The organism is Thalassotalea euphylliae (assembly GCF_003390375.1).
Taxonomy (GTDB): Bacteria; Pseudomonadota; Gammaproteobacteria; order Enterobacterales; family Alteromonadaceae; genus Thalassotalea_F; species Thalassotalea_F euphylliae_A.
On the sequence record NZ_QUOT01000001.1, the window covers coordinates 346,029 to 461,371 of the forward strand.

102 protein-coding genes, 5 tRNA genes and 2 pseudogenes (1 of these 109 only partly in view) are annotated in these 115,343 nt (G+C 41.5%); 65 read left to right on the top strand and 44 right to left on the bottom strand.

Annotation, left to right across the window (positions count from 1 at the left end; genetic code table 11):
- Nucleotides 1-55 precede the first annotated feature (55 nt).
- Nucleotides 56-721 carry a DUF2982 domain-containing protein gene (locus tag DXX94_RS01560; protein ID WP_116013427.1) on the bottom strand — a complete coding sequence of 222 codons (666 nt, stop codon included), beginning with the start codon at nt 719-721 and terminating at the stop codon, nt 56-58.
- A gap of 133 nt (nt 722-854) precedes the next feature.
- Between DXX94_RS01560 and DXX94_RS01565 the strand changes: the two genes are divergently transcribed.
- The 6 genes from DXX94_RS01565 to DXX94_RS01590 all read left to right on the top strand — a co-directional run bounded on the left by DXX94_RS01565 (nt 855) and on the right by DXX94_RS01590 (nt 11,899).
- Entirely contained in the window at nt 855-1,196 is a 342-nt protein-coding gene (locus tag DXX94_RS01565; RefSeq protein WP_116013428.1) for a DUF4870 domain-containing protein, read from the top strand.
- Nucleotides 1,197-1,414: 218 nt separating this feature from the next.
- Nucleotides 1,415-4,951 (top strand): exodeoxyribonuclease V subunit gamma, encoded by a 3,537-nt coding sequence (gene recC, locus DXX94_RS01570; RefSeq protein WP_116013430.1) that lies wholly within the window; start codon nt 1,415-1,417, stop codon nt 4,949-4,951.
- Between the two features lie 50 nt (nt 4,952-5,001).
- Nucleotides 5,002-8,619, top strand: coding sequence for an exodeoxyribonuclease V subunit beta (recB, locus tag DXX94_RS01575; RefSeq protein WP_116013431.1), 3,618 nt, complete (start codon nt 5,002-5,004; stop codon nt 8,617-8,619).
- Complete coding sequence (gene recD, locus DXX94_RS01580) at nt 8,616-10,658, top strand: exodeoxyribonuclease V subunit alpha (RefSeq protein ID WP_116013433.1); 2,043 nt, start codon at nt 8,616-8,618, stop codon at nt 10,656-10,658. Before recB ends, recD begins: the two co-directional genes overlap by 4 nt.
- Nucleotides 10,659-10,740: 82 nt before the next feature.
- Entirely contained in the window at nt 10,741-11,262 is a 522-nt protein-coding gene (locus DXX94_RS01585) for a DUF3087 family protein (RefSeq protein WP_116013434.1), read from the top strand.
- A gap of 55 nt (nt 11,263-11,317) precedes the next feature.
- A complete protein-coding gene (locus DXX94_RS01590) occupies nt 11,318-11,899 on the top strand; it encodes a GNAT family N-acetyltransferase (protein ID WP_116013436.1) in 582 nt (193 codons plus the stop codon).
- A 99-nt stretch (nt 11,900-11,998) separates the two neighbouring features.
- Here DXX94_RS01590 and DXX94_RS01595 read toward each other — a convergent pair whose 3' ends face one another.
- Nucleotides 11,999-12,805 carry a crotonase/enoyl-CoA hydratase family protein gene (locus DXX94_RS01595; protein ID WP_116013438.1) on the bottom strand — a complete coding sequence of 269 codons (807 nt, stop codon included), beginning with the start codon at nt 12,803-12,805 and terminating at the stop codon, nt 11,999-12,001.
- Nucleotides 12,806-13,142: 337 nt separating this feature from the next.
- Here DXX94_RS01595 and DXX94_RS01600 point away from each other — a divergent pair, with 337 nt between their 5' ends.
- The 18 genes from DXX94_RS01600 to DXX94_RS01685 all read left to right on the top strand — a co-directional run bounded on the left by DXX94_RS01600 (nt 13,143) and on the right by DXX94_RS01685 (nt 33,554).
- A complete protein-coding gene (locus tag DXX94_RS01600; protein ID WP_116018223.1) occupies nt 13,143-14,168 on the top strand; it encodes an isoaspartyl peptidase/L-asparaginase family protein in 1,026 nt (341 codons plus the stop codon).
- An 88-nt stretch (nt 14,169-14,256) separates the two neighbouring features.
- Complete coding sequence (locus tag DXX94_RS01605) at nt 14,257-14,673, top strand: CBS domain-containing protein (RefSeq protein ID WP_116000220.1); 417 nt, start codon at nt 14,257-14,259, stop codon at nt 14,671-14,673.
- Nucleotides 14,674-14,984: 311 nt separating this feature from the next.
- Complete coding sequence (hrpA, locus tag DXX94_RS01610; protein ID WP_116013439.1) at nt 14,985-18,965, top strand: ATP-dependent RNA helicase HrpA; 3,981 nt, start codon at nt 14,985-14,987, stop codon at nt 18,963-18,965.
- Between the two features lie 85 nt (nt 18,966-19,050).
- On the top strand, nt 19,051-19,350 hold the full coding sequence (locus DXX94_RS01615; protein WP_116000221.1) for a PilZ domain-containing protein: 300 nt from the start codon (nt 19,051-19,053) through the stop codon (nt 19,348-19,350).
- Nucleotides 19,351-19,911: 561 nt separating this feature from the next.
- A complete protein-coding gene (locus DXX94_RS01620) occupies nt 19,912-20,400 on the top strand; it encodes a DUF2878 domain-containing protein (protein ID WP_116013441.1) in 489 nt (162 codons plus the stop codon).
- Nucleotides 20,401-20,446: 46 nt separating this feature from the next.
- The gene (locus DXX94_RS01625) at nt 20,447-20,947 is read left to right on the top strand and encodes a chalcone isomerase family protein (protein ID WP_181901458.1); all 501 of its coding nucleotides are present in this window, start codon (nt 20,447-20,449) and stop codon (nt 20,945-20,947) included.
- Between the two features lie 67 nt (nt 20,948-21,014).
- Nucleotides 21,015-21,566 carry a DUF3833 domain-containing protein gene (locus DXX94_RS01630; RefSeq protein ID WP_258872067.1) on the top strand — a complete coding sequence of 184 codons (552 nt, stop codon included), beginning with the start codon at nt 21,015-21,017 and terminating at the stop codon, nt 21,564-21,566.
- Nucleotides 21,567-21,760: 194 nt separating this feature from the next.
- Complete coding sequence (locus DXX94_RS01635) at nt 21,761-23,947, top strand: fasciclin domain-containing protein (RefSeq protein WP_116013444.1); 2,187 nt, start codon at nt 21,761-21,763, stop codon at nt 23,945-23,947.
- Nucleotides 23,948-24,319: 372 nt separating this feature from the next.
- Nucleotides 24,320-24,913, top strand: a complete 594-nt coding sequence (locus tag DXX94_RS01640) for an LON peptidase substrate-binding domain-containing protein (protein ID WP_116013445.1) — start codon at nt 24,320-24,322, stop codon at nt 24,911-24,913.
- A 67-nt stretch (nt 24,914-24,980) separates the two neighbouring features.
- Nucleotides 24,981-25,616 carry a sigma-70 family RNA polymerase sigma factor gene (locus DXX94_RS01645; RefSeq protein WP_116000226.1) on the top strand — a complete coding sequence of 212 codons (636 nt, stop codon included), beginning with the start codon at nt 24,981-24,983 and terminating at the stop codon, nt 25,614-25,616.
- Nucleotides 25,609-26,331, top strand: coding sequence for a ChrR family anti-sigma-E factor (locus DXX94_RS01650; RefSeq protein ID WP_116013447.1), 723 nt, complete (start codon nt 25,609-25,611; stop codon nt 26,329-26,331). The genes DXX94_RS01645 and DXX94_RS01650 overlap by 8 nt, the downstream gene beginning before the upstream one ends.
- A gap of 15 nt (nt 26,332-26,346) precedes the next feature.
- Nucleotides 26,347-27,312 (top strand): YbgA family protein, encoded by a 966-nt coding sequence (locus DXX94_RS01655; protein ID WP_258872068.1) that lies wholly within the window; start codon nt 26,347-26,349, stop codon nt 27,310-27,312.
- A 74-nt stretch (nt 27,313-27,386) separates the two neighbouring features.
- Complete coding sequence (gene phrB / locus DXX94_RS01660; RefSeq protein WP_116018229.1) at nt 27,387-28,766, top strand: deoxyribodipyrimidine photo-lyase; 1,380 nt, start codon at nt 27,387-27,389, stop codon at nt 28,764-28,766.
- A gap of 57 nt (nt 28,767-28,823) precedes the next feature.
- Entirely contained in the window at nt 28,824-29,282 is a 459-nt protein-coding gene (locus DXX94_RS01665) for a nuclear transport factor 2 family protein (RefSeq protein WP_116000229.1), read from the top strand.
- The gene (locus DXX94_RS01670; RefSeq protein ID WP_116013449.1) at nt 29,279-30,067 is read left to right on the top strand and encodes an SDR family NAD(P)-dependent oxidoreductase; all 789 of its coding nucleotides are present in this window, start codon (nt 29,279-29,281) and stop codon (nt 30,065-30,067) included. Before DXX94_RS01665 ends, DXX94_RS01670 begins: the two co-directional genes overlap by 4 nt.
- Complete coding sequence (locus DXX94_RS01675) at nt 30,064-31,350, top strand: NAD(P)/FAD-dependent oxidoreductase (protein ID WP_116013450.1); 1,287 nt, start codon at nt 30,064-30,066, stop codon at nt 31,348-31,350. The genes DXX94_RS01670 and DXX94_RS01675 overlap by 4 nt, the downstream gene beginning before the upstream one ends.
- On the top strand, nt 31,343-32,233 hold the full coding sequence (locus DXX94_RS01680; protein WP_116013452.1) for a DUF1365 domain-containing protein: 891 nt from the start codon (nt 31,343-31,345) through the stop codon (nt 32,231-32,233). The genes DXX94_RS01675 and DXX94_RS01680 overlap by 8 nt, the downstream gene beginning before the upstream one ends.
- A gap of 73 nt (nt 32,234-32,306) precedes the next feature.
- Nucleotides 32,307-33,554 carry a class I SAM-dependent methyltransferase gene (locus tag DXX94_RS01685; protein WP_374188824.1) on the top strand — a complete coding sequence of 416 codons (1,248 nt, stop codon included), beginning with the start codon at nt 32,307-32,309 and terminating at the stop codon, nt 33,552-33,554.
- 545 nt (nt 33,555-34,099) lie between these two features.
- Here DXX94_RS01685 and DXX94_RS01690 read toward each other — a convergent pair.
- Nucleotides 34,100-34,176: transfer RNA gene (locus DXX94_RS01690), tRNA-Met, on the bottom strand.
- Nucleotides 34,177-34,521: 345 nt separating this feature from the next.
- Between DXX94_RS01690 and rlmKL the strand changes: the two genes are divergently transcribed.
- The 5 genes from rlmKL to DXX94_RS01715 all read left to right on the top strand — a co-directional run bounded on the left by rlmKL (nt 34,522) and on the right by DXX94_RS01715 (nt 42,239).
- Nucleotides 34,522-36,651: a bifunctional 23S rRNA (guanine(2069)-N(7))-methyltransferase RlmK/23S rRNA (guanine(2445)-N(2))-methyltransferase RlmL gene (rlmKL, locus tag DXX94_RS01695; RefSeq protein WP_116013455.1), complete on the top strand. Its 2,130-nt coding sequence runs from the start codon at nt 34,522-34,524 to the stop codon at nt 36,649-36,651.
- A gap of 55 nt (nt 36,652-36,706) precedes the next feature.
- Nucleotides 36,707-36,967: a glutaredoxin family protein gene (locus tag DXX94_RS01700; protein ID WP_116013457.1), complete on the top strand. Its 261-nt coding sequence runs from the start codon at nt 36,707-36,709 to the stop codon at nt 36,965-36,967.
- A 75-nt stretch (nt 36,968-37,042) separates the two neighbouring features.
- Entirely contained in the window at nt 37,043-38,950 is a 1,908-nt protein-coding gene (gene uup / locus DXX94_RS01705; RefSeq protein ID WP_116013458.1) for an ATP-binding cassette ATPase Uup, read from the top strand.
- 20 nt (nt 38,951-38,970) lie between these two features.
- A complete protein-coding gene (locus DXX94_RS01710) occupies nt 38,971-40,716 on the top strand; it encodes a DUF3466 family protein (protein ID WP_116013460.1) in 1,746 nt (581 codons plus the stop codon).
- Between the two features lie 248 nt (nt 40,717-40,964).
- Nucleotides 40,965-42,239 carry a tyrosine-type recombinase/integrase gene (locus DXX94_RS01715; RefSeq protein ID WP_181901459.1) on the top strand — a complete coding sequence of 425 codons (1,275 nt, stop codon included), beginning with the start codon at nt 40,965-40,967 and terminating at the stop codon, nt 42,237-42,239.
- A gap of 163 nt (nt 42,240-42,402) precedes the next feature.
- On the opposite strand, the gene DXX94_RS01720 is transcribed toward DXX94_RS01715, so the two are convergent.
- From DXX94_RS01720 to yejK, 4 genes are all read right to left on the bottom strand, one after another.
- Nucleotides 42,403-43,248 (bottom strand): M23 family metallopeptidase, encoded by an 846-nt coding sequence (locus DXX94_RS01720; RefSeq protein WP_258872069.1) that lies wholly within the window; start codon nt 43,246-43,248, stop codon nt 42,403-42,405.
- Complete coding sequence (locus tag DXX94_RS01725; RefSeq protein ID WP_116013463.1) at nt 43,241-44,122, bottom strand: 6-carboxytetrahydropterin synthase; 882 nt, start codon at nt 44,120-44,122, stop codon at nt 43,241-43,243. The genes DXX94_RS01720 and DXX94_RS01725 overlap by 8 nt, the downstream gene beginning before the upstream one ends.
- A 32-nt stretch (nt 44,123-44,154) precedes the next feature.
- The gene (gene pyrC / locus DXX94_RS01730) at nt 44,155-45,186 is read right to left on the bottom strand and encodes a dihydroorotase (RefSeq protein WP_116013465.1); all 1,032 of its coding nucleotides are present in this window, start codon (nt 45,184-45,186) and stop codon (nt 44,155-44,157) included.
- 63 nt (nt 45,187-45,249) lie between these two features.
- On the bottom strand, nt 45,250-46,290 hold the full coding sequence (gene yejK, locus DXX94_RS01735) for a nucleoid-associated protein YejK (RefSeq protein WP_116013467.1): 1,041 nt from the start codon (nt 46,288-46,290) through the stop codon (nt 45,250-45,252).
- A gap of 183 nt (nt 46,291-46,473) precedes the next feature.
- Here yejK and DXX94_RS01740 point away from each other — a divergent pair, with 183 nt between their 5' ends.
- From DXX94_RS01740 to DXX94_RS01755, 4 genes are all read left to right on the top strand, one after another.
- Nucleotides 46,474-46,698: a DUF1414 domain-containing protein gene (locus tag DXX94_RS01740; protein WP_116013468.1), complete on the top strand. Its 225-nt coding sequence runs from the start codon at nt 46,474-46,476 to the stop codon at nt 46,696-46,698.
- A 24-nt stretch (nt 46,699-46,722) separates the two neighbouring features.
- Nucleotides 46,723-48,399, top strand: a complete 1,677-nt coding sequence (locus tag DXX94_RS01745) for a DUF3413 domain-containing protein (RefSeq protein ID WP_116013470.1) — start codon at nt 46,723-46,725, stop codon at nt 48,397-48,399.
- Nucleotides 48,400-48,518: 119 nt separating this feature from the next.
- Nucleotides 48,519-48,595 (top strand) — tRNA-Pro (locus tag DXX94_RS01750).
- 360 nt (nt 48,596-48,955) lie between these two features.
- On the top strand, nt 48,956-49,906 hold the full coding sequence (locus tag DXX94_RS01755) for a trypsin-like serine protease (protein WP_147302228.1): 951 nt from the start codon (nt 48,956-48,958) through the stop codon (nt 49,904-49,906).
- Nucleotides 49,907-49,951: 45 nt separating this feature from the next.
- Here the strand turns inward: DXX94_RS01755 and DXX94_RS01760 are convergent, their stop codons facing one another.
- Together DXX94_RS01760 and DXX94_RS01765 are read right to left on the bottom strand one after the other, a co-directional pair.
- The gene (locus DXX94_RS01760; RefSeq protein ID WP_116013473.1) at nt 49,952-50,308 is read right to left on the bottom strand and encodes a hypothetical protein; all 357 of its coding nucleotides are present in this window, start codon (nt 50,306-50,308) and stop codon (nt 49,952-49,954) included.
- 52 nt (nt 50,309-50,360) lie between these two features.
- Nucleotides 50,361-51,260 carry a LysR family transcriptional regulator gene (locus DXX94_RS01765; RefSeq protein WP_116013474.1) on the bottom strand — a complete coding sequence of 300 codons (900 nt, stop codon included), beginning with the start codon at nt 51,258-51,260 and terminating at the stop codon, nt 50,361-50,363.
- Nucleotides 51,261-51,437: 177 nt separating this feature from the next.
- Between DXX94_RS01765 and DXX94_RS01770 the strand changes: the two genes are divergently transcribed.
- The 13 genes from DXX94_RS01770 (at nt 51,438) to DXX94_RS01830 (ending at nt 65,718) form a co-directional block, all read left to right on the top strand.
- Complete coding sequence (locus DXX94_RS01770) at nt 51,438-52,142, top strand: histidine phosphatase family protein (protein ID WP_116013476.1); 705 nt, start codon at nt 51,438-51,440, stop codon at nt 52,140-52,142.
- Nucleotides 52,143-52,222: 80 nt separating this feature from the next.
- Nucleotides 52,223-52,990: an SDR family oxidoreductase gene (locus DXX94_RS01775; RefSeq protein ID WP_116013478.1), complete on the top strand. Its 768-nt coding sequence runs from the start codon at nt 52,223-52,225 to the stop codon at nt 52,988-52,990.
- Between the two features lie 100 nt (nt 52,991-53,090).
- The gene (locus DXX94_RS01780) at nt 53,091-54,302 is read left to right on the top strand and encodes an acyl-CoA dehydrogenase family protein (RefSeq protein WP_116013480.1); all 1,212 of its coding nucleotides are present in this window, start codon (nt 53,091-53,093) and stop codon (nt 54,300-54,302) included.
- A gap of 41 nt (nt 54,303-54,343) precedes the next feature.
- Entirely contained in the window at nt 54,344-55,372 is a 1,029-nt protein-coding gene (locus tag DXX94_RS01785) for a phosphotransferase family protein (RefSeq protein ID WP_116013481.1), read from the top strand.
- A gap of 99 nt (nt 55,373-55,471) precedes the next feature.
- Entirely contained in the window at nt 55,472-56,233 is a 762-nt protein-coding gene (locus DXX94_RS01790; protein ID WP_116013483.1) for an SDR family NAD(P)-dependent oxidoreductase, read from the top strand.
- A gap of 125 nt (nt 56,234-56,358) precedes the next feature.
- Complete coding sequence (locus DXX94_RS01795) at nt 56,359-58,182, top strand: acyl-CoA dehydrogenase (protein ID WP_116013485.1); 1,824 nt, start codon at nt 56,359-56,361, stop codon at nt 58,180-58,182.
- Nucleotides 58,183-58,242: 60 nt separating this feature from the next.
- Nucleotides 58,243-58,776: a MaoC family dehydratase gene (locus tag DXX94_RS01800; RefSeq protein WP_116013486.1), complete on the top strand. Its 534-nt coding sequence runs from the start codon at nt 58,243-58,245 to the stop codon at nt 58,774-58,776.
- Between the two features lie 60 nt (nt 58,777-58,836).
- On the top strand, nt 58,837-59,751 hold the full coding sequence (locus DXX94_RS01805) for an SDR family oxidoreductase (RefSeq protein ID WP_116013488.1): 915 nt from the start codon (nt 58,837-58,839) through the stop codon (nt 59,749-59,751).
- A gap of 55 nt (nt 59,752-59,806) precedes the next feature.
- On the top strand, nt 59,807-61,000 hold the full coding sequence (locus DXX94_RS01810) for an acetyl-CoA C-acyltransferase (RefSeq protein ID WP_116013489.1): 1,194 nt from the start codon (nt 59,807-59,809) through the stop codon (nt 60,998-61,000).
- A 156-nt stretch (nt 61,001-61,156) separates the two neighbouring features.
- Nucleotides 61,157-62,839, top strand: a complete 1,683-nt coding sequence (locus DXX94_RS01815) for an AMP-binding protein (RefSeq protein WP_116013491.1) — start codon at nt 61,157-61,159, stop codon at nt 62,837-62,839.
- 26 nt (nt 62,840-62,865) lie between these two features.
- Entirely contained in the window at nt 62,866-63,930 is a 1,065-nt protein-coding gene (locus tag DXX94_RS01820; protein WP_116013492.1) for a patatin-like phospholipase family protein, read from the top strand.
- A 78-nt stretch (nt 63,931-64,008) separates the two neighbouring features.
- Nucleotides 64,009-65,013, top strand: coding sequence for an NADP-dependent oxidoreductase (locus DXX94_RS01825; protein ID WP_116013494.1), 1,005 nt, complete (start codon nt 64,009-64,011; stop codon nt 65,011-65,013).
- A gap of 78 nt (nt 65,014-65,091) precedes the next feature.
- Nucleotides 65,092-65,718 (top strand): hypothetical protein, encoded by a 627-nt coding sequence (locus tag DXX94_RS01830; protein WP_116013496.1) that lies wholly within the window; start codon nt 65,092-65,094, stop codon nt 65,716-65,718.
- Nucleotides 65,719-65,882: 164 nt separating this feature from the next.
- Here the strand turns inward: DXX94_RS01830 and DXX94_RS01835 are convergent, their stop codons facing one another.
- The 4 genes and pseudogenes from DXX94_RS01835 to DXX94_RS01850 form a co-directional block, all read right to left on the bottom strand.
- On the bottom strand, nt 65,883-66,998 hold the full coding sequence (locus DXX94_RS01835; protein ID WP_116013497.1) for a DUF2855 family protein: 1,116 nt from the start codon (nt 66,996-66,998) through the stop codon (nt 65,883-65,885).
- A gap of 52 nt (nt 66,999-67,050) precedes the next feature.
- Nucleotides 67,051-68,033 (bottom strand): annotated as a pseudogene (locus DXX94_RS19710) (alpha/beta fold hydrolase).
- Between the two features lie 59 nt (nt 68,034-68,092).
- On the bottom strand, nt 68,093-68,767 hold the full coding sequence (locus DXX94_RS01845; RefSeq protein WP_116013499.1) for a nitroreductase: 675 nt from the start codon (nt 68,765-68,767) through the stop codon (nt 68,093-68,095).
- Nucleotides 68,768-69,075: 308 nt separating this feature from the next.
- The gene (locus DXX94_RS01850) at nt 69,076-71,715 is read right to left on the bottom strand and encodes a TonB-dependent receptor (protein ID WP_116013500.1); all 2,640 of its coding nucleotides are present in this window, start codon (nt 71,713-71,715) and stop codon (nt 69,076-69,078) included.
- Nucleotides 71,716-72,122: 407 nt separating this feature from the next.
- Between DXX94_RS01850 and DXX94_RS01855 the strand changes: the two genes are divergently transcribed.
- Complete coding sequence (locus tag DXX94_RS01855; RefSeq protein ID WP_116013502.1) at nt 72,123-72,353, top strand: DUF1653 domain-containing protein; 231 nt, start codon at nt 72,123-72,125, stop codon at nt 72,351-72,353.
- Between the two features lie 39 nt (nt 72,354-72,392).
- Here DXX94_RS01855 and DXX94_RS01860 read toward each other — a convergent pair whose 3' ends face one another.
- Both DXX94_RS01860 and DXX94_RS01865 read right to left on the bottom strand, forming a co-directional pair.
- On the bottom strand, nt 72,393-73,388 hold the full coding sequence (locus DXX94_RS01860) for an NAD(P)H-quinone oxidoreductase (protein ID WP_258872072.1): 996 nt from the start codon (nt 73,386-73,388) through the stop codon (nt 72,393-72,395).
- Between the two features lie 130 nt (nt 73,389-73,518).
- Nucleotides 73,519-73,788: an acylphosphatase gene (locus DXX94_RS01865; RefSeq protein ID WP_116013505.1), complete on the bottom strand. Its 270-nt coding sequence runs from the start codon at nt 73,786-73,788 to the stop codon at nt 73,519-73,521.
- Between the two features lie 78 nt (nt 73,789-73,866).
- On the opposite strand from DXX94_RS01865, the gene DXX94_RS01870 reads away from it, so the two are divergent.
- Nucleotides 73,867-75,057: a class I SAM-dependent methyltransferase gene (locus tag DXX94_RS01870; protein ID WP_116013506.1), complete on the top strand. Its 1,191-nt coding sequence runs from the start codon at nt 73,867-73,869 to the stop codon at nt 75,055-75,057.
- A 99-nt stretch (nt 75,058-75,156) separates the two neighbouring features.
- Here the strand turns inward: DXX94_RS01870 and DXX94_RS01875 are convergent, their stop codons facing one another.
- Nucleotides 75,157-75,537 (bottom strand): hypothetical protein, encoded by a 381-nt coding sequence (locus tag DXX94_RS01875; RefSeq protein ID WP_116013508.1) that lies wholly within the window; start codon nt 75,535-75,537, stop codon nt 75,157-75,159.
- Between the two features lie 172 nt (nt 75,538-75,709).
- Nucleotides 75,710-75,846, bottom strand: a pseudogene (locus DXX94_RS01880) (excalibur calcium-binding domain-containing protein); the annotation flags it as partial.
- 349 nt (nt 75,847-76,195) lie between these two features.
- Here DXX94_RS01880 and DXX94_RS01885 point away from each other — a divergent pair.
- Both DXX94_RS01885 and DXX94_RS01890 read left to right on the top strand, forming a co-directional pair.
- On the top strand, nt 76,196-77,239 hold the full coding sequence (locus DXX94_RS01885) for a DcaP family trimeric outer membrane transporter (protein WP_116013509.1): 1,044 nt from the start codon (nt 76,196-76,198) through the stop codon (nt 77,237-77,239).
- 81 nt (nt 77,240-77,320) lie between these two features.
- Nucleotides 77,321-79,390, top strand: a complete 2,070-nt coding sequence (locus DXX94_RS01890) for a methyl-accepting chemotaxis protein (protein ID WP_116013511.1) — start codon at nt 77,321-77,323, stop codon at nt 79,388-79,390.
- Nucleotides 79,391-79,588: 198 nt separating this feature from the next.
- Here the strand turns inward: DXX94_RS01890 and DXX94_RS01895 are convergent, their stop codons facing one another.
- Together DXX94_RS01895 and DXX94_RS01900 are read right to left on the bottom strand one after the other, a co-directional pair.
- Nucleotides 79,589-80,209: a response regulator gene (locus DXX94_RS01895; RefSeq protein ID WP_116013513.1), complete on the bottom strand. Its 621-nt coding sequence runs from the start codon at nt 80,207-80,209 to the stop codon at nt 79,589-79,591.
- Between the two features lie 17 nt (nt 80,210-80,226).
- Nucleotides 80,227-81,618 (bottom strand): cache domain-containing protein, encoded by a 1,392-nt coding sequence (locus DXX94_RS01900; protein ID WP_116013514.1) that lies wholly within the window; start codon nt 81,616-81,618, stop codon nt 80,227-80,229.
- Between the two features lie 487 nt (nt 81,619-82,105).
- On the opposite strand from DXX94_RS01900, the gene DXX94_RS01905 reads away from it, so the two are divergent.
- On the top strand, nt 82,106-82,528 hold the full coding sequence (locus DXX94_RS01905; protein WP_116013516.1) for a type II toxin-antitoxin system HicB family antitoxin: 423 nt from the start codon (nt 82,106-82,108) through the stop codon (nt 82,526-82,528).
- Nucleotides 82,529-82,563: 35 nt separating this feature from the next.
- Here the strand turns inward: DXX94_RS01905 and bioD are convergent, their stop codons facing one another.
- From bioD to bioB, 4 genes are all read right to left on the bottom strand, one after another.
- Nucleotides 82,564-83,268: a dethiobiotin synthase gene (gene bioD / locus DXX94_RS01910; RefSeq protein WP_116013517.1), complete on the bottom strand. Its 705-nt coding sequence runs from the start codon at nt 83,266-83,268 to the stop codon at nt 82,564-82,566.
- A gap of 70 nt (nt 83,269-83,338) precedes the next feature.
- A complete protein-coding gene (bioC, locus tag DXX94_RS01915; RefSeq protein WP_116013519.1) occupies nt 83,339-84,121 on the bottom strand; it encodes a malonyl-ACP O-methyltransferase BioC in 783 nt (260 codons plus the stop codon).
- Nucleotides 84,121-85,269: an aminotransferase class I/II-fold pyridoxal phosphate-dependent enzyme gene (locus DXX94_RS01920; protein WP_116013521.1), complete on the bottom strand. Its 1,149-nt coding sequence runs from the start codon at nt 85,267-85,269 to the stop codon at nt 84,121-84,123. The genes bioC and DXX94_RS01920 overlap by 1 nt, the downstream gene beginning before the upstream one ends.
- A 21-nt stretch (nt 85,270-85,290) precedes the next feature.
- Nucleotides 85,291-86,343 carry a biotin synthase BioB gene (bioB, locus tag DXX94_RS01925; RefSeq protein WP_116013522.1) on the bottom strand — a complete coding sequence of 351 codons (1,053 nt, stop codon included), beginning with the start codon at nt 86,341-86,343 and terminating at the stop codon, nt 85,291-85,293.
- Nucleotides 86,344-86,442: 99 nt separating this feature from the next.
- Here bioB and bioA point away from each other — a divergent pair, with 99 nt between their 5' ends.
- Nucleotides 86,443-87,741, top strand: coding sequence for an adenosylmethionine--8-amino-7-oxononanoate transaminase (gene bioA, locus DXX94_RS01930; RefSeq protein ID WP_116013524.1), 1,299 nt, complete (start codon nt 86,443-86,445; stop codon nt 87,739-87,741).
- A gap of 104 nt (nt 87,742-87,845) precedes the next feature.
- Here bioA and DXX94_RS01935 read toward each other — a convergent pair whose 3' ends face one another.
- Nucleotides 87,846-88,229 (bottom strand): hypothetical protein, encoded by a 384-nt coding sequence (locus DXX94_RS01935; RefSeq protein WP_116013525.1) that lies wholly within the window; start codon nt 88,227-88,229, stop codon nt 87,846-87,848.
- 159 nt (nt 88,230-88,388) lie between these two features.
- Between DXX94_RS01935 and asnS the strand changes: the two genes are divergently transcribed.
- Nucleotides 88,389-89,789 carry an asparagine--tRNA ligase gene (asnS, locus tag DXX94_RS01940; protein ID WP_116013527.1) on the top strand — a complete coding sequence of 467 codons (1,401 nt, stop codon included), beginning with the start codon at nt 88,389-88,391 and terminating at the stop codon, nt 89,787-89,789.
- 196 nt (nt 89,790-89,985) lie between these two features.
- On the opposite strand, the gene DXX94_RS01945 is transcribed toward asnS, so the two are convergent.
- From DXX94_RS01945 to DXX94_RS01975, 8 genes are all read right to left on the bottom strand, one after another.
- The gene (locus tag DXX94_RS01945; RefSeq protein WP_116013529.1) at nt 89,986-90,465 is read right to left on the bottom strand and encodes a hypothetical protein; all 480 of its coding nucleotides are present in this window, start codon (nt 90,463-90,465) and stop codon (nt 89,986-89,988) included.
- 59 nt (nt 90,466-90,524) lie between these two features.
- Nucleotides 90,525-91,721, bottom strand: coding sequence for an alkaline phosphatase family protein (locus DXX94_RS01950; RefSeq protein ID WP_147302229.1), 1,197 nt, complete (start codon nt 91,719-91,721; stop codon nt 90,525-90,527).
- 160 nt (nt 91,722-91,881) lie between these two features.
- On the bottom strand, nt 91,882-92,439 hold the full coding sequence (locus DXX94_RS01955) for a phosphoribosyltransferase (protein ID WP_116000286.1): 558 nt from the start codon (nt 92,437-92,439) through the stop codon (nt 91,882-91,884).
- Between the two features lie 72 nt (nt 92,440-92,511).
- Complete coding sequence (locus tag DXX94_RS01960; protein ID WP_181901460.1) at nt 92,512-93,171, bottom strand: M20/M25/M40 family metallo-hydrolase; 660 nt, start codon at nt 93,169-93,171, stop codon at nt 92,512-92,514.
- Nucleotides 93,149-93,472: a hypothetical protein gene (locus DXX94_RS19235; RefSeq protein ID WP_181901461.1), complete on the bottom strand. Its 324-nt coding sequence runs from the start codon at nt 93,470-93,472 to the stop codon at nt 93,149-93,151. The genes DXX94_RS01960 and DXX94_RS19235 overlap by 23 nt, the downstream gene beginning before the upstream one ends.
- A 14-nt stretch (nt 93,473-93,486) precedes the next feature.
- A complete protein-coding gene (locus DXX94_RS01965; protein WP_116013534.1) occupies nt 93,487-94,665 on the bottom strand; it encodes a tetratricopeptide repeat protein in 1,179 nt (392 codons plus the stop codon).
- Nucleotides 94,666-94,903: 238 nt separating this feature from the next.
- Nucleotides 94,904-94,994, bottom strand: a tRNA-Ser gene (locus DXX94_RS01970).
- A 260-nt stretch (nt 94,995-95,254) separates the two neighbouring features.
- Entirely contained in the window at nt 95,255-95,653 is a 399-nt protein-coding gene (locus tag DXX94_RS01975; RefSeq protein WP_116013535.1) for a hypothetical protein, read from the bottom strand.
- A gap of 52 nt (nt 95,654-95,705) precedes the next feature.
- Between DXX94_RS01975 and DXX94_RS19175 the strand changes: the two genes are divergently transcribed.
- Nucleotides 95,706-95,933: a hypothetical protein gene (locus tag DXX94_RS19175; protein WP_147302230.1), complete on the top strand. Its 228-nt coding sequence runs from the start codon at nt 95,706-95,708 to the stop codon at nt 95,931-95,933.
- 229 nt (nt 95,934-96,162) lie between these two features.
- Here DXX94_RS19175 and DXX94_RS01980 read toward each other — a convergent pair.
- The 3 genes from DXX94_RS01980 to DXX94_RS01990 all read right to left on the bottom strand — a co-directional run bounded on the left by DXX94_RS01980 (nt 96,163) and on the right by DXX94_RS01990 (nt 97,748).
- Nucleotides 96,163-96,253: transfer RNA gene (locus DXX94_RS01980), tRNA-Ser, on the bottom strand.
- 107 nt (nt 96,254-96,360) lie between these two features.
- Nucleotides 96,361-97,446, bottom strand: a complete 1,086-nt coding sequence (locus DXX94_RS01985) for an HDOD domain-containing protein (RefSeq protein WP_116013537.1) — start codon at nt 97,444-97,446, stop codon at nt 96,361-96,363.
- Between the two features lie 211 nt (nt 97,447-97,657).
- Nucleotides 97,658-97,748: transfer RNA gene (locus DXX94_RS01990), tRNA-Ser, on the bottom strand.
- A gap of 139 nt (nt 97,749-97,887) precedes the next feature.
- On the opposite strand from DXX94_RS01990, the gene DXX94_RS01995 reads away from it, so the two are divergent.
- From DXX94_RS01995 to DXX94_RS02020, 6 genes are all read left to right on the top strand, one after another.
- Entirely contained in the window at nt 97,888-98,481 is a 594-nt protein-coding gene (locus tag DXX94_RS01995) for a DNA-3-methyladenine glycosylase I (protein ID WP_116013538.1), read from the top strand.
- A gap of 112 nt (nt 98,482-98,593) precedes the next feature.
- On the top strand, nt 98,594-99,262 hold the full coding sequence (locus tag DXX94_RS02000) for a Bax inhibitor-1/YccA family protein (RefSeq protein ID WP_116000292.1): 669 nt from the start codon (nt 98,594-98,596) through the stop codon (nt 99,260-99,262).
- A gap of 98 nt (nt 99,263-99,360) precedes the next feature.
- Nucleotides 99,361-99,726 (top strand): sulfurtransferase complex subunit TusD, encoded by a 366-nt coding sequence (gene tusD / locus DXX94_RS02005; RefSeq protein WP_181901462.1) that lies wholly within the window; start codon nt 99,361-99,363, stop codon nt 99,724-99,726.
- Nucleotides 99,723-100,085: a sulfurtransferase complex subunit TusC gene (tusC, locus tag DXX94_RS02010; RefSeq protein ID WP_116013541.1), complete on the top strand. Its 363-nt coding sequence runs from the start codon at nt 99,723-99,725 to the stop codon at nt 100,083-100,085. Before tusD ends, tusC begins: the two co-directional genes overlap by 4 nt.
- Before the next feature lie 10 nt (nt 100,086-100,095).
- Complete coding sequence (tusB, locus tag DXX94_RS02015; protein ID WP_116013543.1) at nt 100,096-100,389, top strand: sulfurtransferase complex subunit TusB; 294 nt, start codon at nt 100,096-100,098, stop codon at nt 100,387-100,389.
- A 1-nt stretch (nt 100,390) separates the two neighbouring features.
- Nucleotides 100,391-100,717 (top strand): TusE/DsrC/DsvC family sulfur relay protein, encoded by a 327-nt coding sequence (locus DXX94_RS02020; RefSeq protein WP_116013545.1) that lies wholly within the window; start codon nt 100,391-100,393, stop codon nt 100,715-100,717.
- Between the two features lie 33 nt (nt 100,718-100,750).
- Here the strand turns inward: DXX94_RS02020 and DXX94_RS02025 are convergent, their stop codons facing one another.
- Both DXX94_RS02025 and DXX94_RS02030 read right to left on the bottom strand, forming a co-directional pair.
- On the bottom strand, nt 100,751-100,951 hold the full coding sequence (locus DXX94_RS02025; protein ID WP_116013546.1) for a hypothetical protein: 201 nt from the start codon (nt 100,949-100,951) through the stop codon (nt 100,751-100,753).
- Nucleotides 100,952-101,162: 211 nt separating this feature from the next.
- Complete coding sequence (locus DXX94_RS02030) at nt 101,163-102,614, bottom strand: glyceraldehyde-3-phosphate dehydrogenase (protein WP_116000298.1); 1,452 nt, start codon at nt 102,612-102,614, stop codon at nt 101,163-101,165.
- A gap of 168 nt (nt 102,615-102,782) precedes the next feature.
- On the opposite strand from DXX94_RS02030, the gene DXX94_RS02035 reads away from it, so the two are divergent.
- A complete protein-coding gene (locus tag DXX94_RS02035) occupies nt 102,783-103,583 on the top strand; it encodes a DUF2989 domain-containing protein (protein WP_116013548.1) in 801 nt (266 codons plus the stop codon).
- Nucleotides 103,584-103,648: 65 nt separating this feature from the next.
- Here the strand turns inward: DXX94_RS02035 and msrB are convergent, their stop codons facing one another.
- Both msrB and gndA read right to left on the bottom strand, forming a co-directional pair.
- Nucleotides 103,649-104,026, bottom strand: coding sequence for a peptide-methionine (R)-S-oxide reductase MsrB (gene msrB / locus DXX94_RS02040; RefSeq protein ID WP_116013549.1), 378 nt, complete (start codon nt 104,024-104,026; stop codon nt 103,649-103,651).
- 10 nt (nt 104,027-104,036) lie between these two features.
- Nucleotides 104,037-105,560 (bottom strand): NADP-dependent phosphogluconate dehydrogenase, encoded by a 1,524-nt coding sequence (gene gndA / locus DXX94_RS02045; RefSeq protein WP_116013551.1) that lies wholly within the window; start codon nt 105,558-105,560, stop codon nt 104,037-104,039.
- 240 nt (nt 105,561-105,800) lie between these two features.
- Between gndA and gap the strand changes: the two genes are divergently transcribed.
- From gap to DXX94_RS02055, 3 genes are all read left to right on the top strand, one after another.
- The gene (gene gap, locus DXX94_RS02050; RefSeq protein WP_116013552.1) at nt 105,801-106,796 is read left to right on the top strand and encodes a type I glyceraldehyde-3-phosphate dehydrogenase; all 996 of its coding nucleotides are present in this window, start codon (nt 105,801-105,803) and stop codon (nt 106,794-106,796) included.
- 205 nt (nt 106,797-107,001) lie between these two features.
- On the top strand, nt 107,002-107,532 hold the full coding sequence (locus DXX94_RS19435; RefSeq protein WP_258872073.1) for a hypothetical protein: 531 nt from the start codon (nt 107,002-107,004) through the stop codon (nt 107,530-107,532).
- Nucleotides 107,533-107,535: 3 nt separating this feature from the next.
- Nucleotides 107,536-109,275: a hypothetical protein gene (locus DXX94_RS02055; protein ID WP_258872074.1), complete on the top strand. Its 1,740-nt coding sequence runs from the start codon at nt 107,536-107,538 to the stop codon at nt 109,273-109,275.
- Nucleotides 109,276-109,354: 79 nt separating this feature from the next.
- Here DXX94_RS02055 and DXX94_RS02060 read toward each other — a convergent pair whose 3' ends face one another.
- The 5 genes from DXX94_RS02060 to zwf are packed head-to-tail and all read right to left on the bottom strand — an operon-like array spanning nt 109,355 to nt 115,036.
- Complete coding sequence (locus tag DXX94_RS02060) at nt 109,355-110,020, bottom strand: bifunctional 4-hydroxy-2-oxoglutarate aldolase/2-dehydro-3-deoxy-phosphogluconate aldolase (RefSeq protein ID WP_116013554.1); 666 nt, start codon at nt 110,018-110,020, stop codon at nt 109,355-109,357.
- On the bottom strand, nt 110,017-111,042 hold the full coding sequence (locus DXX94_RS02065) for a glucokinase (protein WP_116013556.1): 1,026 nt from the start codon (nt 111,040-111,042) through the stop codon (nt 110,017-110,019). Before DXX94_RS02065 ends, DXX94_RS02060 begins: the two co-directional genes overlap by 4 nt.
- Nucleotides 111,042-112,871: a phosphogluconate dehydratase gene (gene edd / locus DXX94_RS02070; protein ID WP_116013557.1), complete on the bottom strand. Its 1,830-nt coding sequence runs from the start codon at nt 112,869-112,871 to the stop codon at nt 111,042-111,044. Before edd ends, DXX94_RS02065 begins: the two co-directional genes overlap by 1 nt.
- A 2-nt stretch (nt 112,872-112,873) precedes the next feature.
- Complete coding sequence (gene pgl / locus DXX94_RS02075) at nt 112,874-113,566, bottom strand: 6-phosphogluconolactonase (RefSeq protein WP_116013559.1); 693 nt, start codon at nt 113,564-113,566, stop codon at nt 112,874-112,876.
- A gap of 3 nt (nt 113,567-113,569) precedes the next feature.
- Nucleotides 113,570-115,036 carry a glucose-6-phosphate dehydrogenase gene (gene zwf / locus DXX94_RS02080; RefSeq protein ID WP_116013560.1) on the bottom strand — a complete coding sequence of 489 codons (1,467 nt, stop codon included), beginning with the start codon at nt 115,034-115,036 and terminating at the stop codon, nt 113,570-113,572.
- 294 nt (nt 115,037-115,330) lie between these two features.
- Here zwf and DXX94_RS02085 point away from each other — a divergent pair, with 294 nt between their 5' ends.
- Nucleotides 115,331-115,343: the 5' end (the start) of a MurR/RpiR family transcriptional regulator gene (locus DXX94_RS02085; RefSeq protein WP_116013562.1), read on the top strand. 836 nt of this gene lie beyond the right edge of the window; only the first 13 of its 849 coding nucleotides appear in the window; it begins with the start codon at nt 115,331-115,333; its stop codon lies beyond the right edge, outside the window.

Below are 115,343 nucleotides of genomic sequence, written 5' to 3' on the forward strand. Positions count from 1 at the left end.
TTTAGTTGAAGGGCTAGCTAAGCGCAGAGCCAAGCCTTTAAGGGTAAAGCGTTTGTTATGGCGAATATTGATGACGGTGCGTTTGGCATTGCTTTAATAATTGTATAAATTCTTCGCCGCTTCGGTCTAATGCAGACAGTGGTAAATACACATGATAGCCATACGCTTTTGCAAGTGCTTGCGTGTGGTGCATGTATAACGCAATTGGCCCTTTAAGTAAGTCGTGATGATGCTTATAAGGGGAAAAATTAATTTGTGCTTGTTCAATAGTTAACAGTGATTGCGTTATTGCCATGGTTAACAATGGTCGCTGCTCATGAGGAAGTCGGCTTGCCAGCCTTGGGGTAATTGATTCAACTAAACTGTCGCAATTGCTTAGCCTGATGCCTATGTAGGGTAAAATTCGGCGGTCTAAACCAACTTGCACATTGAGTTGGTCAAAACGCAATACATCAGTCCACGGCAGTTTCCAACCACCATATTTGTGCGAAAACTTGATGCCTTGCGGCGATATTAACAAGCTGTACTCAGGTTCAAATCGCTTTGTTAAGCCAATAAATAAAGTCACTAAACTTGCTAGTAATAACAAGGTGAACACTAGCCTTAACTCACTCCAAAAGTGATGGCTAATGGCTATTGTTACGAGTAAACCTATGACCCCGACTAGGGTTAAAAACTGCCCATGATTGTTGGCTATCGGTTTAATTTTTATTTCTGGCATAAATTGCGAATAAATTCAAAAAACTAAGGTTAAATTAACAAAGCAATTAGCGATTAGCACTTATTTTTGGCTTGTCGCCGAGTTATTTTCTGACTAACTTTAAAGGTGTAGCAGTAGTAACAGGAGCTTAGTTATGCATTTGCACACCAGTACTCATACGGACCATGATTATGCGCGGATGATTGCTTTTTTAAGTTATATCACGATTGTTGGTTGGCTCATTGCCATTGTCCTTTATGGGCAAAACAAGCAAGGTATTAACAAACGCCAATTTACCAGTTTTCATTTACGTCAATCTCTAGGGCTCATTATTACAGCAGCTGTTTTGTCCTTTATTCCTTTGATTGGTTGGATGATGAATCTAGTTGTCGCCGTATTTTGGCTGATTAGTGCTTTTTATGCGTTTAAAGGGGAGTATTATCGGGTGCCTTGGCTCGGTAATGAATATCAAAATCATTTGCGCTTTATCACCTAGTATAAGCACTTAGTAAAATTACTTAGTACAAGCTCGAAGTGTAAGCGTACAGGCTCAGCATAGATTAACGCCATTTGCCCTAGGTACATTAGTTGCACCAGTTTAATAAAGGATTTAATCAAAAATTGGGCAAACAAACATTCCAACCAAAATTACACTAGTGTTAGCAGGGAGCGTGTGATTAAATTTGATCATCATCGGTTACCTGCGATAACACATTGATTTATATCTATCCTGCTAACAAAATGGAAAATTTGTTAGCGCTGTTTAACAAAATCCAACAAGTTTCTCCGCTCTCTCTTTTTGAACAAGAGCACATCATTGTCCAAAACGCTGGTATGCAACACTGGCTTAATATGTCGATTGCCCAGTCGCGTGGCATTTCCATGAATATCGAATTTGCATTGCCTGCCCAGTATCTATGGAAATTGTTGAGAAAAATAGCCAGTGAAGATGAAGTGCCAGAGCAGTCTTTGTATTCACGAGAAGTGCTGGTATGGCGAATTTACCAGTTACTAAGTGACGATATCATTGCGTTAGATCCCACGTTTGAACAGGCAACACAATACTGGCAAGCAAGCAGCAATGCTAGCGAACAACAGCAAAAACGCTATCAACTGGCGATGAAAGTTGCTGACTTATACGAGCAATACCTCATTTTTAGACCCAATTGGATAGACAATTGGAGCCAACAAGACTTTGTCTTTGCTGATGAAGATAATGTTTCAGACGATACCACAAAGCAAACCTATTATTGGCAAGGGAAGCTTTGGTATTTGTTGCAACAACGTCAAGAATATAACCCTGTTGCTTTGATGTCTGCAGCAGCGCAGCGAATTGAAGAAAAGGCAGGGCAGTTACCTAAGCGTGTTTCGTTTTTTGGCATTAATGCACTGCCACCAATGTGGATAAACTTTTTAGAGATGCTAGGTGAGCATATCGATATCCACTTTTTTCACCTCAACCCTTGTGCTGATTATTGGGGTGATATTCAAACAGAAAAGCAATTTGTTAAACAGTTGTTTGATGAGCGCCTAAACCAATGGACCAATGAAGTTGAAAACCTTGCTAGTGCTGTTGGTAACCCGTTACTCGCCAACTGGGGGCAGCAAGGTCGTGAGTTTTTAGCTCAGCTACAACAAGTTAGTACCGTCAATATTGATGTTTATGAGCAGCACACACCAGATGAACAGTTTGTCGATAACGTTAAAGGCTTGCCATTACTAACATATTTACAACAAGATGTGCTGAATTTAGCTGACGCAAGACAAGCGCCGAGTCAATTGGTAGATGACAGTTTAACTGTGACTAGCTGTCACAGTGCGTTTCGGGAAGTGCAGGCCCTGCATGATTGGTTATTGCATCAGTTAAACCAAGACCCTTCGCTAACACCAAAAGATATTTTGGTGATGTGTCCAGAAATAGAACAATATGCACCATTTGTTCATGCGGTATTTACCCGAGACTGGCAAGATCTTGCGGATGATGTTCCGCCACTTCCATGCTCGATAGCCGATCGCAACGTGCACAATGCTGATCCGCTAATTGCTACATTTGTAGATTTACTCACGCTGCCCGATAGCCGTTTTCACGTAACCTCTATTATCGCAATGTTGCGTCTTGAAGCCGTGCAGCAACAGTTTAACTTAACCAGTGAAGACGTTGTTAAACTAAGCGCTTGGCTAGAACATGCTGCCGTTCATTGGGGACTATCGAAGAATCACAAAGAACAGGTGCTTGGTGCTAGTGGCTTAACCGATGCATTTACTTGGCAACAAGGCTTGAGCAAATTATTGCAAGGTTTTGCTTATGGTGATGAATTAATGGTTGCTGGCGAACAATTACTCCTGCCAGATGTTGAAGGCCAAGACGCCTTTATTCTTGGGCAGCTAATGCTATTTCTTGAGCATTTAGCAGACAGTAGTCAACAATTAAGCCAACCTAAAACACCTGAAAAATGGCAACAATATCTCGCAGAGTTAGTTGCTGAACTTTATCACCCAACAGCCGCACAAAACATTGATATTATTTATCAGGCACTTGGTTTACTAACCGAATATACGCACACCGCCGAATTTAACCAAGCGTTTAGCACAGGTAAAGGTGTACCAGAAACACTGGATTTACTTGTTATACGTGAATTCTTAACCGCTCACTTTTCAACGCCAGATACTGGCCGACAATTTATGATCGGGCAAGTAACGTTTTGTTCTATGTTACCTATGCGCAGTATTCCTTTTAAAATCATTGCGGTACTTGGTCTTAACGATGGCGAGTATCCACGTCAGCGCCAACCACTGGCATTTGATTTAATGAATAGCACACCAGCCAAACTCGGTGATCGTTCAAGGCGTGGTGACGACAGATATTTATTTTTAGAAGCGCTAATTTCAGCCCGAGACAAGCTGTACCTCAGCTACCAAGGGCGAAGTGTACAAAATAACAAGGTGCGTGAACCTAGTATTATCTTACAAGAGCTTTTTGACTATCTAACGGCGGGCTATGGTTGGCAATGCGATCTGAAAACCGGCAGCCATATTCGTCAAATGCCGTTGCAAGCATTTAGTTTAGATAACTATCGCGGCCCATATCCAAGTTTCGATGCCCATTGGCTTAAATTGGGCTTAGGCAATACAACTAAAGTTGAAGATACTGTACCTTCAAGCCTTGTCGGTAAATGGGATGTTACTGGTGAAAGCGAGAACAGCAAAGACGACAGCGAGCAAATGCTGCAACTGTTAGAAGAGGGCATTGAAATCGAGTTAAACGATTTGATTCGCTTCTATCAACACCCGAGTCGTTGGTACGCGCAACGGGTATTAGGCATTTATTATGAACAAACAGAGCCAGCACCAAGTGATGTTGAGCAGTTTAGTTATGACCGTTTAGCAAGTTATCAGTTAAAACAAGCGCTATTAACGGCGAGCTTATCTGAATCTAGTGAATTAGCGAACGAGGAAAAAGCGGAAGCGTTAACTAAAAAGTTAAATGATGTAAGAACACAAGCAAGGCTCTCTGGTCGATTTGCTGACACGCCACTCACCGCCCAGTTGTTTGATAAGTGGCAAGAAGATAACGATGTGTTTAGCCAAGCGATTATTGACGCAGCGCTTGGCGATACAGAGTTAACGGCTTTTTCGTTACCGACGACAATTGAGGTAACACTAGGGAAATTAAAATCCCAAGAACAAACCAAAGAAGAATCCCTAGAACAACAAAAAGTACAAACTAAGCTAAATTGCATTATCCGAGGTAGCTTGCCTACAAATGAGCAAGTCATTGGTTTTTATCGACCATCAACGGCTAAAGCCAAAGACTTATTCAGCTTATACTTGGCTCGACTCATTTCAACCATTGCTGCTGAAAAAGGACATCTTGAATTTGAGAACAAACCCGTAATTGGGCTTTATTTTGATACTAAGCAGCAAAAGGTCAGTCAGTACCTATGCCAAAATAGCCAACATGTGAGTGATGCCAAAGCACAGCTAAATAACATTGTTAATTATTATTTGCTTGGTCAGCAAAAACCTTTGTTGATCAATGCAGATATTGCGCACAAGGCGTTCAATGCGCGCAAGTTTGAACAAGCTCAACTTGAAAACTATTGGTACGATGAAAATAACATGCTCGCGCCTGGCTATGACTCGTATATGCAATTTTTCTGGCCTCAGTGCCCAGCGATTGATGACATGATGCCAATGCTCAACACCATTTATGAGCCCATGTATCAAGTGCTATCTAAATCAAAACGATAGTGAAAATGCTCTAGTTAGCGCACAGAATTTAATGAAAAGAATTTGATGTTATGAAGCTACAACCATTATTTACAGAGCACCTTCCACTGTCTGGACGACATTTAATTGAGGCCAGTGCAGGAACAGGTAAAACCTTTAACATCACGCGAATATACTTGCGGTTGTTATTGGAAAAAGGTCTAACCGTCGAACAGATTCTGGTGATGACGTTTACCAAAGATGCAACAGAAGAAATTAAAAGTCGTATAGGTCAAACATTGCGAAATACCATTGCTAAGTGGGATGAGTTAACAGCAACAGAGCCGTTTTATCAGGAAATTGCTAAAGACTTAGACAAAACAGAAGCAATGGCAAAACTGCATCGCGCCTTGTTGTTTTTGGACGATGCGGCAATTTTTACCATCCACGGTTTTTGTAAGCGGGTATTGAGCGAGTTTGCCTTTGACAGTGGCTTGTTATTTAACTTAGTCATGGAATCAAGCTGCCAAGAACAGACGTTAGAAGCGGTGCAAGATTGGTATCGTTTGATTGCGAAACAAGATCCTGATAGCTACTTAACCATCGCTGAATTTTGGCCTGAGCCTGAACAATTTGTACAAGTATTCTCTGGGGCAATTGACAAGCACCATAGTATCACTACGCCATCTACGGCAGAGCTTTGCCAGCAGATAAATGCACTAGCAGTTGATGCAGCGAATTCGCTCTCAAGCCACCAATCATTTTTGTTTGAGCATTTAGTCAACAATCAAAAAGGGGCCAAAAAAGAGGAACGTATTAGCGAGTATGAACAGTTAGCTTCGTGGCTAAACAATGCAACTACTGCTGAATTATCACAATTACTGGCAATGCCTTCAATGCCTGCAAGTTTTATTGATGGCCGCCGCTTTGGTCGTTCAAAAGCAAAAGCCGAGATTGTAGAAATCGTTTCACCAGTTAATGAATTAAAACCAGTCATTGCAGATTTAGCAGGGCAAGTTAAACGAATTCAGGCGTATGAGATTATCGCGCGCAGCCTTAAATCGATTGCTGATGCGGTGGCCGAGAAAAAACAGCGTCTAGGCCTATTAAGTTTTGACGATCTGATTGCCATTTTAGCCCAGCAACTATCGTCAGGTGACGCTGGCCGTATTTTGGCTAACAAACTTGCAAAGCAATATCCTGCGGCCATGGTTGATGAATTCCAAGATACGGACCCCAATCAATTCGATATTCTCACGAATATTTACCAAAACACTGACAATGCAGCCTTGTATTTAATTGGCGATCCCAAGCAAGCGATTTACGCGTTTCGAGGTGGTGATATTTTTACCTATTTATCGGCACGAGATTTTTGTCAGTATTTTTGGGTAATGGACACCAACTGGCGATCTAGTGCTGAAATGATCCAAGGTTATAACCGCTTGTTTTATGGCACGGCATTAGATCAGAGCGCAAAGCACATTTTTGGTAAAAACATCCCTTATTTCCCCGTAGCGGCTTCAAATACGGTTAAGCCAGTGGCGCTGGCGGATAATGATTTACCACTGCAGTTTGTACACTTTCCATTTGATGATGAATCCGCAACCGCTAAACCTGCCCAACGCGCTGAAATGGCTCAGTGGTTAGCGCAAAAAATTGCATCATTGCTCAATGACAACCAACAGCAAGTATCAGCATCAGATATTGCCATTCTAGTACGAGATGGAACAGAAGCCGACATTGTTAAACAAGCATTAACCGAACATCAGCTTGCCAGTGTTTATTTAAGCAACCGCAGTAATTTATGGCATAGCGAGCAAGCTCAACAGTTATTATTGGTGCTTAAAGCAGTGTTGTTTTTAGAGCAAGATCGCTACTTTAACGCCGGCTTGGCTTCGGGCTTGTTAGGGCATACGCCGTCAAGTTTATTGGAGCTGTCGGCAAACGAGCTAGCATGGCAAGAAGTTAAATTTTCGTTTAAGGCTATTCGTGATGAGTGGCAGTACAAAGGCTTTATTTCTGCGGCGCTCAAACTGCTCCATGAACACGTTGCAGTAAATGGCGAGCACAAAGAAAGGGCACTGACGAACTTATTACATTTGTTTGAATTACTACAAGCGGCGAGCGCTCGTTACCATCAACCGCTGGAGTTGCTTTATTGGTTTGAGCAACAAATTAGCGTCGATAGCACGGAATCAGACGCTGAACTTAGATTAGAAAGTGATGAACAGCTAATTAAAATCGTTACCCAGCATGGTTCAAAAGGGCTTGAGTATCCTATCGTTTTTGTTCCTTTTGCTTCGCGTCATAAAAATCCGAGTAAAATTGGCAATCGCAACGTTACCGTAATTGAATATCACGATGAACAAGGACAGCTTCATACCTGTTTATCTGGGAATAAACAGCAAGTTACACAAATGGCAGAAGAAGCATACGCAGAATCTATTCGCTTGCTTTATGTGGCGGTAACCAGAGCTGTGCAACGTTGTTATTTACTCGTTGCCAATTTTGATAAAGTTGAAAACTCTCCGTTGGGTAAAACCTTAACTTGGTCTGCTGATGTAGTTATAAGCGGCGAACTACAAGCCCTGTCTGAGCAGTATCCTAACGCCATAGGTTACAGTGCCATTGGACACAGTGACTTTGAAAAAAGCGCGATTGCTGATGATAAGATTGGTGAACAAAACACTGAAACTTCAGTGAAAAATAATGTGGGCGCTAATACTAACATTAACGCCTCCCCCGAACTTGCTACTTTCACCAGTAAAATCGAGCGTGACTGGTGGCTAAGTTCGTTCACCGCCTTGAGTAAAAATTTACGCCATGGTGGTGTTTCCCTGCCTGATAGGGATTTAGATCAGCCAATGGCAGTTTCAGCTCCTGGGGTTAATCGCATAGGGTTTGATTTAGCCAAAGGCGCACAAACAGGTAACTTGTTACACGATTTGCTTGAACAAGGAGACTTTCATCAAGGTGATTGGCGTAGTTTGTCTGAGGCAATGAAAATAAAATATGCTGCTTTGCTTGAGGGCTGGTCTAGCGAGGAACTTGCCGCTTGGTGTGAACAACTTGTCACTTGTGAAATCGCTGAAGATCTAAGCTTGGCGAATATCGCCCCCGGCGCAGTATTAAAAGAGCAAGAATTTTATTTTCCGATGGAACAAGCCAGCAGTCAAAAACTCGCGGTATTGGTGTATCAGCACCGACAGAGGATACTCGTACGTTCAAACTCAAGCTCACAATCCAAAGCAGTTAAACTGCCCGCTTATCAAGCATTGAAAGGGATGATGCACGGCTTTATCGATTTAATTTTCGAACACGAAGGGAAATTTTACGTTTGTGACTATAAATCAACGCACTTAGGTGACTCATTTGAACACTACCACGGTGAGGCATTGCAGCAAAACATCGCAGACAACTATTATGATTTGCAGTATTTAATCTACTGTTTGGCGCTGCATCGTTTACTAAAAAGTCGTATTGATGATTACGATCCAACGCAACACTTTGGCGGCGTATTTTATTTATATTTACGAGGTATGAACAACAAGCAAACATTGGGTGAACGTACCGGTGTATTTTTTAGTGATATTAGTAGTGAGGAACTTGATGAACTCGACGCGCTATTTTCAAACCACGTATCTTTAAACCAAGCACCTTCAAACCCAGTGCCTTCAAAACAAGTCCCAGCAAAGAGTGTTGAGCGATGAGTGCAGAAATAGATAACAATCAAAAGCAAAGCTGCCAAAGGCCGAACCGTCAAACAAAAAGCTATCGAAAGTTCTCTGAGGCAGCAGCACGAATCTCAGACATCGCGCCAATTGATTACTTTTTTGCGAACGAACTTACCACGGCGACAGCAGCGAATGAACTGACTGCTGATGAAAAAGAGGTTTGGTATCATTTGCTAATCGCGCTTAGCGCTTCAGTGCGCGATGGTCACACTTGCTTGCCGCTAATGCATGTTGCAGGTCAACAATTTGGCTTGGCCAGTGACGACAATGTAATTACTCATCATGGTTTTTCTTTTCCGAATGAAAAACAACTACACACTTTGCTCGCAAGCATTCCTTTCTTAGCGGCTTCGGAGCTAGGTGTAACTCAACCAAACATCTCAAACGCTGAAAAAGCAGAAGTAAATGTTGGTGGCACGTTAGCCGTGGTATTTGAGCACAACTGTTTGTATATGCGTCGCAACTATCAATTTGAGAAAGAACTGAAACTAGCATTAGTAGCCAAAACACAGCTAACGCTCGGTTACACGCCAGCGGCAATAACTGATGTTGTTGATTCGTTATTTCCTGAAAACGGAGCTATAGAACCTAATCAAGCTACTTGTGCAAACCATGCTAACCAAGCACGAGAAGTTGACTGGCAAAAACTAGCGGTGGCTAACAGTGTTAATAAAGGGCTTAGTATTATTGCTGGTGGTCCCGGTACAGGTAAAACCTATACGGTCACAAAATTATTGGCAGCGCTGTCAATGCTTAGTCAATCGCGATTAGACATTGCACTAGTCGCACCAACAGGTAAAGCGGCGCAGCGTTTATCTGAGTCGATTCAAAATGCCGTAACCGGTTTTCGAGGCGTTATCGCAGACAATGTGCTTGATGTTATTCCAAGCAAAGCACAAACACTGCACCGTTTGCTAGGGGTGATCCCAAATCAAGTGAATTTTCGAAAAGGAAGCGATAACCCCTTAGATTACGACGTCATTATTATTGATGAAGTCTCAATGGTGGATTTGCCGCTTATGACTAGGCTATTTCGGGTAATCCCAGCTAAGTGCCAAGTGGTAATGCTAGGGGACGCCGATCAATTGCCTTCTGTTGCACTTGGCTCGGTATTAGCTGATATTGCGGTTAGGCCTCACCTTGGTTATAGCAAAGCAAACCTTAACTACCTAGCAAAAGCATGCCAACTATCGAGCGAACAAGCTAAGCAATTACCAAAAGCAAAAAAACAGGTTGCTGATCATTTATCAATGTTGCTTAAGAGCCGTCGATTTGACGGTGAAGGCGCCATCGGTAATATCGCGATGGCAACAATTGCGGGTGAAGCGCTGCAAAGTTGGCAGTATATTAGTGTTAACAGCACAAGTCGTGACGATATTACGTTATTGCCACCTGTGATGACTCAATGGCTTAATCAGTATGTTAAACGCTACTATCAGCCAGTATTGGAGGCTGAAAACATTACACAAGCATTTGAGCGAATGAGTCAGTTTCGTATTTTGTGTGCCACAAGAGTTGGAAACGAAGGTGTTGAGGTAATTAATCAGCAAATAATCTCGCTGTTAAAAGGCAGTTACCAGCAAGATAAATTGTTCCATGGCTTACCTATTATGATCAATGAAAACCATTACGGGCTTGGGCTGTACAATGGTGATATTGGTATTATTTGGAAAAATGCGCAGGGGCATTTAGTAGCGTATTTCGAGGATACTGCGGTAAGTGAAGGAGGCGTATCTTCGAAAAACCAGACGCCTGGTTTCAAAACTATTATTCCGTCTCGTTTACCGAGTTTTGAACCTGTCTTTGCCATGACCATTCATAAAACACAGGGCAGTGAATTTGAACACGTTGCAATGGTTCTGCCCAGTAAAGCTGATAATCAGCTACTGACGCGTGAACTAATTTATACTGGCGTTACCCGTGCAAAGAAAAAGTTAAGTTTAAGCTGTAACGAGCCAGTTTGGTATCGAGGTGTTGATGCTAAAGTTGAGCGCTACTCTAATCTTTCAATCTGACAATGCAAGTCAATGCACGTTTAGATTACTTTTTGAAAACTATTATTAAGAACTATTCATTGAGAATTATTTATTAAGCACTATGAAAATCCAATCTGTAAACAAAACTGATTACCGTAAAAAGCTAAATCAATTCACCATCGCTTTTGTTATTGCGTTTGCCTTGTTGGCACTTATTTTTGGTAGCCTATTTATCGCGTTATTCGCGGCGCCAATCGTTGACCCTGAAACGCAAAGCAATTTTCGTTACAACTTAGGTGGCGTTATTCTAGCGCTTGTCACCATGGCGATGTTAATCAACAGTATAAAAAAGCATGAGTTTTTAAAAGATATTTACTATGTTTGGCAACTCAAACAAGTGCACAACGCTATCTATCGTAAACTTGCTAAAATCAAAGCGGCACAAGCTGAAGGTGATGAAAATACACTTGTTATACTCGCGTTTTATTACCAAACACTTAAGCAAGTTTACGAGCTTGACGACAATACGTTAACGATTAACAACGTAAATTTAGAAATTGATAAATTGAAGCAGAAGTTAGGCGATGAAACGTATGAACAGCATGTTCATCAGTTCGAAAAAAGCATGCTAAATGCTTATTAAGTAAAACTGCATTCAAGTTGCCGAATTTTGAATAAGAATAACAAGGAGGTTTAATATGCTAGAAACAACGACTCTAACGTGTAAAAGCGTAGTACTTGCGCCGCTTGGTTTTGAACATAAAGATGCGCTACTGGACGCTGCATCAGATGGTAATCTATGGGAGCTTTGGTTTACTTCGGTACCAAACAAAGCAACTATTAGTGATTATATTACCCAAGCACTCGCTCAACAGGAAAAAGGACTTTCGCTGCCTTTTGTCGTCATTGAAAAACACACTCAAAAAATTATCGGCACGACACGGTTTTGTAATGCAGATAAAGTTAACAGACGACTTGAAATTGGCTTCACTTGGTATGCAAAAAGCTATCAACGCACCTCAGTAAACACTGAGTGTAAACTGTTGTTGCTAACTCATGCGTTTGAGCATTTAAATGTGATAGCTGTTGAGTTTAGAACTCATTGGCATAACCTAAAGTCACGCAACGCCATTGCGCGCTTGGGAGCAAAGCAAGATGGGGTGCTACGAAACCACCAAAAGATGGCCGATGGCTCTTATCGTGACACAGTTGTTTTCTCTATTACTAATACAGAGTGGCTAGCCGTTAAAAACAACCTAATGTTTAAGTTGAATAATTAACCTCAGCTCTGAATAACCAATGTGCTTCTAGCGGCTATTTTTGATCTAAACCTGTGGTTAAATAGGGAAAAAGCACAGTAAGAGTTAACTTTTTTAACATTACCATTTACCGCGTATTTTAAACGGTTTTTCACTGTTCGGGTTCATTTGGTTGTAGGTTTTTATTCGCTGGTTTTTGCCCGCGATAATCTTAATTTGGTACCAAGACTCTCTAGCAAGCGCAAACGCTTTGCTATGCCACCACGCGTTTTTGTATAGCTTCTTAACTGCAGCAACCGCATCGGGCGATTGCTGACTAATTTCTCTAGCCAGTGTCATCGCTGCTTCAAATGGCACATCACTGACTTTAGTGATCAAATTTAGTTTTTGTGCTTGCTTGGCGGTAATTTCTCGCCCCGTCATTGCTAGTAATTTAGCTTTATCGGTTGGTAGGTGCTCTTTTAGCGCAAGCGTACCGCCCATATCAGGAACCAAGCCCCAACGAGCTTCCATAACCGATAAAATAGCTTCTGGGTGTGCAATTCTAAAGTCACCACCGAGTGCTATTTGTAAACCACCACCCCATACTCTGCCGTGCAATACCATAATTACGGGTACAGTGATTTCTTGCCAACCAGTTGATACGTATTGTGCAAGGTTAGCGCTACCTGGGCGCCACTTAAACAACAAGGTCACGAAGTTTTTGGCTGTGCTCATCACCGACTTAACATCAAGCCCTGTACAGAAATCAACACCTTCACCTTGCACAATAACCGCTCGAATCGCTAAGTTTTTCTTGAGTGTTTTTATTGTTGTGCGAATAGCCTTGAACATTTCAACGTTCAAAGCATTGTGTTTATCTGGGCGGTTCAACGTCACAATCGCGATATTTTCTTCAATACGGGTGGTAACAAGTTGCTGATTCATAAGTCTGTTTTAATTGTTGTAAAGTTAAAGATGACTTGTTTTGTTTTATTTAAAGTTCGAAATCATCAGGTAAGACCACTCAACATTAACTAAATCATGTCGCTAAGTAAATCATGCGATAAGTTAAATATAACTAAACCGTAGGATACCGGAGCTTGTGAAGTTAGATTATTAGGTGTAAAACCTGATAACTAACGTACACACTGTGATGATGCATTATTTAGGAATAATTATGCAAACGAATAGGCAAGCCAATAAACCAGTTAATCAAAGAATAACGGCTAATACTTACGCTAGCACTGGCAATAAGAATAACGCCTCAAACGCATACGGCAGGTTGGCTAAATGCTTTCTTTTAGCCGCTAGCTTGAGCGCTGTGCCAACAGCTCACGCCTACGCAGAAAAACCGATAGCAATTGCCATTCACGGTGGTGCGGGCACTATCGACAAGTCAAAATTGACGCCTCAAAAGCGTGCTCAATATAATGCTGCTTTATCCGCTGCGGTTAACAAAGGTTACGAATTATTAGCGCAAGGTAAAACAAGCCAGCAAGCCGTTATTGTTGCCATTCAAATTCTTGAAGATTCGCCTTTGTTCAACGCTGGTAAGGGCGCGGTTTACACATTTGATGAAACGCACGAACTTGACGCATCTATTATGCATGGCAGAACTCTTAATGCTGGCGCGGTTGCTGGTGTGAAAACGGTGAAAAGTCCAATAGCGTTAGCACAAGCAGTAATGGAAAAGTCAGTTCACGTTATGTTATCAGGAGAAGGGGCAGAGCAATTTGCTAAATCACAAAACCTAATGATGGTTGAAAACAGCTATTTCGACACAGAGCACAGATACAAAGCTTTGATTAGGGCGAAACAAAAGTTAGCAGAAAAAGAGCAAGAGCTTAAAGACTTTCAAGCTGCTCACCACGTATTAGATGCTGAGTATAAATTTGGCACTGTCGGTGCTGTCGCTTTGGATAAGTATGGTGATTTGGTCGCTGGCACTAGTACTGGCGGTATGACCGCTAAACGTTACGGTAGAGTAGGTGATGCGCCAATTATTGGTGCTGGCACTTATGCCAATAATGCGAGCTGTGCCGTATCAGCAACAGGGCACGGTGAGTACTTTATTCGCTATCACGTTGCCGCTGATATATGCGCGCGAATGCAATATCAAGGGGTAAGCCTTAAACAAGCCTCAGATACCGTGGTCAATAAAGTGTTGGTAAAGGCGGGCGGTAATGGCGGTGTTATTGCGATTGATCGCAATGGTAATATTGCCATGCCATTTAATAGTAAAGGTATGTACCGAGCAAGTCGTAAGCATGGCGAGCAAGCAAAAGTTGCTATTTTTAAAGATGAATAAAAATCTTCTGATAATGGTATGAAATCTTGAGAATTTATGTCTAAAGTTAAAGTGAAACTAGGAAGTAATTACGCAAAGAAGGTCAGTTATGGAATCAGTACAAATAAAAGAATATATGAACCATTACCCCGTGACATTCACTCCAGATATGGTGATCGAAGAAGCATCGTTTAGGTTATTAAAAACCAAACAGCTTGGTGGGCCTGTAGTTGATGAGACTAAAAAGTTAATTGGTTATTTATCTGAAAGCGACTTGCTCAAGAATATGCTGGCATCAAGCTATCATCGAGAGCATATTGCCAACGTTGCCGATATCATGCAATGTGATGTGCTATCGGTAAAACCTTATGGCAGTGTGGTCGAACTTGCTCAGCAAATGCTTGATGAAAAACCTAAAATTTACCCTGTAGTTGACGACGATGGCATTTTGCTTGGTACGATAAGCCGTAATGATGTATTACAGGCGGTAGATCGCCATCTTAGGGTTATCTACGCTGCCAGCTAAAGGCACAAACAGTAAAGGTATAAAGATAAGTCAAAAAGCTATTTGAAAAACAAAACGTAAGCTAAATCATATAAGCGGGAACCAAGTTCCCGTTTTTTATGCCATGTACTAATTTTGTTTCTGTTTCAGGTTACTAAAGCAATTTAGCGCATACTTTGGTACTATCGCTTCCCAGTAAACAATTCGATATAAAACGCGCCGAACGCCATTGACTAATTTAACTTAGTGTTAGTCTAAAGTGGCCAACTAAACGCTAAGCAAATACTTAGCTTTGCACAACAAATACAATTCAAACTCAGCAATTCAGATTAATGACCAGCAATAATCACTCGACGCCCAGTCAGTCATCACCGAATCAAAAATCACCTAACCAATCAACGTCTCAACTGCACAGTCAGCTACTGACTCAACTTGACCTTGTAAAACTTGCCGACAAGGGCAGACTAAAAAAACGCATTTTTGGTACCAAGAAAATCAAAGATGTGAGTAAACGAGAAAAAGCGCTAGAAAAAATCTCGCATGCAATTGAAAAATCGATTGCCAGTAAGCAAAACAAAATAGCGAACAGGCCAAAGATTAGTTATGCCAAAGGTTTACCTGTTTCTGAGTCCGTTGATGAAATTGCAGAAGCAATTGTACACAATCAAGTGGTTATTATTGCCGGTGAAACAGGTTCAGGTAAAACTACTCAGATCCCCAAAATATGTATGGCCTTAGGTCGAGGTGTCGAAGGCATTATTGGTCACACCCAGCCACGTCGTATAGCGGCCAGAACTGTGGCAAGTCGAATTGCGGAAGAGGTTGGCTCTGAGCTTGGTAAAGCCATCGGTTATAAGGTGAGGTTTAACGATCAAGTCAGTGACGATAGCTACGTTAAGCTGATGACCGATGGTATTCTACTTGCGGAAATGCAGCAAGATCGCTTATTGCGCCAGTACGATACGATCATCATCGATGAAGCACACGAGCGAAGCCTAAATATTGATTTTATTCTGGGCTATCTAAAACAAATATTGCCTAAGCGCCCTGATCTTAAAGTGATCATTACCTCAGCTACCATAGATCCTGAGCGTTTTTCTAAACACTTTAATAATGCTCCAATTATTAGTGTATCTGGTCGTACTTACCCAGTAGAAATGCGCTACAGACCACTTGTAAGGGGTGATGAGTCAATTGATGTGATTTCAGGCATTACAGAAGCCGTTGATGAAGTCTCAACATTGAGTAACGGCGACATACTCATATTTCTCAATGGCGAACGAGAAATACGAGATACTGCCGCTGCACTAGAAAAACAAAATTATCGCAATACCAACGTACTGCCACTTTATGCGCGATTAACGGTCGCAGAGCAAAACAAAATATTTCAATCCCATGCCGGACGAAATATTGTGTTAGCGACTAACGTTGCTGAAACCAGCTTAACTGTGCCAGGCATAAAGTATGTGATTGACCCTGGTACTGCCCGTATTTCTCGATATAGCTATCGAACCAAAGTACAACGATTACCGATTGAGCCGATATCGCAGGCCAGTGCAAATCAGCGCGCTGGTCGTTGTGGTCGTGTATCGGCAGGTGTATGTATACGCCTTTATTCAGAAGATGATTTCCTTTCAAGGGATGAATTTACTGATCCAGAAATACTTCGTACAAACCTAGCAATGGTTATTTTACAAATGTTGTCGCTTGATTTAGGTGATATTCAAGACTTCCCATTTGTACAAGCACCTGACAATCGCAATATCAATGACGGTGTGCGTTTGTTAGAAGAGTTAGCGGCTATTTCACCTGCGCCCAAAGGGGCTAGTCAACGCAAGTTAACCAAAACGGGCCAACAATTAGGACGTTTCCCTATCGATCCGCGTTTGGCAAAAATGGTGCTTACCGGTATTGAACTTGGCTGTTTAGAGCAAGTGTTTGTTATTGTAAGTGCACTGAGTATTCAAGACCCGCGCGAACGTCCTCATGAAAAACAGCAAGCTGCTGACGAAAAGCACAGCCGTTTTAAAGACAAACAGTCTGATTATAAATCGTTATTAAATTTATGGCGTTATGTACAGGCGCAGCAGCAGGCACTATCAAATAACCAGTTTCGTAAACTGTGTCAGAAAGAATACCTTTCCTATATTCGTATTCGCGAGTGGCAAGACATCATAGCTCAGCTAAAACAAACAATTGCTGAAATGAATGTTTCGCTAAGCAGCATTGATGAAGAAGACGAGAGCCAAATGGCGATAGTCCATCAAGCGCTGCTTTCAGGGCTGTTAAGCCACATCGGCCAGTTAGACGAAAATCGCGAATTTAAAGGGGCGCGAGGCAGTAAGTTTTATATATTCCCAGGCTCACCACTTGCGAAAAAGCCACCTAAATGGCTAATGGCAGCCGAGCTAGTCGAAACCAGTCGTTTGTTTGGTCGCATGGTGGCGAAAATTGACCCGACTTGGCTTGAATCTATGGCTGACCACTTGATTAAGCGCAGTTATAGCGAACCGCACTGGGAGAAAAAACAAGGGGCTGTTATGGCCTATGAGCAAGTATCACTTTATGGTTTGGTCATCGTGCCAAAACGCAAAGTAGTGTTTAACCAAATAGAGCCCGACACTTGCCATGAAATTTTTATTCGGGAAGCGTTAGTTAATGGTGATAGCACCATCAAAGCGAAGTTCTTAGCGGCAAACCAAAAGCTCGTTGGAGAAATTGAAACGCTCGAGCAAAAAGCCCGTACCAAAGGCTTTTTGATTGACGAGCAACTCATGTTTGAATTCTACCAAGCGCGTATTCCACAAGAGGTTATTTGTCAGCGTAGTTTCTTGTCTTGGTGGAAAAAAGCGGAACGTGATAACGCCAAATTACTGAACTTTACCAAAGCGTTTTTATTACAGGAAGACGAAAGCAAAGTCTCTAAAACACAGTACCCTGATGTTTGGCAGCAAGACAACCTTATCATGCCGCTCACTTACCACTTTTCGCCGGGCGAAGAAGATGATGGTATTTCGGTGCACATTCCAATTGGTATTTTAAATCAGGTTCAAGCGGTCGGGTTTGATTGGTTAATTCCGGCGCTGCGTGAAGAACTGGCAATTGCCATGATCAAGGCGTTACCTAAAACGCTAAGACGAAACTTTGTACCTGCGCCCAATTACGCACAAGCAAGTTTGGCGAATATGGATGCCAATATGCCAAAAAATCAGATAAGTTTCGCAGATTCATTAGCAAAACAATTACTGCGCATGACTGGCGTGCGTCTACCTGAAGATGTTTGGGAGCAAGTTCAACTGCCTACGCATTTAACCATGAACTTTAAGGTGGTCAGTGATAAAGGCAAATTGATTAAGCAGGGGCGTGATCTGGTTGAATTACAGCAAGCATTGCAAGGAAAAGTGAAATCAACAATAAAACAAGTGGCAGAGAAGGGAATTGAGCAGTCTAACTTAACCGAATGGGATTTTGGCGACCTACCGACGGGTTACGAAAAGAAAATGGCGAATATTACCGTTAAAGCCTTTCCCGCGCTCATTGATAAGAAATCTTACGTTGCTATTGAGTTATTCGAACAACAAAGCAGTGCCGAGCAAGCCATGTTGTTAGGGGTGACTCGATTGGTATTAATTAACATACCGTCGCCGATAAAATATTTGCAAGAAAAGCTGCCAAATAAAGCCAAACTTGGCCTGTACTTCAATCCATTTGGTTCAATTGCCGATTTACTGCAAGATTGTATTCAAGCAACAGCAGGGTATTTGATTAAGCAGCACAAGATTCCTCGCTCACAACAACAATTTAATGAACTACGTGATATTGTTCGAGCGGAAATTGCTGATCATGTGTTAACTGCCGCTATTAAATTAGAGCGCGCGCTGAATCTGCATCACGACATACGAAAGAAGCTCAAGGGCTCAGTGCCACTTAACATGATTCAAAACCATGGCGATGTGAAAGATCAGTTAGATAAGCTTATTTTTAAAGGGTTTGTCACCACATCTGGCATTGATAAGCTGGACGATTTAATACGTTATTTGAATGGCATATTGCGCCGCATGGAAAAAATGCCTATCGATCCTAATCAAGATCGACTAAAAATGTTGGAAGTTGAAAAGGTTAGTAAGGCGTTGGAAGCGCTGATAGCTAAGCAACGTAAAGACCAGCCGCTTGCTCCAAGCTTTATCGAATGTCGTTGGATGATTGAAGAATTACGGGTAAGTTTGTTTGCCCAAAACTTAGGAACGGCTTACCCAATATCAGTGAAACGAATAGAAAATCACCTCAAATCAATAGAATCTGACAATAGCTAAATTGACAGCTATTATCATTAACAAGTATAACTAAACTGCAACTTCGAATATTTACAGAATTTATTTCGAATAAAAGGGAGAACCAATGGTTAATTTTGACGATAAGCGCAATTTTTATCGCATGCTACTTAATAGTGAAGTGAAGGTCACTATTATCGATGACGAAATTAACAGTGAATTTGTGGCGACGTGTCGCGATTTAAGTGCAACAGGCATGGCAATTGAAATGAGTCATCCGCTTGAAATGGGCACTCGTGTTAAAGCGAAAATCGAATCGGCAAATGCGTCAGTTCAAGCATTAGACGTGAAAGGCAAAGTCGTTCGCATCGAAGAAGAAGCAACGGATTTATACTTAGTTGGCATCGCCATTGACGATATGGACTAGCCAGCATCGTCGATATTTACTCAGGAGCCAGCGCGTTAGCTAAGGCTGTTAACTCATTGTGTTAACATGGTCAGTTAACACAATGAGTTAATGACAAGCGCTTCTGAGTGATTAGATTTTTAGTGTAAGCTTTTTTCAATGGTCTGATATTTGTCGCTGCATTCTAGTGCTAGATCGGCTTGTCACGTAAGTATTTGTTTCGTAAATCACTCAGTAGACACTCAGTATAAAAGTGCAAAGTCACTTCGATTATTACCTACTTTGAGTACTCTTCATTTAACACCTTTCTTTTATCAAATTATAACTATGTAGGCCCAAGTGCTAATTGCTCAGCCTAGCATGGTTTAGTCTAGTTAGCCCTATTGCTTTAACTCATCTAGAGAGCAGTAAAAATCATCTACTAGCAGCTCATTAGCCATACAAAACTGAGATTTTGTAAACCCGATACAAATTTTCCACGTAGATACACATACAACTAACGTCGTGCTCTAACGCGCCTGCTTTTTATGCGCTAAGGTTCAACACCTTTTTGTAATGCCTAAGTGAAAGGCATAATTGATTATGATACTTAACGCCTTGTTATTTAATGTGTGCTGGTTTGGTCTTATCTTTTGGGGTAACTATTTTATACCTGTCGTTTTTATTTGGCTGGTATGGCACTTGAAAAACTGTCCAAATACCAAACAAGAGTTTCAGTTGATTTTTCAAGTAGCCGCAATCGGGCTGATTATCGACTCATCGTTAATGCATGTAGGCATATTTAGTTTTGAGCAAGAGTCGTTAATTATTCCTGCTTGGCTATTGGTTCTTTGGGCAGCGTTTGCTGCGACATTAAATCACAGCATCAAACTTATTTGTCGAAATGTCACCGTCAGCCGTTGTATCGGGGCGTTTGTTGTTCCGATGAGTTATCTTGCTGGAGAGCGTTTAGAGGCGGTTTATTTCCAATTCTCTTACCTAGCGACTGTCGCCACCATATCCATCGTCTGGATGTTACTTCTCCCATATCTAATTTCTCTGACGGTTGAAAAAAAACAAGGCTATGCGTAACGCTATGCGAAAAAAAATATTCATATTATTAATTGGACTACTACCTATGTTGTCAATAGCTACTAATGCTTCGGCGATGTCTGCGCATGCAAACAGCTTCCCACAGCAATTAACCGAAATAAAGCAACCGCTTATACTCGTAGGTAAAGCAAAGTTCAGCGTTTTATTTTGGGACATCTATGATAGCGCGCTGTTTACTTACGATGGAAAATACCAAGCAGACGCAGCGTTTTTATTTGAGATAAACTACTTGCGTGATATCAGCCGTGACGATTTAATCGAGCGAACTGTTGAGCAGTGGCAACACCTTGGTGTTGATTCAATAAAGTACCAACCTTTTCTAGCCGACTTAGCCAATATCTGGCCTAACATAACTAAAGGCGATCAACTCGCTATGTGGACAGATGGGCAATCGACGGCATTCTATTTTAATCAAGCTTTTAAGGGGGAAATAGCGGATCCCGCATTTAGCCAATTGTTTGCAAGCATTTGGTTGTCGCCGCAAACAAGCCAACCCAAACTGCGTAAAAAATTGCTAGGCAACTAATAGCCATCAATTAATCATCATCAACGGTTAGTAAAACCACCTGTAATCAAATGCTAAGGAATTCCGCTTGAAAATCACGATAGCTAAAACCCTATTTGCCGTTGCTACTTTTTCATTCATTACAGGGTGTGGCCATCACATCAAAGACTATGATACTACGCAGCCAAAGTTTGAGCTCGATACCTATTTTGATGGCTCTGTAACAGCCTGGGGCTTAGTGCAAGACTATACCAATAAGGTAACTCGTCGATTTTGCGTTGAAATAGAGGGTAGTTGGCAGGGCAATAAAGGCACGCTGGTAGAAACTTTTTATTTTAATGACGGCGAGCGAAGCTACCGCACTTGGCAATTAGTGAAAGACGGCGATAATTATCAAGGAACTGCTGAAGATGTAACGGGCACTGCCACTGGAATGACCCAAGGTTTCGCATTTCAATGGCAGTATCACTTACAGCTCGCCATTGACGGTACAGATTATGAGTTTTTTCTTGACGATTGGATGTACCAAGTTGATCAATCGCGGGTTTTTAATCGTACCTCGATGAAGAAATTTGGGATAGAAGTTGCAGAGCTGACATTATTCTTTGACAAACAACAACCAGTTCGAGGCTGCCAGTAGGCACTAAACGTTAATTTTTAGCTGCTTTTTCTTGTAAAACATATAAAGACGCTTGGATGCAAAATCTAAGGGGATTTCTTTTTCTTTTATATCTTAATTATTTGAATAATAAAGCAAATATCTGATTAAAAAGTAATCTGTTGTGAGCTCGTTGGCGTAATCCTGTCGTCACTAATAAAAACGAGGACACAACATTGAAAGCGTCAACTTTATTAATTACGGCATTTGCCAGTCTATTATTTTTGCAGGGGTGCGACGATGATGACGATCGTCCTAATGTAGTAATCCCTGAACCTCCAGCTGCAGAGCCAAACACCGTAGTCGATGTTGCGGTGGCAGACGGTAACTTCGCAACCTTAGTTGCTGCATTACAAGCAACAGGCTTAGACCAAACGTTAGATGATGCAACTGCAAGCTTCACAGTTTTTGCACCCACAGATGCAGCGTTTGAGCTTCTTGGGCAAGATACCATTAACGCCTTACTGGCGGATACCGATACCTTATCAGACATTCTAACCTACCACGTCATTGCCAGTGAAGTTAATGCGGCCGCAGCGATTGCGAGTGCCGGAATGAAAGTAGAAATGGTAAACGGTGACCAGGTTGGTTTGTCACTTAGTGGTGATAATTTATTAGTCAACACTTCAACGGTAACAACAACCGACATTGTGACTGACAACGGGATTATTCATGTAATTGACGCTGTACTGATGCCCCCGTCAGACCCTGGTATGCCAACGGCAAATATTGTGGACACCGCAGTCGCCGCAGGTTCATTTACGACACTAGTAGCGGCGCTGCAAGCGACTGGATTAGATGCAACGTTAGCGGATGAAAGTGCGACATTTACTGTTTTTGCGCCGACCGACGATGCCTTTGCAATTCTTGGTAGTGATGTCATCGCCACCTTATTGGCAAATCCAGATGTTTTATCAAGTATTTTGCTGCAGCACGTGGTTACAGGCAGCGTCGACTCAGTAACTGCTTATACCTTAAACGGACAATCTGCTACGACAGCATCTGAAGCTATGATTGACATCCTTATTAATCCTGACACTGATATGCTGACGGTAGGCGGTGCAAATGTTGTGATGAAAGACATCTACACGACAAATGGCATTATCCATGTCATTGATGCCGTAATAGTGGGAGACGTTGAGGTGCCAACACCGCCAGGCTCAATTGTCGAGGTTGCCGTTGGTGCAGGTTCATTCACGATACTAGTTACTGCGCTGCAAGCAACGGGGCTGGATACTGTATTAGCGGATACTGACACAGATTTTACGGTATTTGCGCCAAGCGATGCAGCTTTTGCAAAATTGGGTGATGCTACCATTTCAGCATTATTGGCTGATCCAGACACCTTATCTGATATTTTGCTATATCACGTAATTTCAGGTAGTGAAATTAAACGTGATGCTGCATTAACTGTTGCACAGTCGGCGGATAAAAAAGTTATTATGGCTAATAGCGATATGGCTGCGCTTTCAATTTCAGGTTCAGACTTATTTATTAATGACAGCGTGGTCAGCACTGCCGATGTCATGGCAAGTAATGGCGTTATTCACGTGATCGATTCTGTTATTTTACCGCCTGCTATGCGTGGTGAACCAACACAGTCTATTGTTGATGTTGCAGTCGCTGATGCAAACTTCTCAACCTTAGTCACTGCGCTAACAGCAGCAAACTTAGTGTCAACACTTGCTGATGAAAACGCGACATATACGGTGTTTGCACCAACAAACGATGCATTCGCGAAAATTGAATCAGGAGCGTTATCCGCATTACTGACTGATACCAATGCGTTAAGCGCTGTGTTACTCAAACATGTATTGTCGTCTCAAATTGGCTCTGTTGATGCATTTGCTGCCAATGGCGCAATGGTTGAAACGGTGGGTGGTGATAATGTGGCAGTCAACTTAGTAAATTATGCAAGTTTTACTGGTGGTGAAAGTGAAGAAGTTGCATACGATGCCGCTAATCAGCGACTAGTCGGTGGCATGGGGTCATCAATGGCAGGAATGTCGTTGTATGTATTTAACAATGACCTTGGCAGCGCAGGTAGTAATTGTAATGGTGACTGTGCGACAACCTGGCCACCACTGCTGGTAACTGACGGTTTAGTATCCGATATTCCAGGTGTAGGCACGATAATGCGTGATGACGGAAGTATGCAGGCAAGCTTTTTAGGTCGTCCTCTATATTTCTACAGCGGTGATTCAGCTCCTGGCGATACAACTGGTCAAGGGCTTGGTGGCGTTTGGTTCCTTGCTGAGCAAAACCAAACGACATTACAAATTAACGGTAGCAACGTGATAGTAAAAGATATTTACACGACAAACGGCGTTATCCACGTTATTGATACCGTGATCACGAATTAACGGCGTCGTAAATGGTTATTACTAGTGATTATTTCTACTCTTTGTTACCAATAATAACCGTTGCAGGCTCACCCAGTTCGGATGAATTAAACAAGAGCTCGGGTGAGTCAAACAAGACTGGGGCATTGAAATCGAGGCGCTAATACCCCTTGTTTCAATGTCTCAGTTTTTTAATTAGACACATATCTCAACAGCCACATCGCGCTAAATATGCACTAGCATATATTCTCTATTCCTCGTTAAAAACAACGCGTCGACTTGAACTAAAATCCCTTTTCATACGCTATTACCGCAAGGCTGATCAATAACCGAGAGTGCTACGTAGTAATAAACAACAGAATAGTTTGTTACTAGAAATATTTGTGACTATAAATGATTTTACCGATTTTTCCTTTGCCTGTTTATTTGTTGCCTAATGGCATTACCCAACTGCGCATCTTTGAACAGCGCTACCTTAACATGGTAAAGAACAGTCAAAATACTCAAGGCTTTGTTATTGTTCACACACTACGTGATGGTCAAAAAAGTAAATACAAAACCAATGCTAAAACACGTTTGAGCGAGTGGGGCAGTTGGGTTGATATTGTTGACTTTGATAGCGGTGAAGATGGCATGTTGTTGATCACGGTACGTTGTAAATCCTTGGTCAATATCGCTGATGTTCACCAGCAAGAAGACAAACTAAATCTCGCGACAATTTTGCCCAAACCACATTGGCAGGCAGAAGTTGAAAATGAGCGTTGTTTATTACTTAAAACGCAACTTGAACGCCTGTTTGATAGCCACATCGCTTTGCAGAAACTTTACCCAAGTCCTGACTTTGACAGCGATAACTGGGTGTGTGCTCGTTGGCTTGAATTGCTACCTATTGAGTTTTCAGATAAACAGCATTTTTCGCAAGATAACAGTTTTGTTGAAGCTGTAGACTTTCTCACGACTATCTTCGTTAGTGAAACTTCGTCATAATTTAAGTGATCTCCTGTCACTTGCTGCACGTAGTGATTCTTAATAATTCTTGTCTTGGAACAATAATATGGGTCAAAGTACCAACTCTGTGTTGCAAAGTGCTAAACCAAGCGCTAAAGCTATACAGATGAACGAGTCAATTGAGCACCAAACCTTAGCCCAGTTTTTAGTCGACGTTGCCGAGCGCAGAGATCGACAATCGTTTACTGAGCTTTTCAAATTTTTTGCCCCGAAAATACAGCGTATTGCTGCCAGTAAGTACGGCAATGAAGTCTTAGCGTCGGAAGTTGTCCAAGAAACCATGACGAATGTCTGGCGCAAGGCACACCTCTTCGACGTTTCCAAAGGTTCGCCAACTACTTGGGTTTACACCGTAATGCGTAACGTCACGTTTGATTTGTTACGAAAAATTAAAGCTAAAAAAGAAGACAATCTTAGCGACGACTTCTGGCCTATGGTGGAAGGTATCGCTGCAGAAGACGAAAAAAGTGTTTTCTCAGATCACCTAGCGTCAAAAGAAGTGCTCGCGTGTATCGACAAGCTACCAGAGAACCAACAAAGTGTAATTAAAGGCTTTTACTTTATGGAGATGTCACAAGAACAGTTGGCTGTTCACTTAGACATTCCCCTTGGCACGGTAAAATCCAGATTGCGTTTAGCCCTTGCCAAATTAAAGCAGCATATTGGAGAACAACATGATTAAGCATCACCCAGACGATATTATGTTGGGTAAATTTGTTGAAGGTGATTTACCCGCTTCAATTGCCGCAGCTGTCGCAGTTCACGTTGATATGTGCCCTAAATGCAAGGCGAAATGTGAAGCATTAACTGAGCAACAAGCAGAGCGTGTGTTTTCATCAAACGGGCATGTTTCTATTACTCATTCAGAAGAATGTTCACAATCACACACGAGTGAACATAACGCTTTTGAGACTGCAGAGTTCTGTTCAAGCTTATCGATAGAACAAATGGTCAGTGAAATAACTGAAAATGATGAAATTGATCTTGCTGTTGAATCAAGAGAAGAAACAATTTCCGTTCAAGGTACGCAGTACAAGCTTCCACGAGCATTAACAAACCTTGCGATGGGTAAATGGACGAGTATAGGTAACTTAGCAAGAGCTAGGTTAGCACTTGACGAAGAGCCTATTCGCGCCAGCTTATTACAAATACAGCCAGGTGGTTCGGTGCCAGAGCACACTCACAAAGGGTTTGAATTAACGTTGTTGCTAGAAGGTCACTTTAAAGATGATATGGGCGAATATGGCCCTGGCGACTTTATTATGCTAGATGGCAGTAAAACGCACAGCCCAATAACAGACGACGGATGCCTTTGTTACACCGTCGCCAATGATGCTCAGCACTTTACGCAAGGCTTGAACAAGTTACTTAATCCAATTGGCAGTTTAATTTACTAGGCAGAGGTTATTCCTATGAATAAACAACAATTAACAGGCATGGATAAAATCACCATTGGCATCAGTGCTTGTGTACACGGTGAAAATGTGCGTTTTGACGCAAGCTCAAAACCCTCGCACTTTTGTATCGAAGAGTTAGGTGAGTATGTGACATACCAACCTATTTGCCCAGAAGTTGCTATTGGCTTGCCAGTGCCACGCCCAACGATTCGCCAAATTAATAAAAATGACGTGATTCACGTTTCAAGACCTGATGGCAGCGGTGATGTAACCGAAGCGCTGAGTGAGTATGGGAAAAAAATTGCCAAGATAGCAAAAAATTTCAGTGGTTTTATCTTCTGTGCGAAAAGCCCAAGTTGCGGCATGGAACGCGTCAAGGTTTATGATGAAGCAGGTAAGGGTTCAGTTTCAACGGGTGTTGGAGTATTTGCCGCAGAGATCATGAAAGCTAATCCACTATTACCGTGTGAAGAAAATGGCCGATTAAATGATGCTGTGATTCGCGAGAATTTTGTTGCTCGTGTGTACGCCTATCGCATGTGGCAAAGCTTATCTCAAGAGCCAATAACCAAGCATAAATTGATGGAATTTCACACACAGTTTAAGTATACGGTAATGAGTCATGACTTAGTTGCCTATAAAGAACTAGGCCAACTACTTGCAAGGGCAGATCTTGACGTTGAAACTATGGCAGAACAGTACATTACTGGCTTAATGACTGCTTTGAAAACAAAAGCGACGCGCAAAAAGCACTCAAATACGCTACAACATATTCAAGGCTACTTTTCTAACGAGCTATCTCCGATGGAAAAACAAGAATTATCTGGCCAAATTGATGAATACCGAAAAGGTTTAGTACCACTATTCGTGCCGTTAACCTTAATAAAACATCACTTGATGCGATTCCCTAAAGCCTATCTGCAAAAACAGTTTTATTTATCACCGCATCCTGCTGAATTAAAACTTAGGTACAGTTTGTAGCCTAATCCTTGAAAGCTAGAACGCCAGATAATGTGTTTCTAGCATTTATAGCCGTTGTTGATAGAGTATTTTATATGTTGTTATGGTTTCGCAATGACCTTCGACTGACCGATAATCCCGCACTTAACTTTGCAATTGAAAATGGCGTCACCGACGCCATTTTCTTTATCTCTCCTAAACAGTGGCAAGCGCATAATTTAGCGCCAATAAAAAAAGATTTTATTTATCGTCACGCCTTACTACTTAAACATCAACTTGTTGAACTTGGCATTCAACTTCAATTGATAGAGGCAGCGAGTTTTGACGATCAAATTGACTTTTTAAAGGCTAACGAACATAAGCAAATTATTGTTAATCAAGAGCTAGAGCTTAATGAGCAACGCCGTGATGCTGCGCTAAAAGATGCGGGTGTTGAACTTATCACATTTGAAAGTGATGTTGTGGTGCCTAAAGGGCTGATACTAAATCAATCTGGCCAAATGTTTCGCGTGTTTACGCCGTTTAAACGGGCATGGCTTAGTTGGCTGCGTCAACACGGTTTTAACATTGAAACTCACCCCACAATTCAGTCATTAGTTTTCGAGGAGAAAGACCTTTTAGCCAAAATTGAGTCTGACAACTTCAAAGCGGGCGCTGAAAAATGGCCGATGTCGTTTCAAGTTGAACAAACGCTTATTCCAATGTTTATGGAAACTAAATTAAGCAAATATCAAGAGCAACGAGATGTACCATCAATAAAAGGTACCTCTGGTTTATCCCCTTATTTGGCTATCGGCGCGATAAGCCCCAAATATTTATTAACCATATTACTATCAAGGCATCCTGACATACTTTCAGAACAGCCAGCATCTGCCTTTAGCTGGCTAAACGAATTAGTGTGGCGTGAGTTTTATCGCCATCTATTGTTTCACTTCCCAAACTTAATAAAAGGCACTGTATTCAACGAGAAGTATGAAAATATTCCATGGCAAACGGATCAAAAGTATTTACAAGCTTGGCAACAAGGCAAAACAGGTTACCCAATTGTTGATGCGGCGATGCGTCAACTTAATCAAACTGGCTGGATGCATAACCGGTTGCGAATGATAGTCGCAAGCTTTTTAACTAAGCACTTATTAGTTGATTGGCGAGCAGGGGAAACTTACTTCACCGAAAAACTGATTGATTTAGATTTTGCTGCCAATAACGGTGGCTGGCAGTGGTCAGCTGGCACAGGTTGTGATGCTCAGCCATACTTTCGAATTTTTAATCCTATTACGCAAAGCGAGAAGTTTGATCCCCAAGGTAATTTTATCCGTAAATATTTACCAGAACTCGCTGATATACCTGACAAATATATTCATTTCCCACATGAGTATATACGCGCTACAGGACTAAAATGTTACTGGCCTGCCATTGTTGAGCACAAAGCAGCGAGAGAAAAGGCGCTCGCTTTTTATAAGCAGCATTTGTAAAGTTATACAATAAGTTATAGTAAATTAACTGATTGTAACGTTTGGACCTAACTCATTATGGAACCTGTCAGCCCGTTGAAAGTAAATCATTTACCCCTTTGGTTAGAGCAGTTTATAGAAACTTATCAAAAATTGGGCACTGACAACCTAGGTTTACTTAGCAACATTTATGCTAAAGACGTTGTGTTCATTGACCCAATGCATCATATATCGGGCTTTGACAATCTAGAAGACTATTTCGTTAGTTTATACACAAACTTAACGAGTTGTACATTTCGTGTCGACGAGGTCATTTACAAAGGGCAAGACGCCGCCATTTATTGGACCATGGAATACTGCCATCCAAAACTTAACAAAAACAAACCCGTTACCGTGCAAGGGCACTCCAAGCTGCGCGGGTATCGAGATAAAGTCATCTACCACCGAGATTACTTGGATCTTGGCGCCATGATATACGAACACGTACCGCTACTTGGCAGTGTTGTTAAGTTGATTAAGCAAAGAGCAAACGCGTGAGAGTCCTCATTACCGGCGCGACGTCTGGTATTGGTGAAGCGCTAGTTGAGCGCTACCTCGAAGCTGGTATGTCAGTACTAGCCTGTGGGCGCAGCGCAGATAAGTTAAAGCGCTTAGTGAGCAAACATCAAGAAGCAAACGACAGCAATCAGTTAGCAACGCTAACGTTTGATATCACTGACAGTGAGCAAATTCAAAATGCGACGTCAACGCTGGTCGATATTGATATCGCCATACTTAACGCAGGTGATTGCGAATATATTGATGACCCATTTAATTTTGATGCCGTGCTATTCGAGCGAGTAATCAAGGTTAACCTTATTGCGATGGGGCACCTTATCTCAGCATTATTGCCGAAAATATCTCAAGGTGGGCAGCTTGCATTGATGAGTTCAAGCGTTACTAATTTGCCATTTCCAAGAGCACAAGCTTACGGCGCGTCAAAAGCAGGGTTAGACTACCTCGCAAAAGCCATGCAGTTAGAATTGCAGCCATATCAAATATCGGTATCGCTGATTCACCCTGGGTTTATTAAAACGCCACTAACCGACAAAAACGATTTTGATATGCCATTTTTAATGTCTTCTGAACAAGCGGCTCAACGTATATTTATTGGTTTAAGTAAAAGAAAAAACAAAATAGAGTTTCCAAAAAGGTTTATTTATTTGATGAAAATTATCGCCTGTTTACCATCATTTGTGTGGGCTGGGCTTAACAGCAAAGCAATTACGGCTAAGTATGCTGAACATCAAAAGAAGCCTCATTCAAGGAGTATTAAGCAGTGAAGCACATTGCAGTGATAGGCTCAGGAATTGCTGGCCTTACATCCGCTTACTTGTTATCTAAAAAGCATCAAGTCAGCGTATTTGAAAAGAACGATTATATTGGCGGACATACCGCGACCATTGACGTTAACCACAAAGGTGAGCAATTAGCCATCGATACTGGTTTTATCGTATTTAACAACAAAACCTATCCTTTATTTTTACAATTGCTCGACGAAATTGGCGTTGGTAAACAAGAAACCGAAATGAGTTTCTCAGTGCACAATTTACAAACTGGCTTTGAATACAACGGCCACAATCTTAATACGCTATTTGCTCAGCGCCGCAATATCGTCAGACCTCGTTTCTGGCACCTTATTTCTGAAATCCTACGGTTTAATCGCCACTGCAAAGACTTACACACAAATGGCCTAAAAGATGATGGGCAAACACTTGGTGAGTTTTTAGTTGAGCACAGCTATAGCCGCTTTTTCTGTGAACACTATATTTTGCCGATGGGCGCTGCGATATGGTCAAGCTCCGTCGAAGAGATGGAGGCATTCGAACTAAAGTTCTTTATTCGATTTTTCCATAATCACGGGCTGCTTAATGTTGCAGACAGACCTCAGTGGTATGTCATCCCCGGTGGTTCAAAACAATACATAGCTCCTTTAACCAAAAGTTTTGCTGAAAACATTACGCTAAATGCCGATATTCAATCGGTTACTCGCCAAGAAAATAGCGTAACCTTACATTTTGGTAATGGTGATGAGCTAGAATTTGATGAAGTCGTTTTTGCCTGCCATTCGGATCAAGCGTTAGCGTTATTAGGTGATGCTAGTGCTGAAGAAAAACAAGTGTTAGGCGATATTCCTTATCAAGCCAATAGTGTCGTGTTGCACACAGATACAAAGTTGTTACCGAAACGCAAAAAAGCATGGGCAAGTTGGAATTACCAGTTGACCAGTAATCGAAGCCGGCCTGCAAGTGTTACGTATAACATGAATATTTTGCAGGGCTTACAGGCAAAAAACACTTATTGTGTGACCCTTAATCAAGAAGAAGATATTAAGCCAGAAAAAATAATCGAAAAATTTGAATACCATCATCCGATGTTCAATCTCACCTCAATGAAAGCTCAACAAAACCGTTCACTCATTTGCGGGCAGCGCCATACTCATTTTGTTGGTGCATATTGGTATAACGGATTTCACGAAGATGGCGTACGCAGTGCCAATGACGTTGCCGAACGCTTTGATTGTCAGCTGCAATCTTCAGAGCATTTGAGCAAACTATATGGATAAAGAGTTGGCCGAAAATAGCGCTTGTAATAAAAGTACCGCCTGTAATGAAAATGGCGACGTAGGATCGAAACTAACGCCTACGCAAATTAGTAAGCTTTTTGTTGGCAATGTTCGACACCGCCGTTTTTCACCCAAAGCCCATAATTTCAATTATCCGCTGTATATGCTGGGCTTGGATGTTGATCAAGTGACCCACGTTGATAATAGCTCTTCTGTATTTAGCAAACTATTTGGTACGCAATGGTATAAGCCTTTGCGTTTTAAACAAGAAGATTATTTACGCGGTGAACCAGGCGACTTAAAACAACGTATTGTTAACAAAATTAGTACTTTAGGTGGACATGATTCGATAAATAAAGTGATCATGCTGGTGCAAGTGCGGTGTTTTGGTGTTTATTTTAGTCCCGCAAATTTCTATTTTGCATATTCAAATCAAGGCAATTGCTTGTACATGTTGGTGGAAGTCAGTAACACGCCTTGGAACAAAAGACATTATTACCTTGTCGATATGGCAAATATAACGCCGACAGAAAAAGATTTTCATGTGTCGCCATTTATGGACTTAGCGATGCAATATCACTGGCGAGTATCACCTCCGAATTTGACAGAACATGTTGACACTAAGCCAATAAAATCGGATAAAAAAGATAAGTTATTGATACATATTGAAAATATTTCGCATCAACAACAAAAGCTATTCGATGCAACGCTGGCGCTAAAAGGACAAGCAATAAACAGAAAAAACTTAATGTCTGTAATGCGTAGGTTTCCTGCGATGACGTTAACCGTTGTCACAGGCATATACGTACAAGCGCTTAAGCTTTTTATCAAACGAATTCCGTTTGTACCATATCAACGAAAAGCGCAAAAACAAGAATTGTAAACGCATATCTGCTCAACAAAGCTATAAGCGTTAACTAAAAACATCACAACGATAGATATATCAGGAGAATATGGTGGAAAACGTTGCCTCACAATTAGAAAAAACAACAAGTTTTTCGCATTCCAAATTTCAGGATTGGATTAATCAACGTTGTCGACAAATAATATTTAAAATATTTAATCAATTGCCTGATAGTCAATTGGTCATTATTGAAGGCGATCAACAATTCCAATTCGGTGAGCTAAGCGAACATTCGCCATTGTCAGCAACAATCGAAGTGAAAGATCCAAGTACCTACAGCGCGTTAGTGAAAAACGGCAGTATTGGCGCTGCCGAAGCTTATATTGCGGGGCACTGGGATACCACAAATTTAACTGATCTTATTCGCGTATTTGCCCGCGCACAACACGTTACCGATCGATTTGAAAAGTACGTTAGTTGGCTTACTAAACTAAAAAATCAATGGTTTCATTTTAACAATCGCAATTCGCATAGCGGCTCTAAGAAAAACATACTCGCGCACTATGATCTGGGGAATGAGCTATACACTCGCTTTCTCGATAAAGAAATGATGTACTCATCGGCAATTTATCCAAGTGGTGAATCGTCGCTAGAGCAGGCACAGCTCAATAAGCTGAAACTAATCTGTGAACGCCTTGAATTAACCGCAGATGACCATTTGTTAGAAATAGGCACAGGGTGGGGTGGTTTAGCGATATATGCTGCGACTCATTACGGCTGTAAAGTAACAACCACGACGATATCTGATGCCCAATTTGAGTATGCTAAAAATCGCGTAGATTCGCTGGGCTTGGGTGAACAAATAACCTTGTTAAAGAAAGACTATCGATTACTAACAGGCGAGTTCGACAAACTTGTCTCTATTGAGATGATTGAAGCGGTCGGTTATCGCTACATGGACAGTTTTTTTGAACAAATCAATCAGCGATTAAAGCCTGGTGGTAAAATGCTAATTCAAGCGATTACGATTGCGGATCAGCGATTTGATCATTATTTGAATAATGTAGACTTTATTCAGCGTTATATCTTCCCCGGTGGTTTCTTACCGTCGATAGAGCTTATGGCAAGTAAAATTCGTTCACAAACTTCGTTAGTTATTGATGGGTTACACGACATCGGCATTGATTACGCTAAGACCTTAGCTGATTGGCGTGAACGCTTTCTCGCCTCATGGCCTGAGTTACAAACCTTTGGCTATGATGAGAAGTTTAAACGTCTGTGGTTGTTCTATTTAGGTTACTGCGAGGGCGCCTTTTTAGAGCGTTCAACCAGTACAGTTCACTTGATCGCTCGAAAGTAAAAAGCTTCTGTTTAAGACCATTTATTTCAACTCTCTTTCTCAATAAGTGTGATGCGGCTATTTTTGATAGTCGCATACTACTTTGTTGAAAAGATGCTTGGTATTTACTTAGCAATTCAGCATGGTAGTAGCTAAAACCGGATAAAGTAGCGTTCAGCTAAGCGATAAATAGCTTAATACTATAATTGTAGAAACATTATATTAATTAGAGATTTATTGCTGTCTCGCAATACAAAGCATTTTTGAAATGGTTTTGGAAACTGGTGTTTTTTCAAGATAAAGCTGACAGTTTTGTCGCTTATTTATAAAACTTTAACAATTATTTGATTTCTAACCTCAAAAGAAATTGGTTACAAGAGCCATTATTTAATCTAGAGCGAACCGGCGACTTGTTGTCTTTCAGATAATTTTTAACACTTATTTGATTTCTAACGTCAAAGAATTTGCTTGCGGGAGCCCTTATTTTATCAAGAGCGAATCGACGACTTGTCGTCTTTAAGGTGGCTTTTAACATTAAGTATATTTTTTATAACGTTAAAAGAAATTGGTTGCGGGAGCCGGATTTGAACCGACGACCTTCGGGTTATGAGCCCGACGAGCTACCAGGCTGCTCCATCCCGCGCCAAGTATAGTAACTGTTTATGCTGGTCGGTTACCGACGACCTGCGAACTTGCAACATGTGTTAGTTGCTTGTTCTTGGAAGTGAGGCGTATGTTAAGTAGAGTTAACTTAATTTGCAACTAGTTTTATCAAAAAAGCTGTTGTTAGTGTGATTAATGAACGTTACGGGTGCGATCTGAGTACAATTTGAACGTACTGTGTTGGAGCTCTTTGTATTCACACTAAAGTCGGTAACTAGTAATCATTTATTGGTGTTATTAGATCATCAGGTATTTGCCTAAGTGACTATCCCGTCTAGCCTAGTTTGTTTATAATTGCCGCCACTTTTATCTCTAGGCTTTCCTTATGTATCAATTTTTAGCGTTAACTTCTCCGGGTATTGAAATTTTATTGGTGGATGAAATCCAACAATTAGGTGGAAGCAACGTGGTGCAAAAGCCTGAAGGTGTATATTTTACCGCTGAGCTTGAGCAAGCTTATCACATCGTTTTATGGACACGTTTAGCAAGTCGCGTGTTGCTGAAATTAAGTGAAGGCGATGCACAAAACAAAGATGACTTGTACCAAGCCGCGAAAGCGGTTGAGTGGGATGATTGTTTTTCACCTGAGCATTCTTTTGCTATTGATTTTGTCGGTAAAAGCCGAGAAATACGCAACAGTCAGTTTGGCGGTTTAACGGTAAAAGATGCCATCGTCGATTACTTTAGAGAAAACAATTTAGATCGCCCATCGGTGAGTAAACAAGATCCTGATATTCGAATTCAAGCACGACTATTAAAAGGGCAAGTAAGCTTTTACCTAGACTTCTCAGGGCGCGGTTTGTTCCAGCGTGGCTACCGTAAAGACAGTGGCGCTGCGCCATTAAAAGAAAACCTAGCTGCCGCAATGGTGATCCGCTCAGGTTGGTTAGAAGATACTAGCCGCCCATTAGTTGACCCTATGTGTGGTTCAGGCACAGTGCTAATCGAAGCTGTTGGCCTTGCGACCAAACAAGCGCCAGGCTTAGAGCGCGAATATTGGGGCTTTGAACACTGGTTTGGTCATGATGACGCTTTATGGCAACAAGCATTTGATAATGCCAACCAAGCATCAAGCGAAAATTTCTCAAACTTTACTGGCAAGGTTTATGGCAGTGATATTGACAGCCGAGTTGTTAATACCGCTAAACAAAATGCCCGTAAAGCTGGTATTTCTGACTTAATTGAATTTAGCTGCAAAGATGCCGGTAAGATCAACAATGTATTTTCAAAACCCGGTGTAATGTTGTTTAACCCGCCATATGGCGAGCGTATTGGTGAATTACCAGAGCTAGTCGAACTATTTGGCGAGTTTGGTGGTAAACTAAAACAGCAATATGCCAATTGGCGAGTATCGATATTAACGGCTAATACCGAATTGTTGTCTTTATTAAAACTGGCAACGAGTAAGCGCTATAAATTTAAAAATGGTCCGTTAGATTGTTTGCTAGCGATTTACGATTTAGATGAAAAGCAGTTAGCGAAAGATAGCCTGCACGGCAGTGTTGATCTCAGTCAACAGCCATCTGATTTTGCCAACCGGTTAAAGAAAAATCTAAAGGCGTTAAAAGGTTGGGTAAAGGCAGAGAATATTGAGTGTTTCCGTTGTTACGATGCTGACATTCCTGAATACAATGTCGCAGTTGATGTCTATCAAGACTATTTAGTCATCCAAGAATACGCCGCACCAGCCAAAATCGCACCAGAAAAAGTCGCGAAACGACTACAGGAAGTTTTATTTTGGGCGCCAAAAGTTACGGAAATAGAAACCAGTAAAGTGGTTCTAAAAACGCGTCAAAAGCAAAAGGGCAGCAATCAGTACAACAAACTGAATAAAAAGAACCAAGCTTTAGTAGTGAACGAGCACGGTGCCAAACTGAAAGTGAATCTATGGGATTACTTAGATACTGGCCTGTTCCTAGATCATCGAAAAACAAGACAAATCGTTGCAAAATGGGCAAAAGACAAAAGCTTACTAAATTTGTTTGCCTACACTGGGTCAGTGTCTGTACAAGCGGCTTTGCATGGCGCAGAAAAAGTTACCACGGTAGATATGTCAAACACTTACTTAAACTGGGCACAAGAGAACTTTGCCTTGAACCAGTTAGTGAGCCACAAATATGAGTTTATTCAAGCAGACTGTTTAAACTGGCTAAAAGAAAATACTGATAAGTACCAACGTATTTTTATCGACCCGCCAACGTTTTCAAACTCAAAACGCATGGAAGATGCGTTTGATGTGCAACGCGACCATATTGCGATGATAACAGACGCACTTGGTTCGTTAACAGACGACGGCGAAATCATGTTCACCAATAATAAGCGCAACTTCAAAATCGATGTAGAAGCACTTGCCGCGCTTGGCTTACAAGCACGAAATTTAACGGACAAAACTCGCGATAAAGATTTTGCTCGAAATAAGCATATTCATAATAGCTGGTTGATCACCCGCAAATAAACTGGATAAGCGCAGAATCTATAAACAACAAACAACAATCAGTAAACAACATATAATGAAGATTGAACACGGATTTATTTTATATGGCAGCCAAGGCTGCCATTTGTGCGAAGATGCACTTGCACTGTGTCAGCAATTAACCATGCCAGTGATGTTAACAATCGTAGATATTGTCGACGAAGAAGATTTAGTTGAAGCTTACGGTCAGCATATACCAGTAATGCAACGCGACATTGATGGTAAAGAGCTATTATGGCCATTTGACCTTGAACAACTGAATCAATTTGTTGCTGACGGCTTAGCGCTAGAAAACTAAGCACAAGTAATTAATCGATAAACAGAAATCACTAACAAATAACTAAAAATAGCGAAAAAGAGTAGTAATAACCCCATGGAATTAATTCGTATAACCAATGCTGAACTTGCTTTTGGCGATGCAAAAATTCTCGATGATGCTGAGCTAAGAATAAATCAAGGTGAGCGTGTGTGTTTGGTTGGCCGCAATGGTGCTGGCAAATCTTCGCTATTAAAAATCGTCAGCGGTCGTCAACAACTCGATGATGGTCAGTTGACTTTTTCGAACGATATTCGCATTGCTATGTTAGAGCAAGATCCGCCGCAAACCTGTGATAAAACTGTTTTCGATTATGTTTCTGAAGGCTTGCATGCCAATGCAGAGCTAATTAAGCAATATCATCATTTAGTTACACTGGTTGCCGAACAGCCGAATGAGAAAAACTTAGATGCTTTGGCGAATGTTCAACAGCAGTTAGAACAGGCGAATGCGTGGCAAGACGAACAGCGCATTGAACAAGTGTTAAGTACATTAGCACTTGATGCAGATAAAACGGTTGATCAACTCTCTGGTGGTTGGCTTAGAAAACTTGCCTTAGCCAAGGCTTTGGTAACGAACCCTGATGTGCTGCTGCTTGATGAACCAACAAACCACTTGGATATTGACAGTGTCTTATGGTTAGAGCAATTTTTGAAAAACTTTGCTGGTACTATTGTGTTTATTAGCCATGACCGTGCATTTATCCGCCGTTTATCTACCCGCATTGTTGATTTAGATCGCGGGCAGTTAACGAGCTATCCAGGTGATTACGATAAGTATATCGAACAAAAGCAGCATGACTTGCAAGTAGAAGCGCAGCAAAATGCGTTGTTTGATAAAAAACTTGCGGAAGAAGAGGCTTGGATCCGTCAGGGTATTAAAGCGCGCCGTACTCGCAATGAAGGGCGAGTGCGTGCACTTGAACGCTTGCGTGTAGAGCGTAAACAACGCCGAGACTTGAAATCGCAAGGGGATATCGAAATATCCAGCGGCGATCGTTCAGGCAAGCTTGTCTTTGAAGCACAAGATACTTCAATTGCCTTTGGCGATAAACGCGTGATTAATCATTTAAACCTGCTTGTTAGCCGAGGTGATCGCTTAGCACTGATTGGTGCTAACGGCACAGGTAAATCAACGCTAATTAAGCTGTTGATGGAACAACTCAAACCTACATCAGGCAAGGTACGTGTTGGTGTTAACTTAGATATAGCTTATTTTGATCAGCACCGCGAACAGCTAGACCCAAATAAAACCGTGCAAGACACGGTTGCTGATGGTAAGCAGGAGGTCACGTTAAATGGCCGCGGTCGTCATGTACTGGGTTACCTGCAAGACTTTTTATTCAGTCCCAAACGCGCTCGCACGCCAGTAAGAGCATTATCTGGTGGTGAAAAAAATCGTTTATTACTTGCCAGATTATTTTTACGTCCAAGCAATTTGTTGATTCTCGATGAGCCAACCAATGATTTGGATATTGAAACCTTAGAACTTTTAGAAGAAGTTGTTGCCAACTACAACGGAACTGTTGTGTTGGTGAGCCATGACCGTGACTTCGTGAATAACTGTGTTAATACCTGTTTGTATTTTGATGGCAGTGGCCATATTGAACAAATTGTCGGCGGTTACGACGATGTTGATCAATACCTAGCCTACAAGGCGACACAACGAAAAGCGCATGAAGAACAATTAAAACCTACGCAAACCGCTGAAAAACCCAAACAAAAGCAAGATAAACCTGCTGCTAAGAAAAAATTATCTTATAAAGAGGCAAGAGAGCTTGAAGCTTTGCCGGAGGAAATAGATAATCTGGAGTTATTAATTGGTGAGTTACAAGATCAGGTTAACCAACCTGACTTTTTTAGCCAAGACACAGCAACAACTCAGAAAATATTGAACCAGCTGCAAGAAAGTGAGTCAAAGCTCGAAGCTGCTTACGACAGGTGGCAAGAGTTAGATGAAAAATAATAAGTGAGATAAGTAGTTAGATGAAAAGTATTGTGAAATCTCTGGTTGCCCTTAGTGTAGCCAGCGCATTATCGGCAGCTGCGGTAAACGCTGCAACCTATGAAGTCGTTGATCTAGGTGAAGTTAACTCACTTAAATTTTCTTACGGTCAGCAAGTTAATAACCTTGGAGAATCTGCCGTACAAGGTACCGACTTATATAATATTCCTGTTCAATTTCAATACCTTGATGAAGATGACTACGACGTAATTGTTAACAATGCTGATCGTACTCATGAGCTAGTTAATAACCTAGAAGATATTGAAGACGAAGCAGCACTGCGCGCAGGCAACCCAACAGCAAATGACTTAGTGTGGGTAACACGCTTCCTAGAAAGCCAGGGCAGCAGCCGTTTTCAAAAAATTGGTGACACTGTTGCCATGATCAATCGTGGTGGCCAAACAGAAGAATTTGTTGTCTTTGATACAACCTTTGCCAACACCAATACGTTAACGCGATCAACGGTTGATTTTATTAATGGCATTACCGAAAACGGTTGGGTTTACGGTAATGCATCTGCACCTTTTCTGCCAATCGATTTCACCGAAAGCGACGGTGACGAAGTCACACATTGGGTAAGAGACTTTGAAACTCGTGCATACATTTCGACAGATTATGGTCAAACCATTAAACCAGTTTTAGCGCCAGAAACTCGTTTTTATAACGGTCAGTCAGCTATCTTGGATATGAACGGTACAACTGCTGTTGGTTACGTGAGTAATCAATTAAATCAAGATCGAGTTGATGATATAGAAGATGATACAGGTGGCTGTGCTGATCCAAATATTATTGATGACATTCCGTTTGAGGTTTGTGTGCAAAACTTATCAAGCGACTTGTACTTCTTGACCGCTTATCAGTGGGAATTAGATGACAGTGGTAATGTGGTTAGTGAAAAAGATCTTGGTTTGTTAGTGACGCCTAATGAAGATGATGATCGTGTTTTTCGTAGCTATGCACAAGCAATCAATGCCAATGGTGTTGCAGTAGGTTTTAGCCATGGTTGGATTGATGAAACTGAAACATCACCAAGTCAAAACGAGCCTCGTCGCCTTTACCCGGTTGTTTATAAAAATGATGAAGTAACCAGCCTTGTTGAAGATCATGGTGAGGTAGGTGAAGGGCGTGCGTACGATATTAACGACAATGGTATCGCTGTTGGTTATGTCACTCGTTCAGTCAATGGCTCAGTACGTGAAAAGTTTTATCATATTGATACTAACGCACCGGCTGGTGATATGACCATGGTATTTCCAGATGACTTTTTCACAGGTTCATCAAGTACTGCATTTGCTATCAATAATGCAGGCTTAATTGTTGGTGAAGGTGAATTTGAAACGCAAAATAGTACTAGCCAACGCCGTACACATGCTTTCTTGTATGATCTTAACAACGAAACCTTTACAGATATTAATGACTTCTTAACCTGTAACTCTGATTACACCATTATTGAAGCACGTGATATCAATGACAATAATGAAATTTCTGCCACAGCTGTGGTAAAAGTGCCACGTCGAGATGCCAAAGGCGAATTAATGTTAGATGCCGAAGGTAACCAATTAGTTGAAGATGTTGTACGCGCGGTTACGCTAAGACCTATCAATGGCGAAATTGAAGATTGTACAGAAGTGTCTGAAGACAGAGTAGAGCGTCAGGGTGCTGGTTTAGGCGCTGGGCTATTAGCAATACTGTCTGCATTTGGTTTTAGACGTAAGCTTAAGCGTTAAATCGTCACCAAAGATATAAAACTATTGAAACATAAAACGGCTCACTTCGAGCCGTTTTTAATTTGGTGTTAACTAACATACTGGTTTATTGTGTTGTAATAACGGAGTCTAGCTAAAGTTAATTTACTTATATGCATCCACCTCTGTTATGTCCAATACTCTTTAGTATTGGACATGGCGATTTAAGGAGTTTAAACTAGTTTCATTATGATAATCATACTAGTTATTTGTTTTTATTAACCTTAATCATGGCTATATCTAAAACTAAACCTGTACCTTTATATCCAACATACTTTGATCTAATCGAGTTTGATTTTGAAGACTATCCAGAACTTAATGCTTTCTTTGATGAGCAACCGGCTTGGTGGCTTGAACAATTCAACTGGGGAAAAGCTTATCTTGAATATGTTGGCCGAAATAAATCTCCACATACTTACGACAGATTTAGAAATGAAGTTGAACGTTTCTTACTTTGGTCGTTTCTCGAAAAACAAACACCGATTGATCAATTACGCAAAGCTGACATTCTTGAATATGCAGACTTTTGTTGGCAGCCGCCAATTAATTGGATTGGCACATCTAACCAAGAACGCTTTAAAGTGGCTGCCGGTTATTCTTCAGCGAATGAACATTGGGCACCATTTAAAGTTCAACTTTCAAAAAGCCAATTAAGTAAACTGACAGCCAATGCCCAGCCACTAGATGTTAATCAACTAAAAAAGAAATACCGACCGTCACAACAAACACTCACATCCATGTTCACGGGTATTATTGTTTTCTACAACTACCTAATGAGTGAAGAATTTTGTTTAGGTAATCCTGCACAAATTGCAAAGAAAGACTGTCGCCACTTTATTACTGATGTACAAGTGAAAGAAGTTAATCGCTTAAGCAGCACGCAATGGCAATACGTACTTGATGTTGCTGTTGAAATGGCTGATGAAGATGCCGTTTATGAACGTAACTTGTTTGTGATTGCGGCTTTGAAAACCTTGTTTTTGCGTATTTCGGAGTTGTCAGAACGTGCTACTTGGTCACCCATTATGGGACATTTTTGGTTGGATGATGACGACAACTGGTGGCTAAAAGTTTTTGGTAAAGGCAGAAAGCTTAGAGATGTAACTGTGCCTGTTGATTTCTTACCATTTCTTGAGCGATATCGATTATCACGTGGACTTTATGGCTTACCTTCAAGTAATGAAAATACAGTACTTGTTGAGAAAATTCGTGGTCAAGGTGGTATGACAGCTCGCCATTTACGTCGCATTGTACAAGCTGTTTTTGATCAAGCTTACGATAAAATGCGCCAATATGAAGGTGAAAATAAAGCACTGCGATTAAAAGAAGCCACAACTCACTGGTTAAGGCATACCGGAGCGAGTATGGAAATTGAACGAGGCCGCGAACTTAAAGATGTTTCTGAAGACTTAGGCCACGCCAGTATGGCGACAACCGATACCGTTTATGTTCAAACCGAAAATAAACAACGTGCAGCAAGTGGTAAAAAACGTAAGGTTAATTAATAACTTAATTCCTTTAAAATCCCTTCAAAGACAAGTAAGCCCCCTACTGTTTATCTATATGCGCTTGGTTAAAAATAAAGCAGTTACTATTAAAAGGTAACTGCTTTAAACAAGGTTTTGATAAAAGATTTTTTAATCTTGCGCTGAGCTTTTAATTATTCGCTTAGTTATTCGTTTGAATCTTCAGTGCTAACGCGGGGTCAAGGCGAACATTAAACCAGTTAATTCGCCAGTCTAAATGTGGGCCGGTTGATCTTCCTGTTGAACCAACTGCGGCAACTACATCACCTTGTTTCACTTTATCACCGACTTTTACATAGCTATCGCTTAAGTGTAGAAAAGTTGATGATACACCGTGGCCATGGTCGATAATCATAGTGCCACCGGAGTAAAACATATCGGCTACAGTTAAGGTAACAACACCGTCAGCAGGAGCTTTAACAGGATCACCTTTGTCACCAGCATAATCTAAGCCGTAATGTGGTGTTCTTGGTTCGCCATTATAAAACCGTTGGCTACCGTAAACCCCCGTCACTATGCCCTTAATTGGCGCAACAAAACCATCAGCAAAGTAGGTTAAATCACTATCTGTTGCCCTCGCCGTTCTAACCTGCGCACTGTCTTTCTTGGCACGTGCAACTGCTTTCGGGTTAGGTTTCATAATGCTTTTTTTGATACCGTTAACCCGCTGAATTTTGTACTCACGCGTTTCTGGGGTTAGCGTTTTCTGCTCAGTAGTGCCGTCAGGGTTGGTTACCACTAATTGATAACGTGATTTATCATCACGACCGAAGCCAAAAGCGAATTCACCTTGTTTACCCACTTTAAGCACTTTGTCGTTTAGCTTCACCACAGCTCCCGGTGTCGCTTGGCCAACAATTAAACCACCTTGGATCACTTCGCCTGAAAGCGTTAATTTTGCTTGAGCCGATAAGCTAACCAAGCTCGTTACAAGTAACAAAGGCAACGATTTTGAAACAGGCACTGAAAAAGTGAACGATTTAAACACTGGCGATAGCTCCTTTACCAACACCTTCATAAGCAACCACTTTAATAGTGTCATTTGGATGTTCTGCTTTTAGTTGGCGACCAATATAGTCGGCCAATAGCTCAACCGTAGAATCACAATCAACCACTTCTAATACATGCTCTTGCACTGCAATATCAAAACGACCTTGCGGCGCCATATAGGCAAAGTATTGGTGATCGGGTTGTAAATTGTCATGTGCAAAAGCAGATAATTCAATTTCTTCTTTAATTACTTTATCTTCAATTGAAGCCAAGTAAATGTCGCGCCAACGCTCACACCAGTATGCTTCTAATTCAGTATCGGCTTGCTCATTTTTGAACAAATTAATTTTTGAGCGGTGACCATGTGCGATGCGTTGACAGTTACCATCATGCTTTTTAAGACCATGGGTATAGTGATAAAATTCACTTGGAATGACTTCCGGTCGTAAGTTGATGGAAAGGCCTTTGACATTATCCGGTAACTGCTTTTGGATTACCTCAATCAAGTGTTCAGTGACCGCTTCGATGGTAATGGCTTGGCACTCAAGCTTAGCAAACGCACAAATTGGCGATTGTAAGAAATAACTGGCTCGATTTGAGGTAAAGTCAACAAATTCATGGCCTTCACGAACATCAGAATCAGTAACGCGTAACATTTTAGAGCCGGTTGGCAACAGTAATTTATGGTCAACCGCATCATCGATGATGGCTTTGATTTGTTTTTTCACGACACCAAAATCAAGTACCATGCTCATTTCGTTTAAATCGCCATCGAGTAGCACATCGACAATCCAGCTTTCACCAACAATGCCACGTTGCTCACACAGGTATGAAAAATCAATAACCGTTAAATCGTTAACAAATAATTGCATTCAGTTTATTCCTCAGGTTAAACGACCAGCGCTTAGCCTTTTACCTGCCAAGTCATTTGCTCACCCGCTTTAATCGGCACGACAACACCTGAGCCAAAGGCCATTGTCTCTGGCACTTCCCATGTCGCTTTTTCAAGCGTAATGGTATCGCTGTTAACTGGCAAACCATAGAAAGTTGGACCATTTAAACTCGCGAATGCTTCTAGTTGGTCTAATGCGTTCTCTTGCTCAAACACTTCGGCATAAAGTTCAATTGCAGCATGTGCTGTGTAAGAACCAGCACAGCCACAGGCACTTTCTTTCGCATGCTTGGCATGTGGCGCAGAATCTGTTCCTAAGAAAAACTTTTTATTACCACTGGTGGCAGCTTCAACTAAAGCTTCTTGGTGAATGTTGCGTTTTAAAATCGGCAAACAGAAAAAATGTGGACGAATACCACCAACAAGCATATGGTTGCGGTTATAAAGTAAGTGGTGCGCAGTAATGGTGGCACCAACGTTATCACCTGCGGCTTTAACAAATTCAACCGCTTGCTTGGTGGTGATATGTTCTAGCACAATTTTTAGTTTAGGGTGTTCTGCAACAAGCGGTGTTAAGATGGTGTCAATAAACTCAGCTTCGCGATCAAAAATATCAACATCATGCGTGGTTACTTCACCATGTACTAGTAGCAATATGCCTTGACGTTCCATCTCGGCCAATACGTCTTTGATGTTAGCAACATCTGTCACACCAGAGGCTGAATTGGTAGTTGCACCTGCAGGGTAAAGCTTACACGCAAACACTAAACCGCTATTTTTCGCATCGATAATATCTTGCGGTGTGGTGTTGTCCGTTAGATAAAGTACCATTAATGGCTTAAAGCCTTCACGCGGCTCGGCTGCCATAATGCGACCATAATATTCTTGTGCAAGCGCAGCATTGGTGACTGGCGGCACTAAGTTAGGCATGACAATCGCTCGACCAAAGTAGCGGCTAATATCGGTAACTGTGTTAGGCAGTACTTCGCCATCGCGCAAGTGTACATGCCAATCATCTGGTCGAGTAATAGTTAAACTTGTCATTGGTTATCCTTTCGTTTATCGATAATTATTGAAAATACAATTTGTGCGCGGTTACGGCCAACTCTATTGATCGTTTTGATCATTAAGTAACTTCAATAATTGATCTTTTAAATTTGGTGGGACTTTATAAATTGTTAAGCTGTCATTCGCTTGATTATACACGACATCTTGACCAAAGTGACTACGCTCGAAGCTGACGCTGATACCATTACCAAAGCCTGAATATTTAGTCACCTTGTTGACTACCGCTTGATCGTGCGGGAACGACTCTTCAATTTGGTAGTCTTGGGTTTTACAGAACTCGTAAAAGCTATCGCCGCCGTCACCGTTAGAAACGATTTTATCAATTTCTTTAATTTGTACGTCTTGTGACGATTCTTTTTGCTCTTTACAGTAGCTAACCAGCTCTTTGCGTGTTTGTTGCTTTTCATCTGCGTCTAGTTGATTAACGGCAACATAATCTTCAACCGCTTCAACAAGTGCTTGGGTTTGCGCTTTGGCGTTTAAACCTTCTTCACAGCCTAAAAAGTCTAAAAAAAAGTCAGATACTTTACGACCAGCACGACCGCGAATAAAGGTCACATAGCGATCGCCTGCTGGATTTTGCTGATAGTCAAACAAATCAATTCGCGCTGCTAGTTGCAGTTTGTCGGTATCTAAGTGCTGATCGGCAGAAATGTTTAATTCGCTATCAACTGAATAATGTTCTGAAATAGGAATAATGGCAGCAATTAAATAACGTCCACCCATGTGCTCGTAATGGCTCAGCACTAAATAGCCTGTTTCCGCTAAGTCATATTTAGTCAGTTCGTTTTTCAATAAATTAGTGGCTTGTTGGCTAAAGCTGTTGAAATCTTGTACATCGCTTAAGTAACTTTCCATGATATCAACAAAACGCGCCTCATCGCCTTCTGCTGGCATTGACGAAAAATGGCCGTAACCTTTATTGCCTTTTTTGTTATAAATATTATGGAGTGATTCCATAAAGCTTTGAATTTTATTGCTAATTGCTAATGATTCGGCGCCGTAGCGAATCTGCACTTCGCCAGTTTCAGCTTGTTTTGAAAGAAAGTGCAGCGCGATATTGGAAATTATTAAACTCATAATTGCTGGTCAGTATGATATTGATAAGGCTTTTGATAAACTATGGCGCTTATCACCTTTCAATCTTATCTAGTGATTTAACTAAACCTAAAAACATCGGCTTTATAAGCTGACAAGCTTTAGTAAGCTGATAGTATGCTGTTAAGTAAAGTCGCTAAGTAAAATGTATTTAAGTAAAAAATTATGCCTATTGTATCTAAGTATTCCAACGAACGTGTAGAAAAAATTATCGACAACCTGTTAAATGTCTTAATTGAAGAAAAAGCAGGTGCAGATTTGTCGCTAATGTGTTTAGGTAATGTAGTAACCGAAGTACTAACGCAACAAGTGCCTGAAAAACAACGACAAGTCGTAGTTGAAAATTTCACTAAAGCGCTAAGCCAATCGGTTAACACTACAACTAAATAAGAAGAACAAGAGTTACAAAACGTTATGGTGTCGTTTGAATCGAAAACCTACAGCAAGAAGCTATTACATTTAATTAGCTGGGGGCATTGGTTTACCTTTTTTAATATCATTGCGGCGATTTTGCTCGCCATGGTTTATTTGGTTAATGAAGCGGCGCCACAAACCTTGGCTGGCCAAGTATACTTGGTCAGCACTTGGCTCAGTCATATGGCGTTTTTAACCTTTATGACCTTTGTCTTGCTAGTCTTCCCCCTTACCTTACTTATTCCTAAAACCCGGTTTATCAGAGCAGCAGCGTCGATTATTTTTACTGCGATGTTGCTGCTGTTGCTACTCGACGCCTTTGTTTATAACCGCTTGGGCTACCATATAAATGCGTCTTCAATTGGGCAAATCATTGATTTAATAGGACAAGAAATACAGGATGATAGACGCACTTTTTGGTTTATTAGCCTAGTTTTGACCTTAGTCATATTGACATTTCAATTAACTGTCAGTAATTATGCTTGGAAGCACTTAAGTAAATTACAACGTACAGTATTTGCTAAATTTGTTGTATTTGGTTTAATCGTCGCGTTTTTTACCAGCCATATGATGCACATTTGGGCTGACGCTAACCTTGAATATGACGTGTTAAAGCAAGATACCACTTTACCGCTTTCCTATCCAACCACAGCTAAAACATTGCTAACCAAATACGGAATGTTTAATGAAGGCGACTATATAGCGCGTAAAACTAGCCCGTTAGCCTTTAATCAACCTATGCCAAAATATCCGACCATTGGCCAATGTCAGGCGATTGATAACCAGCAATCAACTTTTGTTATACTTAGTAAAGCAACCTTGTCTGAACAGCAAATTAGTCAGTTTAGCCAACGCTCTATTGCAACGAGTATCAAGCTTTCTCACCATATCGATAACGCAACCTTTGATAATGCATGGTTTAACTTAGTTTATGGTTTACCAACCATTTATCAGCCATCAATCAAGCAGGAAATGGCCGAATCTGTGATGTTACAAGCGATAAAACAGCACAAATTAACAACCAGTTTAACGCTAATCACTGAGCAGCCATCCCCGATGATGCCTTGGTTTGCTGAGCATTTTAATAGTGTTAATGAGCGAGATAATATTGCTTCTCTTATTTTTCCAGAAGAGCTAGCAGAATTTTCGCAAGGCCTACACTTTATCTACTTTGATCAAGAAGATACTTACCAACTTGAGTTGTTCATTGATGCCCTGCTACTTGCTCAAAAGCAAAAAGCCCAGCAAGACAACATTATTATCAGTTCACTCGGTAATGCTTCTGAGCAAGAGATGTTATCGATAAAGCCAGCGTTAATTTTATGGCCTGAAAAGCGTAAGCAGCAAATCTCACGCTTAACGAGTCAAATGGATATTGCGCCAACGTTACTAACGAACTGGTTAGGCTGCCAAGAACATTCTGAGCAGCTGACCGGTGGTAAAAATGTCTTTAAGCTAAAAGGTGATAGAGTGATTGCCAATACCACTGAAAATGGCATGGTCGTGTTTAACAAAGATAAGTCAGTCTTAATTGATCAAAATGGCAACTTCCAAAGTTATTCGCGCCAATTAGCTGCGCCAATTTCAGTTCCATCAGATTTTCCACTAATGATTGATGGCGTCCATTTCATCAAACGCTTTAGTGAAAATCATCAACAGATTCAAAACGTTCAATAAATCATCGCTTGAACAGAGATAAGAAAAAATATGGACTTTTGTGATTGCAAAAGTCCATATTATCGTTAATATACAGCCTGTTTCTTACGAATCTTATCAAGAAATACATACCAAATAATCGGGATATAGCGCAGTCTGGTAGCGCGTGCGTCTGGGGGACGTGAGGTCGCAGGTTCAAGTCCTGCTATCCCGACCAATTCTAAATCAAGCTATATAAAATCAAATAGCCACTATTGTCCCTACTTCATCACTTAAAACTAACTTTTACTTCAGGTATCAACCTCTCCTAGTATCATATCGTTTATAACCAGATACTTAGTGACCAAAAAGTGGCGATAATTCAGTGAGTTTATGTCCGTTTACTGGCTTAAAGTGTCGAATAATTTTACAGTTAATAAACTATAGTTCTTGTTACAACAAATTTTTAAAGGTTAACTCTTTGTTTTTATGACTTATTATTTACCAGGCCTAACATTTGCTTAACAATTTATTAACACTGGTTCAAAGTTTGGTACTGATTAGTGTCACAAATACAAGTTATGCAGGAGATTAAAGCTTGAAAAAAATAATAATAGGACTCACCGCAGCCTTTATCACTAGTCAATCGATGGCAGGGGTAATACGCCATGATGTAAATGAGCAAGCCTACCTTGATTTAGCACAGAATGCACAGTTTGATCCTGTAGGTCGCCTTTTGTTTAACAATAGTCAGGGGCGTTTTATCTGCTCTGGTACATTAATTTCTGACCAGTTTGTGTTGACCGCTGCACACTGTTTAGACGATTCGCAGACATCAGATGTAACATTTGATGTTGGTGGTAATCGCTACAACGGCGAACGCTGGAGAGTTCATCAAAATTGGGATCCTCTTGGCTCGTTGTTTGCTGGTTGGGACATCGCACTACTTAAATTAGATTCGATAGTTGACAATGTTACCGCTGCAAATTTATATACAGGTAATTCTGAGCTAGGCCAAATCGGTACTCACGTTGGTTTTGGAGCTTCAGGAGATGGCTTAACGGGGTCTGTACTTCCACCTGGTACTAAGAGAGCCGGTTTAAATGAAATTGATGAGTTTAATCTCGCGGGAGAAGGCCATGATCGCATCCTGTGGAATGATTTTGACGCCCCCCTTGGCATTGACCCGACACTAAGTCCGTTATTAATGCAAGATCAGGCATATCTAGAGAATCCAATTGCTGCATTTGGACGAGTCTCAGGCACAGCACTTGATTTGGAGTACATTATCGGTGGTGGTGATAGCGGTGGCGGTTACTTTTTAGAAGAGAACGGTCGGTGGTTTGTTGCAGGTGTTCATTCTTTTGGTGCCTCTATCGATGGTGCTACCGATGATACATATGGAGACTTTTCAGGCTCAACTCGCGTGAGCTCATTTGTAGACTGGATAGGTCGCACTCAGCAGAGCCTAGCAATACCTGAACCCAATACCGTTATGTTGTTAGCTTTATCACTTTTTGGTTTATCTCGTATCAGACAGAAAAACTAAAGATTAATTTACCTAATATAAAAAACCGGCTTAATCTCTGGTTTTTTATTGTCTTTGTTCTTTCATATTTTTTACATTAAGAGTCCTTATGTTACCCGCTTGATATGGATAGTTACGTAACCAATAAGGGGCGGCTTTTCCATCTTTTGATTTGTTTGAAAATTTAAGTTCCCTCACTTTTTTCAGAGCAAACTGTGTAAATATCCCCTGCTCTTTTTGCCCTGAGGCTAGTTTAGCTTCTATTACATCGCCGTTTTTATTAACTAGCACATCTAAATAGATAGTTATGGATTCTTGTCTTTGAACTAAGTTTTCTACGCCTTGCGTAAATTGATCTGCGTTGCTTGAAAGCACTGTTATATACAAGCTAGTTGCTAAAAGGGCTCTTATTGCTAATCTCATCGGGATATCTTACTCAGCTTCGATGTTTTTAATGTGAATCAGAACATAATGTTTAACTATTAGGTTGCTGCGCAGCGATTACTTTATTGCGCAACCATGTATTTGCAGGGTCTTGGTCAACATTGCTATGCCAATAGATATGTACATCTAACGGTGGCAGTTCTATTGGCAGTGGCGCGATACTAATGGGTAAAAGTTCACGGTACATTTTGGCCGATTTCTCGGGTATGGTTAGCAACATGTCATTGTTTGCGATAACTCGACACGCCGACAATAAATGTTGGCACCTTAATGCGACTTTTCGCTGTATGCCAAGTCGCCCCAATTCGTAGTCTTCCAAGCTTGGGCCAGAAGTACGTGTAGAAGCAACGACATGCGTTTGGCTTAAGTACCTTTGCAAGTCCAACTTGCCAGTAAAAATTGGATGGTTTTGCCTAGCCACTACTACTAACTTATCTTTGGTTAATTGCTGGTGCACGACATTGCTACTAACAGGCAACAAAATATCAATGGCAATATCAATATCACCACTCGCTAACTTGTTTTCGAGTTCACTTCGCCTCACTCTTTTACTGGTAAAGTTCATATTTGGCGACTCTGTTAGCAGTTGCTCAGCAAATAGCGGTAAATATGAAGCTTCTAGCGAGCCATGTAATGATACTGTGCAATATTTTCGAGACGTTGATGGTTCAAATTTCTGAGCTTGATACACACTGCTTTGCAGTTGATGAAGTGCTTCTCTGACATCGCCAATAACATTTTTAGCAAGTGCTGTTGGCTTCATTTGGTTACCTTGTCGAATAAAGAGCTTATCATCAAATTGTGCTCTCAATTTTGCCAACGAATGACTAACCGCTGGTTGCGAAAGGTTTAAGGCTGAAGCCGCTTTACTGATATTCCCTTCACAGTAGATGGCTTCAAATACCACAAACAAGTTTAAATCCATTTTCATCGTAGATCCTCATATCACTTTGCAATGACTAACGTTGATATAACTTTTGCTTAGTAATGACTAACGCTTTATTTATTCTTAACACGAATATAGCAAGATTACTAATATTCATTTGTTTTATTTATGTAGGCTTTTTAAGATGATTTTATAGCGACTAAATACATACATAAGAAATACATGGCTTCACTTTATTTAATTCGACACGGACAAGCTTCATTTGGTGAGCCTGAGTATGATCGTTTATCGCCCAAGGGTCATCAGCAAGGTTTAATGTTAGGTAAGGCATGGCAAACCATGGCAGCTCCGGATTTAGTCTTTACTGGAGAATTGTGCCGTCACCATCAGACCTATGAAGCATTTAATAAGGCATACAGAAACACCGCGCACCAAGAAGTTACCACTCACCAATTAGCAGCGCTTAATGAGTTCGACCATATTGATATATTGATGCAAAGCGAAAAACAATGGCGAAGCTATCAAGATCTTGTCGATTATTTTTCGTCGCTACCTGATGCCAAGAACAATTTAAAACAAGTGTTCGATGATGCTTTTACCAAATGGGCACTAGCCGACAGTACCGGCAACTATCAAGAATCTTGGGGCGTATTCAAACAAAGAGCAAACACTGCTCTACAACTGTTGATTGAGGCTCGGACAGTTGAGCAGCAAACAATTTTAGCCTTTACCTCTGGTGGTATTATTGCGGCAATAGTTCAACAATTATTAGCACTATCTGATCAACATTGTTTAACGCTAATGAGACAAATCAGAAACACTAGCGTGACCAAAATCGTATTCTCTGGAGAACGAGTTTCATTAGATTACTTTAATAATTATCAACACCTTGAACAGGTGGGTGCAAGTTGGTCAACCCATCGCTAATCACTGGACAAATGAGCAGATAACTAAACTCATACAACCAAATTATAAAAACCCAATTAAGCAAAATTAAGGGATGTAAAATGAACAACAACTTATTTGACCTATCAGGAAAAGTCGCTCTTGTGACTGGCGCTAGTCGCGGCATTGGTGAAAGCATTGCCAAAACGCTTGCCGCTTATGGGGCTCATGTCATCGTATCAAGTCGAAAAATAGACGGTTGTGAAGCCGTTGTCGAAAAAATCACTAGCGAAGGTGGCAGTGCTCAAGCTATCCCCTGCCATATCGGTGATATGGAGCAAATTGAACAATTGTTTAGTTCGATAACCGCGCAGCACGGCAAGTTAGACATTCTTATTAACAACGCAGCAGCCAACCCTTACTTCGGCCATATTTTAGAAACAGATCTCGGTGCTTATCAAAAAACGGTTGACGTCAATATCCGTGGTTACTTCTTTATGTCAACCAAAGGTGCTCAATTAATGAAAGAAAATGGCGGTGGCGCAATTGTAAACGTCGCGTCAATTAATGGTATAGTTCCAGGTGATTTCCAAGGTATCTATTCAATTACTAAAGCAGCGGTTATTTCGATGACAAAGGCCTTTGCTAAAGAATGTGCTGCTTTCAATATTCGCGTTAATGCCCTGCTTCCTGGCGCTACCGACACCAAGTTCGCAGCAACCCTAGTGAAAAATCCGAAAATTTTAGAGCAAGCGATGGCACATGTGCCGATGCGCCGCGTCGCTGAGCCTGACGAAATGGCTGGCACCGTGTTGTACTTAGTATCAGATGCTGCCAGCTACACCACAGGCGCTGCTATCAATGTTGATGGCGGTTACTTAATCGGTTAGGAGCTAATTGGCTAACGGCATTCTCCGCAAGACTCAATGAATAAAAGCTAAACCGAGTAGCAACAAACGCAAAGCTCTGCTTAGTTAAAAGGAAAAGACAATGAATTTTGAATACTCAGAAAAAGTAGAAGGCTTACTCAATCAACTTCGTGCGTTTATGGATGAGTTTGTTTACCCGAACGAAGATTCGATGAATAAGCAAATCGCAGAGCATCAGTGGTCTACACCGCCGCTAATGGAAGAACTTAAAGCCAAAGCCAAAGCACAAGGCTTATGGAATTTATTTTTACCACTTAATTACGGTGAATACAGCGCGGGGTTAACTAATCTCGAATACGCACCATTGGCAGAAGAAATGGGGAAAGTTGCATGGGCACCGGAAGTATTTAACTGCGCTGCGCCAGATACCGGCAATATGGAATTGCTCGCCAAATACGGTAGTGAAGCGCAGAAAAAACGTTGGCTAGTGCCTTTACTTGCCGGTGAAATTCGCTCAGCGTTTGCCATGACTGAGCCAGATGTCGCCTCTTCCGATGCCACCAATATTGAAACCCTTATCGAGCGTGATGGCGATGATTATGTCATTACTGGTAAAAAGTTCTATATCAGTGGTGCTTGCCGTCAACAATGCCAAATCATGATTGTTATGGGCAAAACAGACCCAACCAATGACAACCGTTATGTTCAACAGTCGCAAATATTAGTGCCAATGAACACGCCTGGCGTTACTGTGGTTAGGCCAATGAAAGTATTTGGTTACAACGATGCGCCCGAAGGCCACGCGGAAGTGATTTTCGATAAGGTACGTGTGCCAGCAGACAACATCATTGCCGGTGAAGGCCGAGGTTTTGAAATCGCTCAAGGCCGTTTAGGGCCAGGTCGAATTCATCACTGTATGCGCTCAGTCGGCGCAGCACAGCGTGCGTTAGATATGATGTGCAAACGCGTTAATGAACGCACGGTTTTTGGTCAACCGATGAGTAAATTGCAATCGATTCGAGAAGATATTGCAACGTCTGCTTGCCAAGTTGAACAAGCTCGTTTATTAACCTTAAAAGCCGCACAAAAAATGGATCTAGCGGGCAACAAAGCTGCACAAGATTTAATCGCGATGATCAAAATTGTTGCGCCAAACATGGCACTTGATGTACTCGACCGTGCCATCCAAATTCACGGCGCGCAAGGTGTTTCGCAAGATACTTTCCTAGCCCATATGTACGCAGGTCAACGCACGCTTAGACTCGCAGATGGTCCAGACCAAGTGCATATGATGCAGTTAGGTCGAAACCTTGCTGCAAAGCATGCGTTATAACGTAATTTCAACTGAATTTTTGTCAACGATCAGGAAAACACATGAAGGAAGTTGATCAATTAAACGAGCACGTGTTGTCAGAATACTTAGCGAGTCAGTTAAGTGATTTTAGCGGCCCAATTACGCTAGAAAAATTCGACGGTGGTCAATCAAACCCAACATTTAAAGTCACTACATCAGAAAAATCTTATGTATTGCGCAAGCAGCCACCGGGCAAGTTATTAAAATCAGCACATGCCGTCGATCGTGAATTTAGAGTAATTAGTGCGTTATATGGTACGGATGTCCCCGTCGCCAAGCCTTATCATTTATGCACCGATACTAGCGTGCTGGGCGAAATGTTCTATTTAATGGAGTTTGTTGGAGGTGATATTTATTGGGATGCATCACTTAAACAGGTTACTAGCAACGAACAGCGCGCCGGTATTTATGATGCAATGAACAAAATATTGGCAGCAATCCATAGTGTTAATGTGAATGACATTGGCCTGGGCGACTACGGCAAGCCGGGTAATTATTTTGAACGCCAACTATCACGTTGGATAGAGCAATACCGTGCAACAGAATTAGAGCGTATTGAAGAAATGGATATGCTCTACGATTGGCTAGCTCAGCATTTACCTGCTGACGATGGCCGCGTTGCGCTCGTTCATGGTGACTACCGCCTCGACAACATGATGTTCGCGCCTAATTCGTCCAACATTCTTGCCGTGCTTGATTGGGAATTATCTACCTTAGGCCACCCTTTTGCTGATCTCGCCTATCAATGCATGCAGCTCAGATTACCGGGCGGCATGGGCAGTGTTGACGGCCTCGCGAATGTTAATCGCGCGAGTTTAGGTATTCCAAGCGAGCAAGAATATGTAGAGCGCTATTGCCGACGCATGAATATTTCCAATATCGAACATTGGCCATTTTATTTAGCGTTCAGCTTCTTTCGTCTTGCTGCCATAGTGCAAGGCGTAGCAAAGCGTGCAACCTTGGGTAATGCCTCAAACAAAAATGCCATGAAGCTCGGAGCTTATGTTAAACCGCTGGCACAAATGGCGCTTGGCGTAACCCGTGAATAGCAAGAAATAAAAGCACAATAAACATAAAGCTCAGAAAAAACGAAAGTCACAATAAAAAATCAAACAAAAATACAACAGGAACAGCACAAGGAGCACAAAATGGATGCAATGTTAGATTTCACCGGAAAAACTGTCTTAGTTACTGGTGCTTCTCAAGGGCTTGGTCAATTACTTTCAGAAGCGCTAGCCAGTCGTGGCGCTAACTTAGTGATTGGCGATATCAAAGAAGCAGAGTTAAAAGCCGTTGAGCAATCAATGAGTGACAAAGGCTACTCGGTAGCGGCACTTGCAGGTGATGTCTCGCAAGATAGCTATTGCCAGAACTTAGCGCAATTAGCTGCCGAGAAATTTGGCAGCTTAGATATTGCCGTTAATAATGCCGGCATCGCACCAGCCCTTAGCCCGCTACATCAAACTGACGAAGCGACGATGGACAAGCAATTTGCAGTCAACGTAAAAGGCGTACAATTTGGTATGAAGCATCAAATTCCACTAATGCTCAGTCAAGGTGGTGGCGTTATTTTAAATGTTAGCTCACTTGCAGGTCTAGGCGGTGCGCCTGGTGTATCTTCTTATGCGGCGGCCAAACACGCCGTTATTGGGTTAACTAAAACAGCGGCTGCTGAATATGGTCGTTATAACATTCGCGTTAATGCCGCCTGCCCTTTCTTTACGTTAACCAATATGGTCACTGATATGTCAGACGATGAAGATCGTAAAAAAATGGCTAAAGGTGCGCCAATGAAACGTCTTGCAGAGCCACAAGAAGTGGTCGCGACTATGCTGTTAATGCTGTCACCAGCAAATACCTACATGACAGGACAAAGCATTGCCATTGATGGCGGCGTAACTGCGCTGTAATTGGGCGCTGAAATTAGGCGTTGCAATTAAAAGTTTAACTCTTATGGCCACAGCCAACTCAATCATCTTAGGCCAAGTATCTTGATATAAAAATAGAGATAACGGCGAAGACAAAGAGAAAGATAATGAATACCAAAATGCTAAATGAGCGTGAAATTGAATTTTTACTTTACGAGCTATTTGATACCGATGCTTTGTTCACGCGAAGCCGGTATCAAGATCATGATCGCACCACCTTTAAAGAAGTGATTCAAACCGCAAAAAATGTGGCAGAAAAGCACTTTTTACCGCTGCGTCATACCCTAGATAACCAGCAACCAACCTTCGATGGCGAAAAAGTGCATATCATTCCGGAGTTAAAACCTGCACTCGACGCCCTAAATGAATCAGGTTTACCTTCTGCAACAGCAGATTATGAATTCAATGGCATGCAACTACCACCAATTGTCGCCAATCTTGCTGGCGTTTATCTCACTATCGCCGGTGGTACAGCGCTTGGCTACAGCATGCTCACCACGGCAAATGCCAATTTATTGCAAGCGCATGGCAGTGACGAGTTAATAGAAAAATGGGTTAAGCCATTACGAGATGGCCGTTTTGCTGGCACAATGGCGATGACTGAACCCGACGCTGGCTCTGGGCTTGCCGATTTAACCACAAGTGCAGTAAAAGCTGATGATGGTAGCTATCGCATTACCGGCAACAAAATTTATATCTCAGGTGGCGATCACAACTTAAGCGAAAACATTGTTCATTTAGTGTTGGCAAGAGTAAAAGGCGCACCTAAAGGTGTTAAGGGAATTTCCCTATTTGTTGTGCCTAAGTATTTAGTTAACAATGATGGCAGCCTAGGCGATAGAAACGATGTAGCCCTTGCCGGTTTATTCCATAAAATGGGCGGTCGTGCACAAACCTCTACCGCGCTGAGCTTTGGGGAAAAAGGTGGCGCAATTGGCTATTTGGTCGGTGAGGAAAATCACGGCCTTGCTTATATGTTCCATATGATGAACGAAGCACGGATTATGGTTGGCACCAGTGGTGCGGCACTTGCCATGGGCGGTTATCAATACTCGCTTGAATACGCTAAAAACAGACCACAAGGTAGACTGCCATCGTGCAAAGATCCTTTATCTCCGCCCGTTAATATAATTGAACATGCCGATGTTAAACGCATGCTACTCGCGCAAAAAGCCTACGCCGAAGGTGCACTCGCGTTAGTTATGCTAGGTAGCCAACTTTCAGATGATGAAAAAACTGCACAAACTAAAGAGCAACGTGCTTATGCCCACACTCTACTTGATTTACTAACGCCAGTAATCAAAACCTGGCCATCAGAATATGGCACTAAAGCCAATGATTTTGCCATTCAAGTCCTCGGCGGCGCGGGTTATGTGAACGAACACCCCATTGAAATGTTCTATCGTGATAATCGCCTAAATCCAATTCATGAAGGTACTACGGGCATCCAATCATTGGATTTGTTGGCGCGTAAAGTGCCGATGGGCAGTATGCAAGGCTATCAAGCATTAATGGCTGAAATTAACGACACCATTAAAGACGCAACATCACATGAAGCGCTAAATGATTATTGCCAGCGACTACGCAGTGCTGTTGCAACGTTAAACCACACCACAGACAAACTACTCACAGCGATGGGCAATAGCCGGACTGAAGGTGCTGAAAGTATTGATCAAGTGCTTGCTAATTCTGTGCATTATCTATCCATGTTTGGTCATGTTGTTGTTGCTTGGTTGTGGTTAAAGCAAGCGAAAATTGCCGCAACCACCCTGCCCAATGCTAATCATGAAAGTGAGCAGCACTTCTATCAGGGCAAATTACAAGCGGCGCAGTATTTTTACCGTTATGAGTTAACGCAAATTCAACAGTGGGCGAGCTTGCTGAATGAGCTTGATGATACTTGCCACCAAATGCAGGCTAACTGGTTTTAACGAGTTTCAACTGAACAAGTTAACACTGTTACTCAAATAGAGACAAGATAAGGAATTCAGATGACAACAGCAGATATAGCAACGTCAAATGAAGCGAAAGCCGTAGTAGAAAATGAACCAGCTAGTAGCGCAGCTAAACAGCCCGTTCCAGTGGCAGAAATCGCCAGTTATGTTGGATACAAAGCCATTCCGACTGATTGGCACCATGTTACTCAAGCGCAAATTGATCAATTTGCCGATTGCACACTTGACCATCAATTTATTCACATTGACCCTGAAAAAGCGAAAAACACCCCTTTTGGCAGCACGATTGCACACGGTTTTTTAACCTTGTCTTTACTCTCTCACTTTGCCGAGCAATTTAGCATCACCATAGAAGGCGCCTATATGGGGATCAATTCGGGTTTTGACAAAATCCGTTTTCTCCAGCCGGTTAAAGTTGGCAGTATGATTCGAGCCCATGCAACCATTGAAAGCATAGACGAAACTAAGCCGGGACAATATCGAGTTAAAACCAATGTTTCTGTTGAAATTGAAGGTGTTGATACGCCTGCATTGATAGCTGAGTGGATAGGCATCCAATTAGTCAAATAAACCACGCTATCTTTCATAATTCAGGTAACAACTAATAATTTTAAGGCGAGGATAAGAAGAATGAGCATAGAGTTTAAAGGCAAAGTCGCTATTGTTACTGGCGCAGGAAATGGTTTGGGTAAATCTCACGCCTTAGCACTGGCCAAACGCGGTGCCAAAGTCGTGGTAAATGATTTAGGTGGTGCACGCGATGGCAGTGGCGGTTCATCGGCGGCATCAGAACAAGTTGTGCAAGAAATTATTGCCGCAGGTGGCGAAGCGATGAGCCATGGCGCTAACGTCGCTGACTTTGCGCAAGTGCAAGATATGGTGCAACAAGCCATGGATAAATGGGGACGCGTTGATATTTTGGTAAACAATGCCGGCATCTTGCGCGATAAATCATTCGCAAAAATGTCGCTTGATGATTTCAAATTAGTCATAGATGTTCATTTAATGGGCTCAGTAAATTGTACCAAGGCAGTTTGGGACACTATGCGCGAGCAAAATTACGGCCGCATCGTAATGACCACTTCTTCTAGCGGCATGTACGGCAATTTCGGTCAAACCAACTATGGCGCTGCAAAAATGGCAGTACTGGGTTTGATGAACACCCTAGTACTGGAGGGTGCTAAACATAACATTCGCGTTAATGCACTTGCGCCAACCGCAGGAACACGTATGACCGAAGATCTAATGCCTGAAAATATACTGGGCATGCTCGCTCCTGAATACGTAACACCTGGCCTACTTACTTTATGCGATGATGACGCGCCCAATCGCACTATTTTATCTGCGGGGGCTGGCGGCTATGCAACTGCCACAATTTACGAAACCGACGGCATCTTTTTATCGCCAGAAGAGCAATCTCCTGAAGCTATTCGCGAGCAATGGCAAGCGGTAACCGCACCTGATAATCAGCAAGCATTAGAGTCTGGTGTTAAGCAATCAGAAAAATTCCTAACAAAAGCAATGGCGGCAATGCAGCCAAGCTAAGAACCTGCTTACCAATACACGCAAATGTTAACCGGACAAGCTTAAGGAGAAGAACATGACTTCAACGACTAGAGAAGCCGTTATTGTGTCTGTTGCCAGAACACCTATCGCAAAAGCGTATAGAGGGGCTTTTAACGATCTTACTTCGCCATCGCTAGCAGCAATCGCTATTAACGCTGCATTAGACAAAGCGGGCGTAAATGGCGAGGAAGTAGACGATTGTATTTTTGGTGCTGCGATGCAGCAAGGTAGCCAGAGTATGAACTTTGGTCGTCAAGCAGCAATGGCCGCCAAGTTGCCGGTTTCAGTTCCAGGCATGACCATAGACCGCCAATGCGCCTCTGGTCTGATGGCCGTTGCCAGCGCTGCCAATCATATTGTTGGTGATGGTGCTAGTGTGGTTATAGCAGGCGGCTGTGAGTCCATCACGCTAGTACAAAATGAACACATGAATATGCATCGCGCGGTTGATGCTCGAGTTAAAGAGTACGCTCCCGCCATTTACATACCCATGTTAGACACTGCTGAAGTCGTAGCTAGCCGTTATAACATTTCCAGACAAGCACAAGATGAATATGCCTTACTTTCTCAGCAGCGCACCGCCGCCGCACAAGAGGCAGGCTTGTTCGATGATGAAATTGTGCCGGTTACCGCGACTAAGCTAGTGCAAGATAAGGTAACCGGTGATATTTCAAAGCAAGAAGTTACGTTATCGCTTGATGAAGGTAATCGCCCTGACACCACGGTAGAGGGTTTATCAGGTGTTAGAACCGTAAAAGAAGGTGGCTGCATTACTGGCGGCAATGCTTCACAGCTTTCTGACGGTGCCGCAGCGCTAGTGTTGATGGAAAAATCGGTCGCCGAGCAAAAAGGGTTAGCGCCACTTGGCGTATATCGCGGTATCGCGGTTGCTGGCTGTGAACCTGACGAAATGGGTATCGGGCCGATTTACGCTGTCCCTAAACTACTTGAACGTCACAACCTGACCATTGATGACATAGGATTATGGGAACTTAATGAGGCGTTTGCAGTACAAGTGCTTTATTGCGCTGATCACTTAGGTATCGACAAAGCGAAACTCAACGTTAATGGTGGCGCAATCTCTATTGGCCACCCTTACGGCATGAGCGGTGCTCGTATGGTGATGCACGCTTTACTCGAAGGTAAACGCCGAGGTGTAAAGTATGTAGTTATCACTATGTGCATCGGCGGTGGTCAAGGTGCCGCAGGACTTTTTGAAGTGTTATAAATAACATTATTTAGCTACAAAGTTAACGTAAAAATGCCTAATATAGACAGTGTCTAGTTTGCTAGACACTTCTAAAGAAAATATAAAATAAAAACTAAAAAATAATAACAACAATAAATATAAAAATTACAACAATCGTTTGATAGAGGATAAGCAATGGAAAAAGTGTGGCTAGAAAAAAGCTACCCACCGGGGGTGCCTTTTGAAATCAATCCCGACAAGTACACTTCATTGGTTGAAATGTTTGAAACTTATACCAACCAATACCGCGAAAACACGGCATTCATTAACATGGATGCCAGTATCACCTACCAAGAATTAGCCGACCAAGCCAGAGCATTCGCTGCCTATTTACAAACCAAATGGAATCTAAAACCCGGTGACAAGTTTGCCATTATGATGCCTAACTGTTTGCAGTATCCTGTTGCCTTATTTGGCGGCTTATTAGCAGGTTTAACGATTGTTAATGTAAATCCACTTTACACGGCTCGTGAGTTAGAGCACCTGTTGATAGATTCAGATGCCAAAGGAATATTGATCATTGAAAATTTTGCTCATACGCTTGCCCAGATCGTTGATAAAACCAAGGTCGAACACGTCATCGTTACTGGCCTAGGTGATCGTTTAGGTGGTTTAAAAGGTTTTATGGTTAATGCGGTTGTTAAACATATTAAAAAGATGGTGCCGAAATACCATTTGCCTAACGCCGTTAAATTTAATCATGTGATTTCGGTCGGCCAAAATGCCCATTTCACACCGGTAGCGGTTAAACCAACAGACCTTGCTTTTTTACAATACACTGGCGGTACAACAGGTCCATCAAAAGGCGTGATGCTAACACATCGCAATATGGTGGCGAACTTAGAACAGTCAAAAGCGATGACGACACCAGTTTTCCAACCCAACCAAGAGATAATGGTGACTGCCCTACCGCTTTATCACATTTTTGCGCTTAACTCGAATTGCCTGTGTTTTATTGCCTACGGTGGTACCAACTTATTAATTACTAACCCGAAAGATATGCCGGGTTTTGTCAGAGAGTTAGCAAAGTATCGCTTTACCGCAATTACGGGTGTTAACACCCTATTCAACGGCCTGATCCATACCCCAGGTTTTGATAAACTAGATTTTACTGGGCTAAAAGTTGCGTTAGGTGGCGGAATGGCTGTGCAACGACCAGTTGCTGAGAAATGGCAGGAAATTACAGGTGTTCGCTTGCTCGAAGGCTATGGCCTAACCGAATGTTGTCCTATGGTAACCATTAGTCCCTATAACCAAACTGAATTTAACGGATCGATTGGCTTACCCGCCGCATCAACGGAAATTCGACTGGTTGATGATCAAGGTAGCGATGTTGGTATTAATGAACCAGGAGAGCTTTGGGTGAGAGGGCCACAAGTGATGAAAGGTTATTTAAACCGCCCTGACGCTACTGCTGAGGCCATTGAAGACGGTTGGTTTAAAACTGGTGATATCGCCACTATGGACGAAGACGGCTATTTCCGCATTGTTGATCGTAAAAAAGACATGATCATTGTCTCTGGCTTTAACGTTTATCCCAACGAGCTAGAAGAAGTAATGGCGATGCACAGTGGCGTATTAGAAGCGGCGGCGATTGGTATTCCGTGTACCGCTACCGGCGAAAAAATTCGCATTTATATTGTGAAAAAACAAGCCGATTTAACCGAAGAATCACTTATCGCCCATGCCCGTGAAAATTTAACAAAATATAAAGTACCCAAAGAAATTGTCTTCATTGATGCAATGCCAAAATCAAATGTTGGCAAAATTTTACGGAAAGAGTTACGTACGCTAGCTGCAACTAAAGCTGCCGCTTAGTAAAAAGAGTTTATCAAAGGAGAGTTATGATTCAGCTATACGCTGGCACAAGTGCCCTAGAAACAATTAAAGCCGAAGGTTTTCACCAATCTTTGTTTACCGGTTTCTTGGGCGCAAGTGGTGGCCCCAAATGGTTTACCTTATACGGATTAGATAAATACCTATTTGGTGAATTTTTCAAAGCAAGGAACACGCCGCTAAACATTATGGGCTCTAGTGCTGGTGCATTTAGAGCCGCATGTTTTGGTCAAGCTAATCCTGTTGCAGCCATTACGCGTTTAGCAACCGATTATTCGCAAACGGTGTATGCCTCAAAAAAACCGACTGCGGCAGAAATTACAGAAACAGGCCGCATCCTGTTAGACAAAGTGTTGGGTAAAAACGGCGTTAACGAAATTATTGACAACCCCATTAGAAAAGCACACTTTGTTGTCGCTAAATCTAACGGCTTTGTCGCTAGTGAAAACAAATTAACGCAAGGCGCAGGGTTACTTAGTAGCTTTGTTCGTAACCGTATGAACAGGCAGTTACTGCGCAGCCAATATGAACGTTACATATTTCAGCCGTCAAGCAGTGATATGACCATTAGCGACCCTGACGAATTTACCACGCACATCACCTACCTGACGCCAAACAATCTTAAGCAAGCGCTATTGGCTTCAGGCTCTATTCCTATGGTAATGCAAGGAATAGCTGATATTCCCGACTGCCCACCGGGGATGTACCGCGACGGCGGCATTGTGGACTATCACTTTGATATTAAAATTCACAACCCAGGATTAGTGCTTTACCCACATTTCAGTCAAACACTGCGTGCTGGCTGGTTTGACAAAAGTTTATCACGCCCGATTCGAGCGCAGAATTACGACAACATTGTCGTGATCTGTCCAACACAAGAATTTGTTGAATCTTTACCATTGAAAAAAATACCTGATCGCAAGGATTTTACGGAATTAGACAGCCAAACCCGCATTAAAGTTTGGCAACAGGTACTCAGTCAAAGCGAGCAACTTGCTGAGGGCTTGCACGAGCTGATTCACAGGCAAAACCTAGATAAAATTAAGCCGATTTCGCAGTTAGCGATGCACTAAATTTGTAGTTTCTAGCCGATAACTAATAAACACCTAATAAATAGCTAACCACAACAACAGTGACACCAAGGAATAGACATGGAACAAAACACCTATACTGCAATAAAGCTCATCGCTAGACCAACAGGTGGCCCAATTACACAAGACTTGTTTGATGTAGTGCAATTGCCAAAGCCAGCGCTTGAAGATGGTGAGTTTTTAATTCAGCAAACCTACACCTCTCTAGACCCTGCAATGTTCGGTTGGATGAGCCCTGACACCAACAGCTATATTCCGCCTGTTGCACTAGGTGATGTAATGCGCAGTGGTGGCATTGGTAAAGTGATAGAAAGCAAACATCCAAGCTTTCAAGTTGGCGATCGCGTCACAGGCTTATTGGGTTGGGCAGAGCTCATAAAATCAGATGGCAAAGGCATTAATAAAGTTGAAAACGACCTCCCCGATGAAGCAATATTGTCGATTTTTGCCTTGCCAGGCTTAACCGCAACGCAGGGGTTATACGCAATTGGCAAACCTCAAAAAGGCGAAACTTTAGTTGTTACCGGTGCCGCGGGTTCTGTTGGCTCGCTAGTAGGTCAGCTCGCCAAAGCAGACGGCCTTAATGTTATCGGTGTTGTTGGTAGTGAAGACAAAGCCAAATGGATCACACAAGAGTTAGGTTTTGATGGCGCCATTAATTACAAAACGGATGATTTAGCGGCAAAACTAGATGAACTTGCCCCCAATGGTATTGATGTGTTTTTTGAAAATACTGGTGGGCCGATTCAAGAAAAAATCTACTATCGTATGAATGTGCATGGTCGAATCGCCGTATGTGGCATGATTGCCGACTATGCAACGATGACACCACCGCCTGGCCCTAACTGGATCCAAATGATCAAAAAACGCTTAACAGTACAAGGTTTTGCAATGCCAGATCATTATGGTGAAATTCCACAGCTATTCCAAAAATTAGCGCCTTACGTAATGCAAGGTAAAATAAAATACCGCGCGCATGTTCTTGATGGTTTGCCGTCTGCTATTGAAGGGCTAAATCTATTTTTTACCGGCGGTAACAAAGGTAAGCTAATGGTTAAGCTGTAAACACTAATCAAATTAACCCCACAGACCAGAACAAGAACTGTAACTAGAATAAATACAAGAACAACAAAGGAAAACACCATGAAATTTGTGCACACATTTCTCAAAACGGCAATTGCAGGTATTCTAAGTACTGCAGCCTTACTAGGCTCATTAAATGCCTACGCTGATCACAAGGCAGATCATAAAAACCAACAAAATCAATTAACATTCGATGAGAGCAGCTTTAGCTGTTTGGCAAAGATGACACCAGTGCGCGGGTTTTTCGTTGATAATTTACTTCCCAACAAATTAAAAGATACCGTCGCAATTGCTGAACAAGGCAAAGGTACATACCCTGCGGGCTCTGTTGTTCAGTTAGTGCCCAGTGAAGTGATGATTAAGCACCCGAAAGGCACGAACCCTACTACTAACGACTGGGAGTTTATCGAGCTAGCCGTTTCTTCAGAAGGTAACAAGTTTACCGCTCGCGGATTTGACGACGTTAAAAATAAATTTGGTGGAAATTGCTTAGATTGTCACAAAAAAGCGAAACCAGAATTTGATTTAATATGTGAAACGGGACATGGCTGTGACCCAATACCAATCACTCGCCCAATGATAGATGTGATTCAAAAAACTGACCCAAGATGTAAAGACAAGCCACCACTTAACGCTGACGAGCTAGCCATTTTAAAACAGTTAAAAGCCATGCTAGGCGGAGCATAGCAACTCGGTAACTAAGAGCCCAGCGACAAGCTGGGCTTTTTAATTTGTTATTCCTTTCGCCGCTATCTACCGCAATTTACAGTTAAGGCGACTTAGATAAGGCTTAGATCAGTATAAAATCGAAGCTTTTCCTGAATGTATCAAAGGCGTGTCTTAGCCATGCGCTAGTACTGGTAGACAAAACCTATGCTGGCATCAGCTTTACCACTGAGTAAACTCAAATAGCATTCGTTTAGTTGTTCAAAATTCATGATTTCTTGAACCTTAATATGCTGTTTTATTTCTTCGATAAACAGATTCATTGATTGTGCTATTTGCACAGTGAGTTGGGCGCCGCCGATTGTTTTACTTTTTACCTTTATTTGTGCTGGTGCAAAAAACATTTCTGGCTTAGCACCAGGTAAAGAAACATTATTCGCGGTGTTTGTTGATAGGTCGCCAATATGTGTCGCGCCAACACTGCAAGAATAGACTAAGTTCTCTGCAAAATGGTTATGCACGCTCGCCAACACCGTCTGGCTGCCGGCCATATCGACAAAAATGCTAGCTTTGCGATTGTCTAGTTTGGCTATTTCATCATAACTTATCACTTCATCGTATAGGCCAGTTGATGTCACAAACTCTACCCGTGACGATGACGTTAGTCCAACCAGTTTAACTGCTTTACCGTTGGCACGCTGACGACTAGCAAACGCAAGTGCCATGCTCGTTTTACTCGATGCGCTCGAAATAACATACTGACTTGCACCAAAGAAGTTATGATCGGCCATAAAATCATCAATAAGCCATGAAGTTGTGTACAAGCCTTTCACTAATAATTGATAAGACTCTGTAGACTCGTTATAAAAAGGATTCTTGGCTACTCGCTCGTAGTTAGCGTAAACACTAGAAAGCTGATGTCGATGCCTCGCAGTGTCACTAAAGCCAAACGGGGTGATTTGGCCAGCTTGGATCACAAGTGACTTCGTCATCGGAAAAAAGCCAAACACTCGTTCGCCTACTGATATTTCATCATTGTTCGACTCAACAACTGTGGCAAAGGCCATCACAGGTATTCTGCCCCACTTTTCCTGTTCTTCGCCTGCGGGAAAAAATCGCCAATAACCCAATAGCTCGCCTGCTACGCCATAGGTAACGTTGTTTGCTGTTAACGCAAATTTATCAACTGCTAACCGAATTTGTCCTGATTGCAACGTTAATTTAGGTTCAGAAACAACACGCGTTTTTGCAAGGTTTAGCTTGTTTATTTCTAATACTGATTGGTGCTGTTGAGTATCCATAAATGCATGATCCTTTCGGTAATTATCCTATTTCTCTGTTTTTAACCGACTGTTAGCATTGAGCTGTGTTTGTCACAAAATCACCAATCGCTTTAGTTATCGCGTCTGGCTGTTCATGCTGTAACCAATGGCTATTGTCAGGGAATTGCTTAATTGTTAAGTCTTGTACATAGTCTTCTAAGCCGTCTAGGCACTCGATAACAAATGCTTGGTCTTGTGCTCCCCAAAGCACCAGCGTCGGTACTTTTATCAATATTTTAGGGATAGTAATTGCTTCTAATGCCGTTAATGGTGATTCAGCTTTATCGGTAGAAGCACCTTGGGATTGCGTATTGTTATTTCTGGTACGAACTGCGAGCTGAGGCATAGCCCTGTAGTATTGCAACATACCGTTAATCGCGCCGGGTCGTTGCCAAACCGCTACATATTCATTTCTTAACTTATCTGTGACGAGATCTTTTGCAAGTCCCTTCATAATTTGATCAAACAAGTAGCTAAATTGGTTTTCGGATAACAAGTTTTCGGCTTGAGGAGAGATAAGTTGGTGGATGTAGCCACTACGCAAGCGTTGCTCGGCATTATATTTCATCTCTCTGGTAAATGTGCTCGGGTGTGCTGCATTTAAAATAATAAGCTTTTTCACTAGCTGTTGATTAAAGGCAACAAGTGGCCAAGCAATGGCTCCCCCCAGTCATGGGCCACAAGATAAACAGGCTGGTTATGCGACACTTGCGCGATAAACTCACTTAACACCTTAATCAAATTTTCAATTTTATAAAAAGCTTTATCACTCGGTTTATCACTCAGATTGTAGCCGGGTAAATCAGGCGCAATCGTATGATACGACTTCCCGAGTAAAACGAGCTGATGTCGCCACGTTCCCCAATACTCTGGAAAGCCATGCAGAAAAACGATAACGCCATTTTCACTGTGGTGAACGCCACTTTGCGCATAGTGTATTTTTATGCCTGAAACGTTTGCATAGCTATGTGTTATCTGTGCATTTTTTAAATGTTCATCCGCACTGTTCTTCATTTGTTATCTGCTATGTTTTTTCGTGTAAATAATGGCGGTTTATCGTCCATGCGGATTAACTAAGTAAAAAACTGAACTGCATCGTCAGTGCTAGCGCGATCTGTTCTAGCTTGATTCGCCTTTGCATCAGCTTTTGCATAGCCAAAAGACATACCAAATAAAATGCCTCGCTCTTCAGGTATTCCCAGCAGTTCTTTTACAGGGTCTGGGAACTGCCCTAACGCGCCTTGCATACAATTTTGAATACCGTGTTCAGCAAGAATTAACGACAGCGTTTGCGCATAAATACCTAAATCAACCGCCCCCATAATATCTAGATATTTGTCCATAGTGAAAAACGCCGCATGTGGTGCGCCGAAAAACTGCCAATTGTTTGCCATCGCCATTTGGCGTGCTTTTTTATCCTCGCGCGCAATTCCTAGCGCTGAATACAACGCATTAGCAGAGCCAAATTGACGTTCGCGATGAATGCCTTGATATTGTGGCATCCAGTTAAACTCTGGATTGGGTTTGGCGCCACTCATTAACGTAGTCATAAATTTATCGCGCAGTGTCGCTAGCGTATTACCTGAAACGACACATACCTGCCATGGCTGAACATTGCAATTAGACGGTGCCTGCTGTGCTTTGGTAAAAATTTGCTCAAGTAATTCACTGTCGACAGGCGTGCTTTCAAACGCTCTAACTGAATATCGATTTGCTAAAATCTCGCATACACTGGTAATGTCTGACATCTTTTTTCCTTTTTTCCATTTTTTATTATGATGCGCTTCTGTTTTACTTATAACGGTCTGAATAACTGACTAATAAAGTAACGGATCAATAACGTTTATAACACACTGTTTTCTATTCTATTCACTATAAATACAAAATGGCGTGACTCAATAGTTAATAAAATTATTAATATTAAGCAACACACCACATCGATAATGCTCGTAAGCACTTTTGTAAGCTTTGAGGCAATAGTTAAACGGTTTTAGAGATCAAGCGATAAAAGACGCTGGGGACTTCTTTTACCCCCTGCATCTCTAAAACCGAGCCGTTAAAACCGTTTTTTCAAGGTGATACCGTATGTTGCAGGATCTGACACATAGGCATTTAATTTGCCGTCTTGAATCGGTACATTAAAATTCGTTCGATTAATGTATTCCTCATCCAGAATATTTCGCCCCCAAAGTATTACGTCTAGATCTAATTCCTCAAATTTGACAAATATACGAGCATTCAACAAATTGTAAGCATCTTGTTCTGCATACGGGTCGTTACTCGCATCAAGCACCATATCACCTGTATGGCTATAGTCGGCTTGAATATACGAATAAATGCCGTCAGCTAAGTTAAACTCTTTTTTAATGCTTAAAATTGCAAAGTCTTCTGGTTCTCCGCCCGGTCTGTCACCTGTTCGGTTACAGAACGGGTTTGGATTCGCGGGATCTGTGCTTTCTTGCCCCGGATCAACGATACCTGTGTGCCATGTAAAGGCGTTCCAACAGTTACCGCGTTCAAAACTTTTATATTCTGAATTGACCAGCGCGTATGCGAAATTAACCTCAATGCTCTCAGTTGGATACCAAGTTGCCTCTAACTCAAAACCAGATATTTCATAGTCACCCGCATTTTGCAGGTTAAATCCGTTACCGGTAAATGTATTGGCTTGGAAATCGTCAACTGTGGTGTAATGGGCCGCTGCATTGATGCGCAAATCTTGATTGGCAAAATCTTTCTTTAAGCCAATTTCTATCGACTCTGAGGCCTCTGCCTCAAAAATGGGATCAACGCCCGGCGCAATGCGATCGGTATTAGTCCCTCCTGACTTGTAGCCTGTACCATAAGACACATAAGCCATAGAGTACTTATCAAATTGATAACTAAGCTTAACCGTGCCCGTAAATTGGTCATCATCAAGCGTTTCGATAATGTCTTCGCGAGTAGATGTTGTCGGCCCTAATGCCTGAAAACCCCACCCTGGCGTTTGAAATGGAACAAAAGCTTGTAGCGCAGCCTGCCCCTGTGGCGAAGTAATATCTATTTGCCCTGCACCAATTCCTTGTAATATTGCGCCAGCAACACCTGCCCCATAAATAAGCGTGCCAGGTACTATGGTGGCAGGATCGCTCGGGTCACCAATGCTATTGAAGAAAGGTACAAAACTTGAGCCATCAGAGAAGTTCTCACTAAATACCGTGGACAAATCTTTACTTTCATCCGTGTACCTAACACCGGCTGTTAGCGTAAGTTTGTCGGTTAGTGAAAAGTCGAACTGAGTAAATAACGCATAACTTTCATGTTCTTGGGTGGCGACATGATCAAAACCTACGCCTCCGGGCGCTGCTTGAGCTGTTGGTGCAATTAAGCCACCTGTCGCGGCACTGAGTTGGTCAATACCATTTAACAAAGGATCTAATGCCCCTTGAAAATTCGCCATGAAAAACGTGTTAAATAAATCGTCGGTATACAAGCTGTAATTTAGGTCAATATCTTGTGTGAAGTAGTAAAAACCTAAAATATAATCAAGTGATTCACCCGAGTACGTCAGGCGTAGTTCCTGAGAGAATGAATCTTGCTCTGCATCATTGATGGTGCCGAATAAGTCAGCATCGGTAAAGTCACTATCAATATTGTCGTAGGCCTCAAAGCTGCGATATGCAGAAATAGCCGTCAGAGTATATTGATCGTTTAGATCCCAGTTTATTTCCGCCGACAAACCTTTGTCTGTCATTTGCGACTTAGGTAGGAAGGAAACTGCAACTTGGCGATCATAAAATTGATCATCTCGAAATACGGTTGCATTAAATGGCGGCTGACTCAAAAACGCATCGCTGCCGAATTTTCCCAGTATTTCACGAGCCTGAAAATTAGACACTTGCGTTGGTGCCGCACAGCAGATTTCATCAATTTCACCCTGATCAGCGATAATGCGAAGTTCAAAGGAGTCACTTGGGGTAAACAGCATTTGTAAACGTGCGCCCCAGCGATCGCGATCGTTTAAAATATCTTCACCAAAATTTACATCATCAACAATGCCGTCGCGCTGGCTAGTAAAGCCCGTTACACGAAATGCGAGAATATCGTCAATAGCTGATAACGACATGGCGCCAGCGACATTCAGTAAACCAAAATTACCAGCGGTTAATTCAACAAATCCATCGTCACCATCGTGGCTTGGCTTAACTGTGCGCACTAACACCGCGCCTGAAGGTGTATTTTTACCAAATAAAGTGCCCTGCGGGCCGCGCAGCACCTCAATACCTTCGACATCGATAAGGTTATTAATCATCGAGTTTTGACGAGCGCGATAAACGCCATCAACATATAAACCGACCGATGACTCTAACCCGTAGTTTTGTGATGAAGTACCAACACCGCGAATAGAAAAGCTAGATTGAGTGGCATTTTGTGCTTGAAACGCCCCCAGCCCTGGCACAGATTTTTGTAAATCGAACAGATCTTTAATAACAGCCTCTGCCATTTCCTCACCGCTAAAGGCCGTCATCGCAATAGGTACTTCTTGTTGATTTTGTACTCGTTTTTGCGCAGTTACGGTAATACGCTCTAGAAAAGACTCATCGACTGTTTGTTGTTCTGACTGAGCTTGTTGCGCAATAATACTGGGCGACGTCAAATACACCGACGCTATAACAGCCAACGAAATTTTATTGCGCTTGAACTGACTTGTTTTCATGTGCTTCTCCCCAAAAGCAAATAGCAAATTATTATTGTTATTAGCAGCCGTTTACGGCCTTATTTTTGTTGTTTTCAATTGCTAATTTGTTAAGTGGTCGAGCCAGTGTCAACTATTCAAATAGAGCGCAAACTCTACTCCAGATGCTAATTATGGCTGGGAGATATAAGACTTAAGCTGTTTGTGACAAATACTGGGCGTTATAGACTATTTAACAACCAAAAACAAAAGGGCATAAACTATTAACATGTTCATAATTCATCATATTTTTAATAAATCATATTAATAGTTTAATTTAAATTTAGTGCATAAAGATGAAGGCGTTGTGGATTAGATTTTAAAAAACCTATCTATTTCAATATCGCGACATTTGCTACACTGCGCGAAAAACTTTAAGAGCAATACAAATGATCCCTTTAGGTACGTATCAACACTTTAAAGGTAATAAATACCAAGTCATCCAAGTGGCTCGGCACAGCGAAACTGAAGAATGGATGGTGGTTTACTACCCACTTTATGGCAGCATTGAACAAACAGGAACGCCTGAGTTTTGGGTTCGACCACTGGCTATGTTCGATGAAACCATAGAACGAGACGGTAAAACGATGAAAAGATTTAGCTTTGTTCAAGACGAATAGCTTAGCCTAGTAGTTAATCATGCCTAGTGGGTAATCATGTTAACCAAGCTCATCAACTGTTAGTACTAGCTTGCCGATGTTGGCATTGTTAGACATTCTTTGATGAACCCGCTCTGCATCTTGCCACGAGTAACACGTATCAATCACAGGTTTTATTGCGCCATTTTGCAGATACAGCTCATCACTAAAATCGCTAACAAATTGGTTAACAAGCGCGGCTTTATATTGATCAGTACGGCTACGCAAGGTGCTAGCCGTTATGCTGATACGATTTTGTAGCATACGTGCAACATCGAGCTGTTCTGCATATCGGCCACCAAGTATCGCTAATATAACGATACGCGAGTCTAACGCAGCAACTTTTAAATTTTGGTTTACATAATTACCGGCAACAACATCCAAAATGACATCAAACGCTATATCCGCTTGTTTCGCCCAGTCTACAAACGATGAACTCTTATAGTTAATCGCGACATCTGCCCCTAATTCTCTACACGCGTTGGCTTTTTCATCGCTACCGACCGTTACAGAGACAAAACAACCTCTGGCTTTTGCCAATTGAATAGCTGCACTGCCGACACCACTTGCGCCAGCATGAATGAGCAACTTATCTTTCTGGTTTAACTGGCTAATAGTAAACAACGCTTGATAAGCGGTTAAATAGGTTTCTGCTAACGCTGCGCCTTGCTCAAATGAATAGCTGTCTGGCAATTTAATCAGGTGATCCGTTTCAATAACCGCATATTGCGCATAACCTCCACCGGCAACAATAGAACAAACGCGATCACCGATTTGAAATTGCCCGGTATTGTCAGCAATAATTTCGCCGGCGACTTCTATTCCTAAGATTTCTGATTCACCAGCTGGTGGTGGATAAAGCCCTGCTCGTTGCAGTAAATCTGCGCGATTAATACCAATGGCTTTAACTTTAACTAAACATTGTGACTGACTAGGCTCTGGGATAGTGGTTTGGCTAAACGTTAGGGTGTCGTTTTTTACATCAATAAAATACATGTTTTTTTTGGAAGTCGTCATTTAGCTAAGCTACTAATTAAAAAGTAAAAAGAAATTAAAGACGAGTTTATCGGCAGAGATTACGACAGACAAGCCAAGAACTGGTTTAAGTAATTAACCTGTTAACTATTTACCCGTCAGCCTTTACCTGTTAACCAATAGAAAAATGATTAAGAGACTGATATTCAACTTGATTATGAGTCACATTGGCAACCTCAGCCTGACTCGGCCCTTCTTTAAGCCATTCAAGCATTTTATTGACGTTATCTTCCTCGCCGCACACAAGCACTTGTACATCACCATCTGCCAAGTTTTTTGCATAGCCGCTAAGTTGCAAATCTATCGCCATTTGCTGGCATGACGCACGAAAATACACCCCTTGTACTTTGCCGCTAACATTTGCAAGACAACATATCGCCATATTTATACTCCTTTGATTGCACAGGCAAACGGCTTTCACTACAATCTGCCCAATTTTGTTTTCTCTAAGTATAGGCATATGTCAGCAAGAATTTATTTAAATGTTGGTCGTGAAAAATCTTTACGCCGCAAACACCCTTGGGTGTTCTCAAAAGCCGTGAATAAAGTTAAGGGTAAACCTATGCTTGGTGAGACTGTTGATGTATTTGACAGTAAAGACAACTGGTTAGCACGCGGCGCATATTCACCTGAATCTCAAATGCGAGTTCGCGTCTGGACCTTTGATCAAAACGAAAATATTGATCGTGACTTTTTCAAACGCAAACTCGAACAAGCTCAAAGCCGGCGTGATTGGTTTATCGAACAAGGCAAGCTAACGGGGTATCGCCTTATTGCAGGTGAGTCTGACGGTATGCCCGGTATTACCATTGATAAATACGACGATATTATTGTTTGTCAGTTACTTTCAGCAGGTGCAGAGTTTCATCGTCATACTTTAGTTGATGTATTAACAGAACTTTATCCTGACTGCGGTGTTTACGAACGCTCTGACGTTGACGTACGTAAAAAAGAAGGTTTGGAAAAACAAGTGGGTTGGCTAGCTAATGAAAAATCGTCAACCGAGCGCGTTATTTGTGAGCACGGCATTAACATTATTGTGGATGTTGCTACGGGCCATAAAACAGGTTTTTATCTTGATCAACGCGATTCTCGATTAGCAGCTGGAAAATACGCAAAAGACAAAAACATTCTCAATTGCTTTTCTTACACAGGTACATTTTCACTTCATTGCGCGGCGGCAGGTGCGGCTTCAGTAACTAATGTTGATGTATCACAAGCAGCGTTAGATATTGCTCAGCGTAACTTAGCTGAAAACAACCTTGAAAATGCGCCAGTAGAATTTGTTAAAGAAGATGTATTTAAACTGCTGCGCAAATATAAAGCAGACGGTGTTCGTTTTGACATGATTATCATGGATCCACCAAAATTTGTTGAAAACAAAGCGCAACTAACTAGTGCTTGTCGTGGCTACAAAGATATCAACATGTTGGCGATGCAATTACTGAATCCTGGCGGTTTATTACTTACTTTTAGCTGCTCTGGCCTACTTGATGCTCCACTATTTCAGAAAGTTGTTGCTGATGCCGCACTAGATGCTGGCAAGTCTTGCCACTTTGTTGAACGTTTGCACCAAGCTGCAGATCATCCAATTTCAAGCAACTACCCTGAGGGTTACTACTTAAAAGGCTTTGTTTGCCAAATTAACTAAATAACAAAATAACATCATCAACAAAGGGGCTAGTTAACTAGCCCCTTTTAGTTGTAGTGCTTATTGTGAGTATTTATTGGTTAATCTTTTTCGCAAAATCTAAGGTGTGGGTGGAGGGTTCAATGGCGGTGGTAACACATCCGCTGAATTTACGGGAATTTTAAGCCCTGTGTTGGCATCATAAGGAAAGCCTGTCGGAATAATGTGAACGCCAACAGGACAGCTGATCAACGCAGCTATACCAAGCACCATTCCTTCGCCACCTGCACCATAACCACCTACTGATATCGCTTTGCAGCCTACCGTTTGACTGCGATTTATAGCCAGTTGTAATTCTTGGGCCGCTTCAACGCCACCAGCATTAGATTCACCAACAATGACAAAACTCTTAGTTGGTGCATTAGAGACAGGCGTGTGTTGACAGCCTGCTAGTGATATCGCAAATGCGAGTACCAAAGAAAATGTCAATAATCTACTCATCTAGCTCTCCTTGGGTTCTTACTAAGCTTTAGTTAGTTAATATTGACTTGTTTAACAACAAGATATTTATTCCTCCCGTATCTAGTGGCTAGTCTATTAACTGTAGACTGTTAAACATTAGGTTCAAGTTATGTTTATTAGGCTGCACTTTAATTAGCGATTGTAGTTAATATTAATAACTAAACTGGCGCTCGCAAGGCACTCCATCTCTATCACCATCCATTTTTGTATTGGGGCAGTTGTTGAGAAAAACTCTGCTTCTTCACTAGAACTCATTTGGCTGCAATGTTGGCGATCATCACAGAAAAAATAAAATTTAAAAATTGTGAAACTTTTTTGCCTAACACCCTATCTACACCATCAATCATAATAACAGCTCGCTGCTGAATTTTTGCCACACAAGCAGTGTTCTTTGAACGTTAAAAAATCATTTTTTAACTATTTTTTAACATACCCAGTGCCCATTCTTAAAGTTTGTTACACCTTGAGTTACAAACTCTCTATTTCTACGGGTAATCCCTTAGCTTTATTCAGTATTTCTACGGGTTAACAGAAGTTCTCACTTCAAGTATTTTTGCCGTCGGTTTTTCGGCTGCAAAGTTCTCACGTCGAGCGCACATTCATCAGCCGAATTTAGTTACACAATAAAGGTAGTATTATGAAGATGTCTTTGGTCTCAGTAGCAGTGTGCGCAACACTTGCTAGTGCTCCATCATTCGCTGAATACAGTGTAGAAATAAACGAAGATCACAAACTGTCATTTGGCGGCTATTTTAAAGCAGACTTTAGAAACGTAAACGGAGATCTTGCCTACCGAGATTTTTGGACAGGAAATAACATCGTCAAGCCTGACACTAACGAAACCCGTTTTAACGTAAGAGAGTCACGCTTTAATATCAAATATCAAAACGCTGCAGTTAAAGCTGTTTTAGAGTGGGATTTTTACGATGATCAAAACCCAAGCGGCTCAACCGAAACCGTAACAGGCGGCCATTCTCTTCGCTTACGTCACGCTTATATCGATTATGACAAATGGCGTGTTGGCCAAACGTGGTCAACCTTTATGCCATTGGTATCAATCGCGGATGCGCTTGATTTTGGTGGCGCACATGTTGGTCAAACATTTATTCGTCAAAGCCAAGTACGTTATACAACCGGTGGCTTAGAAGTTGCGCTTGAAAATCCGTCAACACAATCAGGCATTAGCCAATCTGTGCCTGATGTTGTTGCTCGCTACACAGTAAAAGGCGACTGGGGTCAAATGGCAGTTGCTGGCTTAATGCGTACCTTGGACAACGGCGATGACGCTGCAGCCGCTGACGGCAGCCAGTTTGCTTACAACATCCATGGTCGTATTAAAACATTTGGTAAAGATGATTTCCGCTTTTCATACAATGACGGTCGCTCAGGTCGATATGTTAGCCCTGGCGCCAACATTAATGATCTTGCTAAAGATGGTGATATCCACAAAACGCAAGCATACACCCTAGCCTACCGTCACTTCTGGACAGAAACATGGCGTTCAAGCCTTTATTACGGCGATGTAAAAATTGACGAGTTAGATGTTGAACGTAACCACTGGGGTCTGAACTTGATCAAAAATATCACTCAACACTTTAGTGTCGGTGGTGAAGTTGGTCGCTACCAAACAGAATCTGCAGAGTCAGATTACTTCCAAGTTTCAGCAAAATATATCCTCTAACAGGGATTTTTAAAAAAGTGCCGCCTTTAGCGGCACTTTATTTTATCAAACTAGCGTTTCAAGCGACTCAGGAGAACTGCAATGAATCTTAGTATTAAAGCAAAAATGATTTTGCTTACCACAGCTGCCCTAGCAATTATCGGCGGTATTTCTATTATAGAAACAATTCTTACCAAGAATATTGTGCTAGCAACTGAGTCAGAAAATGTTGGTAGCGCCGTTGAAAAAACACTTAAGGAAAACCTGCAAGCACAAATTGATACGGTTACCCTTTCAGCCGACTTGTTCTATCAACAAGCACATAAAGACAGGGTAAAAGAAGAACTTGCTGAAGAGCTTACGGTTATTTACCAAACCATCGCCGCAATTTATAAAAACACCGAGTCTAAATCAGCCTCAAAAGCTCATATCCATGCTTTTTTAAATAATTATACTTGGGGTAACAACCGCTATGTCTTTAGTTACAATAAAGACTCGATCAACTATGTTACCCACACGTTAAAGCCTTCACTTATCGGCACATCAGCAAAAGATTCGCAAGATAAAAACGGCGTATTTTATGCGAGAAATATCGTTAATGCTGGCACTTCTAACGACGTCGGATTTACAGAGTATGCATTTGTAAACCCGAATACAGATCAGGTAGAAAACAAACTTACTGCCGCAAAATTATTCGAGCCGCTTAATATCGTTATTGCTACCGGCGAATACATTTCTAGTTTACAAGCCGACAAGCAGGCGCAAGCGCTTGCAATGATCACTAAAGCTAAGTTTGGTAAAAATGGTTACTTCTGGGTACAAAACAGCGAAGGTGTTCTATTAGCGCACCCAAAAGCATCGATTGTAGGTACAAGTATTGAGAACACGATTAAAGTTGCTAATCAACTTAGTAGCCAAAATGATGCCTTTGTGGATATGGCATTTAACAACCCGGCAACTAACCAAACTGAAAACAAAATTGCTTACGCTCGTAAAGTGTTTCCTGATTGGGGTTGGACAATCGCTACCGGCGCCTATGAAACTGATATTATTGAAGCGCAAAACCAACTAACCACAGCAACCAAAGACATTTTTGAACATCAAACGATTCAAAATATTGTGTTTTTGGTTATTACAACGGCAGTAGTTATTGGCTTATTCCTCTACTTTATTAATCGCATTACCCATCGTTTATCTGTACTTAACGAACGTATTACTAGCCTTTCAAGTGGCGAAGCCGATTTGCGCTCACGATTAGAAATTACCGGTCACGATGAAATTACCGACATCGCAAAATCAGTCAATAATTTTATCGCTTACCTGCAAAACATGCTTAAAGAGCTAGCTTCATCTTCTGGTCACATTACTCAAAATATCGGCAGCCTAACAACACAGTCTGAGCAAAATCATACAGCATTAAACAATCATGCGAATGAAACCGAGCAAGTTGTTACTGCCATTACTGAAATGAGTGCTACCGCTAACAGTGTTGCTGACAGCGCGAATCAGTCTGCCCATAGCACGAACCAAGCTGAGCAAGAAGCCAACGAAGCACAACAGCTAGTCAAATCAACAACCGCAAGTGTTGATAAGCTAAAAGGTGAAATTGAACAAGCAGCAGATAACATTAACACTATGAATGACAATACTCAGGAAATCGTTAATGTGTTAGGTGTTATTGGTGAAATTGCTGACCAGACTAACCTGTTAGCACTTAACGCAGCAATAGAAGCTGCACGTGCTGGTGAACAAGGTCGCGGCTTTGCTGTTGTGGCCGATGAAGTTCGCGCCCTTGCCTCTCGCACACAAACCAGTACTGAAGAAATTAGCCATATTTTGGCTAAGGTACAAAATGATGCAGCCAACGCCGTTGCGGCAATGGAAGCGACACAAGCGAGCTGCCAATTAGCCTCTGATAACACTGAGCAGGTATCTACTAGCTTATCTACTATGACCAACGCCATTGTTCATATCAATGACTTAAACAATCAAATCGCGACCGCTGCAGAACAACAAAGCGCAGTAACTGAAGAAGTCAGCCAGAATATGAATAATATTCAAGTTGTTGTGAATGATTTATCGCAAGGTGGTGAACAAACTATGGCGAGCAGCCGCGAGCTGGCAACAACCAATGAGCAACTTTCTGGGCTGATAAATCAGTTTAAAGTTTAACGCTGTTATGTAAGATACGTTGATTTGAATAACGACTAGGCAGGCAGTGCCTTGGTAACGCTGTGGCACTACTCTGATACTTTTCTGGAAATGTTAGGGCTTGGTCGTTATTTAAAACGTTAACAAGCCTATTTTACAAACTCAACTAACACTAATTTATGGATTAGAAAAACCTCAGCGACACCGCGGAAGCGAAAGCTATTTATCTAGCCCATAGTCAATTGCATATCGCACGAGCCCAATGGTTGACTCTATTCCTAATTTCTTTTTGATATTACGCTTGTGTGTTTCTACAGTGCGAGCGCTAATATTTAACTCTTGTGCAATTCTTTTGTCGTTTAATCCTTGCGATACTAAACGCAATATTAAATGCTCGCGGCGTGTGAGTGACACTCTTTGATCACTAGTTAATTCTTGCGAGAGAATATCGGTAACCTCGGCGCTAAAATATGACTTACCACTCGCAACTTTTTTGATTGCGGAAATAAGCTCATCACCGGGTACATCTTTTAACACATAACCATTCGCACCATGACGCATAGCCGATAAAATATATTCTTTACTGTCATGCATGCTCAGCATGATCACTTTGCAATCAAGCTGCTGCTCTCTAATAAGTTCTAATGCATACATACCATCCATTTCAGGCATATTAATATCCATCAGTACGACATCAAATTCAAAATGTTGGAGCAAGGTTAGCGCCTGTTGCCCATTTTCAGCTTGATTAGTCACTTTAATCTCAGGATCAAGACTGAGCCTGAACATCAATCCTTCGCGAAAAATTGGATGATCGTCAACAAGTAGTACTTTAATCATGTAAATTTATTATTTTCTTAGTCCGTAAGAGAGTTAACGCCATTATTATAATGTAATTGGTGCTTCGGGATATACGCTATAATGCTTGTTTTTCCCTTCACCGAAGAAACTTCTAAACGCCCTTCATAAAAACTCATGCGCTCTTTCATATTGCGAAGGCCGATCCCCATGCTCGGCTTGTTTGAGCGTTGAATACTGTGATAATCAAAACCTTGTCCGTTATCAGTAATCTCTAAAGTAACCCAGTCTTCATCTAATGTTGACGTCACTAAAATTTCTGATGCCTTTGCGTGACGCTCAACATTAGTCATCGCTTCCTGAGCAATGCGATACAGCGCTAACTTGAGCTCTTTTGAAACTAAATTAGCAACGGCTAAACGCTCAACAACCACTTTAATCCCTGATCTTTTACTTAATTTTTGCCCCATCTCATCAAGTGCAGCACTAAGCCCATGGTCTTCCAATATTCCAGGGTGAAGCTGGTGTGAAATACTGCGGATGTCACGCATTACACTGCCCGTCAAATCAACAGCATGTTCAATATCTTTTGTAGGATCTTGCTGATGTTGGACCTTTAGTTTTATCGTTTCCATTGAATACTTTGCCGCGGCTAACGTTTGCCCAACACCATCATGTAATTCTCTTGAAAACCGTTTGCTCTCTTCCTCTTGAGTTTGAAAAATTCGCTCGTTTAACTCTCGTAGCTTTTTATCTGCTAACCGCTTTTCTCCATACCTAAAATAGTGGCTAGTAATAAACACCATGACAGTGGCTAATACACCAATAAGGAAAATGGTTTGTGATGCCGATTGAATGTGCTTGTTGACAGCTGATTCTATTTCAGTGACTTGATTGTCTATATCGTCAATATAAACGCCTGTTCCAAATACCCACTGCCACTCAGGAATTTGTTCCGAATAAGCCATTTTTTTGGCCGTTTCGCCAGTAGAAGGTTGGTTAAACACGTATTGTGAATAGCCGCCGCCATCGCGACTATTTTCTATGATTGACTGAACGATTTTCACACCATTCAGATCTTCCATCTCGTACCAGTTTTTCCCGATACGCCAATCTTGGCCAGGCAGAACAACATTTACACCGTCAAAGTCGTAAGCGAAAAAATAGCCATCCGAGCCAAACCGCATCTTGGTTAAAATTGCTTTAGCTTGCGATTGATAAACATCTTCATCTAGCGCTTTTCCTTGGTATAAATGTTCAACTGCACCTCGAGCTAATGAAACATAGTTTTTTAATTCTTCTAAGCGATGATTCACCACATTTTGACGATAGGTATTTTCCAGCTGTGTCGATAGCTCATTAAATTCCATGCGTGTCGTGTACAAGACAGTGCATAAAGCAACAAGTAGCGGAACCGTAGTAAACAATTGTAGTTTCAAATTTATATTCATTAACACGCCTAAAAGCTTAACTTGTAAAGAATGTATTTTATCCTGCGCTATTATACGTCTAAGACGATTTCACTCATAGAATTCACTCATAGAAGTTATCCGTCTAGGTGTTAATTTGTATCCATCTGTTTAACTAAATAAACAAAGCAAGCGCTGTTAACTTCTAACTTTACTCATTTTTAAACGCTTAAAACCGTCATCAAGCCATAACTGTAACAACTCTAATACCTCTATTTATGCGGCTGATATAGCCTTTTTTATTGTGCTTGCCTCTGGACTTTTAACTTTATCTAAAAGCCTTTATGTAATTTGTAAGTATACACTAACATCCATGTTGGAGTTACCAGAGTTACCAAATGTACAACTACTAGGGTTATCAGAGTTATTTGCTTATTAACCGCAGGAGTTACCGGAGTTATAATCAATTTGCCATAGAGGGTTATAAGGGTTATGGTGTGTTAAGTGGTTAAATTAAGGACAATCTAAGATGCACTACCCAGTTAAATTTGCAGGCAACCTTATGAGTGGTTATCAGGCATTGGTTCCTGATCTACCTGGCTGTGAAGTGAATTGCGAATCAATAGATCAAGGCTTAAAAAAGGTAAAAGACGCGATCACAGCTCATTTAATGATTTTGGCCGAATATGGTGAGCCAGTACCGCCAGCGAGCCAAATCGATAAATGGTTGGGCACAAAAAACGCCTCTAATGCCGAGGATGTTGGGCTAACTTGGGCAATTATCGAAATTGATGTTGCACAATATTTAGGTAAGAGTCATAAAATCAACGTGACACTGCCTGAGTTACTCATCAAGCAAATTGATGATCGAGTAAGCAAATCAGAGCAATACAAAACACGCTCAGGCTTTATTGCCCAAGCATGCTTGGCTGAACTCGCTATAAAAGATTAATGATGCAAACTACTATGACTAATTAAACCAAGCTTTTATTCTTCATGGGAACTAGCGATTTGTTCAATCAAATCTTTGTCTAGGAATTTGCTTGCTTGCTCGGCGTTTTCTACATTAGGTACTACACCAAGCAGCGGCGCATCTAAATATTGACTGAGTTCGGTTATGTTTTCTTGTTGATAATCCATTGGCACAATACAATTTGCGACCCACCCAACAACAGTTAAACCATCACGCTTGATGGCTTCATAACTAAGCAGCGCGTGATTTAAACAGCCCAGTTTCATGTTCACCACTAATATTACGTGCTGTTCAGTTTGTTTGGCAAAATCTGAAAGAAACTGACCTCCTCCCAAAGGCAACCGCCACCCGCCGGCCCCCTCAGTTAATATCACATCAGGCGCGAAACTATCTAACGATTTAAACAAGTCAGTAACCTGCACTGCGTTGATTTTTTGTCCTAGCGTCTGTGCAGCAATATGAGGTGCAATTGGCTCTTCAAATGCAACAGGGTTAACACTTTCAAGTGGTTGATTACAATTGGCCAGTTGCTGTAATTGTAATGCATCGTGATTCACTAGCTGCCCGCTAACGTTATCGCAGCCAGCTGAAATTGGTTTGAATACGGCAACTTTGCGTGCCTTAGTTAAAATATTGACAATTGCACAGGCAACTAAGGTTTTACCCGCATCGGTATCAGTTGCTGTTACGAAAAGGTGCTTTGTTTTTTTACGGGGCATTTTTTTGAGGCCTTTTTGGCGTTAGCGATTTAAAGGTACGCAAAAAGCGCTACGAATAATTTCAGGTATTTTATTTCAAAGGTTTCACGATTTGCCCTGAAAAAACACGATACGTAGCAGGGTATACACCGCTCGGCTCAACAAAGTCTTGATAAGCCTGAGTCATTCGCTGCCATTTGTCTTTGCCAGCCAAACCACGATGCTGTTTCTTAGGTACATGGTTAGCGCCTAGCCCTTTGAGCTCTCGCGCTAAATGAAGCACATTTTCATATTCCAGAATAACATCTTGCACGTGATGACATGTTAACTCCCAACCTTGGCTATCTAACGTTGAGAGAATATCGATATCTTTTTTAAAGTCGATAACGTGTTTGTCATCGTCCACTTGTGCCCAAGAAGACTTAAGTTCACTTAAGGTTTGATCAAGTAAGGTCGTAAATACAAATCTACCGCCAGGTTTGAGCACTCGCATTAACTCTTCAAATAGGTGTGCTAAGTTATCGCACCACTGAATAACGAGGTTGGAATAGATTAAATCGATGCTGTTGTCTTGAAACGGTAAGTGATAGGCATCACCCGCTACCAAATGGTCTACTTTTCGATGTGACCTTGTGTAATTGAGCATTTTATTGGAAATATCAACACCGATAACACGTTCAAAATTCCCTGATAAAAGTTCAGTAAAAAAACCTGTGCCGCAACCTAAATCAATAACGGTTAACTGCCGTTCTTGTGGTAGCCATGGCATCAAGTGTTTGCCACTATAACGCTGTAAACGCGCTGAAACATCATAAGAATTGGTCGCTAAATCAAATGATTTAGCAATTTTTATTTGGTTTAACGTATTTGGCATTACACCAATACCTCATTTAAACATTCTGCTAAGTATATGATATCCCTTTCTTTATGGTTCGCACAAATGGTTACGCGTAACCTAGATGTACCGTTCGGCACTGTCGGTGGCCGAATTGCTGTCACCCAAATTCCTTTTTGTTTTAGTTTTTCGCTCGCTGCTAAAGCTTTAGCTTCTTCTTGAACATTAATGGCATGAATTGATGATGTGGTTGGCACCAAATCTATGCTGCTATCGAGTTGGCAACTAAATAACCTTGTTAGAGTAGATAGCTTTTCTTGTCGCCAAATTTCTTTTTTTATCGTCTCTATGCTTTTTTGAGTCGCCCACGCTATTGCCGGTGAAATTGCCGTTGAATAAATATAGTGCCTTGCAAAATTAACAAAATAATCATGTAACTCTGTATCGCATGCTACAAATGCCCCACTGGTTGCAATCGCTTTACCAAATGTAGCCATCACGATATCGACATCAGCGCTCGCGATACCTTGTCCTTGTTCACCCTTGATGCCAATACTGTGAGCTTCGTCAAGGTAAATCATGGCATTTGCTTTATTCGCCAGCTGCGTTAAGGCGTCAATATCAGCTTCATCACCATCCATACTGAAAACACCTTCAGTTGCAATCAAGGTGTTTAACTCATTATTTGCCGCCGTCGTTTTCGCGAGTAATGCGGCTAGATGCTGATAATCATTATGGCGATATCGTTTTAAGCTCGCTTGAGATGATAATGCTCCATCAATAATAGATGCATGTGAGAGTTTATCCAGTAGTAACTGCACGTCTTTTTGACCTAGCGCATGCATTACAGCTTGATTTGCTGCAAATCCGCTACTAAAAAGCAAAACACGCTCTCGCCCGAGCCAATTTGCGGCTGTTTCTTCTAGTGCTTGATGAGCGTAATTGAAACCAGTGACTAGACTTGACGCACTAGCGGAAACACCGAACTTTTCAGCCCCTTCGATCATCGCCGCTTTAATATCAGGATGATTATTGAGGCCTAAATAATCGTTAGAGGAAAAGTTCAGGTATTGCTTACCATCAACAATTATCTCTCGACCACTACTACTTGCAATGCTTACTCGTTGACGATGCCGATTTAGTTGAGTTTGCTGAGCCAATTGCTCAGCAATAAATTTAAATTTCATCAATCGCGCTAATTTTTAAAACTAGCCAGCGTTATAAAACAGGTCTTGGTTTTCTTGTTCACTGATTGAGGTATGAATTTTCTTTTCATCACTGCCATCATCAACAAGCGACTCAATGGTTTCTGTATTGATGCCAAGCTTATTGAACAATGCAATATCTTGGTTCGTTTCTGGGTTCGCCGCGGTTAATAACTTACAGCCATAGAAAATAGAGTTTGCGCCAGCTAAGAAGCAAAGGGATTGCATTTGCTCGTTCATGGCTTCTCGGCCCGCCGATAATCGAACATGGCTTTTAGGCATCATAATACGCGCAACGGCAATACAGCGGATAAAATCAAATTCGTCTAAATCGGCAACATCGGCAAGTGGCGTACCGTCAATTTTTACCAACATATTAATGGGTACACTTTCTGGCTGTGGCTGCAAATTGGCCAGTTGCACTAACAGTGAGGCACGATCATTGGCCTTTTCACCTAAGCCAACAATGCCACCACTACACACTTTCATGCCGGCAGAACGAACATTGTCTAGCGTGTCTAATCTGTCTTGATAAGTGCGCGTAGTAATAATTTGATTATAGTGCTCTGGCGAAGTGTCCAAATTGTGATTGTAGTAATCTAAACCCGCTTCTTGTAGTGATTGCGCTTGGTCTTTCGACAGCATACCTAGCGTCATACAAGTTTCTAAACCCAGTGCCTTTACGCCTTTAACCATTTCGGTGACATAAGGCATGTCGCGCTCTTTGGGGTTACGCCATGCTGCCCCCATACAAAAACGCGTAGAGCCTTGCGCTTTCGCTTGTTTAGCAGCTTCCAGCACTTTCTCCACTTCCATTAAGCGTTCTTTTTCAATATCGGTTTTGTAGCGAGCACTCTGTGAACAGTATTTGCAATCTTCTGGGCATGCACCGGTTTTGATCGACAACAAGGTACTGACTTGAACTTCATTGGCATTAAAGTGCTGACGGTGCACAGTTTGTGCTTCAAACATCAAATCATTAAACGGTTTGTTAAATAATGCGTTAACTTGTTCGATTGTCCAATTGTGTCGAACCTGAGATAAATTTTCTGTCATAGTGTGCCCGTCGTTGCTGTATTGCCAGCGAATAAATTTAGGAGTAGTCTAGCCGCCAAGTAAAAGATGTCAACGCAGACCAGAACAACAAGTTAACATATGGCCATAATATATACAGATGATTTAGCGTTTGACCGCGCACATATTTGGCACCCGTATACGTCAATGACTAACCCTTTACCTAGCTTTAAGGTAAAAAGTGCCAATGGCGTGCATTTAACATTAGAAGGCGGCCAACAAGTTATCGATGGTATGTCATCTTGGTGGGCGGTTATTCACGGTTATAACCACCCTCGCCTAAATCAAGCGGTATCAAGCCAGCTAGCGCAAATGGCACATGTTATGTTCGGCGGTTTAACTCATGAACCGGCTATCGAACTTTGTAAAAAGCTAGTAACGCTATCGCCTGAAGGGCTTGAAAAAGTCTTTCTTGCTGATAGCGGCTCTATTGCGGTTGAAGTTGCGCTTAAAATGGCAATTCAGTATTGGCATAGCTTAGGTCAACCAGAAAAAAACAAATTATTAACGGTAAAAAATGGCTATCACGGTGATACCTTTGCTGCGATGGCGGTATGCGACCCAGTTAACGGTATGCACCAGCTATTTGCCAATTCCATTAACCAACATTTTTTTGCCGACGCGCCACAAACGCGCTTTGATCAAGACTGGCAACCAAACGATATCGCGCCACTAAAAGCACTATTTGAGCAACACCATCAAGAAATCGCCGCCTTTATTATTGAGCCTATTGTACAAGGTGCTGGCGGAATGCGCATTTATCACCCGCAGTATTTAGCCGAATGTCGAAAATTATGCGATGAGTACAATGTATTGATGATTATTGATGAAATTGCGACCGGCTTTGGTCGCACGGGTAAATTGTTTGCCAGCGAGTGGGCAGATGTTACGCCAGATATTATGTGCTTGGGCAAAGCATTAACGGGTGGCTATATGACATTAGCGGCAACACTGACTACTAAACACATTGCAGAAACCATCAGTAACGGCGAAGCCGGCTGTTTTATGCATGGTCCAACTTTTATGGGCAATCCACTCGCCTGCGCCGTTGCCAATGAAAGCTTAGCGATACTGATGGAAAACCAATGGCAAGATCAGGTGAGCCGTATTGAAAAAACACTCACAAGTCTGATTTCGCCTTTAGCTGAACATCATCGCGTAGCTGATGTGCGAGTTTTAGGGGCAATTGGCGTTATTGAAGCCAAGCAAGCGGTAAATATGGAAAACATCCAAGCACTATTTGTTGAACAAGGCGTGTGGATTCGCCCGTTTGGTAAACTCATTTACTTAATGCCACCTTTTGTGAGTAGTGATGAACAACTACAGCAACTTGTTTCAGCCATTGCATTGGCACTAGATAATGAACACTGCTTTCAATAGTTTTATGTTGTGTTCAATTACTAAGGATTAGTGTTCAATTGCTTAGGATGAGTAATCTTGGCTAGGAAACATCATACATTTCTAATGAAAGTTTAAAATTGGATTTAAGACTGCCAATAAGCATTAATTGCAATATAAAATACCCAAGCCGCGCAAATCACAAAAAGTAGTACGAAGTTATAAAACTTATTATCGGTAGCGCGGCGAGTGCGAAAATGACTCAAAACAATGCTACCGAGGCTTAATAACGCGGTAACCCACAATAGCACATACAAATAGTCAGTGAGTGGTGTTACCCAATAGTCTCTTACCTCAATGCCTTTATAACGGGTAATACCGTAAGAACGTTCCGGTGCTGCGTAAAATGAAACAACTAAGGCGATAGAAAATAAAAACCAGCCAATCAATGACAACCACTGTAAAATGTTAACCCAAGTGTCTTTGTTTTCTCGGCGGTCTACTTCCGGCCATTGCTTGTTTGAATCCATCTTAACTACATCCAAAATAACAACATTTTTAGTGTAAACATTCAGTTCACGAATTAATTAGCTAAATTAAGTAATTATTACTTGTTAAACGCAATAGTCACGTTAACATAATACGCCCTAAAATTATGTATTATTTATAACGAAAAACGAGGTCATTCAATGTCAGTTATTTCAATTACTGATGTCTTAGCAGGCAAATTCCCTGTTAATGAAGAGATCACTGTACACGGCTGGATCCGCACTCGCCGCGACTCAAAAGCAGGTATCTCATTTTTAGCTATTCACGATGGTTCATGTTTCGACGCCATCCAAGCTGTTGTTCCGAATGATCTGAATAATTACGATGAAGAAGTTTTAAAACTAACGACTGGTTGTTCAGTAAAAGTTACGGGCACTTTGGTAGAATCTCAAGGCCAAGGTCAAGCGTTCGAAATTCAAGCAACTGGTGTTGAAGTGCTGGGTTATGTTGAAGACCCTGACACTTACCCGATGGCTGCTAAACGTCACAGCATCGAATTCTTGCGTGAGCAAGCTCACTTGCGTGCTCGCACAAACTTAGGCGGTGCGGTAACACGTGTGCGCAACACGCTTGCACAAGCAATTCACCGCTTTTTCCACGAAAAAGGCTACTTCTGGATAGCAACGCCATTAATCACAGCAAGTGACTGTGAAGGTGCAGGTGAAATGTTCCGTGTAAGCACACTCGATATGGAAAACCTACCACGCACTGACAAAGGCGAAGTAGATTACAGCGAAGACTTCTTCGGTAAAGAAGCGTTTTTAACCGTATCTGGCCAACTAAACGTTGAAACCTACTGTAGCGCGCTTTCAAAAGTATACACTTTTGGTCCAACTTTCCGTGCTGAGAACTCAAATACGTCTCGTCACTTAGCAGAGTTTTGGATGGTTGAGCCTGAAATCGCATTTGCTGATTTATCAGATGCTGCAGATCTGGCTGAAGACATGCTGAAGTATGTACTAAAAGCATTACTTGAAGAGCGCGCTGATGATATGGCGTTTTTCCAACAACGCGTTGATAAAACCGTTATCGATCGTTTAAAGGCACTAATAAGTACCGACTTTGTACGCATGGATTACACTGACGCTATCGAGATCTTAGAAAACTGTGATAAGAAATTCGAAAACCCAGTGTCTTGGGGCATCGACTTAAACTCTGAGCACGAGCGTTACTTAGCCGAAGAACATGTTGGTGCGCCAATTATTCTGCAAAACTACCCGAAAGACATTAAAGCCTTCTACATGCGCCTTAATGAAGACGGTAAAACAGTTGCGGCGATGGATATTCTTGCGCCAGGTATTGGTGAGATTATCGGTGGTGCACAACGTGAAGAACGTTTAGATGTACTAGATGCACGTTTATCGGAAATGGACTTAGATCCAGCTGATTACAGTTGGTACCGTGATTTACGCCGCTACGGTACTGTACCACACGCAGGTTTCGGTTTAGGCTTCGAACGTTTAATCGCTTATGCAACAGGTATTGCAAACGTACGTGACGTAATTCCGTTCCCTCGTACACCAAACAACGCTGCATTCTAAGCAGAATTGTAGCGAGTTAACTAAATTAGAAAGCCCATCTAGTTGATGGGCTTTTTGTTAATTGGCTTTTTATTTTTTGCTTTGCGGTGTTTTTATTTTGGCTCTTTTTTGAGTCATTAGCCAACCAACACAATATGCCGAGCTAATGCACTCATTTAAAGCGCTTATTTAATGGGCTTGGTCATTGATTCACGATTTATTTGATTAACAATTCAAGTTCATCTCCATAGCTTACCCCCTCAATAAAAGGCGCAATAAGTTCAACCACATTACTCGGTTGAAAATGCCCTACTTTAGTTTCTGCTTTGGGTTGATAGATAAAAGCTGAATAGCATTTTCCTTGGTAAGCAATTTCGCAAGAATAGAAATCAAAATCCTCTGCTGGCCAATCTGTTGTCCATTTAACGTTTTTAAATCGATAGTCGGCTATGCCAAACTGAATGCACAGCTCTGCATGCCTCTCTTGACAGGGCTCTTGACTAGATTCTTGAACTAGATCTTGAACAGTTTGCTCAATTGCCAAATTAATTGTGCCATTGAACATTTGGGATAAATCTAACCCTAACTTTTTAAAGAAAGGTTTTTGTAACGCTATTGTACCTTCAGAAAATGGCGAATCAGTGGCTTTGCCAGAAGCAACTTGATGGCCCTTGATAACTCGCCCTTTCATTCTCATCGTTATTGTCTAGCTATAAAGTTTAGTTAAAGGTTTATTTATAAGCTTAAGACTTTGTGTTAATCAACAATATATTCGTTAATGACATGCTTGTCTGCTGGCGTTTTTACGCCAATTAATTCTGCGATAAAGTTAAACACGTGAATGTTTTCAAATGCTTCTACCTTTCCTGGCTTGACGTTAGGGCCTGACGCAAAAAATACGGCTTCCATTTGTGCTGTATCGGCAATGTCATAACCATGAGTTGCTGCTGTTTGATATTTTTTTTCAATAAAAATGACACCAGGCGCCGCGTTGACAATTAAATTCGGTAGTACGTCGGCTTGAGCTTGCGTTGTCGGTGCGAAACGCCAATGCTCTGGATAACTGTCAGGTAAATAAGCTTGATAACGCCCTTGGCCTTTTTCATTTATCCGTTTTGCTGACTCCGCTAATACCTGTTTATTGTTGGAGTAAACATAAAGCTGTGTTTGACCATTCACCACTAGGGAGTTTTTCGACAATACTCGTGGCAGCACTTTAGATTGTAAAAGTTTATTCTTGATTGGTGCCATACCGTGATCAGACACAATCACTAAATTGATTTGAATATCATTTTCGTTTAGCACATCAAGAAATTCACCTATTAGCTGATCTACTTCAGCCACTGCTGCTTTAGCTTCGCTCGAATCTATTCCATGTTCGTGATTGGCTGAGTCAACAACCGAAAAGTAACTGGTAATAAATTGCGGTCGTTTTTCTTTAGGTAGCTTTAACCAGTCTATTACTTGCATCAACCGTTGCCGATTAGAATGGCTGCCATCATAAATTTCGTAAAAAGTGGGACGCGTATTAAATAGATTGGCATCAGATGTTGGCCAAAAATAAGTGGCCGCTGTCACACCTTGTTCCTCTGCTAACACCCACAAAGGTTTGGCGAGTAACCAGCTTGGATCTTCTTTAGTTTTACCCATGCTGTAGAGGTTGTTTCGTGTTCTACTGTAAAAACGGTTGTGAATAATGCCGTGCTCAAGAGGATACTTGCCTGTGACGATAGAGATATGATTTGGAAAGGTTTTTGTTGGGTAAACCGGGAGTAACGCGTTACTGGATAACCCCTTATTTCTTAATGATGATAAGTGTTTTGGGGCAAGTAATTCGAATTGCTCTTGGCTAAAGCCATCGATAGAAAGGAGTACTGTCGGCGCTTTTTCTGCAAAAGCAGGTGTCACTATGATAACGCTTAAAACAAGCATTATTGTCGTTAAAAACTTCACTATGTTTCCACTTATAATTATGTTGATTTCTCTTTTGTTTACGAAAAAACGCAAAAGTGCGCTGGTGAATGAATCATTAAAATTGAGTTAACAAACGAACAAAAGGCAAAATTTGGGCAATAAAAAAGGAGCATAATGCTCCTTTTCTGTGGCAGTACGATTACACGAATAGATCTTTAATATTCGCTAAGTCGGTTTTGCCGTTAGCAATTTCTTCTGGCGTTAAACCGGAAAGTTCATGAGGGAAAACTAACCACTCTTCTGACTCATGAACATAGTAATCAGGCACAATTTCTACCTTGGAATTTTTAGGCTTATACCAAGGGCATGCAACGCGAACATCGGTTGGCATGTTGTTGCGCATTAACACTTTTAATTGTTTGATAAGGGCGTCAATACTGCGGCCAGAATCAAATACATCATCAACAATTAATAGGCCATCACCCGCGTTAGCATTTTCAATAATGTAGTGCAAACCGTGTACTTTAATTTCTTTACTTTGCTGATTGATGCCGTAGTAAGAAGAAGTGCGCACTGCAATATGGTCGGTCTCTACTTTTTTGAAATCAAAAAATTCTTGAACTGCGATACCGATCGGCGCGCCACCACGCCAAATGCCAACGATAAACTCTGGTCGGAAGCCATCTTCATAGACTTTAGCCGCTAATTTGAATGAATCTTCAAGTAACTCTTGCGCTGAAATGTATTTCTTTTCCATTGAGGAAATTACCTATTTATTAAAGCTAAGGTGATAACCAACGATTGTAACAAAGCTTGACTAGTTGGTTAACTACTTTACGCCAATATGTTGATCTAAATAGCGTAGATGTAAATAAATACTATTGCTAGCACGCCAAAAAAGTTCTTTATTAATGTTGTCGTAATTGTCAGACGTTTGGTGATAATGCTGATGTGTGCCTACCCCAAAATAGATGAATGGGATGCCTGCTCGATAAAATACGCCGTGGTCACTCGCCAGCTTCCATCGACGTTTATTCCACATGCCTGCCGCCCTTTCGCGCTTAAAACCCTTTTGTACCGGCACCCAACTGGAATACTGAAAGCGTAAGAATTCTTCTTCCTTTTGTTCAGATAATAATTGATCAAGATTATGACTAATGTAACTTAGCTTACTCGTATTCTTAACCCCAGCTATCATGTCCAAATTAACGTTTAGCAAGGTATCTCTTACAATGCCTGGGAATTCGTCTACAAAAGCTTTGGCACCTCGAAGGTTATCTTCCTCTCCATCACTAAAGAGTAAAATAATATCGTGCTTCGTTTTACCTTTTAGTACCTTAGCCAATTCAAGCAGTGCCGCAACGCCTGAGGCATTATCGTCTGCGCCGTTATAGACTTTATCACCACTCGCACCAATGTGATCATAGTGCGCCGAAAGCACAATATAGCGCGGTGACAGTATTTCGTCAGCTAATGTACGCAATAACATTCGTACCGTTTTTTTGCCTACCAAGGTGATAATTAAAAGACTGAAAATACCCTCCCACTTGCGGTAAAGGCCCAATTCCATAATTGATAAGTTCATTTTTAATATATTGCGCGCTTGCTCGTGCGCCTTGAGTATCTATTTTTCGGCCTTTGAGTTGATCACTCGCCAAATATTTAACATGGGCAAGTAATGAGGATTGATTGATAACTGTGCCTGAAAGAGGCGGCGCCTGATAAAATGTTGTTTTGTTAGTACATGCACTAACGCATACAACTAGCAATAAAATACTTAATTGCTTCATATTAGCTCAGGACACTACTGATTTAAAATATTGAGTTTCGCCAAGTATTGCTGTTCAACATCTGGATATTTGTTAATCCGAATCGCCCTTTTCATTGCTATTTTCGCAGAGTTTGTTTTGCCTAAGGCACTAAACACTTTAGCTAATCCATAGTGAAATTCATGAATGCTGTCATCAAGTTTTATCGCCCGTTGGTAATGACGAGCTGCACTTTCATAATTGCCTTCATAAAAATCTTCATCTGCTAACAAGGCATGGTAATACGGGTTTTTAATACGCTGTTTGAGTATCATGCTGTCGATGCGCCGTGCTTCATCGTAGCGACCTTGAATTGCTAACAATATGGAAAGATTCGTTAAGGTGTTTAAGCTTCTTGCATCTAAGCTAATCGCATGACGATAAGTGGTTTCTGCTAGCTCATTTTGATCCGTGAATCGGTAAAGTACAGCCAAATTTCCCCAGCCTGCAGCAAAATCAGGAGCGGTTTTTACTGCTTGAGCAAAATAACGGTAGGCAGTGTCGTAATCGCTTTCAACAAGTGCTTGTGCGCCCTTATTATTATAAAACATCGCTGCAACCGTATTAATACTGACTTTTTTCTTAGGAAAGCGTTTCTTTTTAACGAAAGGATCAAAATCAATTTCGATATCAGCACCGCCCCACACAACACTAACATTAGGATCTCGAGATTTAACACCAGGAATTAGTAAGTTAACGTGGCCTGTTAGCAAATTATATTGGCCATTTCTTACCCAGTATTCTGGTACTTGAACATCTTGGAACACAACATCAAGCCCCGACGCTTTCGCCATGGCATATGCCATAATGGTTAGCGACATGCAATTGGCCGTCTTGCTTTGATATGTTTCGCTCGCGGTTAAATTTGCATTACTTTGATAAGCAAGACCAACATTATTATCACTAAAAATATGGCGAATAAGCTTCATTGCTTTATTGTGCTTGGTGCGCTCAGACATAAAGCTACTGCGCACAACCGACTTCATTTCATCGCTTAACGCAAAAATTTCTTCTTTTGACTCAACATCAATTTGCTGCGCTTTGGGGAAGGCTTTGTCAACTAGGAGTAGGTCTGGATTATAGGCGGCGAAACCCGCAGAGTGTTGAGGCACAGTTGAATTGCAACCGCTAAGCGAAAAAACCATGGGGAACAGCAATAAAACCAGTCTATGCATAAGCCACCTCAAACATCACATCTTAGTTAAGCATAATGTAAAACTGATAGATTGCTTAATTGAATACTATGCGGTTAATAACTCGTTACATAAAAACTTGTGGAAGAGCAATTAGCTATGTGAAGATGTGTTTGCTTTGTAACTTGTCGATGTGTTGAAAACTGAGGTTTAATTCAGGCTCCAACCAATAGAGCCCTATAACGAAAAAAGGCTGCACAATGTGCAGCCTTTTCGAATATGGCGGTGAGATAGGGATTTGAACCCTAGAGGGGCTACAAACCCCTGCCGGTTTTCAAGACCGGTGCTTTCGACCACTCAGCCATCTCACCAAACTTGTTCCCTTTGCTTGGGAACGAGGCGCATATTTAAGACAGATTCACAGCTTGTAAAGCCCTAATTTGAAGATTTTTAACGATAAAGAAGATAATTGTACTGTTTGATTAATTAACCTACGCAACTCGTTTAAAAAGTATAAGGCAACTCAATTTGCGAGGCACTCAACACTCGATTAATTCGATGTATTTATCCCATGTATCCTCACTTTAGGTTTCAAATTCGGCGCTATTAATTTACGAATAGATCAAGATAACTAGATAGCAGCCTTTTGAACTGCCTTCAGTTCAATTATAAAATCCGAATTACTAAGCAATTTCATCACTTTTTTTAGCTGCTTACCAAGATGTGGTTTGAGGTATCGACTAGCCTCATTGATTGACAGATCTTTTAGCAGTAGAAATATTGCAAGCGCATAAATATGCTCATTTTCACTGAGGTATCCACTGCGACCTGATTTCCACCCTTGAGAGTCTGCGTCGGCATATTGGCTAAAGTTAAATGCTGAGTTCGCCATAAATATCCCAAATCCCATAAAAGTCGCCGCAATATCTGTTGCAAACTCCCAATTCTCCCAACCGCCCGGTGGCTCATCTTTAGCAGTTGCTGTTAAATAGTGCGCAAGCTCATGTGCAAGCGTGGCAACCAATTGCATAGGTTGCCCTACTAAAACCGGATTGTAAGTAATAATCACTTTATCTGATGCAGTGGCTTGGAAAGTTCCATTAGGGCTAACTGGTGCATTTTGTATGGTAATACCCGCAGAAATTATAGGGTTGGCATCTTCTTATTGTGCTTCAGTTATGCAATTCCACGTTGCCATATTGGCGTGCAGCTTAACTGAATTAAACGTTGCTATAGCGGCGGCTTCTGCGTTATCTGCTTCAACAGGAAAATATGCTTTTGTCGGTAAGACTAAACTTGTTGCTTGGTAAAAATCTTCTCCGCCAAAATTACGCAACAACCAGCGATATGTCTCAATTTGAAATGTTTGATCTTCTCACGCAAGAAAGGGTTTGTTTTTAAATAAGTTAAACATCAATCCATTGAAGCTTGAATGTAATAATTTGATATTACAAAAACAATAAACAGAGGTCTATTGATAACCCCTGTTTGAATAATTAAAACGAAAAAAGGCTGCACAATGTGCAGCCTTTTCGAATATGGCGGTGAGATAGGGATTTGAACCCTAGAGGGGCTACAAACCCCTGCCGGTTTTCAAGACCGGTGCTTTCGACCACTCAGCCATCTCACCAAAATTGTTCCCTTTGCTTGGGAACGGTGCGCATAGTAAAGGGTGCCTACGCGCTTGTAAAGTGTTAATTGCAATAAAATTGCAATATCGTTCCGTTCGCTCACAAACTAATCAATAGCCATGTATTTTTCTACAATTTTACGAGTTGCAGGTACATTTATTAGCTTATTAATTTCTTTCTCTAGTGCAACATCATCAATTCTTTGCGACTGACGCAGCATAATTAATTGGCTTAGTTTATTGGCATCATAATTAGCCGCCGCTACAGGGTGTTTGTCTTTAACCGACATGAGCTGAGTAACGTTAGTGGCTTTTATCTGCACGGCAAGTGGCAACAAAACACTTTCAGGCAACTGCCATGTTTTTGCAATAATATAAGTAAGCTTAATTGAATACTTATCGATAATTTGCTTGAGCACTAAGGCATTTGGTCTGCAATCAGGATCAACCCAACTAAAGGCCTCTACCATCAATTGGAAAAGCACCATTTCACCAAGATTTCTAATTAAGCCGACAAAATAAGCGCTAGCAGCCGCTTCTGGAGCTTGGCGTTTAACTATTTCCTGCGTGAAATCAGCTGTATTTTGACTGTGCTGCCAAATTCGCTCACCGAACTGTTTGAAATAGGCACTGGTAACGGGCTTGTAACCATTTATGTAGCCATAAATCGCCCCTTCCAGCAGACCAGCAGTACCCACGGTAACAAACGCAGTTTTTAGATCAGTAATATCTTTGGTGCCACGTTTATATTTTGTTGTATTAGCCAACTTAATAACATCCGCAGCGATGGTTGGTTCTGCAGCAATAATTTTTAAAAGATAATCGGTATCAAAATCACCGGATGATAACTGATTAGCAAGATCGGTAATCGTCGCTGGCATCACTGGCAGCTCGTTAATAATTGCCTTTGCCTGTGTGGTAATGATTGTCTCAATTTGCTGTTTAACAAATTGACTGATTTCATCAACGTGACTGCCCGTCACTTCTGAATTAAATAAGTAATTGGTGAACGCTTGACCAAGTTCAAAACGAATAGAAGGTATAGAAGACGCTGATACGTTTTGTTGAGCTTCATTGGGTGAAGTAGCATCTACCTCCGTAGTTGCCTTGCTTTGGGCGAACGCTTCATAATTAGGTTTTTTCTGTGATTTAGCTAGCGTAGGAAAAGCTGATTTAATTAATTTACGAAACACAAAGATAAAGCCTGTGAATGATTGAAAACACTAACAATTCCATTGTCTACGAATAAGGTTTACAAATAGTGAATCCTTCAAGAAACTAATTGCTGCTTAATGAAATGATTTGCGAAACAGCGCGGAGAATAGTAACACAATCTGTAGGGACTATTTGTAAACAAAAAGTAAAAGATAAAAAAAAACCTCGCATTTGCGAGGTTTTAGAATATGGCGGTGAGATAGGGATTTGAACCCTAGAGGGGCTACAAACCCCTGCCGGTTTTCAAGACCGGTGCTTTCGACCACTCAGCCATCTCACCAAATTGTTCCCTTTGCTTGGGAACGAGGCGCATATTAAAGTGTTGATATTCGCTTGTAAAGCGTTAATGTTAAAATTAATTTTGTTTGCTTTCATTTTGAGCAAAGCTATTATTTTTAAAGCAAAAAGGCCAAAAATTAATGAATAAATGTCGCTGCCCTTGGCTAGATGAATCTAAACCAGATTATGTAAAGTACCATGATGAAGAATGGGGAGTACCTGTTAAAGAAGACCAAAAGCTTTTTGAGTTTCTCGTTTTAGAGTCGGCACAGGCAGGCTTAAGTTGGTATACCATATTGAAACGCCGTGAACACTATCGAACAGCCTTCGCAAATTACGATGTTAACGCGGTTAGCCAACTTACTGAGGATGACGTAGAAAAGTTAATGCTAAATGACGGTATTATTCGCAATCGCAAGAAAATAGAGGCTGCAATAAACAACGCCACCCGCTTTATTGAGATACAACAAGAATTTGGCAGCTTTGCCAACTATCAATGGTCGTTTGTAGGTAATAAAACCATAGTCAATGCCCCAAAACAATTAAGCGACTACCCCGTGACAACAGAAATTTCAGATAAGCTAGCGAAAGACATGAAAAAGCGCGGTTTTAAATTTCTCGGTTCAACAACTATTTACGCGCACATGCAAGCCTGTGGCATGGTTAACGATCATTCGGTAGACTGTTTCAGAAGAAAACAAATAATTGATCTCTTTCAGCAAGAAATAGCGTAGTAATTTTAAAATCTGCGTGCCATAATATGTCACGCATTGACAATCTGGGCTTGAACTTTTTGTTATTGCCCAAATCTACATAATTAGAAAATAAGTTCATAGAGGAAAGTTTATGCAAACAAATATGAATCTAGGTACTGCAAGTCAAAGTAGTGCTATTGAAATTAATAAGGTATTGCGAAATACCTACATGCTTTTAGGCATGACCTTAGCGTTTAGTGCGGTTACCGCTGGTGTTTCAATGGCCATGAATTTATCGCATATGGCTGCTTTAGTCATGACGCTTGTTGCTTTTGGTTTACTATTTGTTGTTAACAAGCAAGCAGACAAAGCCAACGGTATTTTCTGGATTTTTGCTTTCACTGGCTTAATGGGCGCCTCACTAGGGCCATTACTTAATATGTATGCTGCTCTACCTGGTGGCCCATCATTAATTATGCAAGCGTTAGGCGGCACGGCATTAATTTTCTTTGCTTTGTCAGGCTACGCACTAACAAGTAAGAAAGACTTCTCATTTATGGGTGGTTTCTTAATGGTTGGCTTAATTGTGGTATTAATCGCTGGTATCGCGAATATCTTCTTCGCTATTCCTGCAGTATCACTAGCGTTAAACGCTGCGATTGTGATGATTATGTCTGGTTTAATTTTATTCGATACTAGCCGCATTATTCACGGCGGTGAGCGCAACTATATTCGCGCTACAGTGTCGTTATACCTAAACATTTACAACTTGTTTGTTAGCCTACTTCAACTATTAGGCGCATTTAATTCAGACGATTAATTCTGAATTGATATTAATATATAATAAAGCCCCGTTTTAAAACGGGGCTTTTTTTATTTGCGACTTTTACTTTATGACAACGAGCTATTAGGAAATCTGTGTCTGTTTATACTTTGGTAGTGACTACCCCGCCCCATCAGAACAATACCGCCACGGTAATTGAATTTGCAGAATCAATTTTAACGGCTGGGCATCAAATTAATGGTATTTTTTTCTATCAAGACGGTGTGCTTAATGCGAGCACATTAACGTCAATACCTAACGATGAATTCCAAGCGCCAGCCGCTTTTGTGAAACTTCTTAACGATCACCAAGTAGCGCTACATTTGTGTATAACTGCGGGTGAGAAACGCGGTTTAACCGATCAAGATGGTGTAATAAATATAAATCCAGCATTTACCGTATCTGGTTTGGGAGAAATGGTAGAACTGACATCTACAGCAGATAAGGTGATTCAGTTATGAGTTCAACTTCACTAGCCGTTATTAATACGAAAGCGCCTTTTGCGACTAGTCATGGTAAAGATGCGTTAAATCTCGCACTTATCTTTGGCAGTTATGAGCAACAAATATCGCTATTTTTTATTGGCGATGGTGTTTTCCAGTTACTTCAACAGTGCGATGGTAATACGTTAAACGTAAAAGACTTTACCAAAACTTTCGCGGCATTGTCGTTCTACGATATAGAAAACGTTTATGTCAGCCAAGAATCATTAACTAAACGCTCATTAAACAATAGCTTATTAATTGATGGCGTAGAGGTTTTATCTGATGATGTAATTCAGCAACATCTTAGTCAACACAGCGCAGTGTTAACATTCTAAAGGTTTATCAATGGCAAGTTTGCACCTTATCCGATCATCTTCATTTAGCAGCGATAGCTTTACGAATGCGTTAACTGTGATGAAAAGTAGTGACCGAATTATTTTATTAGACGACGGCGTTTACAGCGTTAATCACCCTATCCTACAAAACGCTTTAGCCTTAGTTGGCAAAGAAAGCCTTTTTGTGATCGAGCATCACTACTTGGCAAGAGGTTTAGTGACTGATGATGCGTTGAATTTTATCTCAATGGCCGCACTCGTTGCACTGACTGAATCTGCAAATCAAATTATTACATGGCAATAGTATGCAATTTAACAATCAAACAATAGAACTCGATAAACACGGCTATTTAATCGATTTTCAACAATGGAGTGAGGAACTCGCACCTGAATTGGCAAAACAAGACGATGTAGAGTTGACCGAGGCGCATTGGGAAGTGATCCGCTTTGTGCGCGAATTTTATGTGAAATTTAACACTTCGCCAGCAATTCGCGCGCTAACTAAGGCAATGAAAGAAGAATTCGGTGAAGAAAAGGCAAACAGCCGTTACTTGTATCGATTGTTTCCCGAGGGGCCTGCAAAACAAGCAACAAAATACGCAGGCTTACCAAAACCTGCGCGTTGTATTTAGTTTGCTAAGGTCAGTGAACAATTTAAGCAAAACTTAGACTCTGATATTAATATTATTACCCGAGCTCGCTGTCGGCGGGCTTACTTGGCCACCAGCAAGGCTAGACTCGATGAGATCAACAGCGATCTGGCCTTCCACTTCTGTTTGACTATTTTCTCGCTGTGCACCTTTTACTTCGAGTGCGTTTCCGCCATCCACATTCACTGGTGTTGAAGAACCGATGGTTAAAGCCATAACTACCTCTCATTACATGACAATGTTAACACGTTAGTGTCCCTGTTCTATTTATCGGAAAAACTACGCAAAGCTTTAGCATTTATGATGGCTAACTCAGTGAATATTTCCTTAAAACCACTTTGACTATTTTTAAATAGGCAGCTAAAGCTTCAACACATACAAAAAAAGCGCCGAAGCGCTTTTTTAATCGTGAACCATAGATGAAAGCTTATGCTGCGGGTAAGTTTGGTACAAAGATACCCGCCATTTCTTGCATAACACGTACAACTTGGCAACTGTAGCCAAATTCATTGTCGTACCATACGTATAATACGGCGCGATCTTCATCAACAATGGTTGCTTGAGAATCAACAACACCCGCATAACGAGAACCAACTAAATCCGTTGATACAATTTCAGTTGACGCTGTGTAATCTACTTGGTTCTGCAAATCTGAGTTTAATGAAATATCACGTAGGTAATCATTTAAACCATCAGTGGTAGTTGCTTCTTTAAGGTTTAAATTCATGATTGCCATAGAAACATTTGGCGTAGGAACGCGAATCGCGTTACCTGTTAACAAACCTTTTAATTCAGGCAATGCTTTAGCAACCGCTTTAGCTGCACCTGTAGAAGTAATAACCATGTTAAGTGGCGCACTGCGACCACGACGCGGCGACTTGTGGTAGTTATCAATTAAGTTTTGGTCGTTAGTGTACGAGTGAACCGTTTCTACGTGGCCGTTTTTAATACCAAACTTATCGTTTACCGCTTTAAGTACAGGTGTGATTGCATTGGTTGTACAACTAGCCGCTGACACAATTTTATCTTCAGCTAAGATCATATCGTGGTTTACACCGTAAACAATGTTCTTGATATCACCTTTAGCTGGTGCCGTTAATAATACTTTAGCCACACCGTTTGATTGCAAGTGCTGGCCTAGACCTTCTTCGTCTGACCAAATACCTGTATTATCAACTACTAGCGCATTGTTAATACCGTATGCAGTGTAATCAACATCAGCTGGTGATTTTGCGTAGATAACTTGAATGAAAGCACCGTTAGCTTTGATAACGTTGTTTTCTTCATCAATAGTAATACTACCGTTAAACGAACCATGTACAGAATCGCGACGAAGTAAGCTAGCACGTTTCGCTAAATCACCTTCTTTACCTGGGCGAATAACAATGGCGCGTAAACGTAATTTTGACGAAGGGCCCGTTTTTTCAATTAATAAACGAGCAAGTAAACGACCGATACGGCCAAAACCATAAAGCACAACATCTTGCGCTGCTGGCTCTTCACTATTGACAGCTAAACTGTCAGCAAGTTCTTTTTCTAAGTACTGCTCAATCGTTAAACCATTCGCACCACCTAAAAATAGGTAATTGTAAGCAAGTTTACCAATATCAACGCGCGCTGGTGATAATGACATCTTGGTTAACGCTTCTAAAAATGGGAAACTCTCACGTAAGCGTAATTTACTTTCTTCGTGTAATGCGACAGACTTGTGTGCTTTGACGATATCAATGGCCGAAGCATTAACGAGAGAACGACCATAAACAGCAACTTCAATTCCTTTGTTGCGGAATAGTTGGCTGATAATAGGTAACATATTTTCGGCGAATGTTTGGCGCTCTTGCCAGCTTGCTTGATATTGTTCCTCAAGATGAGAAGTCATTACTTAAACCTTATATTTCCATGAAGTGATCGTTTGACTATTATCAATGTTTTAATATGACGTTATGATTAATAATAGCTACTTGCTTGATGCGGCGGACATTGTAATGCACAGTGAAAGTTTTCGCTACCACCTACATAAAAATTTCCAAGTTTACTTGAGTATTAAATGAAGCATTTACCCTTACTACTACTTTCTCCTTTGCTGCTAATGGCTTGCGATACAGGACCAGATCTCGCGAAAATATGCAAAGAATCGCCAGCTATGTGCGAAGAGTTTATTGAAGATACTTGGTGTAAGAAAGAACGTGTAAAAACAATTTATCACAACTACGCACTTACACAGACAGGTGCAGATAAGCAAAAGTTCGATTTGTTAATCGCTTACGAAGAGTATGCTGCTTGTATGGATCACGCTTCGCAAATAGAACATATCAAACTCAAGTACAAAAAACGTAACCGTATTGATAATGCAATAAAAGCAAAAGAGCGTATCAAGCAGCTAAGTGAAGAAACACTGCGCTCTGAACACCCCGAGTTATTGTTTTATCACTGGTCACGGTATTTAAATGAAGGCGCGCTCGCAAAATTTTTAGCGATGGAAGGAAGTAAAGCATTAGAAACCGCGGCTTCACAATTTAACTTGGCCACTTATTATATTAAACGCGATCCTGATAAAACCTTAGATCTGCTATTTCATGCATTGGAATTGCAACCCGATGATTCGCCTGTAAACACTGAGATATTCAAGTCAATTACGACAATATTTACTGATAAAGAGGAGTTTAAACAGGCATATATTTGGCTAAAAATACTCACCCTTTACGATCCTGAAGATATTGATAGTAGTGAGCAAGGATTAATGGCATTTGCGCAGTTCCATAAGTTGGATGCTGACTTTCTCGATAAGGTCGCGAGCGCAACCTTAGATAAGATCACCGATGGTACCTTTACTGCTCCACGCCATTAGGAGCAGTAAAGGTGTTCTCTATTCCCGAAGGTGCTAGCTATTATTCGTCGTTTGATTAGTCTGAACTAAAGCTCTTGTTCAAAAACCAAACTCAAAGAGTTCACGCAATAACGCTTACCCGTAGGCGCAGGGCCGTCATCAAATACATGGCCAAGGTGTGAGTCACAATGCTTACACTGAATTTCAACCCTTACCATATTGTGAGTCAAATCTTCCAAGTACGCGACATTATCATCTAAACAATCGTAAAAACTTGGCCAACCGCACCCAGCATTAAATTTTGTTGCTGACGAAAACAATGGCCGTTCACAACAGGCACAATGGTAATTCCCTTCAAGCCAGTGATCATTATATTTGCCCGTAAAAGGCCGTTCAGTCGCCGCTAAGCGACACACAGCATAAGCTTCTGGACTCAATTTATCTTTATAATGATCTTGGCTCATATTCTGCCTACTAAATTTTTTGAATTGCGCGTTCTTGCGATGACCATTCAACGTGATACCTCTTACCCACTGCTTTATCTAAACGTTCAAACGTATGGGCACCAAAGAAATCACGCTGTCCCTGCAATAAGTTTGCTGGCAACACTGCTGAGCGCATTGAATCGTAGTACGACAATGATGAAGACAACGCCCCTGCCGGAATACCCATCAAAGTAATTTCAGCAACCGCCTGACGCCAGTTCGCTTGGTATTTATTAAGCTGTTCAACAAAGAATTCATCGAGGAATAAGTTCTCTAACTCTTCGTTGCGCTCAAACGCTTCAGTAATTGGTTGTAAGAATACAGCACGAATAATACAGCCTGCACGCCATATTTTAGCGATGCTGGCAAAGTCTAGTGTCCAATTATGTTCTTTGGCTGCAAGTTTCATTAACTGGAAGCCTTGCGCGTATGCACAAATCTTTGCACAGTAAATCGCGTCATGTAGTCGCATGGTAAATGCTTGTTTGTCTTCATCAGAAAGCGTTTTCTGGGTAGGGCCTTGTAAAAGTTCAGATGCGGTAACACGCATGTCTTTGAAAGAAGAAATTGAACGTGCATATACAGCCTGAGAAATTGTTGGCGCCGGGCACCCTACTTCTAAACTACTTACCGCTGTCCACAAACCAGTACCTTTTTGGCCAGCTTTATCCAGAATTAAATCAACTAGCGGTGTTTCCTCTTCAATCTTGTGACGTAAAACTTCCACTGAGATTTCCATTAGGTAGCTATCTAATGGACCTTGGTTCCACTGTTCGAAGGTATCAGCAATTTCATCGCAGCTCATGCCTAAGCCATTTCGTAGTACATGATACGCTTCACAGATAATTTGCATATCTGCGTATTCAATACCATTGTGCACCATTTTTACGTAGTGACCTGCACCTGCTGGGCCAATATAGGCTGCACATGGGTCGCCGCCTTCTATTATTTGGCCTGGCTCAACACGCTCAATTGGCTTACCGGTTTTAGGGTCTACCTTGGCAGAGATAGCCTCCCAAATTGGCTTGATGCGAGTCCACGCATACGGAGAACCACTTGGCATAAGCGCAGGACCAAATCTTGCACCAACTTCACCGCCAGATACCGCTGACGAGAATAAAATAAATTGATTTTTGTAACGCTCTTCGCGCTCAACCGTATCAGCCCATAAGCTATTACCAGTATCGATAACAATATCGTCTGGTTGAATACCGGCGCCTATCAAGCTCTCGCAAACTTGATCTACTGGCTCACCAGCGGGAACAGAAAGAACAATTAAATGAGGGGCTTTTAGTTGTGAGAGGAGTTCAGTGTAAGACGAGCAACCATAAACACGTTGGCTATCTGTTTTGTTTTCTTCCTTGTCTTGCTCAATTGCATCATTTACTTTCTCTTGGCTTAAATCAAAAGCAGCAATTTTATAGCCGTTATCAGCAAGATTAAGTACAAGGTTTTTACCCATTACACCTAAGCCGATAAAGCCGATGTCACACAATGCTTTCTCTTGTGTCATATTCTAATTCCGAGGGTTAATACAGTGGATGTCGGCGCATCAATGCGCCATGTTTCCACTATTTTATCATGGGAATTTCCATAACGCTTCAGTTAAAACGTATAAAGCTGTTAATTTTTCTTGGTTTTTTAGTAACAATCCGAAATTTAATTTAACTAAATTACATAACCAAGTGTTTTACTCTTGTATTTTTTATTTATTGGTGTAATTTTACTACATTAATAAAATTCAGGAATTCACATGACTATTAAAGTTGGTATAAACGGCTTTGGTCGCATCGGCCGTTTTGTATTTAGAGCGGCGCAAGAACGCCAAGATATTGAAATTGTCGGCATTAACGACTTAATTGACGTAGATTACATGGCTTACATGCTTAAATATGATTCAACTCATGGTCGCTTTAACGGTCAAGTTGATGTCGTTGATGGCAATTTAGTGGTAAATGGTCAAACAGTTCGTGTCACCGCTGAACGCGATCCAGAGCAGTTAAAGTGGAATGACATTGGAGCGGATGTAGTTGTTGAGGCAACAGGTTTGTTCTTAACTGATGAAACGGCACGCAAACACATTAAAGCTGGCGCTAAAAAAGTTGTCATGTCGGCACCGTCTAAAGACGCCACACCAATGTTTGTTATGGGCGTAAACCATAGCGAATATCAAGGTGAAGATGTGGTATCGAATGCTTCTTGTACCACCAACTGTTTGGCACCGATTGCTAAAGTGCTCAATGACAATTGGGGCATTACAGACGGTTTGATGACTACGGTTCATGCTACAACGGCAACCCAAAAAACCGTCGATGGTCCTTCTGCAAAAGACTGGCGTGGTGGCCGCGGTGCGGGTCAAAATATTATTCCATCTTCAACAGGTGCCGCAAAAGCCGTTGGGAAAGTGATTCCTGAATTAAATGGCAAGCTAACGGGCATGGCTTTTCGTGTGCCAACGCCAAATGTGTCAGTTGTCGACTTAACGGTCAACCTTGCTAAACCGGCAAGTTATGAAGAAATCTGCACGGCAATGAAAACTGCTGCACAAGGTGAACTAGCGGGCGTTTTGGGTTACACAGAAGACCAAGTAGTTTCAAATGACTTCATCGGAGAAAAGTGCACTTCAGTATTTGATGCTGGTGCAGGTATTGCCTTAACAGATACCTTCGTCAAAGTTGTATCTTGGTATGACAACGAAATTGGCTACTCAAATAAAGTACTCGATTTAGTTGCATACATCGCCAAGTAAACGACAGCGAAACAAGCAAGTCAAACAAAGTTAGATTTGCGCTAATTTAATACTTAGAAAAGTCGGCACTCGCCGACTTTTTTGTTAACTATTAAGCAATTATTCTATTCATCTACTATCTTCAGGCTATAGGCGAACTCGCTCGTCTTATTAAGCATTGCAAAAGTGCTTACAAAACGTTGTGAACAAAGCCAGAGAGGAAGATATGCAGAAAAACAAACCAAGCAAGGTAGCCAGTAACCAAGTAAACTCCCCTCAGCGCAAAACAAGAGAGTCACTTAAAGCTCATTCCCCTTCTTCCAATGCGACCACCACAAGAGAAGAAGAAACGATTTCGAATAAACGTACGATTGCAACGAACAGTAATGAAGCTAGCGACTTCATTGGCGCCGATAAGTACAATTATTTCACTGAAAAAGACGTCTCACTAATACTTAAAAATTTGGATAACTTAAGAGGTGAGGTCTACCCAAATTCGAATACTTCGGAAGATGAAGATCTTATACCACCAAACTTTCCCTCAGTCTGTTTAATTGGTTTGGGTCGCTGTGGCTCAAATATCGCCTTGGATGTTGCTTGCCTTGTTCACAATGCTCGTAATTACTATCTAGATGAATTTCACAACGCGCAACTGCAAGCACAAGAAAATGATAGCAAACCACTGAAATGGATTCAGCTCAGCCTTAATATTCAACCGTCTAAAGCAGTTAAGCCAGTATTCCTTATTGAGCCTTAAGTCATGCTTGGTGATCTAGACAAAGACATCGAAGGTCGTATTCGGTTCTCCTCTAAGGGTTTTGATAATAATTTCCTTAAAGATTACAACAAGCTCAAAATAATGGATCTGTCTGAAGTTCATGCGGGCGGTGCGGGCAATGCGCCTATTCTCGGACAATATTTAGCGAAAATAATACTGAATAAAAATACCGATCAATTCACTAATCAAGATTGGAAGTTTATTCACTCTTATTTAATAGATTCATGCGGTATTAAAGCCAACCAATCGCGCTTGTATTTTTACATCTTTAGCGCTGGTGGTGGCACAGGCTCTGGTAAGGCATCAGAATTTGGTTTGGCTCAGCAATATTCGTATATGAATAAAACATTCGATACAAAGTCGGAGCGGGATTTAGCCAGTCACAATCAATCGTTTGTATTTGAGCCCATTTTTACTAGCGGTATCTGTATCTTACCCAATATTTCAGATCAGTACGTCGAAACGTCGGAAGCCCTGCATATCAACGCAGGCCGCCTGTTATGCAAATATCTTTCGGAAGAATGGAATTTCTCGTACAGCATGGATAACGAAAATACATCAATTACTAACATGATACCGCTCATACGGCCTTGGAATGCAATGATGTTAATTTCCAACGACATCATGCGCTACGCCGAGCAAAACGATAAAGATGGCGGCATGCAATTTATTGATGTTAACTCGATGGAACGACACGCGAATCAATATATTAGTCAACAGATTTTCAATATTTTAACGGCGCAAGCGGTCACCACAGATTACGACGAAAATTATTTTAGACGCGCGGGTATTGATATCGGCGAAACCATTCGGCTTGACGCCAATGATTTATTTATGAGTTTGGCAGGCCCTGTAGCAATTGCTTATGCAGAGTCTGTGGTTGGAGACAGCGAACTTTCTGGTGAAAGTAAAAAGCTATTCAATGCCGATGAACAATCACTCGATATTGATGATCTTTTTTATCGCTCAATCGACCTGCCGCACTTTAATAAACAAACACAAGCCATTGAAGGCATAAGTATTTTACCTATTGAGTCTAATCAATATCGTGTCGCCCTCGAACACTATAAAAAGCATGACTACGATGCTTCAGTACTTAAAAAGCTACACTTTTATAAAAACTGCTCTTCTGTGGTTTCAATCGTATCACTGCCGAAAGACTATAAGCTTTCGTATATGGATTTAAATAAATTAAAAATGCACCTGAATAATTTATTTCCCAATACCACATTAAAACGTTACGCTCTTGTTATTGGTGCCTCTGCAAACTTGTCATTAACAACTTTAATCGCTAAAAGCCCTTGCCTAAGCGACGACTTCTTAACGCTTTTTGTTGCATATATAAAACGTTGTTTTGCAAGAGACAATTATCGATTTGACGATACGGTAGACAAGCGAATTATTGAGTTTATTAAAGCTGATGAATTCTATGTAAAAGAGGTCGATAAGTTGTTACTGGAGTTTGAAAATCCGGCCAAGATTCTCGACACTAACTGGTATGCCATTAAGCCGATGTATGAGAAGAAGTATCGGGAGCTGATTAATGACAACAAGCAGTTTACGTCAAATAATGACATCCGTTTAACATTGGATAACGTTAAAAATGCAATCTATTATTTACGCGAAATATATCGCCACCGCATCAGCAAAACAAATGTTATTTCCTTGAATAACACTATCTCAATTAGCGATATTGACATTAAGGACAATAATAGCGACTAAGCCGACACTTTTAGGCTGACCAAACAAAAAACCAGTCAATTACGACTGGTTTTTTATCTTAAAATAACTAACTTAGCCGCTATTTAACAACGCTAGCTTGTTCGACATGAGCCAAGGCTTCTTGCGCCAGCTCAGTAATTGCCGTCCAATTTTTTTGCTTAATGATGTTGTCAGAGACCAGCCAAGAGCCACCACAACATGCAACATTACCTAAAGATAAATAGTTGTTAACATTGTTTAGGTTAATGCCCCCCGTTGGACAGAACTTGATGTTAGGGAAAGGCCCACCGATGGATTTAATTGCCTTAACACCACCTGATGCCTCCGCGGGGAAAAACTTAAAGTGATCATAGCCAAAGTCAATGCCATCCATTAATTCTGAAATCGAGGATATTCCTGGAATTAATGCAATATCACCTTCATTACCCGCTTTAAGCAAATCTTTGGTTAACCCTGGGCTAATAGCAAACTTAGCCCCTGCATCTCGCGATCTTTGTAGTAATTCACGGTTAGTTACGGTGCCCGCGCCAACCACAGCATCTGGTAAATTCTTAGCAATGGTCTCAATAACCTGCAACGCAGAAGGTGTGCGAAGTGTAACTTCTAATACGTTAATATTAGCAGCCATTAGCGCTTCAGCGATCGGCAACGCATCTTCAACATGCTCGATAACAAGTACAGGCACAATTGGTCCCATTGCAAATAGCTCAGATGGCGCCAGTTGCCATTTTTTTAAATCCTTCATAATGCCTCTTTCTTATCTTGTATATCGTCTTGTAAATCGTGTTGAAGGTTGTCTTGAAGAAGGTACGCGGTTGCACCCAAAATTCCAGGCTGAGATTCAGTAATCACATAGGTAGGAATGTTTTGGTTAAAACCAGACATACGGCCTTTTTCTTCGAAACGTTGCCTAAAATCACTGCTTTTAAAATACTCTATAAATCTTGGAACTATGCCACCAGCAATATAAACTCCGCCGAAACTACCTAGCGTTAATGCTAGATTGCCAGCAAAGCTGCCAAGTGTTTTGCAAAACTGTGCTAAAGCTTGATCACATACTTCACACTCGTTTGCTAAGGCGCGAGAGGTAACATCTTGTGCGGTTAGCTCGCTCTCAACCGAGGAATTTTTACTGGCAAGCGCTTGGTATATTTGTTCAATTCCCAAGCCAGAAAGCAGCTGCTCATACGAAACATGCTGATATTTCGTCAGTAAAAATTCCAATATGTCGATTTCTTGTTTATCAACAGGCGCAAAATCGACATGTCCACCCTCGCCGCTTATACTTAACCAAGTTTCTTGCTGTTGGGCATCTTGCTCTTGAATTAGGTTTGCGACACCTAAACCAGTGCCAGGGCCACAAACAGAAATAGGCTTGTCAGCGACTGACTCGCCACCACCAATTTGAACTTTTTGCTCATCACTCAGCATAGGAATCGCGTGGGCAATTGCGGTAAAGTCATTAATAAGCAGTAACTTGTTGAGTCCAAGAGCAGATTTCAATTGTGTTTTTGAAAATTGCCAAGGTAAATTGGTCATGACCACAAGATCATTTTCGACCGGGCATGCTATTGCAAAACATGCATTGATTGTTTTACCCGACAGCTGCTCTTTTTCAATAAAATCAGCAACCACTTCAGCCAAACTTGCATATTTAGCGCATTGGTAAACAGTTAAGGCTTCGCAACAACCATCTTGCTGGGCAATGCCGATTCTTAAATTAGTGCCGCCAATATCGGCGACAATATTAACTACATTTTCGAGCATTAATGCTCACCCTCAAGATTACCGAATAGTGAACATGCGCCAGTGTCAGCTGAACTCAAGCTTTGACGCATAAAGCCAAACAACTCGCGTCCCATACCTTCATGGTGACCGTTAACATTAAACTTAGATAACGGGCGCTGCGCTAATTCTTGTTCGTCAACTAACAAGGTTAGTTCGCCTGATTCACCATCAACCATGATCATGTCGCCGTTTTGTACTTTAGCGATCCAACCACCGTCTAGTGCTTCTGGACACAAGTGGATAGCAGCTGGCACTTTACCTGAAGCACCAGACATACGACCGTCAGTTACCAACGCTACCTTAAAGCCCTTGTCTTGTAACACACCTAAAGGTGGCGTTAATTTATGAAGTTCAGGCATACCTCGTGCTTTCGGCCCTTGAAAGCGAACTACCGCAACAAAGTCTTTTTCAAGCTCACCAGCTTTGAAGGCAGCTTCTAATTCGTGTTGATCTTCAAAAACAACGGCTGGCGCTTTGATCACTGTACTGCCATCGCGAAGTGCAGACGTTTTTAATACTGAAGTTCCCATGTTACCCTTGAGCACTTTCAAACCGCCGTCTGGCTTGAATGGTTGCTCTGTGGTTGCAATCACTTCTGGATCGCCAGAAACGTCAGTACTGTCTACCCATACTAATTTGCCATTCTCTAGCAAAGGTTGCTGGGTGTAGCGTGTTAAACCTCGACCACAAATCGTCTCTACATCTTCGTGCAATAAGCCAGCACCTATTAGTTCTTTGAATAACAACGCCATACCACCTGCTTGTTGGAAGTGGTTAATATCGGCATGACCATTAGGGTAAATGCGAGTGATCAGTGGGACGGCGTCCGACAAGTCATTGAAATCTTGGAAATCAATAATGATACCGGCAGCTTTTGCAAATGCGATAATATGCATGGTTAAGTTCGTAGAACCACCGGTGGCAAGTAACGCCACAATAGCGTTAACGACAGAGCGCTCGTCAACCATTTTACCAATAGGTAAATAGTTACCTGATTGCTGTGTTAAACGCGTGACTTGGCGTGCTGCTGCTTTGGTTAACTCTTCACGTAGTTCTGTGTTCGGTGCGACAAAAGATGCACCCGGTAAATGCAAGCCCATTACTTCCACGACTAACTGGTTAGAGTTAGCTGTACCAAAGAATGTACAAGTACCAGCACTGTGATATGACGCTGACTCCGCTGCTAGTAGCTCTTCTTTACCCACTTCACCTTTGGCAAATTGTTGTCTAACGCGTGCTTTTTCTTTGTTAGGAATACCTGAAGGCATAGGGCCAGCTGGCACAAATACTGTTGGTAAGTGACCAAAGGTTAAACTCGCTAATAACAAGCCAGGGACGATTTTGTCACAGATGCCAAGCATTAACGCGCCATCAAACATGTTGTGTGACAAGCCAACGGCCGTTGACATTGCAATTACATCTCGGCTCATTAAGCTAAGATCCATACCCGGTTGACCTTGGGTAACACCATCACACATTGCTGGTACGCCACCGGCAAACTGCGCAACGCCGCCAGTTTCAGACACTGCCCGTTTGATAATCGCTGGATACGTTTCGTACGGCTGATGTGCCGAGAGCATATCGTTATAAGCCGATACAATGGCGATATCTGAGTGATTTAAGCCTTTTAGTTTGTTTTTATCTTCTTTGCCACACGCAGCAAAGCCGTGTGCTAAGTTGCCGCATGACAAACTAGCACGGTGGACCGTGTCAGACTTTGCTCGTTCAATTTTATCTAAGTAAGCCTGACGTGTAGGCTTACTGCGCTCTATGATTCGTTCGGTAATCGCTTGAATTTGGGGATTCATCATTATTCCGCCCAGTATACTTGAGTCGCAAGTGACTCATGGTGCAAAAATGCACGAATTGGCATTTGCGTCGTATCAGAGTCCGCTAGTGCTTTCTCTAATACTTCTTTCTTGCTATCGCCACAAATGTGTAAAAAGGTATTTTGACTTTGCGCTAGGTATGCGTAGCTAAAGGTAATGCGCTCGTGTGGTGCCGTTTGCGGTACCACCTTTAACAGTGGTGCGGCATCGCGTGACAAGGCTGAATGGATTTCGTTGCTGCACGGGAACAATGACGCCGTATGGCCGTCTTCACCCATGCCTAGAATCAACACATCAAACGGCAATACTGTAGTGCCTGCAGCAAGGTTTAAGTCTGAAAGTACTTCAACTGTAAGCTCGTCGCCTTGTTTGATATGGAAGAAATTAGCGTCTAATGCCTTATTTTGAAGTAGATTTTCGTGAACTAGTTTGGTATTGCTAGCGTCATCAGTAATATCAACCCAACGCTCATCGGCTAACGTTACCGTAATTTGTTTCCAAGGCAGATCCATGTTAGAAAGTGCGGTAAAAAAACCTTTTGGTGTCGAACCACCGGAAACGGCAATGCTTGCTTTACCTTTTAACTTTACTGCACTAACTAGAATTTCAGCTACTTGATCAGTAAGCGCTTGGTCTAACTTTGCGCGAGATTCAAATTCATTAATTGTATACATCTATTATTCTACCCATTGTCTATCATCACGAGCGATCAGTGAAATTGACGACACTGGTCCCCATGAACCTGCTGCATATGGTTTTGGCTTGTCATTGCTCGCTTGCCATGCATCAATAATGCTATCTGCCCACATCCATGCGGCCTCCACTTCGTCGCGGCGTACAAATAACGATTGGTTGCCATTGATAACTTCCAACATCAAACGCTCATAAGCATCAACTACGCGCTCATTTTCATACGTTTCTGAGAAACTTAAATCTAACTTATTTTCATGGATGTTCATTTGCGATGCGATACCAGGGATCTTATTCATGACCTCAAGCTCTACACCTTCATCTGGTTGCAATCGAATGGTTAATTTATTAGCAGGCAAATCAGCATAGCTATCTTTAAAGATGTTATGTGGCTGCTCTTTAAAGTGGACAACAATTTCACTGTGTTTGGCAGGCATACGTTTGCCCGTTCTCAAGTAGAAAGGAACACCCGTCCAACGCCAGTTATCAATTTCTGCCTTTATCGCGACAAAGCTTTCCGTATTGCTATTTTTATTGGCTCCCTCTTCTTCTAGGTAACCTGGTACGGCTTTACCTGCTAAGAAACCTTCAGTGTACTGGCCTCGAACCGTTTTCTCTTTAATGTTCTGGCGAGTAATGGGCAATAATGCTTTGATGACTTTTAGTTTTTCGTCACGGATGCTGTCAGCACTCAGATCGGCCGGAGGTTCCATCGCTAGTAGCGATAGAATTTGCAATAAGTGGTTTTGCACCATATCGCGCATCTGGCCAGCTTCATCATAGAAGCCCCAGCGCCCTTCAATACCGACACTTTCGGCGACGGTGATTTGGATATGGTCGATATGGTTGCGATCCCAATTATTAGTAAACAAGGAATTGGCAAAGCGAAGTACCAATAAATTAAGTACGGTTTCTTTACCTAAGTAGTGGTCAATGCGGTAAATCTGATTTTCTTCAAAATGCTTGGACACCATGTCGTTGATAACTCTAGATGACTCAAGGCAATGGCCGATTGGCTTTTCCATAACCACACGGTCTTTTGGCTGAATTAAGTCAGCTTTATGTAAGCCTTCGGTAATATCACCATAAATAGCAGGCGGTGTTGAGAAGTAATAAATACGTTCTTTATCTGTTGCTACCGTATTCGCTAAGTCTACGTAACTGTCTGTTTGCTTGAAGTCTAAACGCTGATATACCAAGCGTGCTAAGAAACGACTCAGTACCTCTTCATTTAGCCCATCTTTGACAAACTGCGTTAAGTTTTCTTTAGCAAAATCAACTAAATCTTGGTTTGAATGTTCTTGTCTTGCGACACCTACAACACGAGTGCTCTCATCAAGCAGGCCAGCTAAATCCAGTTGATAAAGTGCTGGGAGTAACTTTCTGCGTGATAAATCTCCAAGTACTCCAAATAGTACGACGTCAACTGCTGGGCTGCTTTGTGCATTTTTCATATATAAATCTCTAGTTTACATGCTGTAACTAAACTACATTTGCGGTTAATTTAGCGCTACTTATAAGCACAGTAAAGAACTTTCTGTAATTTTACTACACTTCATACGTATGTAATCGCTGCCTTAATGTGTCGCTTGTAATTATAGCAGCTGAGCAATGGCTATTAATTAAACATCGGGTTTATTTTCGACAGATAAGAGTAATCCAATGAAATATTGTAATAAATTTACATTTTTACTGTTATTTATTGAGAAAATAAATTACAGTTATCAAAAAAGATCTGGAAAAATTATATGAACATTTTAG

What these genes read in the sequence shown, in the direction of transcription:
- DXX94_RS01560 (WP_116013427.1), bottom strand. Translation starts at nt 721, where the DNA reads ATGCCAGAAATAAAAATTAAACCGATAGCCAACAATCATGGGCAGTTT.
- DXX94_RS01565 (WP_116013428.1), top strand. Translation starts at nt 855, where the DNA reads ATGCATTTGCACACCAGTACTCATACGGACCATGATTATGCGCGGATG.
- recB (WP_116013431.1), top strand. Translation starts at nt 5,002, where the DNA reads ATGAAGCTACAACCATTATTTACAGAGCACCTTCCACTGTCTGGACGA.
- recD (WP_116013433.1), top strand. Translation starts at nt 8,616, where the DNA reads ATGAGTGCAGAAATAGATAACAATCAAAAGCAAAGCTGCCAAAGGCCG.
- DXX94_RS01585 (WP_116013434.1), top strand. Translation starts at nt 10,741, where the DNA reads ATGAAAATCCAATCTGTAAACAAAACTGATTACCGTAAAAAGCTAAAT.
- DXX94_RS01590 (WP_116013436.1), top strand. Translation starts at nt 11,318, where the DNA reads ATGCTAGAAACAACGACTCTAACGTGTAAAAGCGTAGTACTTGCGCCG.
- DXX94_RS01595 (WP_116013438.1), bottom strand. Translation starts at nt 12,805, where the DNA reads ATGAATCAGCAACTTGTTACCACCCGTATTGAAGAAAATATCGCGATT.
- DXX94_RS01605 (WP_116000220.1), top strand. Translation starts at nt 14,257, where the DNA reads ATGGAATCAGTACAAATAAAAGAATATATGAACCATTACCCCGTGACA.
- hrpA (WP_116013439.1), top strand. Translation starts at nt 14,985, where the DNA reads ATGACCAGCAATAATCACTCGACGCCCAGTCAGTCATCACCGAATCAA.
- DXX94_RS01615 (WP_116000221.1), top strand. Translation starts at nt 19,051, where the DNA reads ATGGTTAATTTTGACGATAAGCGCAATTTTTATCGCATGCTACTTAAT.
- DXX94_RS01620 (WP_116013441.1), top strand. Translation starts at nt 19,912, where the DNA reads ATGATACTTAACGCCTTGTTATTTAATGTGTGCTGGTTTGGTCTTATC.
- DXX94_RS01625 (WP_181901458.1), top strand. Translation starts at nt 20,447, where the DNA reads ATGTTGTCAATAGCTACTAATGCTTCGGCGATGTCTGCGCATGCAAAC.
- DXX94_RS01640 (WP_116013445.1), top strand. Translation starts at nt 24,320, where the DNA reads ATGATTTTACCGATTTTTCCTTTGCCTGTTTATTTGTTGCCTAATGGC.
- DXX94_RS01645 (WP_116000226.1), top strand. Translation starts at nt 24,981, where the DNA reads ATGGGTCAAAGTACCAACTCTGTGTTGCAAAGTGCTAAACCAAGCGCT.
- DXX94_RS01650 (WP_116013447.1), top strand. Translation starts at nt 25,609, where the DNA reads ATGATTAAGCATCACCCAGACGATATTATGTTGGGTAAATTTGTTGAA.
- DXX94_RS01655 (WP_258872068.1), top strand. Translation starts at nt 26,347, where the DNA reads ATGAATAAACAACAATTAACAGGCATGGATAAAATCACCATTGGCATC.
- phrB (WP_116018229.1), top strand. Translation starts at nt 27,387, where the DNA reads ATGTTGTTATGGTTTCGCAATGACCTTCGACTGACCGATAATCCCGCA.
- DXX94_RS01665 (WP_116000229.1), top strand. Translation starts at nt 28,824, where the DNA reads ATGGAACCTGTCAGCCCGTTGAAAGTAAATCATTTACCCCTTTGGTTA.
- DXX94_RS01680 (WP_116013452.1), top strand. Translation starts at nt 31,343, where the DNA reads ATGGATAAAGAGTTGGCCGAAAATAGCGCTTGTAATAAAAGTACCGCC.
- rlmKL (WP_116013455.1), top strand. Translation starts at nt 34,522, where the DNA reads ATGTATCAATTTTTAGCGTTAACTTCTCCGGGTATTGAAATTTTATTG.
- DXX94_RS01700 (WP_116013457.1), top strand. Translation starts at nt 36,707, where the DNA reads ATGAAGATTGAACACGGATTTATTTTATATGGCAGCCAAGGCTGCCAT.
- uup (WP_116013458.1), top strand. Translation starts at nt 37,043, where the DNA reads ATGGAATTAATTCGTATAACCAATGCTGAACTTGCTTTTGGCGATGCA.
- DXX94_RS01710 (WP_116013460.1), top strand. Translation starts at nt 38,971, where the DNA reads ATGAAAAGTATTGTGAAATCTCTGGTTGCCCTTAGTGTAGCCAGCGCA.
- DXX94_RS01715 (WP_181901459.1), top strand. Translation starts at nt 40,965, where the DNA reads ATGGCTATATCTAAAACTAAACCTGTACCTTTATATCCAACATACTTT.
- DXX94_RS01725 (WP_116013463.1), bottom strand. Translation starts at nt 44,122, where the DNA reads ATGCAATTATTTGTTAACGATTTAACGGTTATTGATTTTTCATACCTG.
- pyrC (WP_116013465.1), bottom strand. Translation starts at nt 45,186, where the DNA reads ATGACAAGTTTAACTATTACTCGACCAGATGATTGGCATGTACACTTG.
- yejK (WP_116013467.1), bottom strand. Translation starts at nt 46,290, where the DNA reads ATGAGTTTAATAATTTCCAATATCGCGCTGCACTTTCTTTCAAAACAA.
- DXX94_RS01740 (WP_116013468.1), top strand. Translation starts at nt 46,474, where the DNA reads ATGCCTATTGTATCTAAGTATTCCAACGAACGTGTAGAAAAAATTATC.
- DXX94_RS01745 (WP_116013470.1), top strand. Translation starts at nt 46,723, where the DNA reads ATGGTGTCGTTTGAATCGAAAACCTACAGCAAGAAGCTATTACATTTA.
- DXX94_RS01760 (WP_116013473.1), bottom strand. Translation starts at nt 50,308, where the DNA reads ATGAGATTAGCAATAAGAGCCCTTTTAGCAACTAGCTTGTATATAACA.
- DXX94_RS01765 (WP_116013474.1), bottom strand. Translation starts at nt 51,260, where the DNA reads ATGAAAATGGATTTAAACTTGTTTGTGGTATTTGAAGCCATCTACTGT.
- DXX94_RS01770 (WP_116013476.1), top strand. Translation starts at nt 51,438, where the DNA reads ATGGCTTCACTTTATTTAATTCGACACGGACAAGCTTCATTTGGTGAG.
- DXX94_RS01775 (WP_116013478.1), top strand. Translation starts at nt 52,223, where the DNA reads ATGAACAACAACTTATTTGACCTATCAGGAAAAGTCGCTCTTGTGACT.
- DXX94_RS01780 (WP_116013480.1), top strand. Translation starts at nt 53,091, where the DNA reads ATGAATTTTGAATACTCAGAAAAAGTAGAAGGCTTACTCAATCAACTT.
- DXX94_RS01785 (WP_116013481.1), top strand. Translation starts at nt 54,344, where the DNA reads ATGAAGGAAGTTGATCAATTAAACGAGCACGTGTTGTCAGAATACTTA.
- DXX94_RS01790 (WP_116013483.1), top strand. Translation starts at nt 55,472, where the DNA reads ATGGATGCAATGTTAGATTTCACCGGAAAAACTGTCTTAGTTACTGGT.
- DXX94_RS01795 (WP_116013485.1), top strand. Translation starts at nt 56,359, where the DNA reads ATGAATACCAAAATGCTAAATGAGCGTGAAATTGAATTTTTACTTTAC.
- DXX94_RS01800 (WP_116013486.1), top strand. Translation starts at nt 58,243, where the DNA reads ATGACAACAGCAGATATAGCAACGTCAAATGAAGCGAAAGCCGTAGTA.
- DXX94_RS01805 (WP_116013488.1), top strand. Translation starts at nt 58,837, where the DNA reads ATGAGCATAGAGTTTAAAGGCAAAGTCGCTATTGTTACTGGCGCAGGA.
- DXX94_RS01810 (WP_116013489.1), top strand. Translation starts at nt 59,807, where the DNA reads ATGACTTCAACGACTAGAGAAGCCGTTATTGTGTCTGTTGCCAGAACA.
- DXX94_RS01815 (WP_116013491.1), top strand. Translation starts at nt 61,157, where the DNA reads ATGGAAAAAGTGTGGCTAGAAAAAAGCTACCCACCGGGGGTGCCTTTT.
- DXX94_RS01820 (WP_116013492.1), top strand. Translation starts at nt 62,866, where the DNA reads ATGATTCAGCTATACGCTGGCACAAGTGCCCTAGAAACAATTAAAGCC.
- DXX94_RS01825 (WP_116013494.1), top strand. Translation starts at nt 64,009, where the DNA reads ATGGAACAAAACACCTATACTGCAATAAAGCTCATCGCTAGACCAACA.
- DXX94_RS01830 (WP_116013496.1), top strand. Translation starts at nt 65,092, where the DNA reads ATGAAATTTGTGCACACATTTCTCAAAACGGCAATTGCAGGTATTCTA.
- DXX94_RS01835 (WP_116013497.1), bottom strand. Translation starts at nt 66,998, where the DNA reads ATGGATACTCAACAGCACCAATCAGTATTAGAAATAAACAAGCTAAAC.
- DXX94_RS01845 (WP_116013499.1), bottom strand. Translation starts at nt 68,767, where the DNA reads ATGTCAGACATTACCAGTGTATGCGAGATTTTAGCAAATCGATATTCA.
- DXX94_RS01850 (WP_116013500.1), bottom strand. Translation starts at nt 71,715, where the DNA reads ATGAAAACAAGTCAGTTCAAGCGCAATAAAATTTCGTTGGCTGTTATA.
- DXX94_RS01855 (WP_116013502.1), top strand. Translation starts at nt 72,123, where the DNA reads ATGATCCCTTTAGGTACGTATCAACACTTTAAAGGTAATAAATACCAA.
- DXX94_RS01860 (WP_258872072.1), bottom strand. Translation starts at nt 73,388, where the DNA reads ATGACGACTTCCAAAAAAAACATGTATTTTATTGATGTAAAAAACGAC.
- DXX94_RS01865 (WP_116013505.1), bottom strand. Translation starts at nt 73,788, where the DNA reads ATGGCGATATGTTGTCTTGCAAATGTTAGCGGCAAAGTACAAGGGGTG.
- DXX94_RS01870 (WP_116013506.1), top strand. Translation starts at nt 73,867, where the DNA reads ATGTCAGCAAGAATTTATTTAAATGTTGGTCGTGAAAAATCTTTACGC.
- DXX94_RS01875 (WP_116013508.1), bottom strand. Translation starts at nt 75,537, where the DNA reads ATGAGTAGATTATTGACATTTTCTTTGGTACTCGCATTTGCGATATCA.
- DXX94_RS01885 (WP_116013509.1), top strand. Translation starts at nt 76,196, where the DNA reads ATGAAGATGTCTTTGGTCTCAGTAGCAGTGTGCGCAACACTTGCTAGT.
- DXX94_RS01890 (WP_116013511.1), top strand. Translation starts at nt 77,321, where the DNA reads ATGAATCTTAGTATTAAAGCAAAAATGATTTTGCTTACCACAGCTGCC.
- DXX94_RS01895 (WP_116013513.1), bottom strand. Translation starts at nt 80,209, where the DNA reads ATGATTAAAGTACTACTTGTTGACGATCATCCAATTTTTCGCGAAGGA.
- DXX94_RS01900 (WP_116013514.1), bottom strand. Translation starts at nt 81,618, where the DNA reads ATGAATATAAATTTGAAACTACAATTGTTTACTACGGTTCCGCTACTT.
- DXX94_RS01905 (WP_116013516.1), top strand. Translation starts at nt 82,106, where the DNA reads ATGCACTACCCAGTTAAATTTGCAGGCAACCTTATGAGTGGTTATCAG.
- bioD (WP_116013517.1), bottom strand. Translation starts at nt 83,268, where the DNA reads ATGCCCCGTAAAAAAACAAAGCACCTTTTCGTAACAGCAACTGATACC.
- bioC (WP_116013519.1), bottom strand. Translation starts at nt 84,121, where the DNA reads ATGCCAAATACGTTAAACCAAATAAAAATTGCTAAATCATTTGATTTA.
- DXX94_RS01920 (WP_116013521.1), bottom strand. Translation starts at nt 85,269, where the DNA reads ATGAAATTTAAATTTATTGCTGAGCAATTGGCTCAGCAAACTCAACTA.
- bioB (WP_116013522.1), bottom strand. Translation starts at nt 86,343, where the DNA reads ATGACAGAAAATTTATCTCAGGTTCGACACAATTGGACAATCGAACAA.
- bioA (WP_116013524.1), top strand. Translation starts at nt 86,443, where the DNA reads ATGGCCATAATATATACAGATGATTTAGCGTTTGACCGCGCACATATT.
- DXX94_RS01935 (WP_116013525.1), bottom strand. Translation starts at nt 88,229, where the DNA reads ATGGATTCAAACAAGCAATGGCCGGAAGTAGACCGCCGAGAAAACAAA.
- asnS (WP_116013527.1), top strand. Translation starts at nt 88,389, where the DNA reads ATGTCAGTTATTTCAATTACTGATGTCTTAGCAGGCAAATTCCCTGTT.
- DXX94_RS01945 (WP_116013529.1), bottom strand. Translation starts at nt 90,465, where the DNA reads ATGAGAATGAAAGGGCGAGTTATCAAGGGCCATCAAGTTGCTTCTGGC.
- DXX94_RS01955 (WP_116000286.1), bottom strand. Translation starts at nt 92,439, where the DNA reads ATGGAAAAGAAATACATTTCAGCGCAAGAGTTACTTGAAGATTCATTC.
- DXX94_RS01960 (WP_181901460.1), bottom strand. Translation starts at nt 93,171, where the DNA reads ATGTTATTGCGTACATTAGCTGACGAAATACTGTCACCGCGCTATATT.
- DXX94_RS19235 (WP_181901461.1), bottom strand. Translation starts at nt 93,472, where the DNA reads ATGAAGCAATTAAGTATTTTATTGCTAGTTGTATGCGTTAGTGCATGT.
- DXX94_RS01965 (WP_116013534.1), bottom strand. Translation starts at nt 94,665, where the DNA reads ATGCATAGACTGGTTTTATTGCTGTTCCCCATGGTTTTTTCGCTTAGC.
- DXX94_RS01975 (WP_116013535.1), bottom strand. Translation starts at nt 95,653, where the DNA reads ATGCAATTGGTTGCCACGCTTGCACATGAGCTTGCGCACTATTTAACA.
- DXX94_RS01995 (WP_116013538.1), top strand. Translation starts at nt 97,888, where the DNA reads ATGAATAAATGTCGCTGCCCTTGGCTAGATGAATCTAAACCAGATTAT.
- DXX94_RS02000 (WP_116000292.1), top strand. Translation starts at nt 98,594, where the DNA reads ATGCAAACAAATATGAATCTAGGTACTGCAAGTCAAAGTAGTGCTATT.
- tusC (WP_116013541.1), top strand. Translation starts at nt 99,723, where the DNA reads ATGAGTTCAACTTCACTAGCCGTTATTAATACGAAAGCGCCTTTTGCG.
- tusB (WP_116013543.1), top strand. Translation starts at nt 100,096, where the DNA reads ATGGCAAGTTTGCACCTTATCCGATCATCTTCATTTAGCAGCGATAGC.
- DXX94_RS02020 (WP_116013545.1), top strand. Translation starts at nt 100,391, where the DNA reads ATGCAATTTAACAATCAAACAATAGAACTCGATAAACACGGCTATTTA.
- DXX94_RS02025 (WP_116013546.1), bottom strand. Translation starts at nt 100,951, where the DNA reads ATGGCTTTAACCATCGGTTCTTCAACACCAGTGAATGTGGATGGCGGA.
- DXX94_RS02030 (WP_116000298.1), bottom strand. Translation starts at nt 102,614, where the DNA reads ATGACTTCTCATCTTGAGGAACAATATCAAGCAAGCTGGCAAGAGCGC.
- DXX94_RS02035 (WP_116013548.1), top strand. Translation starts at nt 102,783, where the DNA reads ATGAAGCATTTACCCTTACTACTACTTTCTCCTTTGCTGCTAATGGCT.
- msrB (WP_116013549.1), bottom strand. Translation starts at nt 104,026, where the DNA reads ATGAGCCAAGATCATTATAAAGATAAATTGAGTCCAGAAGCTTATGCT.
- gndA (WP_116013551.1), bottom strand. Translation starts at nt 105,560, where the DNA reads ATGACACAAGAGAAAGCATTGTGTGACATCGGCTTTATCGGCTTAGGT.
- gap (WP_116013552.1), top strand. Translation starts at nt 105,801, where the DNA reads ATGACTATTAAAGTTGGTATAAACGGCTTTGGTCGCATCGGCCGTTTT.
- DXX94_RS19435 (WP_258872073.1), top strand. Translation starts at nt 107,002, where the DNA reads ATGCAGAAAAACAAACCAAGCAAGGTAGCCAGTAACCAAGTAAACTCC.
- DXX94_RS02055 (WP_258872074.1), top strand. Translation starts at nt 107,536, where the DNA reads ATGCTTGGTGATCTAGACAAAGACATCGAAGGTCGTATTCGGTTCTCC.
- DXX94_RS02060 (WP_116013554.1), bottom strand. Translation starts at nt 110,020, where the DNA reads ATGAAGGATTTAAAAAAATGGCAACTGGCGCCATCTGAGCTATTTGCA.
- DXX94_RS02065 (WP_116013556.1), bottom strand. Translation starts at nt 111,042, where the DNA reads ATGCTCGAAAATGTAGTTAATATTGTCGCCGATATTGGCGGCACTAAT.
- edd (WP_116013557.1), bottom strand. Translation starts at nt 112,871, where the DNA reads ATGAATCCCCAAATTCAAGCGATTACCGAACGAATCATAGAGCGCAGT.
- pgl (WP_116013559.1), bottom strand. Translation starts at nt 113,566, where the DNA reads ATGTATACAATTAATGAATTTGAATCTCGCGCAAAGTTAGACCAAGCG.
- zwf (WP_116013560.1), bottom strand. Translation starts at nt 115,036, where the DNA reads ATGAAAAATGCACAAAGCAGCCCAGCAGTTGACGTCGTACTATTTGGA.